This is a genomic window from Plantactinospora sp. CNZ321 (assembly GCF_004217235.1).
In genome coordinates this window covers 4,723,323-4,838,665 of the sequence record NZ_SHKQ01000001.1, presented here as the reverse complement: position 1 = coordinate 4,838,665, position 115,343 = coordinate 4,723,323, and the positions used below count along the sequence as shown (strand labels likewise).

The window sequence follows — 115,343 nt, the reverse complement described above, 5'->3', positions numbered from 1 at the left end:
AGCAGACGCGCCTGCCGCATGCGGCGCTGCGCGATCCACTGCTGGACGGTCCGGCCGGTCTTCCGGCGTACCACGGTGGTCAGGTGCCCGGCGGTGAGCGCGAGTTCGGCGGCGACGTCGGCGAGCGAGATGGTCTCGTGGTAGCGCTGCTCGATGACGTCGAAGACGGCCGCGAGCAGCGGCTCGTCCGCGGACCTGAGCTGGTCGGCGACGCCGGTCGGGAGCCGGGCCGCGGCCACGAGCAACAGGGTCAGGTGGGCGAGGGCGGCCTCCTGGTGACCGTCGCGCCGGGCCCGCAACTCGGCGTCCAGCGCGGCGAACCGCTCGACCCAGCCCGCCCGGTCGGCCGGCGGGATGCGCAGCCGCTGCGCCCGTTCCGTGCCCCGGGCGAACGGGAAGAGCAACGGGTGGGTCCGCCACGACGAGTAGGCCCCGGACATTCCCGGCCGTACCACGTCGGCCGGGAACCACACGGTCCAGCCGTCGGTGGCGACCTCCTCGAACGGGTGACCGACCGAGATGACCTGGCCCGGGGCGATGACGAACAGGTCGCCGTCGGTCACCGCCCAGGTCCGGCCGTCGATCAGCACCGTCCCGTCGGCCCGATGCGCGTAGAAGAGCACCAGGAAGTCGTGGGTGTGCGTGCCGTCGGTGGCCGGGTCGGCGGCCGGCATGCGGTGCGGGACCCGGGCCACCGCGACCGGGACGGTTCCGGGTACGTGGCCGAACCCGATGACCGGCACCCCCTGGCCGGTCACTCCGACGGTCCGGGACGGTGGAACCGAAGTTTGTCGCATCCGGCCCACAGTTTCGCCATTGTCCGTTGCGTCGCGGCTCATGACGCTGAGAGTACGACTGAACTTCATCGGATATCGGAGCGTGACATGATGGGACACTCCCACACCGACCACGAGCGTTCCTACCTGCCCGCCATGGGCAAGGACTGGCTGCTTCCCCTCTACGACCCGTTCATCCGGCTGGCGGGCGTCGGACGCGTGCACGGGCAGCTTCTGGACCGGGCGGATCTGCGGCCCGGCCAGCGGATCCTGGAAATCGGCTGCGGGACCGGCAATCTCCTGCGGGCGCTCGGGCGCCGCGTCCCGGACGTCGAGGCGGTGGGCATCGATCCGGACCCGGCCGCGCTGCGCCGCGCCCGTCGCAAGGCGACCCGGAGCAGGCTGCCGATCCGGTACGAGCGGGCGTTCGCCGACGAACTGCCGCTGCCCGACGGCGGCTTCGACCGGGTCCTATCCGCGTTCATGCTGCACCACCTGGCCGAGGAGGACCGGATACCCGCGCTGCGTGAGGTCGGCCGGGTGCTGCGACCCGGTGGTGAACTGCACGTGGTCGACATCGACGGCACGCCGTCCGGGCACGGCCCGGGCCGCCTGCACCGCAATCCCCGGGTGATGGGCAGCCTCCCCGAGCGGGTACTGGCCGCGCTGGCCGACGCCGGCCTGACCGGCGTCGCGGAGAACGGTCGGGGCAGGGCCTGGTTCGGCCGGTACGTCTTCTACCGGGCCGAGGCACGCCAGCGCGGGTGACTTCTACCGGGCCGAGGTAGGTCCCGCACGACAGGTATCGGGTCGGAAATCGTCAGCCGGTGATCGTCGCGGCTGTTCTGCCGTCGTGGTCCGGTCCGGCCCGCTCCATGCCGATCGCAAGGGTTGCCAGCTTTTCCAGTGCGCTGTTGAGATGGACGATCTCGTCCTCGGTGAGGGCCGCGAGGAAGGCGGTGTTCCGGGCCCGCGCCGCGGCGATCAGACCCTTGTAGGTGCGCATTCCGGCCGGCGTCAGGGAGATTGGCGAACTGTTGCCGGGGCCGCTGGAACGGACCACGAAGCCACGGTCGGCGAGCTTCGTGACGATCCGACTCATCTGTGCGGGATCGATGCCGGCGAGTCGGGCTATCCGATTGGTGGTGCTGGCCACTCCGCCGCCGAGTAGTGCCAGCGCGCGCCATTCTCCCAGGCTGACGTCGAATTCCCGACGGAATAGCAGGGCGGCGCTGCGCTCGAATGCGTTGACCGCCCGGTGTAGCCGATACGAGAGCAGATCGGTAATCACCAGATCCGCCGGTAGTGTCTCCCCGCCTGCGGTCGTCTCCACCATGCGCGCAAGTTTGCCATGCCCGGCCCCGGCCGCCCCGGGTCGCCCGGGCGGGGCGGACGCCCCGTCCGGGCGTACCGGTCGAGCCGCGCCGCCGGCGGTACCCGTCGATCTCCGTCGTGCCGGCGGAGCTACCCGCGTCGATGCCGGGGATCCGGGCCTGGTCGGCGCCGTCGCGGAGCGCGGTCCCCGCCGACGACGGACCGTTCCGATGACTGTTGACAATCACAATACCCGGTGCACATACTCTGCGATCATCAACACCGGCGTTGGCCCCGTTCGTCCTGGCTGCGGGCGGTCGGCCCCTGGAACGGAGAACCTATGCAGACCCCGCGGTACGAGTCGATCCGCTACCTGCTGCGGCCGTCGAGCATCGCCGTCGTCGGCGCGTCCGACCGCCCTGACCGGATCGGGGGCCGCCCCCTGCGGATCCTCGCCGAGCGCGGCTACCGCGGGACGATCTACCCGGTCAACCCGAAGTACGAGTCCGTGCAGGGGCTCCGCTGCTATCCGGACATCGCCTCGCTGCCGGCGGACGTCGAACTCTTCGTCATCTGCATTCCGGCGGAGGCGGCGGTCGCCGCGCTGGAACAGGCGGCCGAACGCGGCGCGCGGGCGGCCGTGGTGTTCGGCGGCGGATTCGCCGAGACCGGCGCCGACGGCAGGGCACTACAGGACCGGCTGTCCCGGGTCGCCGGATCGGCCGGAATCGCGCTCGCCGGGCCGAACAGCCTCGGGCTTGCGTCGTTCGCGCACCGTTCGTTCGCGACGTTCGCGACCACCCTGGAGACCATGCCGGAGATCCAGGCCGGCACGGTGGCGCTCGTCTCGCAGAGCGGCGGCACCGCCTTCAACCTGCTCACCGAGGCGTACTGGGCGGGTGGACGCTTCTCGCACGTCATCGCCACCGGCAACGAGGCGGGGGTGACGTTCCCCGACTACCTCCGGTACCTCGCCACCGACCCGGCCACCTCGGCGGTGCTCGGCTACGTCGAGGGCGTCGCGAGCGGCGCCGAACTGGCGGTCGCGCTCGGCGAGTTGCAGTCCGTCGGCAAGCCGGTCTTCCTGCTGAAGTCCGGCGCGTCCGAACGGGGCAGCCGGTCGGTGGCCTCGCACACCGCCCAGTTCTCCGGGGTGGACAGCGCCTTCGACGCCCTCTTCGACCGCTTCGGCGCGGTCCGGCTGCGCAGCATGGACGACGCGGTGGACGTCGCCCGCGCGCTCACCGTCGAGACACCGGTCGAGGGGCTGGCGGTGGCGACCAACTCCGGCGGCGCCGCGGCGTACCTCTCCGACGCGTGCGACAGGTTCGGCGTACCGCTGACCGACCTTGCCGAGGTGACCATGCGCGACCTGCGGAGCGCGCTGCCGGCGTTCGCCGGACTGACGAACCCGATCGACTTCACCGCCCAGGTGATCAACGACGTCGACCTTATGGCGAACACCCTGCGGATCCTCGACCGCGACCCCTCGGTGGACACCCTGCTGGTCTTCCTTGGCAGCATGGAGTACCTCGGCGAGAAGCTGATCGACATCCTCGTCCGGACCCGTGCCGAACTGCACCACCCGCTGGTGCTCTCCTGGCTCGGCGTGAGCGACCGGATCCGGCTCGCCGCCGCCGAGGCTGGCCTGGTGGTCGGCGCGGACCCGGCCCGGGTGCTGCGCGGGATGGGACTCGTCCGAACCGGCCGGCGCGGCCAGCGGGAGGCGCCGGGCCGGTCCGGTCCGGCGGTACAGGTCGACCTCGGCGCAACGCTTCGCGACGCGCTGCCGCCGCTCGGGGACGGTCAGCGGCGCGGTCTCGACGAGGCGCGGACCATGACGCTGCTGGACCGGTTGGGCGTACCCACACCGCGCCGGGTCGGCGTCGCCACCTCGGCGCAGGCGCTGGCGGCGGCCGGCGACCTGGGCTACCCCTGCGTGCTCAAGCTCGTCGAGCCCTTCCTGGCACACCGGGCGCGGCAGGGGGCGGTCGAGGTCGGGCTCGACGGCCCGGACCGGCTCGCGGCGACCTACGAGCGGATGACCAGGCAGTTCGGGATGACGAAGGCGCTGGTCGTCGAGGAGGTGCCGGCCGGACCGGAGCTGATCGTCGGCGTACTCGCCGACGCGACGTTCGGCAGCCGCGCCGTGCTCGGTACCGGCGGGATCTGGGCGAACGAGATCGACGACGTACGGACCCTGGTACCGCCGTACGATTCGGGGTACGTCGCGCACGAGCTGCGCCGGCTCAAGCTCTCGGCACAGTTCGCGCCACAGCAGTCGGTCGACCTGCCGAGGCTGGCCGAGGAACTGGCCGCCGTGCTGGCCCGGCTCGACGCCGTCGTCCGGGACGGCACCACCGGGATCGGCGAGATCGAGTGCAACCCGATCAGGGTGGTCGACGGCGGGACCGTGGTGCTCGACGCGCTGGCCTTCACCACCGGCGGGACCGGCCGATGAGCGAGACAGCAGCCGAGCCGGCGACCCGTCGCCCGGGTCTGGGCGTCTCCACCAACGTCGGGCACGCGAACGAAGAGCGGATCGAACTGCGCCGGCACGACCTGGTCGACGAGCTGATCGGGCACACCTCGTACACCGAGGTACTGCTGCTCACCGTGACCGGTCGGCGGCCCTCGGCCGCGCAGGTCCGCGCGGTCGACGCCGTACTGGTCAGCCTGGTCGACCACGGGATGCAGCCGAGCGCCCTGGCCGCCCGCCTGACCTACTCGGCGGCGCCGGACGCGCTCCAGGGGGCGCTGGCCGCCGGCGTGCTGGGCGCGGGCAGCTCACTGCTCGGCTCGATGGAGCAGGCCGGCAAGCTGCTGGCCGGGATCGGCACGCGGGTGGGCGCCGGCGCCGATCCCCGGACGGCGGCAGACGAGGCGGTCGGCCGGATCCTCGACGACGGCCGGCGGGTACCCGGCTTCGGGCACGGGTTGCACCGCGGCGGTGATCCCCGGGCGATCCGGCTGCTCCAGGTCGCGGCGGAGCTGGGGGTCGCCACCGAGGAGACCGGTTGGCTCGCCGCGGTCGGCACCGCGATCGCGGAACGGGCCGGCCGCCGGCTCGCGGTGAACGCCACCGGCGCGGCGGCGGCCATCCTGCTCGGCGTCGGCATCCCCTGGCACCTGCACCGGGGGCTGGCGATCGTCAGCCGCACCGCCGGGCTGCTCGCGCACATCAACGAGGAACTCGACCAGCCGATCGCCCCGCAGATCCGCAGCGCGCTGCGCGAAGCGAGCTGGCTGGACGAGGAGCGCGCCCCGGCGGGAGGCCCCGATGCGTGACCCGTCGGCGATCGTCGGCAACAGCACCGGCTGGGCGCCCTTCACCTGCGAACGCTGGCGGGCCGAGCGGGTCCGCGAGGTGTCCGGCCTCGCCCAGCACCCCTACCTGCCGGCCGGCGACCGGCCCGAACTGGTGCCACCGTCCTTCCTCAGCGCCCAGTACGTCGACGCCTTCGCCCTCGGCGTCCCCGACGCGCCCGCCCGGCTCAACGGCGGGAACGCCTGCCGCTGGCTGGCCGAGGTACGCGTCGGCGACGCGCTCGAACGCACCTCCACGGTGGTCGACGCCGAGGTCAAGAGCGGCCGGACCGGCCGGCTGGAGCTGTACACCATCGAGACGGTGTACCGCCGGGCCGGCTCCGGAGCCGAGGTGGCGACGCTGCGCTACACCGCGATCCGGCGGTATCCGGCGGCGACCGAGGGTCCACCGGCGGCCGCGACGGCGGACGGGTCGCGGCCGGCAACCGGTGCCCGGCCGAGCGGCGGCGAGTTGCCCGCGGGCGCGGTCCGGGTCTTCTCCACCACCGTCGCCAGCCGGGACGTCGTCCGCTACGCGGTTGCCACCGAGGACCTCTACGAGGCGCACTATGACGAGCCCTACGCCCGGGCCAGTGGCCTGCCCGGAACCATCGTGCACGGCCTGTTGAAGATGGCCTGGCTCGCCCGCGGCGCGCTCGAGTACGCCGGCACCGGCAGCGTGCTGCGGGAGCTGTCGGCGTCGTACCGCGGGATGGACCTGGTCAGGGAGAGCTTCACGGTGTGGGTGGAGCCCGAACCGGCCGGCGGCGCCGCCGACGGCACGAGGCTCCGGCTGTACGGACAGTCCCAGGGCGGCGCGGTCTCCACGGTCGGCGCGGCCGTGCTGGACCGGGCGTCGTCCCCGCCGCCACCCGTCGCCGTCCGGGCCGATCCGGGCGGCGCGGGTACGCAGACCCGATTTCAGAGACAGGTAGAGGAGTGAGTGTCATGGGTCAACCCGGCACTGCGGAATTCGACGCCGATCTGCTGCCCGGCGAGCCGGGTCGGACCCTGCTCGTCGCCGGGGAGTGGCGCACGGCCGAGACCACCTTCGAGGTATTCGACCCGGCGACCCTGGAGGTCGTCGGGCGGGCTGCCGACGCCGGGGAGCCGGAGGCGCGGGCCGCGGTCGACGCGGCGGTGGGCGCGTACGACGCCTGGCGGGGCGAGGCGGCCGAGGCCCGGTCGGCCCGGCTCCGGGCCGCCGTACAGGCCATCCGGGACCACGCCGAGGGCCTGGCCCGGCTGCTGTCGGTGGAGAACGGCAAGCCGTACGCCGAGGCACACGGCGAGATCCTCCGGGGCGCCGCCATGCTGGAGTGGGGGGTCGAGGAGGGCCGCCGGGCGTACGGCCGGATCACCCCGTCCTCGGCCAACGGCCGGGGTGTGGTGCTCACCGCTCCGGTCGGGCCGGCGCTGCTGATCACGCCGTGGAACTTCCCGGCGAGCATGCTGATGCGCAAGATCGGGCTGTCCCTCTCGGCCGGCTCGCCGGTGGTCGCCAAGCCGGCGGAACAGACCCCGCTGATCGCGGTCGCCGTGACCAGGCTGATCAACGAGCAGCTTCCGCCCGGGGTGCTGAACGTGCTCACCACCTCACGCCCCGCCGAGGTCGTCGACGCGGTGATGGACGATTCCCGGATCCGCAAGGTGAGCTTCACCGGCTCCACCGAGGTGGGGTTGAGCCTGGCCCGCCGGCCGGGTGCGGTGCTGCGCCGCGTCTCGCTGGAGATGGGCGGTCACTCGCCGGCCATCGTCTTTCCCGACGCGGACCTGGACAGCACGGTCGACAACATCATGTTCGGGAAGTTCCCCAACGCGGGCCAGAGCTGCATCTCGATCAACCGGCTCTTCGTGCACCGGGCCATGGCGGCCGAGCTGACCGGCCGGCTCGCCGAGCGGATCGCCGCGCTGCGCCTCGGTCACGGGCTGGCCGCCGGGGTGACCACCGGTCCGCTGATCGACTTCGCCGGCCTGGCCAAGGTGGAGCGGCACGTCGGGGACGCGGTGGCGAAGGGCGCGACCGTACTGGTCGGCGGCGGGAGGTGGACTCCGGACGACCCCCGGCTCAAGGGGGCCTTCCACCAGCCGACCCTGCTGACGGAGGTGCACGAGGGGATGCAGATCGCCCACGAGGAGACCTTCGGGCCGGTACTCCCGGTCTATTCGTTCGACGACGGCGACGACGTCGTCGCCCGGGCGAACGACAGCACGTACGGCCTCGCCGCCTACGTGTTCGGTGCGGACTTCAACCGGCTCTGGGACGCGATGGAGCGACTGGAGTTCGGCGTCATCGGGGTCAACGACGCCATGCCCAACCGGCCGGAGCTGCCCTTCGGCGGCTTCAAGAACAGCGGCCAGGGCCGGGAGGGCGGCACCGAGGGGATCGAGGACTACGTCGAGACGAAGGCCATCGCGATCAAACGATGACGGCGTCCGGCTCCTGGGGATGAGCGTCGGCACCGCGCAGCGGTGCCACCCGGAACACCGACATTCCACCAATCGCCCGGTCCGGGCGTACAGACCCGCCAGCACCGCTGGCCGGAACAGGAGACCTGATGTCCCACCGCAGGCGACCCCGACGATGGATATCCGCGACCACCCGTACCACCCTGGCCCTCGCGCTCGCCGCCACCGCGCTGACGGCCTGCTCCCTCGACTCCGGCAGCGTCACCGCCACCGGTGAGGAGTCAGGTTCCGGCGAGGTACTGGTCGGCGTCGCGCTGCCGTTCTCCGGCGCGGTGTCCCGGACCGGCAACCTGTACCGCAAAGGCATCGAACTGCGCCTGAAGCAGGCCGAGGAGTCGGGCGAACTCGGCGACATCTCCGTCAAGGTCGACTTCCAGGACGACGCGAACAACCCGAGCGAGGCGGTACCGCTGGTGACCCGCTTCGCCCAGGCCGGGGCGGTCGCGATGTTCGGTGCCCACTCGTCGCCGGTCGCACTCGCCCAGGCGGACGCCGTGCAGGCGGCCGGGCTGCCCGAGTTCGTCTTCGGCGCCAGCAACGCGATCAAGAACCCGTTCCAGTACCAGGTGAACGCCCGGGACTCGGAGCAGATCAAGAACGTGATCAACTTCGCCGCCCGCAACAACTTCCGGCGGGTCGGCCTCTTCACCGACACCGGGGCGTACGGCACCTCAGCCAAGCAACAGCTCGACACCATCCTCGGCGCCTCCGACCTGGAGATCGTCGGCTCCGAGACGTTCGAGCCGACCGCCTCGAACCTCACACCGCAACTCGTCTCGCTGCGCCGCAAGAATCCGGACTTCGTCGCGATGTTCAGCTTCGGCACCCCGTACGCGGCGGTGGTCAAGGGCAAGGCGGAGATCGGGTGGAACGTGCCGATCGTCGGCAACGTGGCCGCCGGTGACATCGCGATCGGCGAGATCGCCGGCAAGGATGCCGACGGCCTCTACTTCATGACCCCGCTGGGCAACGAGTCCCAGGCCAGCCGCGCCCTCGCGGAGTCCTGGGCGAAGGAGTACCCGCAGGATCCGCTGACCTTCGAGGGCGCGACGGCGTACGACGCCATGACCGTGCTGATCCGGGCGCTGAAGGAGGGCGGCACCAGCCGGGCGGCGGTGCAGGAGTGGCTGTCGAAGGCCACCGCGATCGAGGGTCTGGCCTGCGGCAAGTCGCCGTGGAACCTGACCGAGCGCGCTCCGATCAAGGCCGACGACCTGGCCTTCCGGCTCTGGAAGGCAGGAGAGACGGTCGCGCTCTGACCGCACCCGGAGATGACTGAGCTACTTTATTTCACGATCATCGGGCTCTGCATCGGCTGCGGCTACGCGCTGGTGGCACTCGGCATCTCGACGCTGTTCAACGGCACCGGCGTGCTGAACTTCGCCCAGGGCGACATCGTCATGGTCGCGGCGCTCTTCGTGGCCGTCCGCACCACCGCCGGCGGCGGCTACCTCAGCGGGTTCCTGGAGGCGGTCGCGGTCGTCCTGGTCGCCAGCGTGCTGCTCGGACTCCTCTTCGTCCGGCCGGCGATCGCCCGACGGCGGGACATCGACCTGATCATCGTCGGCACGATCGGCGTTTCGATCGTACTGGCGAATCTCGCCAACAACGTGCTGGGCTCCGAGACGTACCGGCTGACGAGTCCGGTCACCGCGCAGGCGATCAAGCTGGAGTCGTTCAGCATCTCGTTCGACTACTTCGCGATCCTGCTCGCTGCCGGGCTGCTGATGGCCGCCTTCTTCGTCTTCTACCGGAAGACCGACATCGGGTTGCAGATGCGCGCGATGTCGGCCGACGTGGACGCCGCACGGCTCTCCGGAGTGCAGGTCGCCCGGCTGACGGTGGTCGGCTGGGTGTTCGCGGGCATCGTCGGGGTGTTCGCGGGCGCACTGCTCGGCACCGTGCTGCTGGTCAGCGCCAGCATGGGCGTGGCGCTGACCATCAGCGGATTCGCCGCCGCGATGATCGGTGGGTTGCGGCACCCGTACGGCGCCGTCGTCGGTGGCGTGATCATCGGCCTCGCCGAGAACTACGCGGCGGGGTACCTCAACACCGCCACCCGGCAGGCGATCGCGCCACTCATCATCATGGCCGTGCTGCTGGTGCTCCCGCAGGGCATCCTGGCCGGTCGCGGCGCGAAGGCGAGGGTGGTCTGATGGCGGCGGCCCGCGGTGCTCCCGGGGCGACCCGGCAGGGCCTGCATCTCGTCGAGGCGGCGGCGATCGCCGGCGGTGCGGTCGCGCTCGCGGCGGTACTGGGTCCGCACGAGGCCCAGATCGCGGCGATGACCGCGATATTCGCGCTGGCCGGCGTCGGGCTGAACATCCTCGTCGGGTACACCGGACTGGTCTCCCTTGGGCACGTCGCCTTCTTCGCCATCGGCGCGTACGGCTGGGCGAGGCTGGCCGAGTCGAGTTCGGTGGTGCTGGCGGTACTGCTGCCGATCCTCGTCTCCCTGCTGGTGGCGGCGGTCATCGTACTGGTCACGCTCCGGGTCGTCGGCTACTACTTCGCCATCACGACCCTGGCCATCGGGCTGCTGTCGGTGGTCGTGGTGCAGAACGCGACCCCACTCACCGGCGGGTACGCCGGGATCAGCGGGATCCCGCAGATCGCGGTACCCGGATTCGCCGGTCCGGGGCAGGTGCTGGTGACGGCTGGCCTGGTCCTCGCGGTGGCGTACTACCTGCAGAGCAGCCTGCGGGAGTCGCCGCTGGGTGCCGCGATGCTGGCCACCCGGTTCGACGTCCCCGCGTCCCAGTCGCTCGGTGTGTCGGTGACCCGGGTGCGGCTGCTAGCCTTCATGATCAGCTCGGTGCCGGTCACCGTCGCGGGAGCACTCCTGGCCCAACTCGTGCACTACATCGGGCCGGACCAGATGTCGCTGGAGACCTCCATCCGGCTGATCGCCATCGCCATCATCGGGGGCCGGGGTTGGCGTTGGGCGCCGGTACTCGGCGCGGTGGTCGTGGTGACCCTGCCCGAGCTGCTCCGGCCACTCGCCGAGTACCGGCTGGTGTTCTACGGGGTCGCGCTCGCCTTCGTGGCGCTGTTCATGCCGCGGGGGCTCAACCAGATCGTGAGCTGGGCCGGCGGGCGGATCCACGCGCTGAGAGGAAGCAGCGGATGAGTACGGTTCACCTCAGCGTACGCGGGATGACCGTGCAGTTCGGCGGCGTCGTCGCGGTCGCGCAGCTCGACCTCGACGTGAGCGGCGGCGAGATCGTGGCCCTGATCGGGCCGAACGGCGCCGGCAAGAGCACCGCGATCAACGGGCTCTCCGGGTTCGTGCCGGTCACGGTGGCGGCGATGTCCGTGCGCTTCGCCGACGAGGTCGTCGACCTCACACCGCTCTCGCCACAGCAGCGCAGCCGGCTCGGCATCGTGCGTACCTTCCAGACACCGCGGCTGATCCCGGAACTGACGGTATGGCAGAACGTCGCGATGGGCACGGTCGCCGGCGACGTACGCCGGCGATGGTTCGAGGTCCTCGGCGGGCCAGGGCTGGCCCGGGGCGCGCGGGACCGGCGCGACCGGGCCGTCACCGCACTCGCGGCGCTCGGGCTCGACCGGCTCGCCCAGCACAGCCCGGGCGAACTCAGCCTGGGGGAGCAGCGGCTGGTCGAGATCGCCCGGTCGATGGTCACCGGCGCCCGGGTGCTGCTGCTCGACGAGCCCTTCGCCGGGCTGTCCCCGGTCGAGCAGCAGCGCCTGGCGGCCGAGATCGACAAACTGAGGTCGGCCTCGATCGCCGCGCTGCTGGTGGAACACAACCTCGAACTGGTCCGGTCGCTGGCCGACACCGTGGTGGCGATGGACCTGGGGGCGGAGTTCGCCCGCGGGGACGCGGCCACGGTCCTGGACTCGCACGAGGTCCGCGAACGGTACCTGGGTGAGGTGACGTGATGAGGAACGATCCTGGCCGGCCGCTGTCGGCGGCGCTGGAGTTGACCAACTTCTCCGCGTACCACGGTGCCGTGGCCGCGGCGTCGGACGTCTCGCTGCGGGTCGAGCGGGGCAGCGCGGTGGGTGTGCTCGGCCCGAACGGTGCCGGGAAGTCCACCCTGTTGCTGGCCGCGGCCGGCTTCCTCCGGACCACGGGTCAGGTGTCGATCTGCGGGCAGGTCGCCAGCCGGCTCTCCCCGGCCAGGCGGCGCCGGCTCGGCCTGGCGATGGTGCCGCAGGAGCGGGCCGCCGTACTGGAACTGTCGGTCGCCGAGAACCTGCGGCTGTCCTGGCTCACCGGCCGGCGGGCCTCTCCGTACGAGCAGGCGCAGCAGTCGGTGCTGGAGATCTTCCCGGTACTGGCCGGCCGGCTCGGCGACCCGGCCGGCAACCTCTCCGGCGGCCAGCGTCAGATGCTCGCGGTCTCCCGAGGGCTGATGGCCACCTGTGACCTGCTGCTGCTCGACGAGCCCACGGCCGGCCTGTCACCGAAGCTGATCTCCGAACTGGCGGCGGCGATCCGCACCCTGAACGAGCGCGGCATCACCGTGCTGCTGGTCGAGCAGAACTTCTCGGTGGTTGAACGCACCTGTTCGGAGATCCACGTGCTCAACGGCGGGCGGATCGTCTGGCACGGGCCGACCGCCGGCATCGACCGGGACAGCATCGGCGACCTGTACTCGGGAGTCCGCCGTACCCCGCCGGGTCCCGGGGTGCCGTCGGGGCCCGGGACGCCGTCGGGGCCCGGGGCGGCGGAGTCCGGCGGCGCGGAACCACTGCGCAGGGCCTGATGCGGATCGGCCCGGACCGGCCGGTTCCGGTGAACGAGGGAGACCTGATGGAGACGGTGTTCTTACCGGCGAGCGGCGCGACCGCCGAGTTCATCTCGCCGGCCACGGTGGTCAGCGGCCGGGGCAGCTCCGGGCTGGTTGCCCGGGTGCTGTCGTCCCGACTGCGGCTGCCGGACGGCGCCTCGGTGTTCGTGGCGGTCGACGACGCCGTCGCGGACGCCGGACTGCTCGGACCGATGCGCGACGCGCTGGGTGCGACATACCGGGTGACCGTGGTCGGCGGTTTCGGCGCCGAACCGGACGACGTCCGCGTCGACCGGGCGGCGGCGCGGGCCCGGCAGGTCCGGGCGGACGTCGTCGTCGCCGTTGGTGGCGGGTCCGTGCTGGACGCCGCCAAGCTGATCGCGCTGCTGGTCGGGAATGCGGGCGGTGCCGCCGACTGGCTCGGCCCGGTCGAACCGCCCGGTGGGGTCACCCCACTCGTCATGGTCCCCACCACCTGCGGTACGGGCTCCGAGGCGACCCGGGCGGCGATGGTGACGGTGGCCGGGGCGAAACGCATCTCGGCCACCGCCGGGTACGTCGGCACGGCCGTCGTGCTCGATCCGGCGCTGCTGGACGGGCTGCCGGACCGGATCGTCGCGATCACCGGGATGGACGCGCTGTCCCACGCGGCCGAGTCGCTGATGTCGACCGACCGTTCGCCGATGACCGTGCACCACGCCACGCAGGCGATCGCCCTGCTGGTCGGCAACCTGGAGGCGGCCCGGCACGGCGAAACCGAGGCCCGGGCGGCCTGCCTCTGGGCGTCGCACCTCGCGGGCCAGGCGCTCAACGCCGGTGTACTGCTGGGGCACTCGCTCGCCTACTGCGTGGCGCACGAGCGCTCCGTACCGCACGGGGTGGCGTCGGGGCTGGCGCTGCCGTACTGCATCGCGTTCAACTCCGGCGGGCTGGCGCCGGACTGCGCCGGTACCCTCGCCCGGGCCCTCACCTCGGGACGCAGTGGTGACCTGATCGAGGCGGCGAACGGGGTGCGGGCGTTGCTGGGCCGGCTGGAACTGCCGACGACGCTCGCGGAGCTGGGCATCGGCGAGGACGCCGACGACCGGATCGCCCGGCGCTGCGCCGCCGAGTATCCGCGGGCGAACAACCCGACGCCGATGACCGTCGACGCGCTGCGCCGGCTCGTCCCGGCGATGCGTACCGGCGAGGTGGGCGCGGCGTTCGAGGCGGCCTAGGCGATCTCGATGTGGTCGAGTTCCGCCCACCGGCTGCGATGGTTCAGCCGCAGGGTGTTGAGGCCGGCGGCGAGGGTGACGCTGACCGCCACCTGCCGCCAGTTCTCCCACCCGGAGTTCGGATAGTCGACGACCTGGCTGGCGCCGCCGTTCACCGTCAGCGTGTGCTGGGCGTCGCCGTACCCGGCGGCATAGCTGAGGTACGCGGTGTAGCCGCCGGCCCGTGGGGCGAAGACGCTCACCTCGACCCAGCTGTCCGGATGGTCGAGGTACGCCACCACCTGGCCCTGGGAGGCGCTCGCGGTGCTGCGTACGGCACAGTTGTGCAGTACGCCGCGCTCGGCTTCGTAGCGGACCCTGCTGCCCCGGACCACGGGATATCCGCCGCTCCAGCCGAGCGCCGCCACGTACATGCCCCGGGCGGTGTTCCCGGGCAGCCAGCCGTGGAAGACGATGGAGTCGCCACCGGGCTCGCGCAGCACGTCGGCGCCGCCGGGGCCGGTGACGTGCCCGTCGGTGGTCGCGGTGGTGATCAGTGACCGGTACGCCTTGGTGTACGGGCCGGTCAGCGAGGTCGAGGTGGCGTAGCTGGTCTGGTATCCGGCGCCGCCGTAGCCGCCGAGCGAGTAGAACAGCACGTAGCGGGAGCCGACCCTGGTCAGCACCGGCGCCTCGATCACGCCGGCCTCCTCCGGGCGGTCGTTGCGCAGCAGTTCGACCCGGGAGCCCTGCATGGTCAGCCCGTCGGCGGCGACCCGTTGCAGCCAGAGGCTGGTCGGCTGCCCGATCGCGTTGCCGTCGTCCTTGTAGAGCAGGTAGCGCACGCCGGTGTCGTCGACGAAACTCGACGCGTCGATGTCTCCGCCCTCGCCGCCGTTGCAGACCAGCGGTGCGGTGCCGACCGGGCTGAACGGGCCCAGCGGGGAGGTGGCGACCGCAGCCCCGATGCACTGCCGCCCGACGGCCCGGCTCCGGGCGGTGTAGTAGAGCAGGAACGTGCCGTCGGCCCGGGCCGAGACGTCCGGTGCCCAGGTCAGGCCGCCGCTGGCCCAGGCGCCGAGATTCGGCAGCGCGTCCGGCCGCCGGGTCCACGGTCCGGCCAGGGAACTGGCCGTGGCGACCGGGACGTTCCCGTGGGCGCTGTTGGTCGAGTACGCGTAGTAGGTGGTGCCGTGCCTGATCACGTCCGGATCGGGGAAGCCGCTGCCGATGACGAGCGCGGCCGGTGTCGTCGCGGCGGTGGCGACCCCGGGGGTGACGAGCACTGGGCTGGCCGCGAGCGCGGCGACCGCGAGAGCGAGACCTCGGAGCATAGAAAATTCTAACTTCCCCGATCCCGTACGTGAAGGATTTCTCCACGGCGGAGTCGGCGGTGGTGACCTTGCCCTGGGTTCGACGATGCTGGGGAGATGCCGGACGCTGCGCTCGGGGCCGAGTTGGTCGCGCGGATGGACAGTGACCAGCGGGCCCGCGCCGAGGCAACTGGCCGCGAGGTCGACCCGGAGGTCCGGGCCCGGATCGAGGCGGTGGACGTCGACAACACGGCGTGGTTGGCCGCGCTGCTCGACCGGCACGGCTGGCCCCGCCGCAGCGAGGTGGGTGAGGAGGCGTCGGTCGCCGCCTGGCTGCTCGCGCAGCACGCGGACCTCGATCCCGGGTTCCAGCGCCGCTGTCTGTCCCTGCTTGCCGAAGCGGTCCGGGCGGGGGAGGCGGAGCCGGCGCACCTGGCGTACCTGACCGACCGCACCCGGCTGGCCGAGGGGCGGCCGCAGCTCTACGGCACCCAGTTCTGGTACGGCCCGGACGGCGAGGGCGACCTCCAGCCACGGCCGATCGAGGATCCCGCCGGAGTGGACGCCCGTCGCCGCGATGTCGGGCTCGAACCCCTGGCCGAGTACGCCCGGCAGCTGCGGTCCCGGGACCTCTCCGCCGCGCCGTCCTCCACACCGTCGTCCTCGCCGGAGGTGGAGCGGTAGGCGGTACGGCGAGGGCGAGCAGGACCAGCGCTGACCGTGGCACCGTCTGCCAGGAGAGCCAGCCGAACGAGCCGTCGACGAACCAGATCCCCCAGGTTCCGGCCATGACCATGCCGACGGCCGGACGGGAAGCCGGCCAGGTGCGCGGCTCCGAAGAGCACGGCTGAGGCTGATAGCCCGCTATCGGTGGCAGGCGGCCAGTGCGGTGAGGATGACGTCGACAAGTCGTTGTTGCTGGTACGGGTCGGCGAGTTCGCCGGAGGCGGTGAGGGATTGCGGGCGCGCGTACGTGAGGCCGATGAGGCAGTCCAACGCGAGGTCGGCGTCGAGGTCCACCGGGAGTTCTCCTCGATCGATGGCCCGGTGGAGCATCGTTGCTCCGGCGACACGGCGGGGTTCACGCAGCGCAGCGGAGAAGGCTTGCGCCAACTGGGGGTTACGGATCGCTTCGACGCTCAGGTCGGCGATGACGCGGGTGGTACGCAGATCCTCCCTGAGTGCGGTGGCGTGCGCGACGTAGCTGCTGACGTCGTCGCGCAGGCTTCCCGTGTCGGGGATCGGGACGGCGGTGCGGGCGAGGTCGCTGACGATCTGTTCGACCATGACCTGTTTCGAGGGCCAGCGTCGGTAGATGGCGGCTTTGCCGACGCGGGCGCGCCGAGCGACCGCTTCCATGGACATGCGGGCGTAGCCTGACTCGGCGAGCTCGTCCAGAGCCGCCGCGGTGATCGCGTCGGTGACGCGTTCCCGCAGCACAGCCGCGCCGGTCGCGGGTCGCGTTCGGATTGGTTCGGTCATCGCGCAGAGTGTAGTACGGAACGGAACAGTTGCGTTCCATCGCGGTCGCTGACTAGCCTGTGAATGGAACGGAACCGTTCCGGCGTGTAGGAGACAGTCGTGGAGGTCGTGGTGGACGTGGACACCGATGTACTGGTGGTCGGTGCTGGGCCGTCCGGCCTGGCGCTGGCGTGCGCGTTGCGCCTGCACGGGGTGTCCGTTCGGGTGGTGGACGCCGCCTCGGGACCGGCCTCGACGTCACGGGCGAACATCCTGCACGCCCGGGGCGTGGAGGTGCTTGATCGGCTCGGCGGTCTCGGTGACCTGCCGGAGCGTTCGCTCACGGCTCTGACGATCACGCAATACCTCGATGGACAGCCGGCGGTGACGGTCCGGTTCGGTGACGTCGGCCTGGGAACGGACCGCCCCGCGCTGTACGTCTCGCAGGCGGATGTCGAGGCCGAACTGCGGCGCCGGCTCAAGGAACTCGGCGTCGACATTGACTGGGGCACCCCGCTGGTCGACGTCAACCAGGACGAGCACACGGTCACCGGCGTGCTCGGCAACGGTACGGCGGTGCGGTGTCGGTGGCTCGCCGGTTGCGACGGGGCACACAGTACCGTGCGCAAACTGGCCGGAATAGGCTTTCCGGGCGCCCGCCTGACCGAACACTTCCTCCTGGCCGACGTGCACGCCGACTGGCCGGTCGACCGGGCCGGGGGGCACGGCTGGCCACACCGGGACGGCCCGGTGTTCGCGGTGCCGATGCGCGAGGTTGGCCGCGCGGACGACCTGTGGCGGCTGATGGCCTACGACCCGGCGGGCGACGACAGGCAGGGCGAGCAGGAGATCCTGGAACGGATTCGCGAACTGCTGCCGCAGCGCACCGGACACACCGACATCCAGATCAAGGACGTGGTCTGGACGTCGGTCTTCCGGGTGCACCGCCGGTTGGCCGACACCTATCGCCAGGGTCGGATCTTCCTCGTCGGAGACGCGGCCCATATCCACAGCCCGCTCGGTGGCCAGGGCATGGTCACCGGGATGGGCGATGCGGAGAACCTCGCCTGGAAGATCGCCCTGGTCGCGCACGGCAGGGCTTCGGACGCGTTGCTGGACACCTACGAGGCCGAACGGCGGCCGTTGGCGACCGAGGTATTGAAACAGACCACCACGGCAACCCGACTGCAGGTGGGTGACAGTCCGTTCATGCGGTTCCTGCGCCAGCGAGTGCTGGTCCCGGTCGCCGCGATGCCGTCGGTGCAGCGTCGCGCCAGCCAGCTCGCGTCCCAACTGTGGGTGACGTACCGGCGCGGCCCGCTGGCCCGAGGTGCCGGGTCCAGGCTGGGTCGCCGGCCACGGCCCGGCGACCGCGTCCCGGACCTGGCGTGTACCCGCCCCGACGGCACACCCACCCGCCTGCACGCCGAACTCGGTAAGCGCTGGGCGCTCCTGGCCCCCGCCGGCGAGGCCGGTCAGCACCTCGCCGAGGCACGCAAACGCCTCGGCGACCCGATCGTGAGACTCGTTCCCGACGATCCGCGCCAGCGGCAGGACTGCTGGCTGGTGCGGCCGGACGCTCACCTGGCCTGGCGCGGCAGCGGTACCGCGGCGCCGCGTCTCGGGCGGTGGCTCGACGACGCGCTACAGTCCGGAACCGGCTGACCAGGACGCGGCCGATTCCATTGGCCGGCGGCCCGTGACGCCAACCGGGTGTAAGCCACGCCGGCGTGCGGCCGGCAGGGCCACAGCGGCGATGGTAGCCGTGGGTAAGCAATAACATCTTCCGGAACTTCTCCGATAGTAGGGTGCGTGGGCCCGCCGGTGATCCCGGCAACCCGAGTGGTTGCCGGGCCATTGGCAACCCGATGCTCGTCGGCGGGGCGGCTGAGGCGTCGCCTAACACGTCATCGCCTGACGGCACCGGCGTGGCCGCCTCGCACCGCGACGAGGGCGTTACCCTCGGCGCTCTCCGAGGCCCGGAAGTTTCAGAAACGTGTCTTGTATTTTTCGGTGCCGTCTGCGAGTCTTTGCCCGTCGATGGACAGTTGAGGTGACGCCCGACGGAGCTGGCGACGGATGTACGCGGCTGCGAGCCCGGCCCGTCGGACCGGCGCCTGTCGACAACAGGGAAACGCACGTCCACGCCGGACACCGGGATCGGCGTTCCCGTTCACCCAGATGGAATCCCACCTGGGTGCGCTCGGCAGAGAGGACAGGTTGATGAGGGCAGGAAAGCTACTGACTCTGTCGGTAGTCCTGGCGACGGGCGTCCTGGGAACAGTCGCCTGTGGGGACTCGGAGGGCGACGGTAGCAGCGGCGGCAAGGTCACCATGCGCTTCTGGCACAACGCCACGACGGGTCCGGGCAAGGCGTTCTGGGACAAGACCGTCGCCGACTTCGAGGCCGCCAACCCGAACGTGAAGATCGAGATCCAGTCCATCCAGAACGAGGACATGGACGGCAAGCTCCAGACCGCGCTCAACTCCGGTGACGCTCCGGACGTGTTCATGCAGCGCGGCGGAGGCAAGATGGCCGCGATGGTCAAGGCCGGCCAGCTGATGGACATCACGGACGGGATCACCGACGCCACCAAGAAGGTGGTTTCGGAGGGGTCGTTCAAGGCGCAGACGATCGACGGCAAGGTCTACGCGATGCCGATGGCGGTGCTGCCCGGCGGCTTCTTCTACAGCAAGGACCTGTTCGCCAAGGCCGGTATCACCCAGCCGCCGGCCACGCTCGCCGAGCTCCAGACCGCGGTCGAGAAGCTGAAGGCCGCCGGCACCCAGCCGATCGCCCTCGGCGGCAAGGACGCCTGGCCGGCCGCCTTCTACTACTACTTCTTCGCGCTGCGCGAGTGCAGCACCAGTACGGTCACCGAGACCGCCAAGACCATGAAGTTCGACGACCCCTGTTGGCTGAAGGCAGGTCAGGACGTCCAGAGCTTCGCCGCGACCAAGCCGTTCAACTCCGGCTTCCTGACGACGTCGGCCCAGCAGGGCGCGGGAAGCTCGGCCGGCCTTCTCGCCAACCACAAGGCGGCGATGGAACTCATGGGCGCCTGGAACCCGGGCGTCATCGCCTCGTTGACGCCGGACGAGAAGCCGCTGCCCGACCTGGGCTGGTTCCCGTTCCCCAGCATCGAGGGCGGCGCGGGTGAGCCCGGCGCCATCCTCGGCGGCGTCGACGGCTACTCGTGCTCCGTGCAGGCTCCCAAGGCGGAGTGCACCGCCTTCCTCAACTACATGGTGCAGACGAGCGTGCAGGAGGCCCACTACAAGGCGTTCCACGCGCCGCCGGTGAACAGTGAGGCGCAGGGCGTGGTGACCGAGACGCACCTGAAGTCCGTGCTCGAGGCCTACAACAAGGCCCCGTTCGTCTCCCAGTGGCTGGACACGGTCTACGGGCAGAACGTCGGCAACGCCCTCAACACCGCGGTGGTGAACCTGCTGGCCGGTAAGGGCAGCCCCGAGGACATCGTGAACGCGGTCAAGACCGCTGCCAAGCGGGCCTAGAGATCCGTACATGGTCGACACAGACCGCGAGAGCGTGCCGCTCGCGCAGGGCCGGTCGGCGGACGTGACGCCGGTCGGGGGTGGCGCCCAGGTGGTGCCGCCCCCGACCCGGCGCCGCGCCCGGAAGGGCATCGGCTGGCCCGCCCGGCTGGAGATCGCGCTGATGACGGGGCCGACGCTGCTCGTCTTCCTCTCCTTCGTCATCTTCCCCGTCGTCATGGCCGCCTACTACGGCTTCTTCAGCTGGCAGGGGTACGGCCCGCCCACCGAGTTCGTGGGACTCGAGAACTACCTGTTCATCTTCAAGGACGGCACCTTCATCGACGCGCTACAGCACAACGCCGCGATCGTCGTGCTGTCGCTGGTGCTCCAGGGACCGGCCGCGGTCCTGCTCGCGCTGCTGCTGAACCGGAAGATGCGGGGACAGACGCTCATCCGGGTACTCGTCTTCGTCCCGTACGTGATCTCCGAGGTGGTGGTCGGCACCGGCTGGAGCCTGATGCTCCAGGGCGACGGGGCCGTCAACTCCGTGCTCCAGGATCTCGGCCTGGGTTGGCTGCGCAGCGAGTGGCTCTCCGACCCGGAGAAGGCGATCTGGACCCTGATGGGCATCCTCACCTGGAAGTACATCGGGTTCGCCGTGATCCTCTTCCTCGCCGGGTTGCAGGGCATCCCGGACGAGCTGATCGAGGCGGCGGCGATCGACGGGGCGTCCTACTGGCAGATCCAGCGCCGTGTCACGCTGCCGCTGCTCGGGCCGACGATCCGGATCTGGGCCTTCCTGTCGATGATCGGTGCCCTGCAACTGTTCGACCTGGTCTACATCATCTGGGGCCAGTACGTCGCCGCCACGGCCGGGACGTCGACGATGGCCACGTACATGGTGGCCAACGGCCGCAACGCCGGGCAGTACGGGTACGGCAACGCCGTGGCCGTGGTCCTGTTCTTCGTCTCGCTCGTCGTGGCACTGGTCTACCAGCGGTTCGTCCTGCGCCGTGACACCGAGGGCGCGATCACCGGAGGGAAGCGCTGATGTCCGCGACTGCCGTAGCCGCAGGCAGGCCGACCCGAGCCAGCCGGAGAGCGGCCTGGGGAAGCCCGGCCGTGTACTTCGTCGCGCTGCTGCTCGTCGGGGCGATGCTGGCCCCGGTCGCCTACATCGTCATCGGCGGATTCCGCACGAACTCGCAGATCACCACCGACCCGGCGGGATGGCCGAGCCCGTGGGAGACCGGAAACTACCTCGACGTGCTGACCGGCGGGGTGTTCTGGCAACAGGTGCTCAACTCCACGATCGTCGCCGGATTCACCACCGGCGGTGTGGTCACCCTCGGCCTGATGACGAGCTTCATCCTGGCCCGCTACCGGTTCCGGGGCCAGGGCGCCATGTACTCGCTCTTCGCCGCCGGCCTGATGTTTCCGCTCACCGTGGCGATCACCCCGCTCTACATCCTGGTCCGAACCCTCGGCCTGATGAACACGCTGCCCGGGGTGATCCTCCCGCAGATCGGGTTCGCCATCCCGATGACGATCATCATCCTGGTCCCGTTCGTCCGGGCGATTCCGGACGAGATCCAGGAGGCGGCGTCGATCGACGGATGCAGCCGGCTCGGCTTCTTCTGGCGGATGGTGCTGCCGCTCTCCAAGCCGGGGGTCATCACCGTCGGCATCCTGACCTTCATCTCCAGTTGGAACAGCTACCTGCTGCCGCTCTTCATCCTCAACCGGGAGGAGACCTTCACACTGCCCCTCGGCGTGCAGGCCTTCGCGTCGCAGTACTCGGTCGACACGGCCAAGGTCCTCGCCTTCACCTCCCTGTCGATGCTCCCGGCGCTGCTCTTCTTCAGCATCTTCCAGCGTCGGATCGTCGGGGGACTGACCGGAGCGGTGAAAGGCTGACCCCAGGCGCGACCGCCGGGTCGACGGCACCCAGGCGGAAGCCGCCGGGTGTACGCCGTACATCGCGGCCGCCGGTGTGTTCAGCTTCGGCAACGGCTACTACGGCTACAGCCTCGGCGCGGTGTTGATCGACGGTCGGGTCGACGACGGTGGCAGCCAGATGGAGCCCCCGCTGGCCAGGAACGGCTGACCGGTCGCTTCGCCCCGACGGGGCAGGTGGTACCCCGAGACCTCGCTCCCTGACCCCGGCACCGCTCACGGCGAGCCCGCGCGAGGGCTCGCCGTGAACCACGCCCGGCTAACCCATCGACTTGGCCCCGTCGATGGCCTCTCGAACGATGTCGGCGTGCCCGGCGTGCTGGGCCGTCTCGGCGACGATGTGCTGGAGTACCCGCCGCGCGCTCCACCTGGCACCGGGCTGGAACCACGGCGCGGGCGGCAGTTCGTGGCCGGCGTCGAGGTCGGGCAGCGTGCGTACCAGCTCGTCGGTGCGCCGCGCGACGGCCTCGTACTCCTGCAGCAGCCCGGCCAGGGTCTCCCCGGGTTCCATCCGGAATCCGGCCGCGTGCTCCTCGTATCCGGCCGGATCGTCACCGGCGGGCATCGCCGAGGTGCCCTCGACGATGAACCGGGTCCACTGGTGTTCCACCGCCGTCACGTGCTTGATCAACCCGCCCACGCAGAGCTCGCTGACCGTGCTGCGGGTGGCCGCCTGCTCGTCGCTGAGCCCTCGCGCGGTGAGGCGCAGGAAGTGCCGCGCCCCGCCCAGGGACTCCAGCAGATCGGCCCGCTCACCGGTCACGGTGCTCTCGGAGGTCGTCGTCGACATGGTCATCACCCTTTTCAAGTCGCCTCGCCGTACTGGTCACCGTGACGCTACGGTTCATAGCGGTCAGTTTCTGACCGCTATTCCGACGATTCGCCGTCGTCCCGGGCGGACGACCGCTCTTGTGCCCTCCCGAGGCCACCTGGTAGGCATCGGGGGTATTCCTGGCGGGTCGGGCACGGAGTTCTGGGGGGCGACGGGTGAGGTTGTTGCGGGTGGGCGCGCCTGGGCAGGAAACTCCGGCGCTGCTGGACGGGGCCGGACGGTTGCGCGACCTCGGCGCAGTGGTCGGCGACCTGGACGGCCCGTTCCTGGCCGGCGGCGGCATGGAGCGGCTCGCCGGGCTCGACGTCGAAGGTCTGCCGGTGCTTCCCGACGGGCTGCGGGTCGGGCCACCGCTGCGCCCGGGAAAAATCATCTGCATCGGCCTGAACTACCGGGACCACGCCGCGGAGACCGGCGCCCCGCTCCCCGCCGAACCGGTGATCTTCATGAAGGCCCCGGACACCGTGGTCGGCCCGCACGACCAGGTGCTGGTGCCGCGCGGCAGCACCAAGACCGACTGGGAGGTCGAGCTGGCGGTGGTGATCGGGCGGACCGCCCGCTACCTGGCCAGCCCGGAGGAGGCGCTCGGCTGCGTCGCCGGTTACGCCGTCTCGCACGACATCTCCGAGCGGGAGTTCCAGCTCGAACGCGGCGGCCAGTGGGACAAGGGCAAGAACTGCGAGACCTTCAACCCGCTCGGCCCCTGGCTGGTCACCGCCGACGAGGTGCCCGATCCGCAGAACCTCGGGCTGCGGCTCTGGGTCAACGGCACGCTCAGGCAGGACGGCAACACCGCCGACATGGTCTTCCCGGTGGCGGAGATCGTGCACTACCTGAGCCACTTCCTGGTGCTGCGTCCCGGCGACATCGTCAACACCGGCACTCCCGCCGGGGTGGCGCTCGGCCAGCCCGAGCCGAAGCCGTATCTGCGCCCGGGTGACGTCGTCGAACTGGAGATCGACGGACTGGGCCGGCAGCGCCAGACACTGGGACAGGCATGAGCGTCGGCGAACCGGAGCTCGCCGACGTACGCTTCCCGACCGACCGGGGCGACTTCACCGGCCTGACGGCGGTGGTGACCGGCGGCGCCTCCGGCATCGGCCTGGCCACCGCCACCCTGTTGGCCGCCCGGGGCGCCCGGGTCGGCTGCCTGGACCTGAATCCCGACGGTCTCCGCGCACCCCTGCTCGGCATCGCCACCGACATCTCCGACGACGCCTCGGTACGCGCCGGGGTCGCCACCGCCGTCGAGACGCTCGGCGGCATCGACGTACTCGTCAACAACGCCGGAATCGGTGCGCAGGGCACCGTGGAGAGCAACCCGGACGAGGAGTGGCACCGGGTGCTCGACGTGAACGTGGTCGGGATGGTCCGGGTGACCCGGGCCGCGTTGCCGCACCTGCGCCGCTCGGCGCACGCCGCGATCGTCAACACCTGCTCGATCGCGGCCTGGGCGGGATTACCCAACCGGGCCCTCTACAGCGCGAGCAAGGGGGCGGTGCAGGCGCTGACCCTGGCGATGGCCGCTGACCACGTCCGGGAGGGGATCCGGGTCAACTGCGTCAACCCCGGCACCGTGGACACGCCCTGGGTACGCCGGCTGCTGGACTCCGCCGACGACCCGGCGGCGGAACTCGCCGCGCTCCGGGTCCGCCAGCCCACCGGCCGGCTGGTCGGCGCGGACGAGGTGGCGGCGGCGATCGCCCACCTCGCCAGCCCGCAGTCCGGGGCGATCACCGGCACGGTGCTCGGGGTCGACGGCGGCATGTACGGGCTGCGGCTCCCGCCCCGGCCGGCAGACTGAGGGACGAGACGATCCCACATCGGCCGGCAGGCTGACGGACGAGACGATCCCACATCGGCAGGCAGGCAGGCGGACGGGACGACGCACACCGGTGCACGCATCGCGGAAGGAGCGGCCATGCAGACCGGATCGGACCGACGACGAGCGCGACGGGCGGGCGAATGACCGGGAGCAGGGTGGGACGCTCCACGGTGGCCGTGAGCCCGCTGGGCCTCGGCTGCGCCCCGATCGGCAACCTCTACCGGGCGGTCGATGAGGCCGAGGCGCTGGCGACCGTGCGGGTGGCCTGGGAATGCGGCATCCGCTATTTCGACACCGCCCCGCACTACGGGCTCGGGCTCTCCGAGCGGCGGCTCGGCGACGCGCTGCGTACGCTGCCGCGCGACGGGTACACCGTGAGCAGCAAGGTGGGGCGGCTGCTCGTACCGGACCGATCCGGGGCGGGGCGGCGCGACGACGAGGGTTTCGACGTACCCGCCGACCACCGGCGGCGCTGGGACTTCAGCGCCGACGGCGTCCGGCGGTCGCTGGAGGCGAGCCTGCTGCGGCTCGGCCTGGACCGGATCGACCTGGTGCTGATCCACGATCCGGAGGACCACCAGACACCGGCGCTGGAGCAGTGCTATCCGGCCCTGCACGAGCTGCGGGCCCAGGGCGTGGTCGGCGCCATCGGAATCGGCTCGAAGCAGTGGCAGGTGCTGCACCGGTTCGTCGCCGAGACCGACATCGACGCGGTGATGATCGCCGGCCGGTACACCCTGCTGGAGCAGCCGGCACTGGACACGCTGCTGCCGGAGTGCGAGCGGCGCGGTGTCTCGGCGCTCAATGCGGGCGTCTTCAACAGCGGGCTGCTCGCGGTCGAGCGGCCGCACGCCGGACTTCCGTACGACTACACCGACGCCTCGGCCGAGATCCTGGACCGGGCTCGGACGATCGCCACGCTCTGCGCCGAACACGGCACGACGCTGCCGGCGGCGGCGCTCGCCTTCGCCGCCGCCCATCCGGCGGTCGCCTCCGTGGTGGTCGGTGCGCACAACCCCGAGCAGGTACGCCGGAACGCCGCACTGCACGGTGCCGAGCCGCCGTCCGACGAGTTCTGGTCGGAGCTGGTCGGGTTGGGACTGCTCCGCCCGGACGCGCCGGTACCCACCCGACGGGCGGGTACGCCCTGATCGTCGGGGCGCACCACCTGTGGCGGATCGAGGACTGCGCCGCTGTCGACGGTCGAGCGGTGTTCGGCGAAACGGCGATGCGGACCTATCTGCGTGCGCGGCGGGCGGCCACGTAGCGTCGCATCTTCTCGGCGGTCCCGCAGTCGTCCATGCTGCACCAACGGCGGCTGCGGTTCTTGCTCTCGTCCTGGAAGACGAAGCGGCAGCCGCCGCAGCCCTTGATCCGGTCCAGCCCGCCCGTGGTGATCAGTTGGACCGCCGCGTGCACCACCGGCCGTAGCGGTCGGTCGAGACTGCGGTCGTCCCGCCAGCTCCAGACGTACGGGCTTCCCCGGTCGAGCCGCGCGTGGCCGAGCGCGTCCGCCGCGTCGTCGCGCAGCCTGGTCAGCACGTCCGGGCCGGGGTTCCGACCGGCGGCGAGCGCCCGGAACAGCGCGTCGAGATAGTCCCGGGTGTGCAGGGCTCGCGTGCAGGTGACCCGGGCGGAGTCCGGATCCTCGCGGGACAGCCGGCGCAGCGCCGCCGCCTCCGTGTCGGTGAGGACACCCGCGTATCCGGCCCAGGCGACCAGTTCGGGATAGCCGGTGAGCACGTCGTCGTCCGGCGGCCCGGTGGGTGGACCGGAGCGGGTGTTGACGAAGTCCAGGGCGAGGTTGCCGCCGACCAGACGCATCCGCGTCACGTCAGCGCCCGCCCGGGTTCCGGCAATGCCTGTCCGGGTCGGGTCGTCGCGTGTCCGCGCCCCGTCCTCGCCTGTTTCCATCGAAACCGACTTTACCAGTTGACCGGGTTCGGCGGCAGCACTACGGTTTCCGGCATAACTGGTTTAGGGGGTAACCATGGGAGGTTGGATGGGGCACTGGCGGGCAGTGGGCGCGCTGGCGGGCATGTCCGGTGGGACGTTCCTCTACACCACCGCCGAGGCGCTGCCGGTCGGGCTGCTGCTCCCGATGGCCGAAGACCTCGCCGTTGCGCCAGCGCGGGTGGGCATGCTGGTCACCGTGTACGGGGCGGTGGTGATGGTCGCCTCGGTCCCGTTGACGGCGCTGGTCCGCAGAGTTCCGCGTCGACGGCTGCTCTCGACGCTGCTGGCCGGCTTCGTCGTCAGCAACGCGGTCACCGTGTTGGCGAACACGTTCGCGCTGTTGCTGGCCGCCAGGATGGCGACCGCGGCGACCCATGCGCTGTTCTGGGCGGTGGTGGTGCCGGCCGCGGCCGAACTGTTCCGGCCGGCACTGCGCGGGCGGGTGGTCGCGGTGGTCTTTGCCGGTGGCACCGTCGCGCTGGTCCTCGGCGTGCCGGCCGGCACCTGGCTGGGTGAGCGGGCCGGCTGGCAGGCGTCCTTCCTGGCGGTGTCCGGGCTCGGCGCGCTCGTGCTCGCCGTGGTGTCCGCGTTGCTGCCCTCGACCCGGCCCGGGGACGGACATGCGGCCCGGGGCGCGACGCCCGACGTCCGCCGATTCTGGCTGCTGGTGGCGGTGGCCGTGCTGGCGACCGCCGGTGCCATCGCCGCTTACACCTATCTCGCCCTGTTCATCACCGAGGTCAGCGGGCTCGCCGGCTCGTCGGTCGGGGCCGTCCTGCTGGTCCGGGGCGTGGTCAGCGTGCTCGGCATCCTCGCCGTCGGAGCGGTGGTGGACCGCAGCCCCTGGCTCACCCTGGTCACGACCGTCGTCCTGCAGTCGGCGGCACTGCTCGGGCTCTACGCGTTCGGCCACCGGCCCGGCCTGGCCGTCGCCCTGATCGCCCTGGCCGGACTGGCGTTCGCCGCGTTCACCGCCACGCTCGGCGGCCTCGTGCTCCAGGTGGCACCCGGGCGCTCCGACCTTGCCGCCGCCACGGTCTCCGCCGCCGTCAACGTTGGCATCACCGCGGGCGCCTTCGTCGGCGGCCTCGCGCTGCCGACCCACGGCGTGCACAGCACGGCCCTGCTCGGCGCCCTGCTCGGCGCGATCGCCCTGCTGCTGGTGTTCGGCGAACGCCTGCTCCGGCCCGCCGGGTCTTCGGCCAGGGCGACGAGCATCCCGCGGATGCGATCCGGCCGCGTGGCCGGGCCGAGCGACACTCAGCGGCGCGGATCGACGTGGATCTTCGGGGCGGCGCCCCATCCGGGGTCGCGTTCGCCCCGCAGCACGGCCACCACCTCGTCCAGCCCGACCGTCGCCGCCACCAGCGGGCGCGGGTCGACCGCTCCCGAGGCGTACAGCTCGATCGTGCCGGCGAGCCCGCCGGAGGCGCTGAGCACACCGACCGCCGTCACGTCCTTGAGTACCAGGTCACGGGTGTCGAGCAGGCTCGGCCGTTCTGCTAGTCCGATGTAGACGACCCGCCCACCCGGCTCCACCCGCTGCACCGCGTACGCCGGCAGCCGCTCGTCGTTGGCGGCGTCGACCACCGCGTCGAAGGCGAGTGCCGCCGGCTCCGGCACCGTCCGCGCGGTCCAGGCATACTCGAAGCCGAGCCGGCGGGCGAGGTCGAGCGAGGGCTCGTCCCGGCCGAGCAGGTGCACCTCGGCACCCCGGGCCGCCGCGATCTGCGCCACCAGCAGGCCGATGGTGCCCGGCCCGAGCACCAGCAGCCGCCGGTCGGGGCCGACCTGTGCCGCCTCGACCGCCCGCAGCGCGTTGCCGCCCGGCTCGACCAGTGCGCCGAGCGTCGCGTCGACCTGGTCGGGGAGCCGGTGTAATGCCCGGACCGGCACCGGCAGTCGCTCGGCGAGCGCACCCGGCCAGCCGCCCCGGATGCCGATCTCGTGCCGGTCCGCGCAGAGGTGCTGCCGTCCGCCGAGACACCGGGCGCACCGGCCGCAGCCGAGCATGGTGTCGCCGGTGACCCGCCGCCCCAGCCAGCCGTCGTGCACGCCGGGGCCGACCGAGGAGACCACTCCGCACCACTCGTGGCCGATCCGCAGCGGATAACGGGCGTCGCCGCTGTGCAGGTACGCCATCAGCCCGGAGAAGAACTCGGCGTCGGTGCCGCAGACCCCGGCCCGGAGCACGTCGACGACGACCTCGCCCACCCCGGCGACCGGCGACTCGACCTCACGTACCTCGGCCGCACCCGGACCGGTCACCACGAAGGCACGCACGCCTCAGCTCACCGTCCCGGACCCGGCGGTGTGCCGTGGCGAGGCCGGGATTCGGGGAGGACGGCGTGGGCGTACCCGAAGTTGTTCTTGATAATGGAGAGTATGCCTGTACTCCGGAGCGATCAGTGGTACGCCGGTTCGGACCGTAACGCCTACCTGCACCGCGCGTGGATGCGGCGTGGCGCGCCGGACTCGGCGTTCGAGGGACGCCCGCAGATCGCGATCGCCAACACCGCCTCCGACCTCACCCCCTGCAACCGGCACCTCGACGAGGTGGCGTCGAGCGTCGCCAACGGGATCTGGGAGGCCGGCGGCGTGCCGCTGAACCTGCCGGTCGTCTCGCTGGGGGAGACGCAGGTCAGGCCGACGGCGATGCTGTGGCGGAACATGGCCGCGATGGCGATCGAGGAGATGATCCGGGCCAACCCGGTCGACGGGGTGGTGCTGCTCGGCGGCTGCGACAAGACCATCCCGGCGCTGCTGATGGGTGCCGCCTCGGTCGACCTGCCGGCGGTGGTGGTGCCCGGCGGCCCGATGCTGACCGGTACGTTCCGGGGCGTGCCGCTCGGCTGTGGCACCGACGTGTGGCGACTCTCCGAGGAGGTACGCGCCGGAACGCTCTCCCCGGACGGGTTCCTCGCCTCCGAGTCGTCGATGATCCGCAGCCGTGGGCACTGCAACACCATGGGCACGGCCTCGACGATGGGGCTGCTCGCCGAGGTACTCGGGATGACCCTGCCGGGCACGGCCGGTCTGCCCGCCGCCGACAGCCGGCTGCTGGCCCGCTCCCATGGCACCGGCAGGCTGATCGTGGAGATGGTCGCCGAGCAGCGCCGGCCGAGCCAGGTGCTGACCGAGGGGTCCTTCCGGAACGCGATCGTGGCGCTGGCCGCGCTGGGCGGTTCGACGAACGCGGTGGTGCACCTGCTGGCCGTCGCCGGCCGGGTCGGTGTGCCGCTCACCCTGGACGACGTCGACCGGCTCGGCAGCGGCGTACCGCTGCTGGTGGACCTGCAACCGGCCGGCCGCTTCCTGATGGAGGACTTCCACCGGGCCGGTGGCCTGCCGGCCGTGCTGAACCAGGTCGCCGACCTGCTCGATCCGGCGGCGCCGACGGTGACCGGCCGGCCGATCGGCGACTACCTGGCCGGGCACGAGATCAGTGACCCGGAGGTGATCCGGACCCGCAGCGCGCCGCTGCTGCCGGAGGCGGGGATCGCGGTGCTGCGCGGCAGCCTCGCACCGGCCGGCGCGATCATCAAGCCCGCCGCCGCCTCGCCGCACCTGCTGCGGCACCGGGGCCGGGCGGTCGTCTTCGACTCGGTCGAGGAGCTGCACGCCCGGCTCGACGACCCGGATCTCGACGTCGACGCCGACTCGGTACTGGTGTTGCGCGGCTGCGGACCGAAGGGCTACCCGGGGATGCCGGAGGTGGCCAACCTGCCGCTGCCGGAGAAGCTGCTGCGCCGGGGCGTCCGCGACATGGTGCGGGTCTGCGACGGCCGGATGAGCGGCACCGCGTACGGGACCGTGGTGCTGCACGTCGCGCCGGAGGCCGCCGCCGGTGGGCCGCTCGGCCGGGTACGCACCGGCGATCCGATCGTGCTCGACGTGCAGGCGCGGCGGCTCGACGTGGATATCCCGGCCGGCGACCTGGCGGCCCGACCGTTGGCCGAGGCGATGACCACCGCCTTCGCCCAGCCGGCGCGGGGCTGGGAGCGACTGTACGTCGACACCGTGCTCGGCGCCGACACCGGCGCCGACCTGGAGTTCCTGGTAGGTGCCAGCGGCGACCGGGTGGCCCGCGAGTCGCACTGACCGGCGGCGGGACGCCGTTGCCGGGGTGTCGCCCGACGGTGCCCGAGGCGCCGGGGTGGGCGGGCCCGCGCACGTGTCGCGCGGACCCGCCCGGTGCGGGCCGGCTGTTACCGGTAGGCCGGGCCGGCTACCGGTAGGTGAGGTCGGACGAGGAGTAGATGCAGTTGGTGCCGTCGGCGCCGGTGCCGACCTGGGTGGGTTCGTCACCGTCGTCGTTGCCGTTGTACTTCCGGCAGATCACCATGGACCGGCCGGAGTCGTTGACGATGGTGATCCCGGTGAACCGGGCGGTGTCGCCGTAGTTCACGTTGATTCCGGCGACGGTGTTGCCGGGCCGGGTCAGCGTGACGTTGCGGATGACGACGTTGCGCCGGTGCTGGGTCGAGCAGTTGCCGCAGGACCGGTAGAAGGTGCCGAAGTTGCTGGCCTGGAAGTTCTGGATGGTCAGCGTGCCGGGCCCGTTGTGCTGGAAGACCTTGTCGCTGGCACTGCGCGCACCACCGCCGTCGACCAGGAAGCTCGGCGATCCGCTGCCCCGGAAGGTGGCGGCATCCTCGCCGACGTCCTCCCACCAGACGTTGCGCAGCGTGCACGGCCCGGAGCAGTGCACGCCGTCCCCGGCGGGGGCGCCGATGATGACGTTCTGCAGGGTGGCGCCGGAGGCGAGCCTGAACATCGGGTCCTGGTCCTCTTCCTGACCGCCGTCGCCGATGCAGCAGTACCGGCGCATCCCGCCGTCCAGGGTGCCGGAGACCGAGATGGTGCCGTTGACGCTGACCTGTCCGGTCGGGGTGGGCCAGCTTCCCGACGGCGGTGGGGTGGTCGGGGGCGTGCCCCCGCCGCCGACGGTGACCAGCCGCCACTGCTGGTTGGCGCCGTTCAGGTCGGTGAACTGGGCGATCGGGGCGCCGTCGGCGGTCGACCACTCCCAGACGTCCAGGGCCTTGCCGCTGTGCCGGTTGATGAACCGGACGTGCCCGCCGTCGGAGTCGGCGAGCCGGAAGTGCTGTCGGGTGTTGTTGTTGTCGGTCATCTGGACCAGGCGGGTGCCGTCGTTGGCGTTGGGCAGTTCCAGCACCTTGCCGCTGTGCACCGAGCGGACCTTGTAGTAGCCGCTGCCGACGTCGACGAACCGCCACTGCTGGACGGCGAGGTCGTTGCGGGCGAACTGGACGATCGGCGCACCGTCGTTGGTGGCCCACTCGAAGACGTCCAGGGCCTTGCCGCTGTGTCGGGAGATGACTACGTAGGTCGCGTTGGTGTCGACGGTCGCCGCCGAGGCGGTGCCGACGTCGACGACGCCGATCGTCGCCACCGTGGCGAGCGTGGTCACGCCGGCGAGGGCTGCCGCCCGCCAGCGTCTGACGGGGCGGACGACGCCGGTCGTCGCCATGTGCTGCGTCATGTCGGAGGACCTCCGGAGCGTGGGTGGTGGTTCAGGGACCCTAGGAACGCGCTTTCCTGTCGCCGATGGAGCGGCACTGTAGTAGAGATATCGACGTTCGTCTAGGTGATTGAGCCGTGGAGCGATTTCCGCCCCCGCGCCGAACCGGCCGGACGCCCTCCGCCGGGAACGTGCCCGATGGTCCGACCTGCCCGGACTGCCTGGTTGGACGGTTGTGTGATGCCGAAAAGGCAACGGTGGTTGTCCATGACCGTGTCGTCGCATAGCGTCCCTGTCGTTGCCCGCGTGTCCGCACGGCTGCGCCGGGTGACAGCTTCGCTCCACGCATGCGCGGAAGGGGAGGGACGTGCGACGAGTGACAGTCGGCGGGGGGATGAGAGGGGCCGGCGCGCGAAAGCGCCTGCTCGCGACGTCGGTACCGGTGCTGCTGGTCGCGTCGGTCGGGCTGGCGGTCAGCGGTGCCGGGCCGGCGACCGCGGACCGGGCGGCCCGGTTCACGCCGACCGAGCGGGACTACTACATCAACTATGTCGACCCGAAGGTCGAGCGGCCCAGCGACGGCCCCGAAGTGGTGGTCCAGGGCGGCAAGCGCAAGATCAAGCAGGCGAAGCCGGACCCGGTGGCCGCGTTCGGCCGGAAGTTCGCCGAGGGCAACCCGGTGGCGGCCCGAGGGCTGGCCAAGACCGAGGCCGAGGCGATCCGGACCGGGAGGAACCCCCGGCACATCCGCTACAAGCGGGCCGACGAGACGCAGGTCGCGAAGCTGCTGACCATCCTGGTCGAGTTCGACCCCGAGGCCAATGACGACTTCACCGGCGTGATGGTGCCACGGGCGACCTTCGACGACGCGACCACGCCGGAGAACGAGCGCGACTGCGTGCCCGGCAGCGTCCAGAACGGACCGTTGCACAACAACATCCCGAACCCGGCGAACGCGTCGCACCCGGACAACAACTCGATGTGGGTGCCGGACTTCTCCACCGAGTTCTACAACCGGATGCTCTACAGCCGGCAGGGCATCACCGAGCGGGTCCGCACCGACCTGCGCGGTCCGGACGGTCGGCGCGGCATCGACCTGCGCGGCTACACCATGCGCAACATGTACCTGGAGATGTCCAAGGGCGCGTACACCGTGGACGGCGAGGCGACCCCCTGGGTGACCGTGCCGCACTCCGAGGCGTGGTACGGCGCCGACACCTGCACGCTGGTCGACGGCGAGTGGGTGGCCGGGGCCAGCCAGGACATGAACGGACACCCGGACAACCCGGCCGGGCCCAGCGCGCTCGGCATCGACGCGGTCAACGTGCTGGCCGCGCAGAACCCGGACTTCCCGTGGGCCGACTACGACATCGAGGACACCGCGGACGCCGACGGCGACGGCAACTTCAACGAGCCGGACGGGGTCGTCGACCACCTCGTGTTGGTGCACGCGGGTGAGGACAAGTCCGGCGGCGGTGGCGCGGAGGGTCCGTACGCGATCTGGGCGCACTCGTCCGCCATCGTGCCCGGCCACACCATCCCGGGTACCGACAAGATGATCAGCAACTACATCGTCCAGCCGGAGGACTCCGGCGTCGGGGTCTTCGCCCACGAGTACGGCCACGACCTCGGCCTGCCGGACCTGTACGACATCGGCTCCGGCGGCGACTCGGACGTCGACTTCTGGGACCTGATGTCCGCCGGCTCGCACACCGGACCGATCTTCCAGGGCATCCCGACCCACATGGGCATCTGGGACAAGTTCGTGCTCGGTTGGGCCGACCCGGTGATCCTGAATCCCGGCGACGACCCGGCCCGGATCAAGGTCGGGCAGACCTCGCGGACCCCGGTCGGCACCGAGGACGGGGTGCGGGTGAACCTGCCACCCAAGCAGATCAGCCTCTCCACCCCGCACAGCGGCCAGGGCCAGTGGTGGACCAACAACGACCAGTCCTGGGCCGACGTGCGGCTGACCCGCACCCTGGAGCTGCCGGCCGGCGGTGACCTGCGATTCTGGCTCTGGAACAACTACTCCATCGAGGAGGACTGGGACTTCGGCTTCGTCGAGGTCTCCACCGACGGTGGCGCCAGCTGGGCCGAGCAGAAGGTCTTCGACTCCGCCGGCGACCTCGTCTCCACCGACGACGGCTACGCCGACCCGAACGGCCGGATGCACGACTACGGTGACAAGCGGTACGGGCTGACCGGCAGCACCGGTGGGCAGTGGCGGCACGACTACGTCGACCTGACCGGCTTCGCGGGGCAGACCGTGCAACTGCGGCTGCGGTACGCCACCGACGCCGCGTTCGAGGACACCGGCTGGTTCACCGACGACTTCTCGGTCACCGCCGACGGCGCAACCGTCTGGTCCGACGACGTGGAGAGCGGCGCCAACGGCTGGACCGCGACCGTCGGCAGCTTCACCACCACCACCGGCGCCGGCTGGACCATCTCGCCCGGTGAGTTCTCCTACGCGCACTACTACCTCGCCGAGTGGCGCAACCACGACGGCTTCGACGAGGGCCTGAAGTACGCGTACCAGACGAACTACAACCGGGACGGTGCCTGGAAGGTGAACCGGGTACCGTACAACGCCCCCGGCATGCTCGTCTGGTACCGGGACACCAGCTACGGCAACCTGAACCTGACCCTCAACAACCTGTTCGACCCGCCGAGCATCGGGTCCAAGGGCGGTCTGCTGATCGTGGACTCGCACTTCGACCCGTACCGCCGACAGGGCCGGGCGGCGGCGAAGGACCCGTCGGGGCTGGACAACCTGCCCTCGCGGCCGCAGTCGTCGAACGCGGCGTTCGGCTTCGGCCGGACCTACCCGTTCACCGAGTGTTTCGAGGCGCCGAACGAGCCGTTCAGCGCGTACTGCACCAAGTTCAAGGCGCAGCCCGGGGTCAGGTCGTTCACCGACAGCCGGGGCTGGTACCCGGGCGTCGAGTACCGGCCGGACCTCGACGCCACGAACCCGCTGTTCTTCCGCGACGCCGACGCGTCGGTCGTGCTGCCCTCCGAGGGCAACGCACCGTACTCGGTGCGGATCGTCGACGCGAACGGCAAGCCGGCGCGGAGCCAGTACGGCATCGACCTGGGTGGCGGGGTCGTGACCGGCACCGGCAACCCGGGCGAGGTCGGGTTGAACTTCGGTGTCCGGTTCGACCTGCTCCAGCCCGGTCACCGCAACCAGTGGGCGGTCGTCCGGGTGGTCCCACCCGGCGCGCCGTAAACCGGTACCGGACGGATCACCGGATTCCGGGGCCGCCGCCAGCGGGTCGTTGGCGGCGGCCCCGTCCACCTTCCATTCCCCGGACCCGCCGACCCGGCGGGCGCGCCGTCCGCGCTGCGTCCAGTGCGGCCCGCAGTAACCCGACCGCCGGCGGGATCTCGGCGTCGGTGATGTTGCCGTACCCGAGGACGAGCGCGGGCGGCCCGGATGGCTCCGCCCGGTACGCGTCGAGGTCCGCCAGCCGCAGTCCGGTGGTCGCCGCCCCGGCGACCACCGCCGCGGTGTCGGTCCCGGTCGGCAGGTGCAACAGGATGTGCAGCCCGGCGGCGGTGCCGGCCACCCGGCCGTCCGGTACCCGGGCGGTGAGCTCCCGCACGAGCAGGTCCCGGCGGGTCCGGAACCGGCGTCGGGCCGCGCGCAGGTGCTTGTCGTACCAACCCCGGTCGATGAAGGTGGCCAGGGCGAGCTGGTCCAGCACGGGCGGGGGCGCCGCGACGGCGTTCGCCGCCCGGAGCGCCGGGAGCAGGGCCGGCGGCGCGACCGTCCAGCCCAGGCCGAGGGCGGGGGAGAGGGTCTTGCTGACCGAACCGGCCAGGAAGACCCGGCGCGGATCCAGACCCTGAATCACCGCGATCGGCCGCCGGTCGTACCGGAACTCGGCGTCGTAGTCGTCCTCGACGACGTACCCGTCCACCGTCCGGGCCCAGCGGACCAGCTCGGCTCTGCGCTCCGGGCTGAGCATCGCCCCGGTCGGGAACTGGTGTGCCGCGCCGACCACCACCGCCCGAGCCCCGCCGGAGCGCGCCAGCTCGGCCACGCGCAACCCGTCCCGGTCCACCGGCACCGGGCAGACCCGCAGCCCGGCGCCTACCACCGCCTCCCGTAGCCGACCCCACCCCGGCTCCTCCACCGCCACCTCGGCGATCCCCTCGGCCCGCAGTGCCCGGCAGATCCGGAACAGCCCGTCGGTGATGCCGGCGCAGACGACCACCGAGCCGGGCTGCGCGTCGGCGCCGCGTGACCGCCGCAGGTACTCCGCGAGGGTGCCACGCAGTCCCGGATGGCCGGCGGGGTCGGGTGGACCGAGGTCGTACTGGGCGGCCGAGCCGGTGACCGAGTGCACCGCCTCGGTCCAGCGTCGACGGGGGAATGCCCGCAGGTCGGGCAACCCGGGTGCCAGGTCGTACCGGACCGGTGGCTGCGCCGGCGGGGGCACCGCGCGGCGGCGTGCCGGCGCGTTCTCCGGCGACCACGAGACCCGGGTGGCGGAGCCGACCCGGGCCGCCAGGTACCCCTCGGCGACCAGTTGCGCGTATGCCTCGGTCACCACCCAGCGGGAGCAGCCGAGTTCCTCGGCGAGCGCGCGGCTGGGCGGCACGGCGGCGCCGGTCGCGAGCCGACCGTCCCGGATAGCGGCCCGCAGCGCGCGGGTCAGCCGTTCGTGCAGGGAACGCCGGGCACGTTCCCGGGGCTCGATGTCCAGCAGCGTCGCCCACGCCGAATTGGTCTGGGAATCTGCCACGACATTGGAGCGTACCGCCTGTCCGATCGCGCCTATCGTTGCCGTCATGACCTACAACATCGCGCTCGGCGCCATGCACTTCGGCACTGTCCAAGACGAGCGGCGCTCCTTCGAACTCCTGGACCAGTTCGTCGAGGCCGGCGGCACCTGGATCGACACCGCGAACTGCTACGCCTTCTGGAAGGATCCGAGCGGGTACGGCGGACAGAGCGAGGAACTGCTCGGTCGCTGGCTGGCCCGGCGACCGGGGGTACGCGATCGGATCAAGATCAGCACCAAGGTCGGCTGCGAGCCGACGGTGGCCGGCCGGTATCCGGAGACCGCGGAGGGCCTCTCGGCGTCGACGATCAAGAACGGGATCGACGGCAGCCTCCGCCGGCTCGGCGTGGACCACGTCGACCTCTACTGGGCACACATGGAGGACCACCGCACACCGCTGGCGGAGACCGTAGCGGCCTTCGACGAACTCGTCTCCGCCGGTACGGTCGGGGCGCTCGGCTGCTCGAACCACGCGATCTGGCGGGTGGAGCGGGCCCGGGAGATCGCCCGGTCCAACGGGATGACCGGCTTCACGGTGTTGCAGCAGCAGCTCAGCTACCTGCGGCCCCGCCCCGGGACCCGGCCGAGCGTGGTGCACCGGTTCGGCGCGGTCAGCGATGAGGTGGTCGACTACCTGGAGTGCCACCCCGAGATGTCGCTGTGGGCGTACACGCCGCTGCTCGGCGGCCAGTACACCCGGGCGGACAAGCCGCTTCCGTCGGAGTACGCGCACCCGGGCACCGAGCGCCGGCTCGCGGTACTGGACGAGATCGTCGCGGAGACCGGCACCACCCGCAACCACGTGGTGCTCGCCTGGCTGGCCGGTGGCAACCCGGCCGCCACCCCGATCGTCGGGGTGAGCACGGCCGCGCAGCTGCGGGAGGCCCTGGCCGGGGTGTCGCTGGTGCTCAGCACCGAGCAGCGGGCCCGGCTCGACGCGGCGGCCTGACCCGGCGGCCCGACCCGGTGGCCCGACCCGGTGGGAACGGGGGCGGGCGCGGGCGTGGCACGGGGGCTGACCGGCCGGCAGTCGTGGCTGACCGGCCGGTCAGCGTCAGCTCAGCACGAGCACGTCGTAGTAGTCGAGCCGGTCCACGGTGACCGAGAGCCGGCCGTGCCGGCAGGACCAGGCCGGCGCCCGCGACCCCGCGAAGTCGGGTGAGACCAGCTCGATCCGCCGGGGGCAGGACGGCAGGTCGACCCGCACGGCGACGCCGGTCTGCGGGATGATCCCCCGGTCGTAGTTGTGGTTGACCAGGTGCAGCGTCCGGGTCCCGCTGCCGCGCTGCCCGAGCAGGCTCGCCGCGACGTTGGCCACCCCGACCCGGACCCGCTGCGGACCTGGCCCGTTGTCCCGGTAGAGCGCCCGGTGTTCCCGGTAGAACCGGGTGTACGTCTGGAAGAAGTCGAGCATCCCGGACTGCTCCGCCGTCGGGCCACCGATCGTGTCCTTGAGGTGGAAGGCCGGGAAGAGCCCGTTGGCGTACGCCTCGGCGCCGAAGATCTGCCAGTAGTCCCGCTTCTCGGCGAGCGGCAGGTTCTGGTAGTCGGTCATCATGTCGCTGGGCCAGTCGATGAAGACCGCCACCGGCACGTCACCGGCGATCTCGCGGTTCTTCTCCTTGAGGTACCGGTAGTTGGCCTGCAACGACTTCGCGCCGTCGAGGTGCCCGTCGACCACCGGCACGTAGTCGGCGCCCCGGAAGTCCGGGGTCTGTTCGTCGGGGCTCCACGGGTACATCCCGACGCTGTTGAAGTCGACGTACGGCAGCAGGCCGTTGGAGCTGACCAGGAGCCGGCGGCGCGCGGTGTCCCGGGCGTACGCCCGCAGCTCGTCGACCATCTCCTTCCAGTACCGCCGCAGGTAGCTGGCGGTGAACGAGTGGTCGTCGGCGTACATCCGGTTGGCGGTCACCCGCCCCCACTCGGCGGCCATCGGGTTGGCGGGGGTGAGCGGGTCGAGGTTCCAGCCGTTGGCCCGCAGGTAGTCGCGGTAGTTGAAGTTGCGGGTCAGATCGTCGGCGGGTACGTCGGCGCGGACGAGGTTGTCGTCGGTCATGCCGAACCGGGACGTCCAGTCGGCGGCGGTGAAGGTCGGGTACTTCGCCAGCAGGTACCGGTTGAAGTCGGCGATGGCGTAGTCGTCGAAGCCCTCGTTACCGTTGAAGCCGTACTTCTGCCCGCCGCTGAACCCGGCGTTCACCTCGTCGAGGTTGATCCCGTCCACCCCGCCGTCGATCTGGATCTTTGCCCAGCCGAGCAGGTGGTCGCGGTACCTCGGATTGAAGATGTTGCCCCGGCGGGCCGGGTCGGGGAAGCCGAACTCGTCGTGCGGCACCGGGTTGTTGTCGGCGTCGCGGGTCGACATGTCGTCGAAGATCTCGGTGCTGGCGAAGTCCCGCCGGAAGATGACGCTGGCCGTCCCGCTCCCCATGAAGGTGATGCCCCGGGCGTGGTAGCGCCGGATCTGCGCGAAGTTGTAGTCGGTCGCCTCGTCGCCGTTGGTGGACCACTTTCCGATGGCCCGGATGGTGACGTCGGGGACGAGTTCGTAGACCTGTGGGTCCTCCTCGTGCACGTCGGACTGGCTGAAGCCGTAGACGGCGAAGTCGACCGCCCGGGGCCGGCCGAGCGTCGCCGTCGGTGCTCGGGTGTCGCGGCCGTCCGGGTACCCGGACCCGGCCGGCGCGGCGGAGGCGGGCGGCACCGGCAGCAGCACCGTCAGTACGACGGCGTGGACCGCCCAGCGTGGTGTTCCGGATCGCCGTGGCATCGGGTTCCTCCGGGGGCATCCGACAGTCGCCCGCCGGCCCGGCGTCGCGCTCCTGCCGACAGGGCGTCGTGAGCATATGCCCGGAGCATCGTTATAGAAAGCTGTCTATTGTGCGGGGCAGTTGTTGCTGGTTGTAGATTCTCGTTTGAAATGTCGGCCCGCAGCTCGTTGACCTGGGCTTGGTCGAATGTTTCTTAGCATTTTGTCGGTGGCTCTTTCTCATCGATCTGTCGTTTTCTTGATGACCTTGTCGGTGGGCCTCGAGATGGTTGGTCACGGGTGGAAGGGAGGAGTGTCTGGGGCTGTCCGAGGGTGTGGCGCGGGGTAGGTGAGGATGCGTTCGAGCCGAGGGTCACGCCAGCCAGGCGTGCCTGGCGGTGACCTGAACGATGGACGTCCTCCGTTAGCGGCGGCGTATCCGGAAGCGCTGCGGGGTTGCGGGTAACGCCGCAGATCTCTGGGCCGGCAACCCGACTCCGGCAGATTTTGGGGCGGCCTGCGGGGTCCGGGCGGCCTGCGGGTCCTCGGCTGGTGGAATGCCGGCCTGGCTGCTGATGCTCTCCGGCAACTCGTCTGATGCTGTGTGTGATGTTTGGGGCTGTGCCGGACATAAGCACGGTAGGAGGTGTCATGGACGCCGCGCAGCGACGGTTCACCGAGCTCTACGAGCGTTACCACGGTGATATTCACCGGTATGTGGCCCGCCGTGTCGTCGGGTCGGACGTCGGTGACGCCGTGGCGGAGGTGTTCCTGGTCGCCTGGCGTCGTCTGGCCGAGGTGCCGTCCGACGCCGCGTTGGCGTGGCTGTACGGCGTTGCTCGACATGTGTTGGCCAACGAGGTCCGGGGACGTCGGCGGTGGCGGGAGTTGGCGTTGCGGGTCGCGGCGGAGCCGGACCAGTCGGTGGTGGCTGATCACGCGGACGGGGTGATCAGTCGGCGTGATGTCGCGGTGGCCTTCGACCGGTTAGCGGCGGTGGACCGGGAGGTTCTGCGGCTCGTGGCGTGGGAGCGGTTGACCGCTGGGGACGCGGCGAGGGTCCTTGGGTGTTCGCGAGCGACGTTCGCGATGCGTCTGCTGCGGGCCCGTCGACGGCTGCGGAGCCTCCTGCGCGTCAGCGGCGACCGGATGGACAGCGGTCCCGTGGTGGAGCCATCAGTGTCGAAAAGGGGTGGATGAGATGGGTGCTGTCGATGAGATGCGGCAGTTGCTGGGTGGTCTGGATCCCGCGCGGGGCGGACAGCCGCCGGATGAGGAGCGTCGGGGGCGTGATCTTCGACGGATTCTCGCGTCCACCCCTGCCGTGGTCGGGGCGGCGCGGGTGGCGCCACGGCGTCGGCTCCTACTGGTCGCCGCAGCGGCTGCCGTGACGGCGGTGGCGGCAGGTGCCGTGATCGAGGCGACCCGTGCGCCGCAGCCGGTATACGCGGCCACGCCGCCGATCTTGCACTACCAGCCGTCGGTGAGTGCCGAATCAGCCGGTTCGAGGCTGCGGCAACTCGCCGAGGTCGCTTCGGCCGCCCCGGCGCCGGTCCGGCCGCCCGGGACGGTGGAGCACCTTCATTCGACGAACTGGTTTCTGAACTCCGCCGTCTCCGGCGGAAACACCACGTCCGTGGTGGTTCCGCAGGAGTGGCGGTCCTGGCGGACCGACGACGACGCCGGTCGGAGGATCAAGCGTGCGCTGCCACCGACCTTCCGGTCGGACGCGGAGCGGAGGAAGTGGCTGGCGGACGGTGGGAGCGTCGGGCCGTCGGAAGAGGTGACAGACTACCGATCGGGCGAGTTCCGTAGGGGCTGGCGGGGTGCCGTGCCAGCCGATGAGTCCGTGCGTGGGTGGCTCACCGCCGCCGGGAGCGAGCATGACGCGCCGGTTCAGTACCTGGAAGACGTCGCCGAACTCGCCGGTGTGCGTCTGCTGGGTCCGGCGCAACGAGCGGCCGCGCTGCGGCTGCTCGCCGACCTTCCCGGGATGACCGTCGCGGGCACAGTCGTCGACCGGGCCGGCCGTACCGGCGAAGCGTTCGCGATGACCTCCGATGTCCACGGCCTACCCACCGAGTACACGATCATCATCGACCCGCGTACCGGGGTGTTCCTCGGCTACGAGGAAGTCCTCACCACCAGCGCGGGCAAGTTGAACGTCCCAATTCCCGCGGTCATCTCCTACCGGTCCTATCTCGGCGCGGAGTACACGACGATGCCCCGGTAACCGGTGGGTGGGGTGGTGCCGATCGGCGCCACCCCACCCACGCTGGCATTGCTAATTGGACGAGGAACCGTTTGGGAAAGGGTCAGCCGTGGACGTGTTCGGTCTGGTTGTCGTAGCTGCCCAGACTCGATGACGCCGCACAGTCTTCGAGGTTCCGGTTGTCGCCTGCGCCGTTACCGAGTGCGCCCCAGTCGGATCCAGAACAGCCGAGCAGACCGCCGCCCTGGTTGTTCGTCCACGACGAGGTCTGGTCCACGAAGCCGTAGTCGCCGAGCCAGTGCCACTGCTCGTCGTTGAACTGAAGCCGCCGGCCTCCCCAGTTCGTGTGCTCGTAGACGCACAGCCAGTCATCGGGGCACCCATGCCAGGTCGACATAGGCGAGACGGGCTCATCGGAGCCACGGGCGCTGCTGGCCTTGGCCGCCTCGCCAGCGAGCGCGGCGGCGGCCTCATCAGTTGAGGCGTAGCAGCGCACGTCGTTGCGCGACAGTACGGCACAGACCTGGGCGTCTTCCCAGCTCTTGGACAGGTCGATCATGCGGCCCTGGTACGAGGCGACCGACGATCCCCTCAGCACCTGCTGGCCAGCGCCAGCATTCGCGGGACCGGCAAGTCCGGTCACGCAGAGAACAGCGACTACCCCAGCTGCGAGTAGTCTGGAACGCGTCCTCATACAACCTCCTTCATCGGGATAGGAATGAGGGCGACAGCGGCCGAGGTGTGGCTGCACCACGGCTGCGACTTGTCCGTCTGTCCAGCGGTTTCGTCCGCTGGACAGACGGACAACCTGCAGCCGACGCTAGCCCTGGCTCCGCCCAGGACGCGACCCCGTAACGCGGATACGTGAGGTTTGCTTAGAAGGTCGCAACTTCCACGTTCAGTAGCGTTGACACTACTCACGAGTGATGTTGCCATGATCTTGGCTTGGCCGTGTTTCGGCGAGAGGGTTGTGGAGTGCGGGGTTGACTGTCCGCGCGGTGGTTAGCGGCGACGCATCCGTTACGGTTGTCGGGTGCGTTACTGCTGGGTAGAACGCCTGTATGGTCCGCATTTGGGGCGGGCGTTGGCGTCGGCGTAGCGGTCCAGCAGTTCGCGGATGTCTGGCCGGGCGAGGTGGTCGAGCAGGCGTTGCCCGCAGCTGGTGGGAGCCATCGGCGCGTAGCGGTGTGGTGCTCGTTGCAGGATGGGCGCGCCGATGTCGGCTTCGAGGCGCTGGATCTGCAGGTTGAGGTTCTGGGTGTGTAGCCCGAGCGCCGCTGCTGCGGTGTTCATGCTGGGGTGGGCCATGATCTGCTGGAAGCGTCGCAGGCGTTGCCAGCCGTTGCGTTGTCCTTCGGCGGCGCGGCGGATGTCACGCGGCAGGTTGGGGTGGTGCAGGTTGGTGACGACGTGGCCCTCTGATCCGCTGGCGCGGCCCGGGATTCCATAGTCGCGCCGGTAGCGGCGGATCGTTTCGCCGCGCAGGCCGAGCTCGGCGCCGATGTCGTCGTTGGCGCGGAACAGTGTTCCGGCTTGCTCTTGTAGCCAGGCGCGGTCGATGCGGTCGCCGCTGCGTGCGTGCGGGATCTTGATTCGTTGCTTTGCCTGTGTGCGGACGAAGGTGAAGCCGGCCAGTCTGGCGTACTCGTCGAGGATCTTGCGGGAGAACCCGGTTTCGGCGATGAGCGTGCTGATGTCTTTGCCGGCGCCGACGTTCTCGCGTTGAAAGAAGTCGCGGGTCAGCAGCGCGGCGGCGCGGGCGCGGACCTTGCGGGCTGTTACCGGGCTGTTGCTGGCGTAGTCGGGCGCGGGACGGTGCAGGTTCTCCACGGCGTGGCGGACGTGCTCGATGCTGACGCCGAGCTGTCGCGCGGCGGCTTTGGGTTTGAGCCCGTTGACGACGAGCAGCAGGTGAAGGCGGTCGGTGTCGATGTCGTCGGGTTCGCGGCCGGGCAGGTCAAGCCCGGCGACGCATTCGGGGGGTGGGTTCCAGGTGAGCGGTTCGTCGATTCCCGCCGCCGTGAGCAGGCCGGCGGCGTGGTGGCGGATCTCGCGGCGCAGCGGGCTGGGCATGTCGCGTTGCCAGGACAGGTAGTGCTCGCGCTGCAGGGAAGTACGAAACGCCAGCGGGTGTACCGGGTTGCCGAGGTCAGCACCAGTGAGCAGCTGAAACAGGTAGCGGCGGGCGTGCAGGTGCCGGGTGGCGGTGCCCGGGTGTGCTTCGGCGCGTCGGCAGATGTCGTCCCACTGCTGCTGGCTGAGCGCGACGTCGGTGAAACCGGGTTGCCGGGGATGAGCAGGGCGGCGGGAATGTCCACGGCGGTGTCGTCGGTGCGAGACCCGTGCCGGGGACCGAGCCTGATCACCCACTCGGGCCAGAGGGATTGCGGGATGTGCCTTGCCCGGTCGGCCGCTGCCGTCGACTGAGGCTCGGGCGGGCGGGGTGTCGGGGTGCAGGTGCGGTAACGCAGCCTCTCACTGACCGGCAGGTGCGGATCGGCGCTGATCAGGAGCTTGCGTTGCAACGGCTCCGACACGGAGCCGAGTCGTTTGTGGGACAGGATCATCGGCCCGCGTGATGAGGGAGACTGCCCACGTCGGTATTGGGTGTGAACGTCGCGCAGCAGCGGCCGGAACCATCGGTAACGCTGCTGGTCGTCAGCGCGCAGCAGACCGATCGCGTGGACGCTCATCGCCGCAGCGATGAGCGGCGCGGTGGCTTGGTCGCGTTTGATGCCGTGGTTGTCGGCGCGGTACTCGATCATCGCGGTGACCGTGGCCTCACCGAGATGGCGCAGTTCGGCGGGCTCGACGCGGTGGCGGAACCACAACGCCAACACGTCGAGGTCGCGAAGCTCGACGACGTCGTGGACGTCCATCCGGTTCAGGCGTTCGTCGATCCAGGCTTGCGCGGCGAGCCGAGCGTCGCCGGAGCGTAGGGGTTGTGGCGGGTGGGTGAGCAGGTCCGCATCGCAGAGGCGTGCCTCACGGCGGGCGCCCAGCGTGCACCGGGTCGAGGGCAGCAGCCCGGCGCGTAGCGACAGTCCGGCGCCCTGGGGTGGGCGCTGGCAGCCGGGGCAGACCGCGGCCAGCAGTGTGTGGTAACGCAGGCAGGCGAACGTGTACGGCAGCTGCCAGCGGACGCCCCAGACGCCGCCCGACTCGGCCAGGCAGCGGGTGCAGTATCGGGAACCGGGGATCGGTTTCCAGCCCAGCGCCTCGAACCGGTCGAGGACAGTCGCATCGAGGGCACCAGGCGCGAGCCCGGTCTGAGATTCGACGCGCCGCAACAACTGTGGTGGCAGCCGCCAGCTCAGCGCGTAGTTGTGCGGGACGCGCAGCCGGTCACCGAACCCGAGTACCGGGGCCAGCCGCAGCAGCGGCATGCCGTTGCGGTGCGCCAGGCGAAGCAACCAGGAGTGCAGGCTCTCCCCACCTGCCAACCGGACGCGCAGCGGCAGCGCGCGAGACGCTTCCATCGGCTCAGGCGGGGGTAGCCCTGCGGGGGCGGCTGGTCAGCTTCCCGGCCGCGAAGCCAGCTTGCAACTGGTGCCGGGCGGCCTCGGACGCCTCGTCGATCCGGATCGTGTCCAGCATCTGCTCGGACAGATGTTCCGTGCCGGTGCGGATCGCCTTGTAGCAGCCTCGGATGATCAGGGTGATGAAGGAGCCGATGTGCCCGGTGGTCCGAGCGAACAGGTAGTCGGCCAACTCGACCAGCATCCCAGGGTGCGCCTTGGCGAGCACGAGCTGCCGTTCGGTGGCCTTGAGCAGGCTCTGCCAATGCCGCCGGCCGGCCTGATCGCCGACGTGGAACGGTGGCAGCTCCAGGCGGGTCCAGCGCCGGGCGGTCTGGGCCATGACCGCGCGGTCGCCGGTAAGCCCTTCGGCGAACAACCGCCGCTCCGCCAGCCCTACTCCGGCATAGATGAACGTGACCGGCAGTTCGTTGGCCAGCCACTTCAGATGGTTGGACACCTCGACCCCGTCGCGGCGGTTCGGGTCGATGAAATGCAGGTCGTCAATGATCCCGATACGGGTCTGGCAGGAGATCACGCAGTCGACGGCGAAGCTGGCCAGCTGGGCGGCGTTGGCCCGGTCGGTGCCGGGATGGCCGTAGAACTCGCAGATCATCCGGTTGAGGGTGCGCAGCGTCGTCCGGGATGTCAGTCCGACCCGGAACACCGGCAGCCGTTCATGGCCCTCGTCGGTCAGGGCACCGAATCGGCGGCGCTGGGCGCGGTCGAAGTCACGGGCAAACACGTTGGCGATGGTGGTCTTGCCCAACCCGGGCAGCGCGTCGATCACGGCCGCACCGCGGATGCGGTCGGGGTCCTGCCGGTTGGTGGCCACGATCTGATCGAGCTCGTCATGGATCGCGGCCAGCTGCGGCGTCTTGAGGATACCGAAGTTGGCGTGCCAGTCATGGCGGGCGTCGTTGTAGTCGGCCCTGACATCCTCGCCCAAACGGGCGACCTGCTTGGGCGCCAACGCTTCTGGGCGGACGCGGGCTGGTGCGTCAGCCCACCGCTGCCAGCCTTCCTTACGCGACAGTGTGTAGACGTTGGCGCTCATGACAAGACCTCGAACGCGTCGTCGTAGAACCCGTCGTCGAGGTCGGTGTCGTCGTCATCGTCGCTGTCGATGACCACTGCTGCCAGGTCTGCCGCCGTGCGTTGCGTAGGCGGTAACGGTGCCGATGCGTCTGTTGGCGGCGCGGCGGGCAGGGCGGCGTACTCGGCCGCGAGTCGGGCGGCCATGCGCCGTTCCCGCCGGTCGGCGATCAGGCCGGCGTCCCAGCGTTGTAGCAGCTCTGCCAGGGCTTTCGCCGGTTCCAGCGCCTCGCCGGCGGCGACCGTGAGGCGCCGGGCATACGCTGCGGCCTCGGCCGAGAATGGGGTGTTCAGCAAGGCGTTGTGCTCCCAGTCCAGGCGGTGCCAGCTGCCGTCGGCTGGATCCTGGAACCAGGCGTGCCGGACGTCGTCGGGATTGATCCGGATCGGCCACTTCCCGGCCAGCACGCCACCATAGGGGCTGGTGGCGTTGCGGTAGCCGTCCAACGCCGCGCCGTTGTAGCGCAACCCGTTCACCTCGACGCCGTAGTGCTGGATGGTGCGCGCGACCACCGGCAGGAAGTCCAGCGTCAGCTGCGCGGTGGCGGGGATGCGTAGCAGCCCGGCCCTACCGACCCCGATGGTGAACATCTCCGCCGGGGACAGCCGCAGGTGCGGCCACTGCGGAATCGTCAACCCGTCGTGCTTGCTGCGGTGGTAGACGATGGCGATCCACTCGCGGATCACGTCTTCCAGCTCGTGCAGGAACAAGAACGCCTCGGCCTCGACCCGATCGCCACGCGAGTAGACGTCCGGGCCCTTGTAAGCGGGCAGATGCTGGATGAGCCCTTCCCGCAGGGTGCGGAAGAACCGCTCGAGGGTGGGTTTGTCGGTGGGCTTGTGCTGCTGGGCGGGCTGGATCGAGATGCCCAATCGGGTGCAGACCGCGATCACGTGCGCCGACAGGAACACTTTCCCGTGATCGACCACGAGGGTCTCCGGCGCGCAGACCGGGCCCGCCATCGGCGGGCCGTCCTCGTCGAAGACGACGTTCGCGGGGACCCCGTGATAGGGCCAGACAGCGTCCTGCGGCCAGGACGCTGGTGCCTGGCGTCCGGCGACCGTCTCGTAGAGCGTCCCGGCGACGTCGACCGCCTTGGTCGACACCGGTGTCACGCGCAGGCCCACGATGCAGCGGGTGAACAGATCCTGCGCAACCGTCAGCTGCGCGCCGACCCACCGGCAGGTCACCGGCTCCATCGCGAATACATCGAGGTCCTGAGTGTCGAGGATGACGTACTCACCCGGCCGGGTCGCGCGCAGCCGCCCGTAGACGCCCTGCGGCCGGTCGGCGATCGATTGGCGTCCCTTCGCGCTGCCCGAGACCGCGTTGGTGCCCTTGGCCAGTTCCGCCAGCCGCCGATAGGCGGTGGCCTGTGACGGAACCCGAACAACACCCCGCCCATACTCGCGCTCCAGCAACGCCTCGACCCGGGCCAGCAACGCCGACCGGCTCGGTGTGGACGCGGCCACCATCTGCGCCATCACCGACCGCACCGCGTCGTCCCAGCGAGGATCGACGGTGCTGCCCCGGCCCCGGATGACCCTGGTGTCGACCAGGCCGGCTTCGCCGTCACGGCGGTATCCGGCCAGCCACCGCTCCAGCGTGCGGATGGTCAGCCCCAGCTCAGACGCCTTGGACTGCAACCGCTCTTGCAACGTCGAACCGTCCGCGGCCAGCAACTCACGGACGTGGGCGGCCCGTTGCGCGACCTGCCGCCGCTGATCCTTCGACAGCGCCGCCAGCGTCGTGCCAACGCTATCCGTGGGCAGGGCCCGCGCGGCTGGCTCGGCCGACGTGCATCCGGCGACCAGTCGGCCCAGCGTCACCGCCGTGTACTGGCCGGTGCGCTCGTTGCGGACACTCACCCCAGTTCCGTCGAGCTCCACGATCTGAACCAGTTCGCCGTCGAACAGCAGCCGCGTGCCAGCGCGGAGGCTGATCACATTGTCGCTCAACGCTTCTCCGTCCGCCAGATCGGCGATGCCGATCCAAGCGGCCTCGACAAGTCCGTCCGCAACACGCCCGACCACAGCAGGTGCAGCAGGACCGGCCGCGCCCGCTCCGCCGGCGCGACACCGGCCATCACCTGCTCGATCTCGCCGATAACGCCTTGTGCGCCAACCGATTCCAGGATCGGCTCGACCAGACTCGCGTCGATCAGCCACGGCCTCCGATACCCGGCCAGGAACCGCACGTTATCCAGCAGCACCGCGTCCGCGCCGGACCACGTCTCGAAGTCCCATCCGCGCAGCCCGGCCAGCTCCGCCGTCCAGCCGAAAACCTGTCGCACCAGCGGATCCGCCAGCCGGCGCCCAGGCTTGACATCCACCACCGTCACCCGGCCGTCGTGATGACGCAGCAGCAGATCCGGAACGTGACGCCGCAGCCCCGACCCGGTCTGCTCCTGAATCCGGAACGGCTGAGCGACCATGCCGCAGACGCTGGAGTCAAAGTCCGCCAACAGAATCCGCGCCAACTCCAGGCGGCTCTCGTACGCCACCATCCCGCCCGTCGTCGCCGACCAGTACCAGCCCGAATAGAACGTACGGCCCTTGTACCAGCGAAACTCCCGCACCGGCCCGGCCGCCATCAACTCCTCCACCGAAACCCGCTCCAACGTCGTCTCGACCAGCTCACCGCCGACCGGGCGATAGATCACCCCAACGGATGCAAGACGACTACGGAGCGCGGCGGGCACGGTAGAATCCTCCCGGAACGATCACCGTTTACCACCGCGCCGCGCCGACGGATTCTCAGCGACATGTCGGAACCGATAACTACACCGACATAATCTTGAGAAACCGAAAGATCTAATGAGAACCACACTGGTCCGGGTGACCGTGTACTCGGTGTCGTCGTGGGTGATCCCGGAGGGCTCGGCGTCGAAGTAGGTCTCGATCTTCTGCCAGCCCCGGCGCTGCTCGTAGTGCAGGTGCGGGGCTCCGGAGTTGCCGGTACTGCCGACCCGCCCGATCTGCTGGCCCTGCTCCACCCGCTGACCGACGCTGACCATCGGCGGTTCGAGCAGGTGCAGGTACTGGGTCTCCCATTTGCCGCCATGGTCGATCTTCACCCAGTAGCCGCCGCCCCGGCCGCGCGGGCCGTCCGGGTTCTCCGGGGTACGACCGCCGAGCGAACCGTTGATCCCGGCCACCGTGACCCGGCCGGCGTACGAGGCCAGCACCGGCCGCCCCCACGCCTCGCCCTCGGTCGGGAAGAGGTCGACGTCGTAGTCGTCGTGCCCGGGATAGGTGCCGAGCTGCCAGGTCTCGCCACAGGCGACCGGCAGTTGGAACAGCGGGCGTGGACCGGGCGGCCGCAGCAGCAGCCAGACGACCACGGCCGCCGCGAGCACGACCCCCGCCGAGGCGACCGCGGTGAGGATCAGCAGGACCCGGGTGGTACGGCTCCGGGGGCGGCGGCTGCGGCGTCTGGTCGGCGGGCCCGTCGTCACCGCCCCGAGGATGGCAGACGGCGGCAACCTGCCGGCCGGCGGGTACCCCAACGAGGGCCCAATTCGTCGATTGATTGGTCCTACGCTCTGGCATAGCCTCGCAGGTGGGTCGAGATCGATCGGTGGCCGGGCAACCACCAGTCGATCGGTCCGTCGCCCGTCCGGGCCGGCGACGGCTACCCGGCTCTCACGATGACGGCCGACGAGGTCGCGAGGTACCACCCTCGGCGTCGGCGGTCCCGCAGCCGGTCCTGACCCCGTCGGATCGGACCAACCTGGCCACTGTCGGCGACGCTCCAGACCTGCGAACCCGTCGCACCCCCACCCGGCCGGCCATCCTGCAACAGAGAGGATAGTCGATGTCTAGACGAGTTTCCCCGGCGCTTCGGCGTGTGCTGGCGGCGGGGGCGGCGGCCCTGATGGTGCCCGCCGCCGTGGTGGTGTCGGCGCTGCCGTCCCGGGCGGCCGGGACGCCCGCACCCGGCGGTGTCTACACCCTCGCGGTCGGAGCGTCCGGCAAGTGCCTGGAGGTCGCGGACGGCTCGGTGGAGAACGGTGCCCTGGTGCAGCAGGCGTCGTGTTCGGCGTTGGCGCGCCAGCAGTGGCGGGTGGTGGCGTCCGCAGGGCGGTTCAACCTGGTGAACGTGGGTAGCACCCGCTGCCTGGACGTGCCGTCGGGGTCCGCGGTGTCGGGTCTGCGGTTGCAGCAGTGGGGTTGTGGCGACGGCACGAAGGTGAACCAGTTGTGGTCCTTCCCGGCGTCGTCGGCGGCGCCGGGGAAGTACCGGATCACCAGTGCGGCGAGTGGGCTGTGCGTCAGTGACCGGGACGGCTCGACGGCGGGTGGCAACCCGATCGTCCAGGAGAGCTGTGCGGACGTGGCCCGGATGCAGTGGGCCTTCAACCAGGTCGGCGGCAGTCCCCAACCGACGCCGACCGGCGGACGGACCTGGTCGAACACGGCGGACGGCTTCGCGCAGGGCACCACCGGCGGGGCCGGCGGGCAGACCGTCACGGTCAACAGCCAGGCACAGCTCAACCAGTACGTCACCGCGAGCGCCCCGTACGTGATCCGGGTGGCCGGCACCATCACGATCAGTCCCCGGGGCACCGAGCTGCGGGTCGCCTCGAACAAGACGATCATCGGGGTGGGCACCAGCGGACACATCGTCGGCGGGGGCTTCTTCCTCGGCGCGGGGGTCAGCAATGTGATCATCCGCAACCTGACCATCCGCGACACCCTGATGCCGGACGACGACCCGGGCGATGACGCGTACGACTACGACGCCATCCAGATGGACACCGCGAACCGGATCTGGATCGACCACAACCGGCTGTCCCGGATGAACGACGGCCTGATCGACAGTCGCAAGGACACCACCAACCTGACCGTCTCCTGGAACCACCTGGTCGACAACAACAAGACGTTCGGGATCGGCTGGACCGACAACGTCACGGCCCGGATCACGATCCACCACAACTGGTTCCAGAACACCCGGACCCGTAACCCGAGCGCGGACAACATCGCCTACTGCCACCTGTACAACAACTACGTCCAGAACACCTCGTCGTACGGCCACTACATCCGCGGCCTGACCAAGGGCGTGGTCGAGAACAGCTACTTCGAGAACAGCCGCAACCCGTACTACGTCGAGGCCGGCGAGTTGGTGAACCGGGGCAACATCCTGGTGAACAGCCCCTGGGACTCCGGCAAGGTCACCGCCAAGGGCTCGGCGTTCAACCCGGGTAGCTTCTACTCGTACAGCCTCGACCCGGCCGCCGCCGTGCCCGCGCTGCTGCGCACGTACGCCGGGCCGCAGGCGAACATCGGCACCTGATCCGGCCGATCCGCGGCGGCCAGCCCGGTCCGGAACCCCGGGGCCGGGTTGGCCGCTCCGCGCCGGCTGCGCGGCCGGCGGTGGTGCCTTTGCTCTCCGGACCGGCGTGACCTATAGTTCCAACTCGATGTAGCCGACTCCTTCCCCCGTGGGAGCCGGCTACGTCTCTCTTCGAGAGCCATCGTCCGCGGTCGGGAGATGTCGCAGCGGTCGGGTCGAGGCACTCTCGCCGGTCTGATCTGCGAGCGATCCGGCAGTTCGATCTTCGGGCGATCCGGCGGTATCGTTGCACGCCGCAGCCCTGCTCATGTTCCGGGACGCCGTCGACGACATCGTTCCGGGACGAGCGGTCCCTCGCCAGCCTGGGAGTGTCGCCCCGTGATCCTGCCACCGCCCGAGACGGACGCCGACTGGTTCGGGACCGCCGCCGAGGCGTTGCCGGACGACGCCGAGCGGAGCGTCCTGGTCGGCCGGATCTGGGATCCGGCCGTCGGCGGACCGTCGCCGGTGGTGGTCCGCGACGGTGCCGTCCTCGACATCAGCGCCGACTTCGCCACCGTCCGGGACATCTGCGAGCTGCCGGATCCCGCCACGGTCGTGGCCGGGCTCGCCGGCCGGCGGGTCGGTGACTTCGCGGAGTTGCTCGCCAACACCGGTCTGGCCGCCCGGGACCGGGACCGGCCGTGGCTGCTCGCGCCCGTCGACCTCCAGGCGCTCAAGGCCGCCGGGGTGACCTTCGCGGTCTCGCTGATCGAGCGGGTCATCGAGGAGCGGACCCGGGGCGACCTGGCGCTCGCGGCGCAGATCCGGCAACGGTTGCTCGCCGAGGTCGGCGCCGACCTGCAGGAACTGACCCCCGGCTCGGCGGAGGCGGCGCGGTTGAAGGAGATGCTCGTCGCCGAGGGAGTCTGGAGCCAGTACCTCGAGGTGGGGATCGGGCCGGACGCCGAGATCTTCACCAAGGGACAGGTCCTCTCCGCCGTGGGTACCGCCGTTCCGGTCGGCGTCCTCGCCGCCTCGACCTGGAACAACCCCGAGCCGGAGGTGGCGCTCGTCGTCGCGTCCAGCGGCCGGATCGTCGGGGCGACCCTCGGCAACGACGTGAACCTGCGGGACGTCGAGGGCCGGTCCGCACTGCTGTTGCCGATGGCCAAGGACAACAACGCCTCCTGCGCCCTCGGCCCGCTCGTCCGGCTCTTCGACGACCGGTTCGATCTGGACCGGGTACGCGGGCTGGAGGTGATGTTGGAGATCGAGGGTGCGGACGGGTTCCGGCTCGACGGGATCTCGCAGATGTCGCGCATCTCGCGCGACCCGGAGGCGCTGGTACGGCAGCTGCTCGGCGCACACCACCACTATCCGGACGGCGCGGTCCTGATGCTCGGCACCATGTTCGCGCCGATCCAGGACCGGGACCGCCCGGGGGAGGGGTTCACGCACAAGGTCGACGACGTGGTGCGGATCAGCTCCCCTCCGCTCGGCACGCTGGTCAACCGCGTCCGGCACAGCGAGGAGTGTGACCCCTGGGACTTCGGGGTCCGCGACCTGATGGGCAGTCTCGCCCGGCGGGGCCTGCTGTGAACGTTTGCGGGCCGGGCGGCGGATGACGCCCGACCCGACGGGGGAGGGCTACGAGGTCAGCCGGAAGGTGGCGTCCTGCCGGTCCGCGGCGGGCGAACTCGCGCTGATCGCGTCGATCCGCAGCAGGTAGTTGGCGTGCCGCAGGTGGTGGGTGGGGAAGTTGTACGACCGGAACGAGGTCCAGGCCGCGTCCGCGAGCCCCGCTGTGCGGTAGAACGTGGCGTCGGCCCGGAAGGTCGCGGTGTCGTCGAGAGAGTCGAGCCGGACCGCGTAGTCGAAGTGCCGCAGGTAGTTGCCGGGACGGTTCACCGACTCGAACGACACCCCGGCCGGGTCCGCGAGTCCGGGGACCATCCGCCACATCTGATCCTGGTACGGGTCGAACGGGTACGGGTCGATCCGGCCGACGTAGTTCGCGTGCCGGACGAAGTAGTCGGGGAAGTTGGCGGACTTCAACCGGACCCAGATCGGCGTGCCCCAGCGGTTGACCATGGCGTTGTACTCGGCGTCGGTGATGCCGAGGATCGAGCCGTGCTTGGCGTTCAGTGGCGGGGTGTAGTCCCGCTGGTTCAGCTCGGTCCACGCGTTCGCGCCGATGTTGCTGGAGGACCAGGCGTAGTAGTCGGCGTTGACCGGGCTGAACGAGTCGCCCCAGAGCCACCAACCACCGCCGTCGTTCCGCTTGACCAGCAGCGGTGCCTCCATCGCGTTGCCCTGCCGGAGCCCGCTGGTGTAGGTGGTGTAGCTGTTCGGAGCGCCGGTGGCCGACCGTGCGCCGTAGAGGTTGCCGTTCGAGAGGTTCTTGTAGTAGAGGTACGTGGTGCCGCCGTCGACGACGATGTCGCCGTCGAGCACGTCGAAGCCCGGGCTGAAGTAGACCTGGGCCGCGCTGACGGTCCGGAAGTCGGTGTAGTTCACCATGAACACGTCCCGGCCGCCGTTGTTGGCGGAGTAGACGATGCCGTACTGCCCCCGGGACGCGTCCCAGAACGCCGTCGGTGCCCAGGTGTGGGTGTTCAGCGTGTGCATCCGGATCCGGCGGTACCCGGTGAACCCGGTCAGGTTCGTCGAGTCCCAGACGTGCAGGTACTGGCTGTTCCGGCTGAAGTCGGTGCCGCGCAGGTCGGTGGCGAGCACGACGAAGGTGCCATCTTGCTTGCGGAACACGAACGGGTCACGCAGGCCGAGTTCGCCGGCGGTCGGGGTGACCACCGGGTTGTTCTGGTTCAGCGGTGTCCAGTTCAGACCGTCCCGGCTGACCGCGACGTGCAGGCCGTAGTCGGCGCCCTGGAACTGGGGCGACTCCGTGAAGTAGGTCATGACGTAGCCGGTGTAGGTCGCCGCGAAGGCGGCTCGCGGATTGATGGTCACCCCGGTCGCGGTGGCCGCAGCGGACGCGAGCAGGCCCAGGGTGAAGGCGCGACGGCTCAGCGGCAGCGGGTGCGGCGTGGGTGCGGTGTTCACGGCGTGGACCGTTGGCGGAGGGTCATGGCAGTTCTCCAGCAATGGGTGAATGTCGATGTTAGCGCTAACATAATCCATGCCTTGCCTGACTACAAGCCGCCTGCAGACCGACCGGCGGCGGACACTGTCGACCCGCCCTCGCCCCTTCGGTAGGGCCAATCGGTCAGCAGGAGTTGCTCCACGCGCCCCGGACACCGCTCCACGATCTGCTCCATGGAGCATGGGTGGGTACGGCCGGTGGGTGGACGACGCGCAGGGGCCCGGTGCGGAGGCTCGTCGCCCCCACACCGGGCCCGGGTGAAGCTCCGGAGCGTCGGAACTACCCGGCGGAGCAGGTCGGACTCATGCCCGACCCGGAACCGGACCCCTGGAAACCGAACTCGGCCGACTGGCCGGCGGCGATCGAGCCGTTGTAGCTGACGTTGGTGAACTGCACCGCACCGCTGCTTCCGCTGCGGTTGGCGTTCCAGACATTGGTGATGGTGGCACCCGACGGCAGCGTCATCGCCACGGTCCAGCCGTTGACCGGCGCGGAGCCGGCGGTGACCCGGACCGTGGCGACGAACCCGCCCGTCCACTGGTTGACCGACACCGTCGCCGAGCAGGCACCGGTGACCGGCGGAGTGGTCGGCGGTCGCGTGGTGGGTGGCGTGGTCGGCGGCGTGTTGGGCGGCGTGGTCGGCCCGCCGGTCGGTGGCGTGGTGGGTGGCGTGGTCGGTGGCGTGGTGGGCGGCGTGGTGGGACCGTCGGTCAGGATCGGGGTCTGCCAGTCCCGCCACTCGGCGAGGTTGCCGGCCTTCCGGCTGGAGATCCGCATCGTGCCCGCGGCGTTGCCCGTCTTCAGCAGGAACTTCTGGAGATTCTGCTGCAACGGCGTACGCCACTCGGATCGGACGGCGCAGTGGGTGCCGTCCTGGACGTCCGACCAGTAGGTGATGTTGTCACCGGCGCCGAGCGCCTTGTAGACCTCCGCACCGCCCAGGGCCGCCACGCTGCCCGACCGGGCGCCCAGCCAGTCGACGTGCGGGTTGTCCATGATGAAGAGCCCGCGCGGCGCCACCATGCCCACCATCTGGTGGGTGTCGATCGGCAGGCTGTTCGGGTTGCCGGTGAAGGAGCCGAACGCGTCTCCCAGCCACGGCTGCTCCGAGTAGGCGCTGCTCAGCGGCTGGGCTCCGCTCTCGGTGGCGATCGAACGGAAGGCGCCGACGCCGGCGCTGCCGGACTCGATCGGCATGGTCAGCGCGATGCGCTGGTCGAAGACGCCGATCGTGAAGGCGCCCTTGCCGTACCGGGAGCAGCCGGTGACGCCCATGGCGTCGGCCCGCAGGACGTTGCCGCCGGACTGTTCGATCACGTCGATGATCCGGCTCACGCCCCAGGCCCAGGCCATCAGGATTCCGGTGCTGCTGGATGCGCCGTAGATGCTGTAGAAGGCGCCCTGCTTGTTGTTCCGGGGGGTGCCCTCCCGGCCCACGGCCAGGGGGTCGAAGCTGATGGTGGCGACACCGGCGGACCGGATGGTCGAGGTGTCCGCACCGAAGCCACCCACGACGACGACGGCCGGGAAGGGGCCGGTGCCACTCGGCAGCTGGACGCCGGCCGAGAAGCTCGCGCTCCTGCCCTGGTCCGACACGTTCACCGTGATGCTGCTGCTCGACACCGTCCCGGTGACGCTGGCCGGCTTGGCGGGCTTCTGCCCGTAGACGTGGCGCTCCGCCAGCTCCCTGGTCTCGGCCCGCAGGCAGCGCCACTGCGACTTACTGGTGATGCGGGTACCGTCCATCTTCCGGAACGGGTCGGGCAGTCTGGAGTTGGATGTCGAAGATCCGGAGCCGGGCACGGGGCAGTCGGCGCCCTCGTCCTCGACGGCCGAGGCGGCCGCGACGACGTCGGCGGCCGCCTCGGCGGTGGTTGTTTTCGCCACTACAGTTACCGTTCCGACGGCCGCGAGCGCCGCTGCCGCGAGCGCGACGACCGTTGGACGGAGCTTAGAGCAGCCCGAGCTGATGGCCACCTGGGCTCTCCTTCCGGGTGGGGTGATGGTCCCGACGGACGGCGATCGACGATCGCCGATGTCAACATTGATAAGTTTCGAACAAAGCAGTGAAACATGTCAATGCTGCACCGGAGATACCCGATCTTGGCGTCCATCGTCACCCGGTGATCACAACCCCGCCCGCCTCGCTGGAAGCCGGCTCAGTGCACGGAATCGGGATGCCCCGTCGTCGCCGAGGTACCACCACTACCGCCCGACGCGCCACCGGCCATCCCGGAGCTGTCGTCCTCGGTGACGACGTCCGGCCGCTCGTCCGTACCCGACGGTGCCGGAACCTCCGTCTCGGCGACCACCTGCGTCAACCTGGCCTGGGCGTCCTCGTCCTCCGCGCGGTCCGGATCGACCGGCTGCTCACCCTGACGCGCTCGGTATCCCATGACCGCCTCCCTCGACGCACTTCCGGACGCGACGGCCAACCGCCGTTGCCCACGAGGGCCCGTCCGCGAGGTGCACTTACCCACGGCACCCCGGAACAGTCAGGCGAGCAGGGCCGGTCTCATCTCCGCGCCCAGATTGATCGCGCTCACCACCCGGTGACCGGTGGGGTCGTAGACGTCGATGTTGTTGTTGCGCCGCATCAGTTCCCGGGCCGGAGGCGGCAGCCGGGGCGGATCGTCCATGGCCGCGCGGATCTGCTGCGCGGTCGAGATCAACCGGTTGGCCAGGGCGGCGGCGTCGACATCGGCCCGGATCCGGCCGTACTCCCAGCCGGCGGCGGTGAGGTCGAGCACCTCGAACACGTGTCGCAGCAGCAGACTCGGGTCGGTCATCCGCACCAGCCGAGGCGCCCGGGTCCCGAGGATGGTGACCGCCCCGGCCACCTGCACGTACGGGTGGAAGCCGCCCGGCAGCGCCAGCAGCGGCCACCGCAGCTGCGGTCCGGCCTCCCGCCACAGCGGCCGGTAGTTCCGGCGGTCGACCACGAGCCGGCGACCGGTACGCCGGTACAGCTCGGTGGCCTGGGCGAGCAGGTCCGCGTGGGCCGCGTCGGCGAACTCCCGGATGACCCGGGCCGCCACCAGCAGCCCGTCGTCCCCGTCCAACAGCTGGGTGACCGCGTTGGCCTGGTCGGCGTACCGGACCTGCGCGCCAGCGCCGAACCGGTGCCGAAGGTCCGTCAGGAGCGCCTCCTGCCGGACCGGATCGTGCTGGATCTGCCCCCTGCCCAGCAGACGCCGGAACCACCGCATGTCGTCTCGTTTCAGCAGCCGACTGAAGAACCGCGGCAATGTTACAAGGTCCGGCCGGTGGAAGCGGGCAGCGGTGGCGTCCCGGCGGTTCGAGCCCGGATGGGCGTCCTGCCCGCGTCAGCCCCGCTGTCCCTTGTGGGAACGGCGGGGCCTCCTTGGCGCTGGATTCCAGGCGCACCACGGCACCGCCAAGCCTACCGACAGTCCAACCTTGACGATCTTCGCGGTAGGTCACCGTCCGGGCCAGCTGCCACAGGACCGACGGCCGCCCGGCCTAACGGCCGCAGGCGTACCCCTGCATGGCACGCGGGTTCGCTCCCGCCGAGAGCAGGCCGGTGCCCGGGTCGCGGGCCACGGCGCAGAGCCGGCCCAGGCTCCATGGGCCGGAGAGCCGTACCTCGTGCCCGTACCCGCGCAGCGCGGCCAGGACGTCCCGGTCCAGCCGCTCCTCCACCACCAGCACGCCGGGCTCCATGTCACGGGGATAGAAGGACTTGGGCAGGCTGACGGTGTGCCACGCGGGTGCGTCGATGGCCTCCTGGAGCGACTGACCGCCGACGAGATGGCGCAGCAGGAACGGCAACTGCCACTGGTCCTGCTGGTCACCGCCGGGTGTGCCACAGGCCAGTACGGGTTCGCCGTCGCGGTGCACCATGGTCGGGCTCAGCGTGGTACGCGGCCGGCGACCGGGGGCCAGCGAGGAGGCGAGCCCCTCCTCCAGCCAGAACATCTGGAGCCGGCTGCCCAGCGGGAAGCCGAGTTCCGGAATGGTGGGGGAGCTCTGCAGCCAGCCGCCGCTCGGGGTCGCGGAGATCATGTTGCCCCAGCGGTCGACCACGTCGAGGTGGCAGGTGTCGCCCCGGGTCACCCCGTCCGCCCGTACCGTCGGTTCCCCCGTCGTGGCGTCCAGACCGGCCCGCCGCGCGGCACCGGCGACGACCCGGGCGGGCAGCCGTGGTTCGGCGCCGCCGGGCCGCCCCGGCCGCAGTTCGGTCGACGCCCGTGCGCTGATCAGGGCCGCCCGATCCCGCGCGTACCCGGCGGAGAGGAGGAGCTTGCCCGGTACGTCGCCGTCGCCGTACCACGCCTCGCGGTCGGCGAACGCGAGCTTGAGCGCCTCGACCTGTGCGTGGATGCCGGCCGCGGTGGCCGGCTCGTACCCCCGGGGGTCGTCCAGCGCGTCGAGGATCGACAGCGTCTCCAGCAGCACCGGTCCCTGCCCCCAGAAGCCGGTCTTCGCCACCGAGTAGCCGTGCCAGTCGAGGGTGACCGGCTCCTCCCAACTCGCCGCGTAGGCCGCCATGTCCGCACCGGTGACGAGGCCGGCGTGCGGGCGCCCGCTGGAGTCCTGGAACGGTATCCGGCTGAACCGGTCGACCGCATCCGCGACGAAACCCTCGCGCCAGGCCCGGCGCGCGGCCTCGATCTCAGTCTCCCGGTCGGCACCGACCGTCCGGCCGGCGTCGACCAGCCGCCGCAGCGTCCGGGCGTAGGCCGGGTTGGCGAACATCTCACCCGCCATCGGGGGGCTGCCGTTGCGGAGCCAGAGCGCGGCGGAGGTGTGCCAGTCCTCCTCGAACAGGGACTGTACGGCTGCCACGGTCTCGCCGACCCGACCGACCAGCGGGTGGCCGGCGCCCGCGTACCCGATCGCCGGCTCCAGCACGTCGGCGAGGCGGAGCGTGCCGTGGTCGCGCAGCAGCAGGAGCCAGGCGTCGACGGCGCCGGGTACCACCGCCGCGAGCGGGCCGGAGCCGGGGACGAGTGCCATCCCGAGGGACCGGAAGTGCGCGATGGTGGCGCCGGCCGGCGCCGGACCCTGCCCGCAGAGCACCCTCGGGGCCGGGTCCCGGACCGTCGCCACGATGGCCGGCACCTCACCGCCCGGACCGTTCAGATGCGGTTCCACGACGTGCAGGACGAATCCGGCGGCGACCGCCGCGTCGAAGGCGTTGCCGCCGCGTTCGAGGACTCCCATCGCCGTCTGGCTGGCGAGCCAGTGTGTCGAGGACACCATGCCGAAGGTCCCCTGCAGGGTTGGCCTGGTCGTGAAGGTCATCGCACCATCTCACTCGAACCGGTGGCCCGGACGTCGGGCCGGGGTACCGTCCGACCCGCGAGGACCTGCTCGCGGGCCCGTCTCAACCGTTGGCCGGGATGCCCGACCTACCCTGTCAGCCCGACGCGACCGCCGCTCCCGTCGACCTCGACCGCCGCGCCGTCCGGCAGGGCCGTCATCGCGCCCGGAACCGCCAGCACGGCCGGCAGGCCCTGCTCGCGCGCCACGATCGCGGCGTGCGAGAGCAGGCCGCCGGTCTCGGTGACCACCGCGGCGACCACGCCGAACAGCGGTGTCCAGGCCGGGTCGGTGGTCCGACACACCAGAACGTCGCCGGGGCGTACCCGGCCGAAGTCGCCGGGGCCGTGGACCACGCGCGCCGGTCCGACGGCGACGCCGGGGCTACCGGGGGTACCGGTCAGGGCGGTGCCCTCCGCCGTACGGCCCGACGGCGCGCTCGATGGTGCAGCGGTCCATGGTGCAGCGGTCGGCCGCGCGGCGCTCGGCGGTGCGGCGCTCGGCGGTGCGGCGGTGACCGGGCGGGCCTGGAGGAGCCAGATCCGGCCGTCGGCGATCGCCCATTCGATGTCCTGCGCCCCGCCCAGCAGGTCCGCCGTGTCGCGACCCAGTTTCGCGAGCCGGACGACCTCCTCGTCGGTGAGACAGCAGCGCTGCCGGTCGGCGGACGGCACCTCGCGGGTGACGACCCGGCTGCCCACCCGGTCGATCCGCCGGTCCTTGCCGCCGAGCGACCGGTGCGCGAGCGTGTCGCCGGACACCGTCCACGAGTCCGGGGTGACCAGGCCACCGACGACGCTGGCGCCCAGCCCCCACGACGCCTCGATCCGGATGTCCGTCCCGGTGAACATCACCCCCGCGACGTCGGCGTCCACCAGGCGCTGCACCAGCACGGCGACCGTCGGCGCGCCGGTGGAGACCGCCGCCGCCCGCCGGCTTCGGTAGGCGACGGCACGCTCGGACCACAGGGAGGCCCAGCAGCGGCGTACGGCTTCGGCCACCGGGCCGGACCCGCGGACTCCGAGGACGGTGTCGTGCTGTCCCGCCGCCGTGGCCTCGGCGGTGTCCTCGCCGCTCGCCGAGGAACGGACGGCGACGTAGCCCTCGCCCGGGGCTCCGACGAGCCGGTCGAGCGCGCCGGAGATCGAGTCGACCAGCGCGGGGGCGAGGGGCAGCCGCTCGATCAGCCGCCGCGCGGTGCCGGCGTCGGCGAGATCGAGTCCGGCGACCGCCTTCTCGTAGGCGGCCGTCGGCACCACGAACCCGGGCGGTACCGGCAGTCTCGCCCCGAGGAGCCGGGCAAGCACGGCGGCCTTACCGCCGGATGTCGCGGATTCGGCGTCAGCCAGGTCGATGAGCACCGCTTCTCCCTGCCGGACCGCTCCCGGACCGGATATCTCCGCCGACTCTACCCCGGGCGGGTGCCAGCGTTGACGTCCGGCGTACGGACCTAAATGCTCACTGCCATGACGCACGCCTCAACGCCGGACCTGCTCGTCCTGCACGCCGTCCGGGTGACCGGGATGGCCGACGACGCCACCGTCTCCCGGCGTACCGGCCTCGACCAGGAGACGGTCTCCGAACTGCTGAAGGACTACGAGGCCTACGGCTGGGTGACGCACGCGGAGTTCGCGGGTACCGGTGGGTGGACGCTCACCGAGCGGGGCCGGGCCGAGGATTCCAGGAGGCTCGCCGAGGAGCTGGACCGGGCCGGTGCCCGGACCGTCGTGCAGCGGGCGCACCAGGAGTTCGAGTCCCGCAACGGACGCCTGGTGCAGGCCTGCACCGACTGGCAGCTGCGACCCAGCCGGGACGACCGGCTGGCGGCCAACGACCACAGCGACCCGGAGTGGGACGGCCGGGTCCTCGACGAACTCGCCACGCTCTCCGGGGACCTGACCCGGCTGGTCGCCGGGCTGGCCGCGGTACTGGCCCGATTCGGCGGGTACGACGAGCGGTACTCCGCCGCCCTGGCACACGCCCGGGCGGGGCGGCGGCAGTGGGTGGCCGGCGTCGGTGTCGCCTCGTGTCACGCCGTCTGGATGGAGTTGCACGAGGACCTGCTCTCGACGCTGGGTATCCCGCGCGGCGCGGAGCGGGGCGCCGGGTAGGTTCCTGCCGTGGCGACTCGACACCTGTACGTGGCGCGACACGGCGCGGCGGACGCGTTCGGCGAACTCAAGGACGCCGGACGCCGGCAGTCGGCCCTGCTGGGCGAGCGACTCGCCGGCCTGCCGATCGACCACATCTGGCACTCGCCGCTGCCCCGGGCCACGGCCAGCGCCCACGAACTGGCCCGACATCTGCCCGGGGTGCCGGTGGCCGAAGCCCCCGAACTCGTCGACCACGTGCCGTACGTGCCCGGCCCGGCGGAGATGCCCCGGGGCTGGGCCGGCTTCTTCGACGGCTACGACGAGGCGGAGGCCACCTCGGGCAGCGGCCTGGCCGACGCGCTGCTGGCCCGGTTCGCGACGGTGCCGGAGCCGGGCCGCCCGGACAGCTACGAGGTGCTGATCACGCACGCGTACCCGATCGCCTGGCTGGTCCGCGCTGCGCTGCAGGCCCCGCCGGTCCGGTGGCTCAGCCTGGACAGCGCCAACACGGGACTCACGGTCATCGAGTACCGCACCGGCCTGGCACCCACCCTGGTGATGTTCAACGACCTCAGCCACCTCCGGGGCGATCTGCGCTGGACCGGAGTCCGGGCCGACGGACGGCCGTGATCTCGCCCGGCGGGCGGGCCCTCACGCCGACGCGGTCTCCGTCTCCAGGGGCAGCGCCGCCGGGGCAGCCGGGCCGGCGTCGTAACCGGCGGCCTGCAGGGCGAACAGTTCGGCGTACCGGCCGCCGGTGGCCATCAGTTCGTCGTGGGTGCCGGCCTCGACCAGCCGGCCGTGGTGCAGCACGTAGATGCGGTCGGCGTGGCGCACGTTGGCCAGCCGATGGGTGATCAGGATCGTGCTGGCCCGGCCCTGCCGGTCGCGGATGGCCTGGAACAGTGCGTTCTCGGCCCGCGGGTCGAGGGCGGACGAGGGCTCGTCCATGATCAGCAGGTCAGCGTCGCGCAGGAAGCCGCGGGCGGCGGTGATGCGCTGCCACTGCCCGCCGGAGAGGTCCTGTCCGTTGGCGAAGGTGCGGTCCAGCAGGGTGTCGTACCCGTGTGGCAGCTCACGGATCATGTCGTGCGCGACGGCGCGGGCGGCCGCGGCCTCGATGCGGTCCTGGTCGGGATCGGTGGCGATGCCACCGATCGCGATGTTGGTCGCGGCGGTGAACGGCCACTTGTGGTAGTCCTGGGTGACGACCGCGATCCGGGCGCGTAGCTCGTCGATGTCCCAGTCCCGCAGCGGCCGGCCGTTGTAGCGGACCGTTCCGCCGGTCGGGGTGCGCAGGGTGGCGATCACGGCGGCGAGGGTCGACTTGCCGGAGCCGTTCTCGCCGACGAAGGCCACCGTCTGCCCGGCACCGATGGTGAGGCTCACGCCGTCGACGGCCGGGTTGCCCCGGTCGGGGTAGCGCAGGCTGACCGCCTCCACGGTGATCTCACGCAGCCGGCCGCCGGCTGTCGTGATCTCACGCAGCCGGCCGCCGGCTGCGGCGTGCGTCGCCGTCACCCCGGTGGGCGGGAGGTACTCGGCGGCCCGGTTCATGAAGCCGGTGTAGTCGCGGAAGTGCTGGCCCTCGGTGTACACCCGGTCCACCTGGAAGGTGACCACGGACAGGGAGCGTTGCGCGGACTGCACGGCGATCACACAGGTCGCCGCGGCGGCGAGCGGGATCTGGCCGTCGACGAGCAGCAGCCCGAGCAGGACGTAGACCGCGGCCGTCGCGATGCCGCCGACCATCGCCCCGACGGTGGTGGTCGTGGTGACCCGCCGGGCCAGGGCGAGCTGGATGGCGGTCTCCACCCCCATCACCCGGTCGTACTGGTCGAGCAGGAACCGGCGCAGCCCGTACGCCCGCAGCTCCGGTGCCGACGCCCGCTCGGCCATCAGGCGGTGCAGCAGCCAGAGCCGGCGCCGACGGACCGAGCCGGCCGCGTAGGTCTGGTACCGCAGGTGACCGGCCCGCAGTGCCGCCCATGCGTTGGGCACCGTCGCGACCAGCAGCGCCACCAGCAGCAGCGGGTGGACCACGACGACGGCGACCGCCACGGCGAGCAGTCCGGCCAGCCCGGCGAGCAGGTTCATCGACGACTGCACCAGGTCGGTGGTGGAGTCCGCGCCACGGGATGCGCGCTCCATGTCGTCGGCGAACGCGTCGGCGTCGAACGCCTCCAGCCGGACCGCGGTGGTCACCTCGAACAACCCTCGTTCCACCTCCCGGTCCACCTTCGGAGCGAGCCCGTTCTGCGCGTACCCCATCGCGGTCGCCATTCCCGCCCGCAGTGTGGTCACCGCGGCGAGCGCGACCAGCGCGGGCAGGGCCGCCATCACCTTGTCCCCGGTGGGTCCGCCAGCGAACAGCTCCACCAGCACCCGCTGGGCGGCGAGCAGTCCGAACGCGGACATCACCCCCGCGCTCACCGTCGTGGCCGCCACCACCGACGTGCGGACCCGGTCGGCCCGCCAGCTCACCACGAGTGCGGCCCAGACCAGGCGGGGGAGTTCGGCGAAGACGGCGAACAGGCCCGCCTGGGCCCGTGCCCGCACTCCGGTCTCCCACCACATCTCCCGCAGTTCCGGCAGGACCGAGTCCGGCGGCGCCGGGTCGGGCGGGGTCGCTGTGCGGCGGTCCGTCGTGCGCATCGGGTACCTCCGGATCAGAAGCGGCGGTTCCGGTGCTTCCGAGGCGCAGCGGCGATCCGGCCGGCCGGCCGGTGGTGACGTCGGGGCGACCGGAGGGCATGGATGGACCGTAGGGCGAGCTCAGCCCGACACGCCCGCAGCGCCCGGCGCTGAAATTGGCGCGAACGCCAACACCAGCTCCGACGGATTTTTGACACTGACATCGTGTCGACACGACCCGAACTTTTGTCGAACGTTATGAAAGTTGGGGGATCGGCGATGAAACATCTGGACATCTAAACATAACGATCGTAGGGTTTGCCCACCAGGCAGCGGCGTGCCCGGTCAGCCATCGGACCCATCGTCCCGGTCGGCCATCACGGCGCGCGCCGCCGAGCGGTCTGCCGTGCCGTGACGGTGCGCCATCGTCCCGCTCACCCCTGGGAGGAAACGTGTTCCCACCACCCCGACGCGCGCGTCTACCCATCCTGGGCTCGGTCATGGCCCTGCTCGCCGTCGCCGCGGTGTGCCTGCCTGCCGGCGCCGCCACGGCCGCCCCGCCGCCGCAGGAGCCCGGTGTCACCCTGCGAGTGTTCGACCTGCAGGTGCCGCTGAACAACCTCTGCACCCTCAAGGCCGCGCAGACCCCCAACGTGGACAGGTTGATGCCGGTGGTCGACTGGACGAGCGCGGCCGACTTCGGCTTCGAGGACCATTTCCTGGCCCAGGCGCTCGGCAACCTCAACATCGCCCAGGCCGGCAGCTACACCTTCCGGCTGATCAGCGACGACGGGTCGCGGCTGCTGGTCGACGACGCCGTGGTCGTCGACCACGACGGGCTGCACGGACCGGACCCGAAGGACGGCACCGTCGTCCTCACCACCGGCTACCACTCGCTGCGGATCGACCACTTCGAGCGCGACGGCGGCCAACAGTTGACGCTGCAGTGGCGCACGCCCGGCTCGACGTCGTTCGTGACCGTGCCCAACTCGGTGCTGAGCACCGACGCCGGTGTCGTCCGGGTGACCGCGCCCGGCCGCAAGGAGTGTGAGGCCAGCGGTGACTCGCCCGGTGACGGGCTGCCGCTGAACGCCGTACATCCCGGCTACACCCTGACGAACCTGCGGCCCAGCGGCTTCGAGCCGCAGGTGACCGGCTTCGACTGGCTTCCGGATGGACGCCTCGCGGTGCTGACCTGGGGCGGTTCGCTGACCACCGCCGGCGAGGTCTGGCTGCTGGACAACGTCACCGGCAACACCGGCCCGGCCCAGGTGACCCGGACCCGGGTGGCCAGCGGGCTCCGGGAGCCGATGGGCATCAAGGTCGTCGACGGCAGGATGTACGTGTCGGAGAAGCACCGGTTGACCGAACTGAACGACACCGACGGCGACGGGGTGACCGACACCTACCGGACCGTCGCCACCTGGCCGTTCGGCGGGAACTTCCACGAGTTCGGGTTCGGGCTGCTCTACGCCGACGGGTTCTTCTACCTGAACCTCTCGGTGTCGATCAACTACGGCGGCGCCACCACGAACCCGCAGCCGGCGGGAAACCGGGGCACCACCATCAAGGTGAACCGGAGCACCGGCGCGGTGTCGTACCTCGCGGGCGGGCTGCGCACCCCGCACGGCATCGGCTGGGGGCCGGAGAAGGGGCTCTTCGTCACCGACAACCAGGGTGGCTACCAGCCGGCGTCCAAGCTGTTGCACATCAAGCAGGACCGGTTCTTCAACCACTACCTCAACCCGGCCGGGCCGTTCGACGACAACCCGGTGACCCCACCGGTCATCTGGTTCCCGCAGAACGAGATCGGCAACTCGCCGAGCACGCCGGTGATGATGACCGAGGGCGTCTTCGCCGGACAGATGGCGATCGGCGACGTGACGTACGGCGGCCTCCAGCGGGCGTACCTGGAGAAGGTCAACGGTGAGTACCAGGGCGCGCTGTTCCGGATGACCCAGGGGCTGGAGGCCGGCGTCTCCGAGGTCAGCGTCGGCCCGGACGGCGCCCTTTACACCGGCGGCCTGCACGGTGGCGGAAACTGGGGCCAGGAGGGCAAGCTGAGCCACGGCCTACAGAAGATCACCCCGAACGGCAGTACCGGTTTCGACATGCTGGCGATGCGGGCCCGGTCGAACGGGTTCGAGATCGAGTACACCAAGCCGATCTCGGCGGCGACCGCGACCGGGCTGGCCTCGAAGTACCGGGTAAAGCAGTGGCGGTACGTCCCGACCGCCGCCTACGGCGGGCCGAAAGTGGACGAGGAGACGCTGCCGGTCTCCTCGGCGACGCTGTCGGCGGACGGCCGGAAGGTCACCCTGGTCGTCGACGGACTCAAGGCCGGCCGGGTGGTACACGTCCGCTCGCCCCGGCCGTTCAGCGCGAGCGACGGCCAGGCGCTGTGGAGCACCGAGGTCTGGTACACCCTCAACGCCATCCCGGCCAGACGCCACCGGTGAACCTCGCACTCGGCAAGCCGGCCACGGCGGACAGTTCCTGCTCGGCGACGGAGCGCCCGGCGAAGGCCGTCAACGGCACCACCACCTCGGGCAACCTCGACAAGTGGTGCTCGTCGGGGTCGAACCGGTGGTTGCGGGTCGACCTCGGCGTCGTCCGGAGCGTGCACCGGGTCGTGCTCCGGCACGCGGGTGCCGGCGGTGAGAACGTCGCCTGGAACACCCGGGACTTCGCCGTCCAGGTCAGCACCGACGGTACGGCCTGGAGCACGTCGCGAGCGTCACCGGCAACACGGCGAACGTCACCACGCACGACATCCCGGCCGCCCAGGCGGGGTACGTCCGGCTCGCCGTGAGCGCGCCGACCAGCAGCACCGACAACGCGGCCCGGATCTACGAGTTCGAGGTGTACGGCTCCGGCGGTGCCGACCGGATCACGCTCTTCGACGGGACCACCATGAACAACTTCCAGCAGGCGAACGGGGCCGCCCCGACCTGGCCTCTGGGCAACGGCGGAGTGGAGGTGTCCGGCGGCGACGTCTGGAGCCGGCAGAGCTTCGGCGACTTCAGGCTGCACGTCGAGTTCTGGCTGCCGAACCTGCCTTCCGACGTCACCGGGCAGGCCCGGGCGAACAGCGGCATCTATCTCCAGGACCGGTACGAGTTGCAGGTGCTCGACTCGTACGGCGACACCACCCGGCCACCAACGAGTGCGGCGCCATCTACGAGAAGCTGGCGCCGAGGGTGAACGCCGCGACCGCACCACAGACCTGGCAGACCTACGACGTGACATTCCGCGCCGCCCGGTTCGGCCCGTCCGGGGCCAAGACGGAGAACGCCAGGGTGACCGTCGTGTGGAACGGCGTCACCGTGCACGACAACGCCGAGATCGACGGGCCGACCGGCGGCGGAGCCCCGGAGGGGCCCTCGGTGGGCCCGATCCGTCTCCAGGACCACGGCGACCCCGGCCCCAACCTCTTCTACCGGAACATCTGGGTCGAACCACTCAACTGACCGGTCCCGCTGCACCGCCGGTCCACCGGCGACCGGCGGTGCAGCCGGCGGCCCCCCGGCACGGCCGTGTGCCGGCTGGCGGCCCTCAGCCAACCGCCCGCCGCACGAGCGCGCCGATCCTCGCCTCCTCGTCGGCGGTCAGCTCGGTCAGGGCGAAGTAGGTCGGCCACATGTCGCCCTCGTCGAGCTTCGCCTCGGCGCTGAAGCCGAGCATCGCGTACCGGGTCCTGAACTTCGCCGCGCTCTGGAAGAAGCAGACCACCTTGCCGTCGAGGGCGTACGCGGGCATTCCGTACCAGAGCTTCGGCCGCAGGCCCGGCGCGTCGGCCTTGATCACGTCGTGCAGTCGCTCGGCGATCACCCGGTCGGACCCCGACATGTCGGCGATCTTCGCGAGTACGTCGCCCTCCGGGTCGGCCTTGGCGCCCCGCCGAGCGCCCGCCTTCAACTCCCGGGCGCGCTCCTTCAACGCCGCCCGCTCCTGCTCGGTGAAACCGTCGCGCTGTCCACCGTTCGTGGCGGTGGTCCTGGTCCTGGTCGACATGACAAACCTTCCTGTCTGTGATCGTTCGGCGTCGGGTGGTACTGGTCGCGGGGTACTGTCCGGTGGAACCCGGTCACCACCTGCCGGCAGGCTGCCGGGTCGGTGCGTTGAGCCGGTTGAACGCGTTGGCGATCGCGATGTTGAGCAGCAGCGCGGCCAGTTCCTTCTGGTCGAAGTGCGTGGCGGCCTCGTCCCATACCGGGTCCGGCACCGGATCCGGCCGGTCGGCGAGCCGGGTCACGGCCTCGGTCAGCGCCAGCGCGGCACGCTCCTCGGCGCTGAACCAGGGGGTCTGCCGCCAGGCGGCGACGGCGTACACCTGTTCGTCGGTCGCGCCGTGCCGCCGGGCCTGGTGGGCGCCCCCGGCCACGCACGGGCCGCAGCCGTTGATCTGGCTGGCTCGCAGGTGGCTCAGGGCCAACAGCCGGCCGTCCAGCCCGGCATCCACGACGGCCCGGTTGACCGCCATCAGGGCCTCCATCGCCTCCGGGAGCAGGACCGCCGGGTTCGGCATGCGCTCGGTCGACATCTCTTCTCCTTCGTCCCGCAGCGCCCGTCCCTCGGCGTTCAGCCGGGCGTGTCGCTGACCGGAGTCATCCGACCATCGGCGCACCGGCATCCGCCCGGCCCGTGGGACACCGTGGGACAGCCCGCACCCCCGCTACCAGCGCAAACACCCCACCGATCCGTCGTCGGCGCGGCGGGACAGGGTACGGTGTCGCAGGTGTCCGGCCCCCAGGATCGACTGGTGGCTCAGCTCGCCCGAATCAAGGAGCTGAGCGGACTCAGCCTGCGCGCCCTCGCCCGCCAGACCGGTCTGAGCAGCTCGTCGCTGTCCCGCTACCTGACCGGCCGGCTCGTGCCGCCCTGGCAGGCCGTCGTGGCGCTGTGCCGGGCCGTGGGCCGCGACCCCCGGCCGCTGCGACCGGTCTGGGTCGAGGCGACCAAAGCCGGCCCGGCACCCGCCCCGCGTCGCAACGACCTGCCGGCCGACCTCTTCGACTTCACCGGCCGGCAGGCCGAGTCCGCGCTGGTCGAGGAGATCCTGGGCAGCGCCGGCGCGGTCACGATCGACGGCATGGCGGGCGTGGGCAAGACCAGCCTGGCCGTGCATGTGGTCCATCGGCTCGCCCCGGCATATCCAGACGGCGGGCTCTACCTCGACCTTCAGGGCTTCACCCCGGGCCAGGAGCCGCTGGAGCCGCACACCGCGCTGGGCCGGCTGCTGGGCGCGTTGGACGTCCCGCACGCCCCGGCCGGCACCCCGGAACGCACCGCGCTCTGGCGGTCGGAGCTGTCCCGGCGACGAGTGCTCGTGGTCCTCGACAACGCGGTCGACGCGGAGCAGGTACGTCCGCTGCTTCCCGGCGCGGGCAAATCGGCGGTCCTCATCACCAGCCGGCAACGGCTGGTCAGCCTGGACGGGGTGCCGCCGGTGTCCCTGGCGCCACTGACCGACGTCGACGCGGCGCAGCTGTTCGGCCGGGCGGCCGGGCTCGCACTCGGCGCGGAGGAGGCGGTCGGCCAGGTGCTGCGGCAGTGCGACGGGCTACCGCTGGCGCTGCGGATGGCGGGTGCCCGGCTCCGGCACCGCCCCGGCTGGACCGTGGCGGTGCTCGCCGAGCGGCTGCGCGTCACCCCCGGCCGCTTCGACGCCGTCTTCGGCATGTCCCTGCAGCAGCTCGACGCCGTGCAGCGCCGTACCTTCCGACTGCTCGGTGTGCTGCCGGGCGCCGACTTCGACGCGGCGGTGGTGGGCGCGCTGACCGAGATGCCGCCGGACCGGGTCGGCGCGGCGCTGGAGGAGCTGGTCGACGCCCACCTGGTCCAGGAGCCCTCGCCGGGGCGGTACCGGATGCACGACCTGATCCGGCAGTACGCGGCGGACGTCGCCGCCGACGAGGAGCCGCGGGCCGAAGCCGCCCTGCGCCGGGCCCTGACGCACTACCTGGCGCAGGCCGTCGCGCACGATCGGACACTGCCCTCGCCGCACCGCCCGCAACCCTCGCCGGGAGATCCGGCGCAGGCCATGGCCTGGTTCGACCTCGAGTACGTCAACCTGGTCGCCTGCTTCGACGCCGCGGTGCGGCTTGGCCAGGACGAGGTGGTGGCCGAGCTGCCGCAGGCCATGCGCGTCTGGTTTTTCCGGCACCGCGGAACCGACGACCAGGCACGCCTGCTCGAAGCCGCGGCGGCTGCGGCGGCACGTCTCGGCCGCGACCGGGAGCGCGCCGCGCTCCTCGCGGACCTCGGTCACACCCACGCCGCCGCCGGCCGCCTCACCGAGGCGCTCGCCGCCTACGAACTGGCCGAGCGGTCGGGACCGGATGACGACCTCGCCGGGGCGCTGGCCCTGCGCACCGGCTTCGTGCGCCGGGATCTCGGCGACCTCGAGGCGGCACAGGCGCACTTTCGGCGGGCCCGCCAGCTGTTCGAGAAGACCGGGCGTCGACCGGGGCAGTCCCAGGCGCTGGCCTTCGACGGATGGGTGACACTCCACCTCGGGCGGCCCGGCGAAGCCGTCGAGCTGGCCCGGGCCTCGGTCGCGCTGGCCGAGGGGCCGGCCCAGATCACCGGGCTGGTCACCCTCGGCGTCGCGCTGGCGGCGGACGACCCGACGGAGTCGCTGCGCACGCTGCACGAGGCGTTACACCTGTCCGAACAGCACGATCTCCGACACAACCAGGCGTGGTGTCACAACTACCTCGGTGTCGCGCTGCGGATCATGGGTTCACCCGAGCGGGCGCTCGAACACCACCGGCGCGCCTTCGAGCTCCTGGAACCGTTGGCCGAGGTGCAGATGGAAATCGACTTTCTGCACACCTACGCCGAGACGTGCCGCGCGGCGGGGCGCGGTGCCGAGGCGCTGGCGCTGCTCGACCGAACCATCGAGCTCGCGCGTGAGCTGCACCGGCCCTACGACGAGGAGCGCGCCCGTGCGGCACGAGAGATCGTCCGGGCCGCCTGCTGAGCCGCCGGGTGGCCGCCCCGGTGCCCCGTGCAGGCCGCCGGCCCCCAGCTTCCCGGGGATTGGGGTGCATTACCGCCTCGATCGTGCCACGCCGAAACTCGATCTGGCGGCGGTCTCACCTCGCGGTATCCGTTCTGCGGCCGATCGGGTTGGATACCGCGGCTGAAGGATCGACGAGGAGACCGGCGACGGGACCGGGTGGCTAACCGAACCGGTCGGCGAGCTTCGTCAGCTTGGTGACGTACGCCGGCCAGTCGTAGTCGTCGGGGACGTTGGTGTTTTCCCGCCGCAAGCCGACCGCGCTGTCGTGCTGCTCGCGCATGATGTCGGCCTGACCGGCGTGCCGGGTGATGTCGCAGATCACGTGCACGATGACCCGGTGCAGCGTGACGTCCTGCCGACCTGGCCGCCACCACGGCACCCGCCCGGGCGCGTCGAGCGGTAGCTGTTCGATCGTCCGATCCGCGAAGACCCCGACCCGCCGATACAGGTCGATCAGCCCATCCTTCGTCTCGTCCTCCGATGCGTACCAGTCCGCCTGCGGGTCCTCCTCGTACGCCTGCACGGGTACCAGTTCCTCAGGTGTCGGGAACTCTCGCCCGAAGGTGGGCCCGAAGTAGCCGGCTTCGACATGGAGGCAGTGCTTGAGGACCCCCAGCAGGTTGTTGCCGGTCGCGGTGCGGGGCATCCTGGCCTCGCGCTCGCTCAGCCCGTCCAGTTTCCAGATCAGGTCCTCGCGAGTCGCCTGCAGGTAGTGTCGCAGCGCGGCCTTCGGGGCGCCGAGGTCAGTCATGCCTCCCAGTCTTCCCCATCCGGCCGAGCCGTTCGTGCGGGGTGTCGCCGCACCGCGACGCCCCGGTGGCTGAGATGGTCAGCGGGCAGCGACGCGGGGCACCAGCGGTTCACTAGGCATGCGCGTGCTGTTCCTCGGCGCTCGCCGAGGTGCGGGTGGTGGTGCCGCTCAGTTGGCGCGCCGAGTTGACCAGGCCGACGAGACTGAAGGCCTGCGGGGTGTTGCCGAGGTGGCGCCCAGTCACCGGGTCGTACTCCTCGGCCAGCAGCCCCACGTCGTTGCGGAGGTCGAGCAGCCGCCCGAAGAGCGCCGTGGCCTCCTCCTGGCGGCCGATCCCGTGTAGGGCGTCGACCAGCCAGAAGGTGCAGGCCAGGAAGGCGCCCTCGGTGCCCGGCAGGCCGTCGACATTCTCGTCCTGCTGAGGGTGGTAGCGCAGCACGAAACCGTCGGTGCAGAGTTCCCGTTGAATGGCGTCGACCGTGCCGATCATGCGTTGGTCGTCCCAGGGCAGGAAGCCCACCCGGGGTAGGAGCAGCAGCGCGGCGTCGAGCCCTCGGGAGCCGTAGAACTGGGTGAACGTGTTGCGGTCCGCGTCGAAGCCGCGCTGGCAGACCTCGGTGTGGATCTCGTCCCGCACCGCGCGCCACCGATCGATCGGCCCGTCCAGGCCGTGGTGTCGCACGGCGGCGATCGCCCGGTCGAACCCCGTCCAGGCGAGGACCTTGGAGTGGACGAACTGCTGGCGAGGGCCGCGTACCTCCCAGAGGCTGTTGTCGGGCCGACGCCAGTTTCCTTCGAGAAAGTCGAGCAGCTCCCGCTGCACCTCCCAGGCGGTTTCCATCGGGTCGATCCCGGCCTCGCGGCCCAGGTGCATGCCCTCCAGTACCTCTCCCCAGACGTCGAGCTGGAACTGGTCGGCGGCGGCGTTACCGATCCGGACCGGTTTGGCGCCCTCGTAGCCGGAGAGCTCGTCGATCGTGTACTCGGGCAGCCGGCGGGCGCCGTCGAGACCGTACATGATCTGTAGCTTGGCGGGGTCCCCGGCGACCGCCCGCAGCAACCACTCCCGCCATGCCTTTGCCTCCTCGGCGAAGCCGGTGCCGAGCAGCGCCTGGAGGGTGAAGGTGGCGTCCCGCAGCCAGCAGTAGCGGTAGTCCCAGTTGCGGGGACCGCCGAGTTGCTCCGGCAGCGAGGTGGTGGCTGCGGCGACGATGCCGCCGGTCGGAGCGTAGGTGAGCGCCTTCAGGGTGATCAGGGCACGGCGTACCGCCTCCGGCCACCGTCCCCGGTAGCTGCAGTGGCCGATCCACTGGGTCCAGAACTGTTCGGTCTCCGCCACCGCCCGGTAGGCGTCCACCGGTTCCGGACGGGGCAGATGCGACGGCCGGTAGGTGAGCACGAACGGCACCCGCTGTCCGGCGCGTACGGTGAAGTCCGCGATGGTGGATCGGGAGGTCCCGCCCAGTTCGGTGTCGGTGGACAGCCACACGGCGTCCGGTCCGGCGATCGCGCCGAGATCGCCGCCGTGGCGGCGGACCCAGGGTGCGACCTGGCCGTAGTCGAACCGCAGCCGCATCTGCATCCGCATCGGCACGGCACCGGAGAGCCCTTCGACGATACGTACGACGTCGGCGGCCCGGCCTCGCGGCGGCATGCAGTCGATGACCCGGACCGAGCCCTCCGGGGTCTCCCATTCGGTTTCCAGGATGAGGGTCTCGCCCCGGTAGCGACGCCGGGTGGCGTGCCCGCCGGCCGCCGGGGCGATACGCCAGTGCCCGGCGCTGTCGTCGTGCAGCAGGGCGGCGAAGCACGCGGGTGAGTCGAAGCGGGGCAGGCACAGCCAGTCGATCGAGCCGTCGCGGCCGACCAGTGCGGCCGTCTGCAGGTCACCGATCACGGCGTAGTCCTCGATGAGGCCGGGCATCCGGCGTCTCCTTCCGGTCGGGTCCCAGGTGTTGGCGGGTCGGGCTCGGCACGGCCAGTATCGCCCCGACCGGCCGGGCCCGGCTCAGCGGACGCCGCCCATGAGCCGGCGCAGCAGCGGGCTGAGCATGGCGAGGACGATGCCGAGCGCGATCGCGACACCACCCAGAACGCCGAAGTAGGCGGTCTCGTGCGACTCGTCGTAGTAACCGGCGAGGGTGCCGGACAGGGCGGTGCCGAGGGCGACCGAGAGGAAGAACAGCGCGACCATCTGGGTGTGGAACGCTCGGGGGGCAAGCTTGGTCGACAGCGACAGGCCGACCGGCGACAGCAGCAGCTCGGCGACGGTGAACCCGAACAGGATGCCGACCAGCGCCAGCAGCGGCGCACTGTTCGGACCACCGCCGGCCAGCGGCAGGAAGAGCAGGAACGCCAGGCCCATCAGGATCGTACCGGCGGCGAACTTGACCGGGGCCGACGGCTGGCGCGGCCCGAGTCTGGTCCACAGCGCGGTGAACAGGCCGGCGAGCAGGATGATGAAGACCGGGTTGATCGACTGGACCCAGGAGACCGGCATCTGCCAACCGAGGATGTGCCGGTCCAGCCGGGTGTCCGAATAGATGGTGACGACGGTGAACTGCTGCTGGTACAGCGACCAGAAGGCCGTGCTGGCGACGAACATCGGGATGAACGCGAACACCCGCCGCCGTTCGGTCCCGGTGATCGCCCTGCTGGTCAGGATCACCACGAAGTACGCCACCGCGGCGAGCGCGCTCAGGACGACGACGATCGCGGACAACCGCCGCGCCGGGAGCATTCCCGCGACGACGAGTACGGCGACGAGCCCGAGCGCTATCGCGGCACCGACCGCGACCAGTGGCCGGCGTGCGGCGGGCAGCGGATTGGGCACCTCCCGGGCGGCGCCGGTCAGCCGGCCACGGCCGAGCGCGTACTGCGTCAGCCCGGCCACCATGCCGACGGCGGCCAGGCCGAACCCGTAGTGGAAGCCGACGCTCTTCTGCAGCAGACCGGTGGCCAGCGGCCCGGCCAGGGCACCGAGGTTGATGCCGAGGTAGAACAGCGAGAAGCCGGCGTCCCTGCGGTGATCATCCTCGGCATAGAGGGATCCGACGAGTGAGGTCGCGGTGGCCTTCACGCCTCCGCTGCCGAGCGCGATCTGGATCAGGCCGACGCCCACCCCGATCAGCCCGGGCAGCACCGCCAGGGAGAGATGGCCGAGCATGACCAGAATCGCGCTGTAGAACAGCACCCGCTCGGCACCGAACAGCCGGTCGGCCAGCCAGGCGCCGAGCACGGTGGAGAGGTGTCAAGCCCCGGGTTTGATGGAGAGTTGGTTAGCTGGTTTCCAGGGGTGCGGTGACCGGCTGGGTCATCGCGTGTAGTGCCTCGTGCTCGGCGGGCGGGACGTGCCCGAGCTCGCCGTGTAGGCGCCGGTTGTTGTACCAGTCGATGTACTCGACGGTGGCCATCTCCAGGTCGTCGAGTCCACGCCACGGGCCTTTGTTGCGGACGAGTTCGGCCTTGTACAGGGAGTTGAACGCCTCGGCCATGGCGTTGTCGTAGGAGTCGCCCTTGGAGCCGACCGAGGCGACGGCGCCGGCCTCGGCCAGCCGCTGGGTGTAGCGGATCGCTCGATACTGGACTCCCCGGTCGGAGTGGTGGACCAGTCCGCCCAGGTCAGCGCCTTGATTCTCGCGGCGCCAGATCGCCATCTTCAACGCGTCGAGGGCCAGACCGGTGTAGAGACTCGTGGACACCTGCCAGCCGACGATCATGCGGGAGTGCACGTCGAGGACGAACGCGGCGTACACCCAGCCCACGCTGGTGCGCACGTAGGTCAGGTCCGCGACCCACAGCTGGTTCGGCCCGGCTGCGGTGAAGTCCCGTCTGACCAGGTCAGCAGGGCGGCTGGTCTCGGCTGCCGGGCGGGTCGTGCGTGGCGACTTGTCGCGCAGCAGCCCACGCAGCCCGGACTCACGCATCAGCCGCTCGACCGTGCACCGGGCCACCCGCACCCCTTGGCGGTGCAGCTCGTGCCAGATCTTGCGGGCGCCGTAGACGCCGTAGTTGGCCGTGTGGACCTGCTCGATCATCGCGGTCAGCTCCTCGTCGCGCCGACAGCGGGCGCTGGCGGGGCGGGTCTTGGCGGCGTAGTAGGTCGACGGTGCGATCTGCGCCGGCGTGTCTTCGAGCGCCCGCAGGACCGGCTGGACACCGTGTTCGGCCTTCTGGGAGTCGACGAAGTCGACCTTCATCGCGACGGACGGTCCAGCTCCGCCGCGAAGAAACTCGCCGCGGACTTCAGGATCTGGTTCGCCCGCCGCAGCTCACGCACTTCCCGTTCCAGGGCGGCGATGCGTTCGGCGTCGCCGCTGGTGGTCCCCGGCCGCTGCCCGGCGTCGGTCTCGGCCTGCTTCACCCACGTGCGCAACGCCTCCGGATGAACCCCGAGCTGACCGGCGATCCGCCGGATCGCCCCGACCGCGGACGCCGGATCCCGGCGGGCCTCGACCGCCAACCGGGTAGCACGCTCACGCAGCTCATCGCTGTACTTCTTCGGTGCCGGCATCGCTAGTGTTCCTCCCAGGTTTCGATGTCTCCATCAAACCCGGTGCGGAACAAGGTACACCAGCCCGCCGTACGCCCCGACGATGCTGGTCGCGGTGTCCCGGTTGATTCCGAGCCCGCCCTCCGCACTTGTGTAGTACAGGTAGATGAGCAGGATGCCCTGCATGCCGTAGAAGGAGAACCGTTCCCAGAGTTCGACACCGAACAGGTTCGCCAGCATCCGTGGCTGTCCGAAGAACGTCTTCTCCGCCCTGGGCGGCGGCGTGCGATCGACCCCGGTCATGCCGTGCCCCTACCCGCCTCGCCCGGACACTATGCGACGTTCCACCGCCGTTGTCGGGTGGCCAGGGATCGGGACGCACCGGGCGGGCCGGCTGCGGTCAGTCCTGTCGCACGCAGAACTCGTTGCCGTCCGGATCGGCCAGCACCACGGCGCCATCGTCGGCGACCTCCAGCCGGGTGGCGCCGAGGGACACCAGCCGGTCGACCTCGATCCGCTGGTCACCGCCGGCCGGAACGAGCTCGAAGCGCTGCCGGTTCCGGCCGGTCTTCGGGGCCACCGGCGGGCCTCCCCACGCGACCTTCGTGCCGCCCAGTGGTGACTGGATCGCGGTCTCCTGGTTCTGGTCCCACACCAGCGGCCAGCCCAGCGCCTCGCTCCAGAAGAGGCCGACCTCCCGGGTGCCGTCGCAGGCGAGCTCTCCGAGCAGGCCGCAGTCGGCAAGGAAGGCGTTGCCGGGCTCGATCACGCAGAACTCGTTGCCCTCGGGGTCGGCCAGGACGATGTGCCCCTCCTCGGGGCGCTGCCCGACATCGAGATGGCCGGCACCGAGTTCCAGGGCCGTCGCCACCCGCTGCTGCTGCCCGATGTCGTCGCTGGTCAGATGGAGGTGCAGCCAGTTGAGCCCCACCCTTCCCGCGCGGCTCGGCACGAACCTGAGACCGAGCTGTCCGTCCTCGCCGGGCAGGACCGGGCCACCGGCCCCGTCGACGATCTCCCGGGACAGCATGCCGGCCCAGAACCGCGCCAGGCGGGCCGGGTGCTGCGCATCGAAGGTCACCGTCAGCGGTCGTGGAAGCACCCTCGCACGATAGGCACCCGTCCCCGGGACGACAAGGCACTTTGCCGAAGCTGCCCCCCTACGGGGTTCACCGGCGGACAAGGGCGTGATCCGCGGGTTCATGCCGGCTACGGCAGCTCCGCAGGCAGCGTCATCCGCCGTACGGCCGGTCCGGTGTCTCGTCCCACTCGAACGCCGGGTCGTCGGTCCAGCCGAAGCCGGTGAAGATCCGGTCCGGCCGCCCCAGCTGCAGCGCGGCGACGAACTCGCCGAGGTCGAAGGACCAGTCGAGCAGGGCGCAGGCGGCGGCCTCGGCGATCGCGGCCGGCGATTGGTCGGTCGGGCCGAGCCGCTCGCGGGTGTCCCGGACGAGGAGCACGGCGGCGACCAGCGGCACCAGCAGGGCGGTACGCCCCCGGGAGCGCCGGAGTCCGGGCAGCGCCGCCGCAGCGGCCATCATCAGCGCTCCGACCCGGTTCAGCTTGGGCCGGCCCCGCTTCGGGTGGACGTCGAGCAGCCACTGCCCGGACCGTCCGTAGGTGACCAGTCGCCGGCTCACCGTGCCGAGCGAGTCGGTACTGCCCTTGTCGTGCACGACCACCGCCGCCGGGTCGCAGGCGATCGTCCAGCCCGCCTCGGTGAGTCGGATTCCCAGGTCCACGTCCTCGCCGCCGACGACGGTCAACGGGCGTTCGGCGAAGCCGCCGACGGACTGGAACGCGTTCTTGCGGACGGCCAGGTTGCAGGTCGTGGCCCAGCCGACCCGACGGCACCGGGCGGGCCACTCGAACGCGGCGTTGAGTAGCCGGGAGCGGCGCATCACCCGGAAGACGGCGGTTTCCGCCCCCGCCACGTAGGTCGGTCCGGCCACCGCGCCGACCTCGGGCTGGGCGGCCCGCAGGGTCTTCAGGTGCCGCTGCAACAGGTCCGGGGTGGCCAGGCAGTCCGAATCGATGAAGAGCACCAGATCGTAGTTTGCCAGCCGCACCCCCAGGTTGCGCTTGGCGCCGACGTGCCGGGGCCCGAGGACGTACCTCGCGTCGTGCTCCGCGCACTGGGCCCGGTGCAGCCGGGCGTCGGCCGGGGGCGAGTCGTCCACCACCAGCACCTGCACCGGTTCCGGGCAGAACGCGATGGCCTCGCGCAGGCTGGACAGCAGTGCCCGGGTCTCGTGGACCCGGCCCTTGACCGGTACGACGACCGAAAGACCCCGTTCCGTCACCTCGGCACCCCACTTCGCTCTCCGGAGGCCGCCCGGGCCCCCGTGCCCCGGATCACCGTGTCCAGGGCGCCCATCACCTCTGCCACGGGTACCGGCACCAGCGGGCGCCCGTCCTCGCCCCGCACCGGTCGGCCCGGGCCGTCGAGCAGCACCATCAGCACCTCGTCCGGCGCGCAGCCGGCGTAGCCGCGTTTGTTGTCGGCGGTCAGCGCCCGCAGCACGGCCGCCCGGTCGAGCCGGCGGAACCGGTCGCCGGCCTCCGGCAGCCCGAGCAGCGCGGTCAGCCCGTGGTGTGCCTCGACGGTGTCCTGGTCCAGCCCGTACCTGCGGCGGCCCAGTTCGGCCGCGACGAGCATGCCCCAGGCGACCGCCTCGCCGTGCCCGACCGCGCCGGCCGAGGCGAACTCGACGGCGTGCCCGACGGTGTGGCCGTACTCGAAGACCACGGCCGGGCCCCGCTCGTGCGGATCGCCGACCAGGTACGGCTGCTTGGCCTCGATCCCGATCTCCAGCAGCTCGCGCAGCGCGGCCATCGGGCGGTGCCGCAGCTCGGTCATCGCCCGGACGAACCGCTCGCGTTCTCCGGGGACCGCGACCAGGATGTTCTTTGCCATCTCGGCGAGACCGGTGTGCAGGTTGCCCTGCGGCACGGTACTCAGCCAGCGCAGGTCGCAGGCGATCAGCGAGGGCGGGAAGTAGGCGCCGCAGAGGTTCTTTCCGGCCGGCAGGTTGACCCCCTGCTTGAGCGAGATCACCGCGTCGAACGCCGCGACCGGGGTGGTCGGGGCGTGCACCAGCCGGGTGCCCCGGTAGAGCAGCGCGGCGGCGAGTCCGGCGACGTTGCCGACCGTCCCGCCGCCCATCGCCAGGATCGCCGAGCGGCGGGTGAGCTTCCGTTCGGTGGCGTACTCCAGGATGGCCTGTACGGAGTAGAGCGTCTTGTGCGCCTCGACCGCGTCCAGGGTGAACGTCTCGACCCGCAGGTGCCGGGCGAGCGGGACGGTCAGCCGGCCCGCGTGGTCCTTCACCTGCCGGTCGGCGACCACCAGCACCGCGTCGGCGTCGGCGAGCCGGGCCGCGACCGTGTCGACCAGTTCCGGTAGGCAGTCGGCGCCGTACCGGTAGGGAACCCGGATGTCGCCGAAGACCAGATCTCGCTCGGTCAGCGTCATCGGGCACCGGTCATCTTGACGTTGAGTGACCGAGAATTTTCGGAAATAAGGCCGGTCGCCGAGTGTTCCGATATCGGCCGGAGGGTGTCTGTCGCGCGCTGGTTGGGCAAGGTCAAGGCCGGGCCCTCCCCCTGGTGAAATGCCACCACAACCAGCCGGAAGGGGTGGCCTCAGGACCATCGGCGTCAGATTAGATCAGCTAAGATCGATCAGCAAGCCTTCCGGAAAATGTCCGCAACGACCAGCGGCTTTTTCGGGACCGACGGTCACTCGACCAGCGACCGGTAGTCGATTTTTCCGTTCGGACGGCGCGGCAGCCGGTCGACCGCCGTGGCCAGCACCCCGAGCCGGTGCAGCCCGAGCCGCCCGGTCACCGTGCCGACCACCGCCGCCAACCGCTCCCGGTCGGCCTTCTCGCAGAAGACCTGGATCCGGTCCCCGGCCGGTACGGCGGCGGCGGGGACGATCCCCGCGACCAGGTGTTCCACGGCGTCGAGGTTCACCCGGACCCCGAAGGCCTTGCCGATCCGGCCCAGCCGGCCGGAGAGCCACAGGTAGCCGTCGTCGTCGAGCCGGCCGGTGTCCCCGGTGCGCAGCGTGCCGCACAGGTCGTCGCCCCGGCCGAGATCCGCTGCGGTCTCGGCGTAGCCCAGCATCACGCCCGGCCCGTGCACCAGCACCTCACCGCTGCCCGGGTCGCCCGGCCCGGCCGGATCGGGCTCGATCGACAGCCGGGTACCCGGCAGCGGCGGGCCGACCGAACCGAGCTTGGCCGGCAACCGCTCCGGTGGCAGTACGCAGATCCGGGGCCCGGCCTCGGTCTGGCCGTACATCATGTACAGCCGGCCACCGTGTGCGGCCATCGCGGTGGAGAAGCTGGTGGCCAGCTCGTTGGAAAGCCGGCCACCGGCGGTGGTGAGCACCCGGACGCTCGGGCTGCGCTCCGGGCTCCACGGCTTGCGGGCCAGCAGTTCGTAGGTGTGCGGCACGCCGGCCAGCGAGGTGACGCCGTACCGGTCGACGTCCCGCCAGAAGCCCTGGTCGAGTACGCCCCGCCGGTCCAGCACCACCGTCGCGCCGGCGAGCAGGTGGCTGTGCAGCACGCTGAGCCCGTAGGAGTAGCACAGCGGCAGGGTGGTGACGGCGACGTCGTCCGGGCCGATCCCGAGGGCGGTGCGGATCGCCCGGGTGTTGGCCAGCACGCCGGCGGTCGACAGCCGGACCAGCCGGGGCTGACCGGTCGATCCCGACGTGCCGAGCAGCAGGCCGAGCCGGTCGTGCGCCGGGACCTCCGGTCCGGCCCGCCGGACCCAGGTCGGCCCGAGCCCGGCCGGCTCCACCGACCGGTAGCCCGGTGGCGGGTCGGCGCCGGCCGGCCCGGGAACGCCGGGTGCCGCCAGCGCCTCCAGATTGAGTACGGCGGCCGGGCCGAACCGGTCGACCAGGTCCCGTACCGGACCGGTTCCGATGCCCGCCCCCCAGACGACGACCGGCCGATGGGCCCGCAACGCGCCCAGATAGCGCAGCACCGGGCGGAGTTCGGGCGGCAGCGGACAGACCACGACGCCCGGCGGAACCGGTTCGAGGGCCCGGACGACGGCGTCGAGCGCGGTATCGAGCCGGGCTCCGGAGCACGTCTCACCGGTGACCGCGTCGATCAGCCGCGCTCCCGGTGCCGGCAGCGGGATCATCGACCGAAAAGTACCCGGTACTTCCGGATGCGGCCAGACCCCGCCGGCCCGTCGATCGGGAACTCTCCGGCACCGGGACCGGTCGCTTCGCCACCGGTGGGGCGGCCGGCGGCTGCGGCGTACCCGGCCGGCCGCCGCGGCGTACCCGACCCGGCCGACCTCGGCCGGAGCTGCGGTCGAGGGCATCCAGCGCCGATTGCCCATGTTCGACATTGAAGCCGGCTGCTATGTTGTGGTCGACGCTGATCATCCTCACCGGCTTCCGGAACATCTTCGGAACTTGGGTTCCGACGTGCCCGCCGGGCTGGCCGGTCAGCAGCCGAACGGGGAGTCGCCTTGTCCACACTGGACCGCGACCGCACCACGCCGGAGAGTCGGGCCGAGCGCATCGCCCGGCTCTCCGAGGCCAAGCGGGCGATGCTGGCCCGCCGGCTCGGCACCGTCGACACCGGCCCGGCATGCACCGTGCCGCGCCGGCCCGACACGGCCGACCCGGAGCTCTCCTGGGCCCAGGAACGGCTGTGGTTCATGGAGCAGTTCGCCCCCGGCACCGCCGCCTACGTGGTCCCGGTCGTGCTGCGGCTGCGCGGCCCGGTGGATCCGTCGGCGGTACGCCGCGCCCTCGACCACTGCGTCATCCGACACGACAGCCTGCGTACCGGCTTCACCGCCGGCCCGGACGGCACCGCCGGCACCTACGTCGTGGACCCCGTGCCGGTGCCACTGGCCGAGGTGGCCGTCGACGGGAACGAACCCGTCGAGCCGGAGCCGGCCGGCGGCTCCGCCGAGGTCGACGCCGACCGGCCCGGGCCGCGCGTCGGCGGCTCCGGACCGTCCCGGGTGGAGGAGGCCACCCGGCGGCTGATCACCGCCGAGCTGGCTCGGCCGTTCGACCTGGCGGCGCCGCCACTGCTGCGGGCCACGCTGTTCCGGCTCGGTGCCGACGACCACGTCCTGCTGCTCGCCATCCACCACATCGTCTGCGACGGCTGGTCCGCCGACGTACTGGTCGGGGAGGTCGGCGAGCAGTTGGCGGCCGAGGCGGGCGGGCTCCCGCCGGTCCTGCCCGAACTCCCGATCCGGTACGCGGACTACGCGGCGTGGCAGCGCGGCCGGGCCGACTCGGGCGGCTACTCCGCCGACCTGGACTACTGGCAGCCCCGGCTGGCCGGACTGCCGCCGCTGGAGCTGCCGACCGACCGGCCCCGCCCGGACCGCCAGACGTACGTCGGCGCGACCCAGACCTGCACGGTCGAGCCCGAGCTGGCCGAGCGGCTGGTGGCGCTGGGGCGCCGGCACAACGCCACGCCCTACATGACGCTGCTCGCCGCGTTCCAGGTGCTGCTCGCCCGGCATTCCGGGCAGCGGGACTTCGCGGTGGGCTCGCCGGTGGCCGGCCGCACACTGCCCGAACTCGACCCGATGGTCGGGATGTTCCTGAACATGTTGACCATGCGCACCGAACTGGCCGGCGACCCCACCTTCGCCGAGCTGCTCGACCGGACCAGGGACGCCACGCTTGACGCGTACGCCCATCAGGAGCTGCCGTTCGAGCGGTTGGTCAGCCGGCTCAAGCTGGTCCGCGACGTACGCCGGCCGCCGCTGTTCCAGGTGCTCTTCGCCCTGCAGAGTTACGGTGGCCGGGGCGCCCGCACCGAGCCGGCGCGACCGGCTCCGGACCGGCTCGCCGGGCCCCGGATCGAGGCCTTCGACTTCGCCCACCCGGCCACCCGCTTCGACCTGGAGCTGTACGTCGCCCCGGACGCCGCCCGGGGTGGGCTGCACTGCACCTTCGTCTACCATCGCGACCTGTTCGACCCGCAGACCTGCGCCCGGCTGATCGAAGGCTGGCAGCGGCTGCTCCGGGACGTGGTCGAGGCGCCGGACCGGCGGCTGTCCGAACTGGACCCGTTGACCCCGGGCGAGCGGGACGCGCTGCGGCGCTGGAACGACACCGCCGTGCCGGTCACCGGCCCGGCCACCCTGGTGGAACTGGTCGAGGCCCGGGTCCGGGCCACCCCGCACGCCGTCGCGGTGCGCTTCGAGGACCGGTGGTGCGACTACGCGGAGCTGAACGCCCGGGCCAACCAGGTGGCGCATCGGCTCCGGGCCGCCGGGGTGGGCCGCGACGACGTGGTGGCGGTCTGCGCCGAGCGTTCCGTCGAACTGGTGGTGGCGCTGCTCGGCGTCCTCAAGGCCGGCGCCGGCTATCTGCCGCTGGACCCGGACTATCCCGCCAGGCGACTGTCGTACATGCTCGCCGACAGCGGCGCCCGGGTGCTGCTGCGGCAGCGGGGAGCGGACCCACTCCGACCCGGGACGGTGGCAGCCGGGCCGACCGGGGCGGCGCCGCCCGACGGACCCGCCCCGGCGGCCGGCCGGCCCGGACCGCCGGACGGGGTTCCGCCGGTGCCGGCCGCCGACCCGGCGGTCCACACGCTGCTGCTGGACGACCCCGGGACCTGGGCCGACCAGCCCCGCCAGGATCCGCCGCCGCTCGCCGGAGCGGGCGACCTGGCGTACGTCATCTACACCTCCGGGTCGACCGGCCGGCCCAAGGGCGTGCTCGTCACGCACCGGGCGGTGGTGAACCGGCTGGACTGGATGCAGCGGGCGTACCGGCTCGGCGCCGACGACGTGGTGCTGCAGAAGACGCCGGCCGGCTTCGACGTCTCGGTCTGGGAGTTCTTCTGGCCGCTGGCCACCGGGGCCCGGCTGGTGCTGGCCCGACCGGGCGGGCAGCGGGACGCCGGGTACCTGCGCGACCTGATCGTCGCCGAGTCGGTGACCACCGTCCACTTCGTGCCGTCGATGCTCTCGGTGTTCCTCACCGAGGACGTCAGCGGCTGCCGGTCGCTGCGCCGGGTGATCTGTAGCGGGGAGGCGCTGGGCCCGGGACTGGCCGCCGAGGCGGTCCGGGCGCTGCCCGGGGCAGGGCTGCACAACCTGTACGGACCCACCGAGGCGGCGATCGACGTCAGCTCCTGGCACTGCCGCCCGGAGACGCTCGACGGCCGGTCCCCGGTGCCGATCGGCCACCCGATCCAGAACATCCAGCTACACGTCCTGGACCGGCACCTCAACCTGGTGCCGGTCGGCGTGCCCGGTGAGCTGTACATCGCCGGGGTCGGACTGGCCCGGGGCTACCTCGGCCGGCCGGGCCTGACCGCCGACCGGTTCCGGCCGAACCCGTACGGGCCGCCGGGGGACCGGATGTACGCCACCGGTGACCTGGTGCGGCGGCGCGCCGACGGTGCGATCGAGTTCCTCGGCCGGATCGACAACCAGGTGAAACTGCGCGGGTTGCGGATCGAGCTGGGCGAGATCGAGGTGGCGCTGCGCGACCAGCCCGGGGTGGCGGAGGCGGTGGTCGTCGCCCGGGAGGACGTGCCGGGGGACCAGCGGTTGGTCGCCTACCTGGTGCCCGCCGCCACCGACGGTGCGGGGCCGGGCGACGGTGCGGGGCCGGGCGACGGTGCGCGGCCGCAACCGGCGCGGCTGCGCACGGCGCTGCGGGAGTCCCTGCCCGACTACATGGTCCCGTCGGCGTTCGTCGTCCTCGACGCGCTGCCGGTGAGCCCGAACGGCAAACTGGACCGGGCCGCGCTGCCGGCCCCGCAACAGGACCGCGCCGTGGACACCGACTTCGTCGCGCCCCGGACGGCCACCGAGGAGGCGGTCGCCGCGGTCTGGCGCACCGTGCTCGGGCTGCCCAGGGTCGGCGTACTTGACGACTTCTTCGAGCTGGGCGGGCACTCGCTACTCGGAATCCAGGTGGTCACCCGACTGCGCGCGGTGGTGCCGGCCGGTGGCGCACCGGTCAGCGTGCTGGACCTGTTCACCCACCCCACCGTCGCCGGGCTGGCGGAACTGCTGGACACCCCGGCGGACCGGCGCGGTCCCCGTCGACTGTTGCACGAACTGACCCCCACCGTCCCGGCCGGACAGCGGGTCCGCACTCTCGTCTGCGTCCCGTACGGCGGCGGCAGCGCGGTGGTGTACCAGCCGCTGGCCGACGCGCTGCCGGCAGGTCACTCGCTCTACTCGGTCTCGGTGCCCGGCCACGACCTCGGGCTGACCGAGGACTCGCTGCCGCTCGCCGAGGTCGCCCGGCGGTGCGTCGCCGAGATCCGGGAGCGGATACCGGGCCCGCTGGTGCTCTACGGTCACTGCGGACTCGGCAGCGCGCTGGTCGTGGAGATCGCCCGCCAGCTGGACGCGGCCGGGCGGGACCTGGAGGCCGTCTACATCGGCGCGGTGTTCCCGTTCGCGAAGCCGACCGGCAGGGTGCTCGGCCGGCTCGGCCCGCTACTCCGGCAGGACCGCCTGGCCAGCTACCGGCACCAGGTGAACTGGTTGAAGTCGATGGGGGTGGACGTCGACGAGTTGGGTCCGGAGCAGGCCAGGCGGATCGTGCGGAACATGCGGCACGACTTCCGGGCGGCAGAGGAGTACTTCACCGGTCTGCTCGACCGGGGCGTACCCCGGCTCCGCGCGCCGGTCATCTCGGTGGTCGGCGACCGCGACCCGAGCACCGACTACGCCCAGGAGCGCTACCGGGAGTGGGATTTCCTCGGCGCCGACACCGCGCTGGTGGTGATCGACGAGGCCGGGCACTACTTCCTGAAGTACCGGGCGGACGAGCTGGCGGAGATCGTCACCGGCACACACACCGCGCTCGCCGCCGGCCCGGCCGGGGCCCGGTCGCTGACCGCCTCGGCCCGAGGTTCGGCCCCGGGCTGGTGGCTGGACCGCTACCGGGAACACGACGGCGGGGCGGAACCGACGACACCCTCCGGCACCGACGTCGGGACCGGCGACCGAGGTACCGACCCCCGGACCGGCGGCGGGCCTGCCGGGGTCGGACGTGCCGGGGTCGGGCGCGGCGCAGCGGTACGCGCCGCACCCCCGCCCAGCATGGGTCGGTTCCTCGCGGTCGTCGTCGGGCAGCTGGCCTCGATGACCGGCTCGGCGCTGACCGAGTTCGCGGTGCCGATCTGGATCTACATGGAGACCGGATCGCTGGCCAGGTTCGCGATCTTTTTTGTGGTGGGCCTGGTACCCGGCATGCTGGTCGCGCCACTGGCCGGCGCCATCGTCGACCGGTACGACCGGCGCCGGGTGATGCTCGGCGGCGACATCGCGGCCGGGAGCGTCCAACTGCTGTTCGGGCTCCTGCTCTGGACCGACAGCCTGCACGTCTGGCAGATCTATCCGCTGCTCGCCGCGCTCTCCTGCGCGTTGACCTTCCAACGGCTCGCCTTCACCTCGGCGGTGCCGCAGCTGGTGCCCAAGCGCTACCTCGGGCACGCCAACGGGTTCGCCCAGACGGCGGCCGGGATCGCCCAGTTCGTCGTGCCGCTGGTCGCGGTGGGGCTGATGGCGAGCATCGGGCTCGGCGGGATCCTCGCGATCGACGTGCTCAGCTACACGGTGGTGATCGGTATGCTGCTGGTGCTCCGGTTCCCGGCCACCATGGCGTACCAGCGGCGCGAGTCGTTGCTGGCCGAGATCAAGGGCGGACTGGCGTACACCCTCAACCACCGTGGGATCCGCGCGATGCTGCTCTTCTTCGCCGGGCTCAACATCTTCCTCGGTCCGCTGATCCTGCTCGTCTCACCGCTCGTCCTCTCCTTCGCCGGGCTGTCGCAGGTCGGTCAGGTGGCGTTCGGCGGCGCTCTCGGGGTGGTACTCGGCGGGCTGGCCATGACGATCTGGGGCGGGCCGGCCCGGCGCCGGATGCGCGGCATGCTGGTCGGTACCGCCGTGCTGGCGCTCTGTGCCCTGGTCGTCGGCGTGCGGCCGGCCATCGCGCCGGTCGCGGCCGGTGTGTTCGGGATGATGTTCATGCTGACCCTGGTCAACGCGATCTACGCGACCATCGTGCAGGTGACCGTGCCGCAGCGGTTCCACGGCCGGGTTTTCGCGCTGAACACGATCGTGGCCTGGTCGACCCTGCCGTTCGGCTTCGCGGTGATCGTCCCGTTCGGCCCGCGCCTCTTCGACCCGATGCTGGCCCCCGGCGGCGCGCTCGCCGGCACGGTGGGCCAGCTGATCGGGGTCGGACCCGGCCGGGGCATCGGCCTGATGTACCTGCTCTGCGGGCTCGCCATGGCGGCGCTCGCCCTGACCTGCCTGCGGGTGGGCATCCTGGCCCGATTCGACACGGCGGTACCGCAGGCGCCCCCGGACGACCTGTTCGGGGTGCGGGCCCGCGAGGAGCGGCAGCGGGCGCTGACCGTCGGACAGAGCATGAACGGGGGTAGGGGTACCGGTGACTGACGGCGTGACTCAAGAAGAGGTGCTCAAAATCGTCCGGGAGGTGCTCGACGTCGACCCGGTGCGTCCCGAGGACGACCTGTTCGACCTCGGGTTCACCTCGTTGGCGATCGTGAAGACCGCGGCCCGGGTCAGCGAGCGTCTCGACGCCGACCTGCCGCTGTCGGCGTACTTCGACGCGGCCACCGTCGCCGACCTGGTGGCCGCCGTGGCCGCCGCGCGTCCACGATGACCGGCGCGGCGGCGGGGGAGTGGGCCGGCGACGACCCGGCCGCGGGGACGGCCACCCGGGGACCGCTCACCCTGGGGCAGCGACGCCTGTGGTTCCTGACCCGGCTTCATCCGGGATCCAGCGAGTACCACATGCCGCAGGTGACCCGGCTGCGCGGGCCGCTGGACGTGGCCGCGCTGGCCGACGCCCTGCACGACGTCGTGCGCCGGCACGGCATCCTGCGTACCCGGTTCCCGGTCGCCGCCGACGGGGAGCCGGTACAGGAGGTGCTCGACGGCTGGCGGCCTCCGGTCGAGCTGCTCGACCTGGAGGGTGCCACCGGTGCCGCGCCGGCTCGCGCCGAAGGTCCCGACCTGGACGGACCCGCTGCCGTCGACGGTGCGGTGCCGGCCGGGGCCGACGGGACCGACGGGGCCGACCTCGGCGAGCCGGCGCGGCTGGCGGACGTCTCGGCGCTGGTGGCCGGCCGGGTCAACGCGCCGTTCGAGATCACCGAGGCTCCGCCGATCCGGGCCAGCGTGCTGCGACTCGGGCCGGACGACCATGTTCTCTGCATCGTGCTGCACCACCTGCTCGCCGACGACTGGTCGCTGGGCGTGCTGTTCCGGGAGCTGTCGGCCGGCTACGCCGCCCGGCTGGCCGGCGTCCCCGCCGACCTGCCCCCACTGCCGATGCAGTACCTCGACCATGCGCGCGCCGATCGGCGGCGGCTCGCGGCGGGCCGGGAGGAGAGCTGGCGGTACTGGATCGGCGAGTTGGCCGGTGCCGAACCGCTGGACCTGGTCACCGACGTGCCCCGACCGCCGGCCATGACGACGGCCGGAGCCTTCGCCGGCCACCGGCTGCCGCCGGGGCTGGCCGAGGACGTGCGCGGACTCTGCCGGGTCGGCCGGACGACGCCGTTCATGACCCTGCTCGCCGCGTACCTCGCGCTGCTCGGGCTCTACACCGGTCAGTCGCAGATCCGGGTCGGCTCGCCGGTCAGCAGCCGGGACCGGGCGGAACTCGAACCGCTGATCGGGTTCTTCCTGACCACCGTGGTACTGCGCGGCGACCTCACCGCCGACCCGACCTTCCGGGAGCTGCTCTCCCGGGTCAAGGCGACGGCAGTCGGCGCCTACGGCCACCTCGACGCGCCGTTCGAGGAGCTGATCTCGCACCTGGCGCTCCGTCGGGAGCCGGACCGCAATCCGCTCTTCGACACCATGTTCATGGTGCACGGCACCCAGGCCGACGAACTGCGGCTCGCCGGCCTGGTCGCCGGACCGTTCGACCCGGGGCATCAGCAGGCCAAGTTCGACCTCGTGGTTGAGGTACACACCGGCGACGACGGCTGGCGGCTCCAGGCCAACTACCGCCCGGAGCTGTTCGAGCCGGCCACCATCACACTGCTGCTACGCCGCTTCGAGGGGCTGCTGCGATGCGCGGCACAGACCCCCGACGCGCCACTGTCCACGCTCTACGACCGGCTGGCCGCTGCCGAGCCGGACCCGTCGGCGAACCCTGCCGGACCGGCATCCGACGCCCCCGCGCCCGACGACCCCGCACACATCGACTCCGGACCCGGCGCCCCCGCACACATCGACTCCGGACCCGGCGCCCCCGCACACATCGACTCCGGACCTGGCGAGCCCGCACCTGGCGAACCCGCCCGCGTCGAGCCGCCCTCGGCCGGCCTGGTGGAGTTACTCACCGCCGCCGCGACGGCGTACCCGGAGACGGCCGCGGTCAGCGGCGTCGACGGTGCGCTGAGCTACGCCGAGCTGCACCGCCGCGCCGATCGGCTGGCCCGGTTGCTGCGTCGGCGCGGCGCCCGGCGGGACCATCTCGTCGCGGTCTGCCTGGACCCGGGCCCGGATCTCGTCGTCGCCCTGCTCGCCGTGCTCACCGCCGGGGCGGCGTACCTCCCGCTGGATCCGGGACATCCACGCCGTCGGCTGGCGTATCTGCTCGCCGATGGCGGGGCCGAACTGCTGGTCACCACGAGCCGGCTCCGGGACCGCCTCGATCCCGCCGGGTGCGAGGTAGTCGATCTGGACCTCGTCGATCTGGACCTCGTCGATCTGGACCTCGTCGGCCCGGACCGGCTGGGTCGGGCCGAGGAGCCGTCGACACGGCCGTCCGGAGCGGAGCCGTCCACTGTCGGACGGCCCGGTGGTGAACCCGGCACGCGGCGGCCCGATACCGCGTCGGACCCGTTGGCGTACGCGATCCACACATCCGGGTCGACCGGACAGCCGAAGGCGGTGGGGGTGCCGCTGACGGCGCTCGCCGCCCGGGTGCGGTGGATGGTCGAGGCGTACCGGATCGGCCCGGGCGACCGGGTGCTGCAGTTCTCCTCGGCCAGCTTCGACACCTTCGGCGAGGAGACGTACCCGGCCCTGGTCGGCGGTGCCACGCTGGTCGTGCCGCCGTCCCGGGCCGAACTGCCCGACTTCCTGGCCACCCCGGCCGGGCAGGAGCTGACCGTACTCGACCTGCCGACGTCGTACTGGCACGAACTCGTCGCGGACCTGGCCGGGATCGCCTGGCCGGCTCGGTTGCGGCTGTTGATCCTCGGCGGCGAGCAGGTCCGGCCCGACGCGCTCGGCCGCTGGTTCGAGGCGTTCGGTGACCGGGTCGAGGTGTTCAACACGTACGGGCCGACCGAGGCGACGATCATCGCGACGGCACACCGGTTGACTCCGGCCGACGCCACCGGCCGGCCGCCGATCGGGCGCCCGCTTCCCGGCACCACCGCACACGTACACCGGCCCGGCGGCGGCCCGGTGCCGGTCGGCGTGCCCGGGGAGTTGCTGCTCGGCGGTGCCGGGCTGGCCAGGGGATACCTCGGGCGCCCGGAGCTGACCGCGCAACGTTTCGTCGAGTACGACGGCGGGCGCCGGTACCGGACCGGTGACCGGGTGCGGTGGCGGCCAGACGGTGTACTGGAGTTTCTCGGCCGCCTCGACGACCAGCTCAAGGTGCGGGGTCACCGGGTGGAGCCGGGCGAGGTGGAGGCCGCGATCGTCGCCCACCCGGACGTCCGGCACGCGGTCGTCACGGCCGACGGCGACGCGCGACTCGTCGCCCACCTGGTCCCCGAGCCGGGCGCCACGGCACCGTCGCCGGCCCAGCTGCGGGCACACCTGTCCGAACTGCTTCCACCACACCTGCACCCGGACGCGTACGGGGTGCTGGCCGCCCTGCCGCTGACCCCGAACGGAAAGGTCGACCGGAGAGCCCTGCCCGCGCCGACCTCGGTGGCCCCGGCCCCCGGCGGTACACCGGTCGCGCCCCGGACCGATGCCGAGCGTCTCGTCGGGCAGGTCTGGACCGAGGTGCTCGGCGTCGAACGGGTCGGCGTCCACGACGACTTCTTCGAACTGGGCGGCCACTCCCTGCTGGCCACCCGGATGGCGGCGCGGCTGCGGGGCGTCGCCGGAGTCACCGTACCGTTGCACACGATCTTCCGACGCAGCACCGTCGCCGAGTTGGCGGAGGCGGTCGAGGATCTGCTGATCGCCGAGATCGAGCAGCTCGACGAGGAGGAGGTGGCGAACCTGTTGGCCATCGACGGCGTGACGACGCGGTCGCCGGACGGCTGACCGCCGCCAGGGAGACGCCCGGCCGGGGGAGCGAGGCCGGTCGGGGCGTCGGCCTACCGGCGCTGGTCGATCGCCTCGGCGACCGCCCGTAGCGACGGCATCGACAGCAGTTCGTCGAAGGAGAGTGCGACGTCGAACCGCTCGTTGGTCGAGTCCAGCAGCAGCGTGGCGGTCATCGAGTCGCCGCCGAGATCGAGGAAGTTGTCGTCCGCAGCGACCCGGCGGCGGCCGAGGATCTCCCGCCAGATGTCCGCGAGTGCCACCTCGGTCGGGGTCTGCGGCGGGCTGAAGGTACCCGCCCCGGGGTCGTCGGCCGCCCGGTGCGCGATCCGGTCGGGCAGTACCCGGTTCTCGGCGTCCCGGGGAAGCTCCGGCAGTACCAGGACGAGGTCCGGGAGCTGCTCGACCGGCACCGATTCCCAGATGTCGTCACGGATGTCCACCGCCGCGCAGTACAGACGTGCGGTGACCGCGACGATCCGCCGCGCTCCGGCCCGGACGACGGCGAACTCGGCGACGTCCGGGTGCCCGTCGAGCAGCGACTCGATGGCCTCGGACTCGGCGGCGTTGGCCTCGGACTCGGCGGCGTTGGCCTCGGGCTCGGCGGCGTTGGCCTCGGACTCAGTGGGCAGGGTGCTCATCGGATTCCTCTCCTGGGGTGCCTGCCTGGTCCTCGGCCGCCCGCTCCTCGGTCACGTACCGGGCCAGCTCCGCGACGGTGGCCAGTTCGAAGATCGTGACGGCGTCCAGCTCGACGCCGAGCCGTACCCGCAGCTGCGCGGCGACATCGACCGCGAGCAGCGAGTCGCCGCCGATCTCGAAGAAGTTGTCGTGTACGCCAACCGAACCGACGTCGAGCAGCTCCGCCCAGGTCTGTGCCACCCGCTCCTCGACCTCGGTCCGGGGCGCCGTGAACGCGGCCGGACCGGTGCCGTCGAGCAGCTCCGGCAGGTGCCGTTTCGACACCTTCCCAGCCGCGTTCCGGGGGATTTCCTCGACGAGTCGGATGATCGCCGGCAACTCCCGGCGGCTCAACTGCCGGGCCGCGTACTGACGGATCTCCCGGGCGGTGGCCTCGGCCCGAAGTACGACGAAGGCCGCGATCACCTCGCCGAGCACCGCATGGTCGACGGGGAAGACGGCGGCCTCGATCACCGCCTCGTGCCGGCCGAGCACCTCCTCGACCCGGTAGGTCGACACGTTGAACCCGCCCACGTTCACCACGTCGTCGGTCCGGCCGGCGAGGAAGAGGTATCCCTCGGCGTCCAGGTACCCGAGATCTCCGGTCCGGGTCCAGCCGTCCTGGAAGCCGGCCGCACCGGCCGTGGGGTCGCCGGCGCTGGCCGTACCGGGCTGGGGGTCGCCGGCTGCGGTCGTACCGCCGTCGGGCGGGGTGGAGCTGTGGTCGGCGTCGAGGAACCGGCGGGACGGGGCGACCGTGGACCGCAGCCAGACCACGCCCACAGCGTCGGCGCCCAGCGGGCTGCCGTCCTCGGCGGTGATCCGTACCTGGTTCGCACCGACGGGCCGGCCGACGGAGTCCGGTCGGTCGGGATCGAACTGGGTCGCCACCCGGGCCGGAAACGCCTCGGTCGAGCTGTAGAAGTTGTAGAAGGTGGCATTCGGGAAGATCGCCGGAAGGTCCGGCATGATGCCGACCGGCAGGGCCGCGCCGGAGAAGTGCACGCCGCGCACCGACGGCAGCGCCGGTGCCTGGTCCGTCCCGGCCCGGACCAGCCAGTGCCCCATCGCCGGCACCAGGAAGACCGAGGCGATCTGCCACCGTTCGGTCAGCCGCCGGAAGTCCGGGACGGTGAATTCGGGCATGATCACCAGTGTCTGCTGGCCACCGATGCTGTTGACCAGGTGGATCTGCCCGGCGACCGACCCGAGTGGCAGGGCGTGCAGGCCGGGCTGGTTGGCCCGGACACCGCTGGGCCAGGTGGGTTGGGCCCGGACCACGTTCGCGTGGGTCGCGACGACGCCCCGGGGCAGCGCGGTGGTGCCGGAGGTGAAGACCACATCGGCGGTGTCCAGCGGGGTGGCCTCGATCGGTACCGCCGAGTCGTCCCGCCCGGCGGTCAGCTCGGCGGTGTCGGCGGTCCAGCAGCCGGCACTTCCGACCGGGCCGGCGGTGCCGGGTGCGGCGACGATCCCGGCGACCCGGTGCCGGGCCACCAGCCGCCGGATGTCCGCGTCGGTGAAGCGCTCGCCGAGCAGCAGCGCGGCAGCCCCGACCTTCAGCGTGCCGAAGTACGCCACCACGAACTCCGGCCAGGCTCGACCGGCGAAGACCAGGGCCAGCCGGTCGCCCCGAAGGACACCACGGTCCCGCAGCCCGCGGGCGAACGCGTTCGACCGCGCCTCGAGTTCGGCGAAGGTCAGCACCGGTCGGCCGTCGACCACGATCGCCGGCCGATCGGGTACCAGCCGCGCGCTGCGACGAAGCAGATCGGGTACCACCCGGGGCGCGCCCGAGTTGCCGTACCGGGCGGCCCCGGTACGCGGCTGCGCCGACATCGCGGCTCCCTCCAGTCTGGTCATCCGGCCAGCTCACCCGGCCTGCTGTGGGCGTCGTCCGGGCAACCCCGACGGCCGCCGCGGACGACCTCGGCCAGCTGGTACGGCGTCGGCGCGTCGAAGACGTCCTGGAGTGTCACCTCGTGGCCGGTCCGGTCGGCGATCCGGCTGGCCAGGACCGCCGCGAGCAGGGACTGGCCGCCGCTGGCGAAGAAGTTGCTCCGCTCGTCGACGTCCCGGTGGCCGAGCAGTTCCGCCCACAGGTCGACCAGCGATCGCAGCAGGGAATCTCCACCAGCCACCCGGTGCGGTCCGTCCTGACCGCCAGCGGGGTCGGGGGTCGGGGCGTGCCCGGCGCTCCTCGCCGTCGCGGCGGCGGGCGCCGGGCCGGGCGCGCCGGGTCGGGCGACCGACGGCACGGCCTCCGACAGGGCGTGGTGGTCGACCTTGCCACTCGGGTTCCGGGGCAGCACGTCGAGCCGGACCAGGTCGGCCGGGACCAGATAGTGCGGCAGTACCGCCGCTGCGTGCCGGGCCAGCCCGGTCAGGAACCCGTCGTCGGTGGACGGATCGACCGGCTGTACGTAGCCGACCAGCCGACCGTCGCCCTGCGGGTCGCCGCGCACCACCACGGCCGCCGCCGCGACCGACGGGTGCCGCTCCAGCGTCGACTCGATCTCACCCAGCTCGATCCGTCGGCCGCGCAGCTTGATCTGCCGGTCGGCCCGGCCGAGCAACTCGATCGTGCCGTCCGGTCGCCAGGTGCCGAGGTCGCCGGTCCGGTAGCGGCGGGCCGCCCCGGGTCCGTGGCCGAAGCGTTCGGCGGTCAGCGCCGGCTGGCCCAGGTAACCCCGGGCCACCCCGGCGCCGCCGATCCAGAGTTCACCGACCACCCCGGGTGGGAGTTCCCGTCCCGCGTCGTCGAGCACGTGCAGGGTGGTGTTCCAGATCGGACCGCCGATCCCGACCGGGTCCGGCACGCCGGGATGGATCTCCGCCACCGTCGACCAGATCGTCGTCTCGGTCGGGCCGTAGACGTTGAACAGCCGGCAGCCCGAGCGCAGCAGCCGGTGGGCCAGCGCGGCGGTCAGCGGCTCGCCGCCGCACAGCACCCGGCGCCCGGCCAACTCGTCGGTCAGCGCCGCGGCCACCAGCCGCCAGATGGTCGGCGTGCTCTGGAGCACACCGACGTCGTACCGGGTGACCAGGTCGAGCAGCAGGTCCGGGCGTACCTGCGCCGAGTCCGGGGCCACCACCGCGGCACCGCCGTAGCCGAGCGCGAGAAGGATCTCCAGGGCGGAGATGTCGAAGCCGAACGAGGTCAACCAGAGCACCCGGTCCCGGTCGGAGACGGCGAGGCGGTCGGCGAAGAATCCGACGAGGTTGGCCAGGCTGCCGTGGGTGATCTCCACGCCCTTGGGCGTCCCGGTCGAGCCGGAGGTGAAGATGACGTAGGCCAGGTCGTCGTCCCGGACGGTGTCGAGCCCGGCCGGCAGCGCCGGGTCGGCCGACCCGGTCCCCGGGGCGAGCTGGTCGAGCCGGAGCACGTGTCGGTCCGCCGCCCACGCCGGTGGGGGACCGGCGGTGGTGAGTACCGCCCGGACGTCCGCCGCATCGAGCCGTGCCCGCAGCCGGGCGGCCGGCTGGGCCGGGTCCACCGGCAGGTGGCCGGCGCGTAGCGACCAGGTGGCGAGGACGGCTGCGGCCAGGTCGCCGCCGCGGGGCAGGGCGAGCCCGACGACCGCGCCGGGCCTGACCCCGGCGGCCGCGAGGTGTGCCCGGATGACGGCGGCCCGGTCGGCCAGCCAGGCCCGGTCCCGGGCCCGCCCCTCCGACTCCACCAGGACAACCTCCCGGGCACCGCTCCGGATTCGCTCGGCGACCAGGTGCGGCACCAGCCGGCTCACCGGGGCCGGTGAGCTGAGCACCCGGTCCAGGGCCGTCCGCTCGTCGGGATGCCACATCTCCAGGTCGGCGAGAGGGCGGTCCGGGTCGGACGCCGCAGCCCGGAGCAGCAGCTCGAACCGGCTCAGCAGTGCCCGTACGTAGTCCTCGTCGTGGATTTCGGTGCTGTAGACCGCCTCCAGGGCGATCCGCTCGGGCCAGCGGAGTACCACGAACTGCAGGTCGTACCGGCTCAGCCGGGAGTCGACGCTGACCCACGCGGAGTCCGGCAACGGGCCGGCGGGCACCACGGTCGAGGCGGGCAGAAAGTTGAACATGTGCCGGAACAGCGGCGCGCGCCAGTTCATCTCCAGGCCCAGCCCGCCGAGCAGGCTCTCGAAGGAGACGTCGGCGTGCGCCAGCCCCGCCACCAGCTCCGCGCGGACACTCGCGACGAGGTTCCGGAAGCTCTCCCGCCCTCGCACCGTGACCCGTAGCGGCAGCGTGTTGACGTGGTACCCGACCCGGCCGGCCGCCCCGCTGCCCCGGGTGTCGACCGGCACCGCCACCACCAGGTCCGGGCCGCCGCCGTGCCGGGCCAACAGCAACAGGTACGTGCCGAGCAGCACCATGTTGTCGGTGGCCCGGAGCCGACGGCGGAGCGAGTCCAACGCCGCCCGACCCTCGACGGAGAGCACCCGGTGGAGCCGGGCACCGGTGAAGCGGGGCTCCGGCGGTTCGATCCGGGCCCGACCCAGCGGAAAGGTCCTCGGGTCGATCCCGGCCAGCCGCTCGGTCCAGTACCGCAGGCTGGTCGCCCGGGGCGCGGGCTCCCGGTGGCCGGTGAGAGCCGGTGCGACGACCCCGTCGGCCGGGCGGCGAACGTTCCCCGCCGGTCGCCGGGGGTTCCCCGCCGGTCGCCCCTGCGCCGGGCCGGTGCCGGTCAGCTCCAGGTAGATCGTCGCGAGTTCCGGCAGCACGATGCCGGCGGACCGGCCGTCGAAGGCGATGTGGTGGACGACCAGGCACAGCACGGTGCCCGGGCCGTCCGAGAACTCCACCCGGGCCACCCGCAGCGGCGGCTCGGTGGTCAGCTCGAAGGGCTCTCCGGCCAGTTCGGCCAGGGTGTCGGCGAGACCGGCCCGAGTGGTCTGCCGACTCCGTACCGGTGGGGGCGGCAGGTCGGGGTCGAGCACCCGCCGGCCGGGGACGCCGTCGCGGGCCGGGAAGATGGTACGCAGCACAGGGTGGCGTCGGGTCAGCTCGTGCACCGCGGCGGTCAGCCCGGCCGGATCGATCGGGCTGGACGTGCTGATCGCGAACGGCAGGTTGTCCACCGCGACGGTGGGCGCCAGCCGTTGGAAGATCCAGAGCGCCTCCTCCTTGCGACTCAGCGCTGCCTCGTCGGCCTGGTCGGGGCCGGCCGGCCGCTGTCGGGTCGACCGGGTCATGACCGCCCGCCCAGCGGCTCGCCGACCAGCGCCCGTCCGGCCAGCTCGGCGGCGCGTACGTCGGCGAGCAGTCCCGGCTGCGAAACCTCCAGCCGGACCTCCCGGTCGGCGCCGGGGATCGGCGGTGGTTCGTGGCCGGCGGAGAGGACGACCAGCACCGGCCCCGGGGCCCCGGCGGGTGCCGCCGCCGACAGCAGCAGGTACCGCAGGTAGGTGTCGATCCGGGCGCAGAGCTGGTCGGCGATGGACGGTGGAACGCCCTGCCCGGCACAGGCCGGCCGGGCCAGTGCCGCGTACCGGTCGGAGAGCCGCGCGGCCAACCGGCTCAGGTCGGACTCGGTTCGTACGTCCCGTCGGGCGGCCTCCCGGGCGGACCGTACCTCGGCGGCGGGCAGCGCGGCGGCGAGACCGTCCAGTGCGGTTCCGAACTGGTCGTACAGCGTCTCCGGCGTCACCTCGGCCGGATCGAAGAGGACGACCGGCGGCGCGATCCCGTGGCGGTCGGCCAGCCGTCGGGCCAGGGCGCAGGCGAGCGCAGCGCCGGCGCAGTACCCGAGGATGCCGGCTGTCCCGCCGGATGCCGGCAGGTCCCGGTCCAGCCAGGCGTCGAGCCCACCGCCGGGAGAGTCGACCGACGCGGCGGCGACGGTTTTCCAGCCGGCCTCCTCGGTGCCCCAGACCGGGTACGGCTCGGGCAGCAGCCGTGCCAGATCGGTGAACCCGGCTCCGGTGCGGGCCTGCGCCGGGGTGAAGTCGACGGCGAGCAGACCGGGCCCGGCTCCGGGGCGCAGCAGTCGCCAGCCTTCGGATGACATACCTCCCCCTCCCGGAACCGGCGGCGTCACCCACCGCCCGGTCCCTTCCCCGCCGAGGCACCCGCTGGCCGATCACCCTAGTGCGATCATCCACGCCCGTCGAGGTCCCGGATATTTTTCGGTCCGTTCGGCCCTGGATGGTGGTCGATGAACCGCAGCTCAGCGCGAGAGTCGGGGTGCCGAACCGCCGGCCGATCCCGCCTGAGCACCGGTCGTCCGCCCAAGGGATTTCCGGATCAGTTCCGGATCGACCTTCGGCCCGATCGATCCTCCCTCGGATCGACTGACCGCGGGGGTTCCCGGCCTTGACAGAACCGAACGCCGGAGAGAAGGCTCTGCACCCATGCCGCCGACGGTCACCGCGCTGGCTCGCAGTCAGGAAACGCTCTGGGAGTTCGTCCGCTGTTTCGCGCCGGACGACCCGGGATGCCTCGGCTACAACGTCTTCCGCACCATGCCGCTGCCCGGTCCGGTGGAACTGGCGGTGTTCCGGGCCGCCGTGTCGGACGTGGCGCGACGGCACGACGCGCTGCGGATCGTCTTCGAGACGATCGCCGACGACCCGCTGATCCGGATCGAGGACGAGGTCGAGCCGATCGTGACCTTCGTCGACCTCTCCGCCGGGCCGCCGGGTCGGACCGCCGCCCGGCGGGGCAGCGTGCTCGGCTACGAGAGCGGCCGCGCCTTCGACCTCCGGCGCGGTCCGCTGTGGAGCGTGACGCTGGTCCGTTCGTCCCCGACCGACCACCTGGTCGCGGTTACCATGTTTCACTTGATCGCGGACGGTTGGTCGACCGGGGTCTTCCTGCGCGACCTGGCCGCCGCGCTGGCGGCCCGCACCGGTCGGGGTGGCCCGCTGCCCGAGCTGCCCCTCCGGTACGCCGACGCGACCGCCGCGCCGAGGTGGAGCGCCGCGCAGCAGCGGCGCCGGGCGGAGTTCTGGCAGCGGCAGCTCACGCCGCTGCCGGAGGCGTTGCCGTTTCCCGGGGTCGGTGCGGGGAAGGGCGGATGGTCGGCCGGCGCGGACGGTCAGGGCGCCGACGTCGACCGGTACGCCGGGTTGGACGTGGCCGCCGCGGCGAAGGTGACGATCGGACTCCCCGCCGAGCTGGCCCGTCGGCTGCACGGGTACGCCCGGCAGCACCGGATGACGCCGTTCGTGCTCTCCCTGGCGGCGTACCGGGTGCTGCTCGGCGCGATGACCGGCTGGCCCCGGCTGGTGCTCGGGACGGCCACCTCCGGCCGGGACGAGCCGGGGGCGACCGAACTGGTCGGCCAGTTCACCCACAACATCTACGTGGCGACCACCATCCCGCTGCGAACCACCCTGGCCGACGCCGTCGCCGAGGTCCGGGCCGGCACCTTCGCGGCGATGCGGCAGGTGGCGTCCTTCAAGGAGATCGCCCAGGCGGTCAATCCGGGCTTCCCGGGGTCGCGGCCGTGGCCGTTCCTGCTGCTGTACCACTCGTGGTTCCAGTCCGCTCCACCGGCCGGCGGTGCCCCCGGCGGCCGGGCCGAGGCCGGGGACGAGATCCGGGAACACCGGTCGCGGGGGAGACTTCCGGTCGGTGCGGCGATCGGGCCGGACCGGCGGGCGCTGTGGGCCAAGCGGGGCGAGCCGGGCATGACGGTCAGCGACGATCGGCGGAGCGCGGAGCTGAACTACAACCCGACGTGCTACGACCGGGACGCGGTGGTCCACGCGGTCCGCGGGTACCGCGTCGTGCTGGCGGAACTGCTGCGTGACCCGAACCAGCGGATCTCCGATCTGAAGATCTCCTGACCTGCGCGGCGGGGACGGTGGGCGGGTCTCAGTACAGGCCGAGGCGGAAGACCTCGAAGCCGGCCGCGTGCTTGACACCCAGACGGCTGCCGGTCTGTCGGGAGATGCCCTCCAGGAACTCCTCGGGGTCGAAGTCTCCGGTGCCGAGGCCCCGTAGGTAGGCGGCGTGCGCCTCCAGCGACCGGACGCCCAGGTCGAACGTCTCGGTGGTGTCGACCGCGTGCTTCGACAGCGGCGAGCCGGCGGCCCACACCTCCCGGACGCCGCTCCACTTCTCCAGCCCTTCGTCGAGCTGTTCCCGGAAGACCCAGCGGTTGGCCGCGTCACGTGCGGCGTCGAGCACGGCGCGGCCGGTGACGATGTGGTCGGACATGTTCAGCGCGTTGCCGTCCGCGTCCCAACTGTCCCGGAAGTTGTTGGTGATCACGATCTCCGGCCGGTACGCCCGGATCACCCGGCTGAGGTCACGGCGCAGCGCGACGCCGTACTCCAGGATGCCGTCGGGCAGCCCGAGGAAGTCGACCTGGGACACGCCGACGATCGCTGCGGAGGCGCGCTGCTCCTCCTCCCGGGCCGGTCCGGCCAGGGCCGGCTCCATCCCGTCGATGCCGGCCTCGCCACTGGTGAGCAGTACGTAGGTGATGTCCTTGCCCTGCCGCGTCCAGCGGGCAACGGCGGCGGCGGCGCCGAACTCCAGGTCGTCGGGGTGGGCGACGATGGCGAGTCCGCGCTGCCAGTCCTCGTCGACCGGCTGGAGGGGGTTGGAAACGGCGGGTGCGTCAGCAGTCATGGATCCATCTTCCCCGACCGTGGCAGCGGCGAGGGGCGGACCTCACGGCACCGGCACCGATAACAGAATTCTGCTGGTGGATTTTTCGGCGGCCGAGCCAATCCTTTTCCGGCGGAAAGTGTTATCGGCCACCGCCGTACGGGGTCGGGTTATCCGAAGTGGTCCTCGGTCGTCCGGATGCGCCTGACACGATTCACGCATCGACGTGCACCTCTTGAACGACTCGAAACAGTCTGGCAATATGCCGTACATCCGCCTGAGCGGCTCCTCCGTGTCTCACTTAATGTCCGTGGGGTGCGACAGCCGGTCATGTTAGCGGTAACACGGTTTGGCTCGGTAACACTGTTCGGTTTCCGCACCCCCGGACGGGGTCGCTGCCCCCGCGCTTTTGCCGCCGTCCGGGAATGCGAGGAACGCCACCACTCCCACACGTAGCGCACGCGCCTCGGGTGGTTCGGGAAAAGGGGAAAAGAGCATGGATGTCATGGCGCAGGCGCCACCACTGACACCGGCCCGGCAGGGTGCGGTCCGCGCCCTGCGGCGTCGCGGGCGGTTCGCGCTCGTCGTCACCGCGGTGGCCGCCCTCGTCGCTACCGCGGTCGTCGCCTTCGGTCCGGCACCGGCGTCGGCGGCCACGGTCGACACGAACGCGTGGTACGTGCTGATCAACCGCAACAGCGGCAAGGCGCTGGACGTGTACAACCTGGACACCAACGACGGTGCGCGGATCGTGCAGTGGGCGCGGAACAACGGCAACCAGCAGCAGTGGCAGTTCGTGGACTCGGGCGGCGGCTACTACCGGTTGCGGTCCCGGCTGTCCGGCAAGGTGCTGGACGTGTACAACTGGTCGACCGCCAACGGTGCCAACATCGTGCAGTGGACCGATCACAACGGGGCCAACCAGCAGTTCCGGTTGGCCGACTCCGACGGCGGCTACGTCCGGCTGGTCAACCGGAACAGCAACAAGGTGATGGAGGTGCAGGGCGCCTCGACCGCCGACGGCGGAAGCATCGTGCAGTACGACGACTGGAACGGCAGCAACCAGCAGTGGCAGCTCGTCCGGGTCGACGGCGGAAGCAACCCGACCACGCCGCCGCCGAACGGCGGCTGCTCCCTTCCGTCGTCGTACCGGTGGTCGTCGACGGGTGCGTTGGCGCAGCCGAGGTCGGGTTGGGTGTCGTTGAAGGACTTCACCTACGCGCCGTACAACGGGCAGCATCTGGTGTACGCGACGACGCACGATACCGGTACGACGTGGGGCTCGATGAACTTCGGTCTCTTCTCGGACTGGTCCCAGATGGGGTCGGCCAGCCAGAACGCGATGTCGTCGGCGACGGTTGCGCCGTCGTTGTTCTACTTCGCGCCGCGTAACATCTGGGTGCTGGCCTACCAGTGGGGTGGGACCGCCTTCTCCTACCGGACGTCGAGTAACCCGACGAACGCGAACGGGTGGTCTGCGCAGCAGACGCTGTTCACCGGGAGTATCTCCAACTCCAACACGGGTCCGATCGATCAGGCGCTGATCGGTGACAGCTCGAACATGTATCTCTTCTTTGCCGGGGACAACGGTCGGATCTACCGGGCGAGTATGCCGATCGGGAACTTCCCGGGCAGTTTCGGTTCGAACTACACGACGATCATGACTGACTCGACGAACAACCTGTTCGAGGGTGTGCAGGTGTACAAGTTGCAGGGTGAGAACCGGTACCTGATGCTCGTGGAGGCGATCGGTTCGCAGGGTCGGTACTTCCGGTCGTTCACCGCGACGAGTCTGGGTGGGTCGTGGACGCCGCAGGCGACGAGTGAGAGCAATCCGTTCGCTGGTAAGGCCAACAGTGGGGCGACCTGGACCAACGACATCAGTCACGGTGAGCTGATCCGGACCAACGCGGATCAGACGATGACGGTCGACGCCTGCAATCTGCAGTTGCTCTACCAGGGGCGTTCGCCCAGTTCGGGTGGCGACTACGGTCTGCTGCCGTACCGGCCGGGCCTGCTGACACTGCAGCGCTGATCGCGGGACCCAGGACCCGGCTCGGGTGTTCCGCAGGCTCGCTGGCAACGGCGTACGCGTCGGGTCGGGTCGGGTGCGCGTGAGGACGGGGCCCGTCATGGACGGGCCCCGTCTGCTGTCCACCGACCGGACCGGGGGATCCGTTCGACAGGTCCCCCGGTCGGGCAGTTTCGACGATCAGCCGAGAGCGCAGGCCGCACCGTTGAGGGTGAAGGCGGCCGGGCTGGCGGTGTTGCCGGTGTGGGTGGCCTGGAAGCCGATGCTGACCGATGCGTTGGGCGCGATGGCGGCGTTGTAGGAGACGTTCCTGGCCGTCACCTGCCCGGAGGCCGGCGAGTAACTCGCGTTCCAGCCCGAGGTGATGCTCTGGCCGCTCGGCAGGGTGAAGACCAGAGACCAGCCGTTGACCGCGGTCGTACCGGTGTTGGTGACGGTGATGCTCTCGGTCAGGCCCGTGTTCCAGGCGTTCACGGTGCTGCTGACCCGGCAGGCGCCGGGGGAGGGCGTCGGAGTGGTCGGTCCCGGCGTCGGTGTCGTCGGTCCGGGGGTCGGGGTTCCGGGCCCCGGCGTCGGCGTGCTCTGGAACTGCGTGAAGAAGGTCCACGTCTCCTGGGGCAGCCAGGCGGCGTTGGAGCCGGAGTCGCGCGGCGTGGGGGTGTGGCCGCCGTCGAAGGCGTACCAGGCGACCGGGTGCCCGGCCGAGCACCCCGAGTAGTGGAACTCGGTGTGCTGCCCGCTGCCCTGTGCCGGCTCGGGCGGGCTCGCCGGGGTGCAGCCGTTGTTCCTGACGAACCTGTCGCGCATCGATCGCCCGCCGGAGATGCTCAGCACGTTGTCGGTGAGCCCGTGCGCCTGAAGGTAGGCGATCGGCTGGTTCCCGCCGCTGCACCCGCTGATCACGCCACCCGAGTAGATCGCGACCGCGCGGAACACCTCGGCCCGGGCGCACGCCAGTGCGTAGCTCATCCCGCCGCCGTAGCTGAAGCCGAGGGAGAACAACTGCGCCGTGTCGACGCAGAGGGCGTTGCTGATCGTCTGGATCATGTTGTCGGTGAAGGTCACGTCCTCGCCGCCGGAGTTGGCCCAGCCGTTGTTGAGGCCCTCGGGGGCGACGAAGATCGTGCTGTTGTTCGCCAGCGGCAGAAGCCCGTAGTAGTCCTGGCTGACGACCGAGTTGGCGTTGCCGCCCAACCAGTGGAATCCGAACACCAGTCGGTAGGGGTGGTTGTTGTCGTAGTTGGCGGGGATCCGCAGGACGAAGCTACGGGTCTTCCCGCCGCTCTGGATGGCATGGGTGCCGTTCGACAGCGTCGGTGCCCGGCCGCACCCGGCGCTGGCCGCGAGGATGCCGACGCCGGTGTCCGACGCGGTTGTCCCCGCACCTCCCAGCGTGGCCGCACCCGACGGCAGCGCGGTCGCCACCAGCATCGTGACCGCTACGGCGGCTGCGGCGCCAGACAGCGACAGGAGCGTCGCGCGGCCCCGGCGAGCTGCTCTCTCAATCACCTTTCCTCCTCCAGGTTGCACTCGCGCCGGCCGCACCGGAACACCTCGACTGAACGTTCGGCAACCTGAACCGCGCGGCGCTCACACACCGCGTCCGACCTTGCGCTCCGACGGACCGTAAGGGGAGGTTGAAGAAGGTTCACTGATCGGGGTCGGCGCGGCCGACCCGGCGCGTGTCGATTGCTGTGGCCGTCCGGTCACGGACTCACCGGACGGCTTCCAGTCATGAGCCGGCGTGACCTGCCCGGCCCGTTGCTGCGAGACGGGGTCGGCATGCGCCGACCCCGTTACCCACCGTCGGTCCATCGACCGTTGTAAGTCAATATAAGGTGGGAAGTGACGGCCGTCAATGTAAATGTTGAGCATCGGACGCGGGGTCCTCCGGATCATGGCCTCGGCTGCTGGCTCGCGCGTGAACGCGGCAGGGCCGCCCGGGTGTCGCGGGCCGTGGCGTTGTGGGTTCCGGTGTCCCCGCGCGACAGTTTATTGACGACCGTCAGTCAAGTTGCTAGCTTGCGGCAATGACGACTATCAATGAAAGGAGCGGGCGCCGGCTCCGGACGGCGCTCGTCGCGTTGGCTTCGGCCGCCCTCGCGGCGACCGCCGGGGCCGTGCTCGCCACACCGGCCACGGCGGCCTCCCTGGTCGAGGTGACCAGCTTCGGTGACAACCCGGGCGGCATGCGGATGCACGTCTACGTGCCGGACTCCCGCCCCGGCAACCCGGCGATCGTGGTGGCGATGCACGGCTGTGGCGGCTCGGGTCCCGGGTTCTACTCCGGCAGCGAGTTCGCCTCGCAGGCCGATCGGTACGGCTTCATCGTGATCTACCCGACCGCGACCCAGCAGGCGGGCTTCGGCAACTGTTTCGACGTCTGGTCGGCGGCGGCCAAGCGCCGGGGCGGCGGAAGCGACCCGGTCTCGATCATGTCGATGGTGACGTACGTACAGCGGCAGTACGGCGGCGACCCGAACCGGGTCTACGCGACGGGCAGCTCGTCCGGCGGCATGATGACCAACGCCATGCTCGCGCTCTACCCGGACGTCTTCCGGGCGGGCGCGGCGTTCATGGGGGTGCCGTTCAACTGCTTCGCCAACGCGGCCGACTTCCCACCGCAGAACAGCCAGTGTGTCAACGGGCGGATGGACCGCACCCCCCAGCAGTGGGGCGACGCCGTCCGCCAGGCCTATCCCGGCTACACCGGTGCCCGCCCGCGTATCCAGCTGTGGCACGGCACCAACGACACCCTCGTGCCGTTCCAGCTGCTCCAGGAGGCGGTCGACCAGTGGACCAACGTGCACGGCCTGAGCCTGACGCCGACCTCCACGGACACGCCCCAGGCGAACTGGAACCGGCGGCGCTGGACCAGTGGCGGCGTCTCGGTGATCGAGGCGATCAGTGTCAACGGCGCCGGTCACAGCCTGCCGATGGGCGGCATGGCCCAGGCGGCGGTGCAGTTCTTCGGCCTCGACGGCAGCACACCGACCCCGCCGCCGACCACCGGTACGCCCACCACCTCGCCGAGCGTGCCGCCCACGACCGCCCCACCGACGACCGCCCCACCGACCTCGACCGGCGCCTGCCGGGTCGGCTACACGGCGAACAGCTGGACCGGCGGCTTCACCGCCAACGTGACGGTCGCCAACACCTCGACCACGGCCGTCAACGGCTGGACCGTGCAGTGGAGCTGGCCGGGCAACCAGCAGGTGACGAACGCCTGGAACGCCACGATCAGCCAGTCCGGCGCGCAGGTGACGGCCCGCAACGTCTCGTACAACGCGGCGATCGGGGTCGGCGCGAGTGTCACGTTCGGCTTCCAGGGCACCTACGGCGGAGCGAACCAGGCGCCGACCCAGTTCACGCTCAACGGCGTGGCGTGCGCCCAATGACGGCTCCGACGTCAGTGTCCGCACCGACGACACCGACGTCGGTGTTGGCCTCACCGACCGTGCCGGCCGTGGGGCCGCCGGTCGTCTGACGGAGGTTCAGGCGATCTCGACCAGGCCGGCGCCGAGCACCACGTCGCCGGCCTGGTCCACGCTCTCGAACCGGTATCCGCGCCCCTCCGCCCAGACCCGGGTGCGCAGGGTGTCACCGGGAGCGATCGGCCGGGTGAAGCGGCAGCTCAGCCGCGCCGGCTCGGTCCCGTCGGCCAGCACGGTGCGGCCGGCGACGGCGAGACTGGCCAGACCGTGCACGATGACGCCGGGCAGCCCGGCGCCGCGGGCGAACTCGTCGTCGAGGTGGATCGGGTTGCGGTCGCCGGAGGCGTCGGCGTAACGGCGCGGCAGGTCGACCGGCAGGGGTACGGTCGCGGTGCGCAGCGGCGGGCCGCCGGGCGCATCGGTCGGCAGGGTGGGGGAGGGGGTGCCCAGCCGCAGGTCGGTCGGTACGCCCCGGTAGAACTCGGTGACGTACTGCTCGTTCAGGAGCGCGCCGCCGGCGTCGTACGTGCGCACCCCGATGGTGGCGACCGTGCCGCTGCGCTTGCCGTGCAGTCCGAGCACGGCGGCGCGGACGGTGACCGTCTCGCCGACCGGCAGCCGGCGATGGAAGAAGATGTCCTGCTGGCCGTGCACGACCCGGGCGCGCAGCCCGGCGGGGGCGGCGGTGCCGGCGACCGTGAAGACCAGCTCCATGGCGGGGACGACGACGTAGACCGGGCTGGGTCCGCCGACGGCTTCGGCGTACGCGGCCACGCCGGCCGGGGTGACGTCGAACGACCGCGGTTCACTCCAGCGGCCGACGGTCGACTCGTCGAACGGCATCAGTCGGTCACCTCCACCACCAGGGCGCCGGCGGTGTCACCGGCCGCGCACCCGGTGAACAGGCCGCGCCCGCCGCCCCTGGCGCGCAGCGCGGCGACGAGTTCGGCCACCGCCCGCAGCCCGGTCGGCCCCTGCGGGTGTCCGTAGACCAGGCTGCAGCCGTACGGGTTCATCCGGTCCAGCGGAAAGTCGGTCTGCCGGGCGAAGTACAGGTCGTTGACGGCGAACGGGTTGTGCGTGGTCACCACGTCGATGTCGGCCAGGTCGAGGCCGGCGTCGGCGAGCGCGGCCCGGGCGGCCGGCAGTGGCGCCCTCGGCATCCGGGCTCGGTCGGTGCGGGCGAAGCCGACCGCGAGCAACCGGGCGACCCCGGTACCGCCGCCGAATTCGCGGGCCCGGTCGACCGTGCTGAGAATCGCCCCGGCGGTGCCGTCGCCGGGATGGGTCTGCGACCCGTAGGTCACGACGCCGTCCGGCCGGACCGGGGAGAGCGCGGCGAGTCCGTCGGCCGTGGTGTCGTGCACGCCGTGGTCGTCGTCGATGACGACGCTGCCGCGCCGGCCCGGCACCTGCACCGGCACCAGGTGGTCGGCGCGTCGGGCGGCGGATGCCCGGTACTGCTCGTGGCGCAGCAGGGTGACCGCGTCGAGCTCCTCCCGGGAGTAGCCCTCCTCGGCGGCGACGTGCTCGGCGGTGTCGAGCATGGACTCGCCGGTGTTCGGGTCGTGCCGCATCGGGTCCAGCACCCAGTGCTCAGTCCGCGGCGCCGCACCCGGGCTGCCCTGGGCCGACCAGACCAGCAGCGGGCCGTTGCTGGTGCGGTCGGCGGCCAGCGCCAGCACGGTACGGTGGGCGCCGAGTTCGACCTGGACGGCGGCGGCCTGCACCACCGCCACCGAGGTGGCACAGGCCTGGGCGATGGTCGGACCGGTGACGCTGTCGAGCCCGAGTCGCGGGGTGATGGTGGTGACCCCGTAGAAGGACGTCGGCTGCGGCACGGTGCTGCCGAAGGCGACCTGACCGATCTCGGAGGGCGGCATTCCGCCCCTGGCCAGCGCCCGGGCGGTCACGTCGACCGCGAGGTCCGGGCTGGACATCTCCGCGAGCGGCCCCTGCCAGCGGCAGAACGGCGAGGACCAGACCAGGTTGACCGGCATCGCCACATCGGAGAGCCGCATCACCGCCTCCGAGTGGTATCGGCGGACTGTCCTTCCCGCCCGGCCGGGGCGAGTTCCGCAGCCAGCACGTCCCGCCAGGTCCGGCGGGCCGTCACCTTGTCGAACTTGCCGGTCGCCGTCATCGGCAGCGCGTCGACGAACCGGACGACGTCGGGCAGCCACCAGCTCGCCACCCGGGGACGCAGATGCGCGACCAGGGCGTCGGCGGAGACCTCGGCGCAGGTGACGACCAGCGCGGCCGGCCGTTCGCCCCAGGTCGGATGCGGTACGGCGATGACCATGGCCTGGGCCACCGCCGGGTGGTCCATCAGGTGGTTCTCCAGCTCGATCGAGCTGATCCACTCGCCGCCCGACTTGACCAGGTCCTTCGCGCGGTCGAGCAGGCGCAGGTAGCCGTCGCCGTCCACGGTCCCGAGGTCGCCGGTACGCAGCCAGCCGTCCCGGAACCGGGCGGTGTTGGCGTCGTCCTCCGGCTCGTGGTACGACTCGGTCACCCACGGCCCGCGTACCTCGATCTCACCGGCGGACCTCCCGTCGTGCGGCAGCACCGCGCCGTCCGGGCCGACCACCCGCAGCTCCACCCCGGCCGTCGGTACCCCCTGGGTGGCGTGCAGGGCCTGCCGGCACTGTTCCGGCTGGTCCTCCAGGTGCCGGCGGACCATGGTCAGATTGCCGGACGGCGACATCTCGGTCATGCCCCAGCCCTGCCGCATGGCGACGCCGCGCCGCTGGTAGCGCTGGATCAGCTCCAGCGGGATCGCCGAGCCGCCGCAGAGGATCCGTTCCAGACTGGCCAGATCCTCCGGGCCCGGGCCGAGCTGGTCGACGGAGAGCCAGAAGGTGGGTACCCCGGCCGCGACGGTCACCCGCTCGTCCCGGAGGAGGCGTACGACGGTGGCCGGGCTGGTGTCCGAACCGGCGAGGACCAGACCGGCCCCGGCCAGCGCCGCCGAGTACGGCATGCCCCAGGACAGGGCGTGGAAGAACGGGGTGAGCGGGAGCACGACGTCGCGTTCCCGGATGGCGAACGAGTCGACGAAGAGGCCGCTCATCGCGTGCAGGGTCAGGGACCGGTGCGAGTACACCACGCCCTTCGGACGGCCGGTGGTGCCGCCGGTGTAGCAGAGGCACGCCGGGCTCCACTCGTCCACCTCCGCCGGCTCGTCCTCCGGGACGCTCGCCAGGAGCTGCTCGTAGTCGATCGCGTCGGCGAAGTCCGGGTGCGGCTCGCTGCCGTCCGGCAGTACGACACAGTGCCGGACACCGGGGAGCCGGCGCCGGATCGGCGCGAACCGTCCGGTCAGGGATGCCGTCACGAAGATCACCCGATCCTCGGCGTGTGCGGCGATCGCCGCCACCTGGTCCGGGTGCAGGCGGGTGTTCAGCGGTTGCAGCACCGCGCCGGCCAGCGGCACGCCGTAGCACAACTCCAGATGGGGCAGCCCGTTGCAGGCGTACGTCCCGACCCGGTCGCCGGGGCGGACGCCGAGGGTGCCCAGCGCGTTGGCCAGCCGGCGTGCCCGGCCGGCCAGCTCGGGCCAGCCGCACTCCGCCCGGCCGGCCGGGGTGTGGCCGACCAGCCGGGCGTGCGGACCCATCGCGGCGGCCCGGCGCAGCACCATCCCGACCGACAGCGGCATCGAGCCCATGGTGCTGCGCACGCGTCAGCCCTCCACCTCGGTACCGGTCAGCAGCGCGCGGAGCCGGTCCGGCCAGGGACTGCTCCGGCCGGTGTCGGCGTCGATCCAGACCACGGTCAGCGTCCCCCGGGCGATCGCGGTCCCGTCCCGGGCCACGGTGAAGGCGTAGCGCAGCGAGGCACGCCCGATGTGCTCCACCGCCAGGGTCGTCTCGGCGGTCTCGCCGAAGTGCAGGGCCGCCAGGTAGTCGACGGTGAGGTTCACCCGGGGCATCCAGCGGGCGTCCGCCGCCGTGATGCCGAGCTGGTCCTGTAGCTCCTTCTCGGCGCTCTCGACGAATCGCAGGACCACGCCGTAGTGCCACCGGTCCGCCGGGTCGGTGTCCGACCACTCCAGGCGACGGCGTACGGCGATCGACGCTGGCTCGGCCATCCCGGTCTCCCCGCTGGTTTCGGTAGCTGGTGTTTCCCGGCGCAAAACCCGGGACCCGACACCGTCGGGCCTGGACCGAGTCTGACTACTTGCATTCCTAGCGTCAAGGCTAGTGTCACATATCGCCCGTTCGACTGGTGTGGGTACGCACCAGCGCGGCGAGGGCCGGGTCGTGTCCCGCGACCACCTGGACCACGCGTTGTTCGGCCAGCCCGGTCAGGCCGTCGTAGAGCTCCACGAAGAGCGTCCGGGCCGCCGCCCGGGGCCACTGCGCCGGCAGCAACTCGGTCGGCAGTTCCGGGTCGAGGCTCGGCATGGTGCGCCACTCGTCCATCAGGGCGGTCCGCGCGACGAGGGCCTCGGCGGTGCCGATCCGGCCGGTGCGCCAGCGGCGCCGGACCGGCTCGTAGGCGGCGAGGATCCGCTCGTACTCCGCGCGGAGGGCGGCCAGGTCCCAGGCGTTGATCGGGTGGCCACCGGTCGGCCCGCCCTCGGCCAGCTCGGCGGTGAAGACGGTGGCCCGGTCGATGTCAAGCTCGGACAGGATCGTGGTCACCTTGGTCACCCGCTCGTGCGGTGAGACCCAGAGCCCGTCGTAGAGCGGAGCGAAACCGTGCCAGCCGAGCCGGGTACGCAGGAGGTGCCGCCGGGACCGGTCGTCCTCGGGCACCGAGAACGCGGCCACGGTCCACCGGCCACTCCACGGCGTCCGCTCGCTGCCGAACGACAGGATGTGGCCACGGCCCTCGGCCAGCACCTCGGCGGCCCGCTCGCTGAGCGCGTACGAGGTGCGCCGGCCGGACTTGGAATGCTCCAGCAGTCCCCGCCGGGCCAGCCTGCTCAGCGCGGCCCGGGCACTGACCTCGGTGATGCCGAACTCGCCGAGCAGTGCGACCAGGGCGGCCGAGGGCAGTGGGGTCCGCTGGCCGTACCAGTAGTCGCCGAGCAACGTCAGCAGCAGGTGTTGCGGACTGCCGCCGGCCTGTACGCGCGGGAGGTCGGCCGGGGGCGACGCGGACTGCATCGACATGCGGCAGACTCTACAGATTCCGCATCGCCCGACAGTCGGCCAGCCCGCTTCGACCGGCGCCGGATGCCGGGCCGGCCGGATCCCTCCGGCCGGCGGCACCGGGGAAGGGCGCCGCTCCGGTGCTGAACATTCGGCATGAATATTGACCGGCGTGCCAAAGATGTCTAGCGTCTCTGGGCAGAGCTGTCCCTCGCGGTGGGAGGCAACCCGTGCGACGTACCACCGTAACCGCCGTCGCGCTCGCCGTGGCGGTCGCCATGGCCGGCTGCGGCGGCGATTCGTCCAGCGGAGACGGCGCCGACCCGATCAGGGTCGGCCAGATCGTCTCCCTGACCGGCAACTACGCACCGCTCGGCACCGAGAACGAGAAGTCCGTGGCGCTCGCGGTCGAGCGGATCAACGCGGCCGGCGGCGTGCTCGGCCGCAGGGTGGAGCTGATCGTCCGCGACGACAAGAGCCAGCCCGACCAGTCGGTACTGGCCTTCAACGACCTCAAGGGCCGCGACGTCGCCGCCGTCATCGGCTCGCCCTTCTCCAACTCGGCCCTGGCGACCATCCCGCTGGTCGACCGGGAGCGGATCCCGTACATCTCGCTCACCCCGGCCGACGAGCAGGTCGACCCGGTGCACCCGTACGTCTTCGTCGTTCCGGCCACCTCCGCGACCTACGCGGACCGCATCCTGCAGTACCTCAGGGCGCAGAACATCACCAGGATCGCCGTCGCGTACGACGGCCGCAGCTCCTACGCCAAGGCCGGCTTCGACGGCACCCGGGAGCAGGCACCCGGCCACGGCGTCACCCTCACCGCCACCCCGGAGTTCCAGACCACCAGCACCGAGTTCTCGGCCGTCTTCAACCAGGTGCGCTCCTCCGGGGCGCAGGCGCTCGTCGTCTGGGCCACCGGCCCGCCCGGCGTGGCGCTGGCCAAGCAGTACGCCACCGCCGGGCTCGACGTGCCGGTGGTCTTCACCGGGGCGCAGGCCAGCCCGCTCTGGCTGGACCCGGTCGGCCCGGCCGCCGAGGGCGCGGTGGTGGCCAGCTCGATCGGCGTGGTCGGCGACACCCTCCCCGCCGGGAAGCAGAGGCAGGCGATCGACGAACTGGCCGACGCGTTCGAGGCCAAGTACGGCTACCCGCCACCCCAGTTCGCCCAGGACGGCTACAGCGGGGTACGGCTGCTCGTCGCCGCGATCGAGAAGGCCGGGGACACCGCCCCGGAGAAGATCCGGGACGCCCTGGAAGGGCTGACCGAGACCACCCCCAACGGCACCTACACCTACAGTGCCACCGACCACGCCGGGCTCACCGCCGACTACATATCCATCAACACGGTGCGGGACGGCGCGTTCGTCCCCACCGACTGGGCGCGGGAGCAACTCGCCGCGGTGGCGGGCAGGTGACCGAGCCGCTGCTGCGGGTCGCCGGTGTCTCGCACGCCTTCGGCGGGGTGTACGCCGTGCGCGAGGTCGACATCGACGTCGCGCACGGCGAACTGCGGGCCGTGATCGGGCCGAACGGTGCCGGGAAGTCCACCCTGTTCAACCTGGTCGGCGGCCAGTTGGCACTGCGTACCGGCGCGATAGTGCTCGACGGCACCCGGCTCGACCGGCTCGCGGCGCACCGCCGGGCCCGGCTCGGGATCGGCGTCGTCTTCCAGGGCGCCCGGGTCTTCCGCGGCATGACGGCACTGCAGAACGCGATGGTCGGCGCGCACGCCGTCACCCGAGGAGGATTCGCCGGCGCCGTGTTTCGACTGCCGGTGCACCACCGCGAGGAGCGGGAGATCCGCCGGAGCGCCCGGGAGGCGTTGGCCCGGGTCGGCCTCGCCGACTGGGCCGACCGGCCGGCGGAATCGCTGCCGCTGGGGCAGCAGCGCGCCCTCCAGGTGGCCCGCGCGCTCTGCGGCCGGCCCCGCCTGCTCCTGCTCGACGAGCCCGCGGCCGGCCTGCGCGCGGCCGAGCGTGACGCACTGGCCGGACTCTTCGAGGAGCTGAAGGCGGGCGGCCTGACGATGGTGGTCATCGAGCACGACGTCGCCTTCGTGACCCGGCTCGCCGACCGGGTCACCGTGCTCGACCTCGGCCGGGTGATCGCCGAGGGCACCCCGGCCGCGATCCGGGCCGACCCGGCGGTGGTCGCCGCGTACCTCGGGACGGGGGCACCCGCGTGATCGACGTCGTCGACCTCACCGTCCGGTACGGGGCCGCGGTGGCACTGCACGAGGTCAACCTCACCGTGGCGGACGGGGAGATGGTGGCGCTGATCGGCCCCAACGGTGCCGGAAAGTCCACACTGGTCGACACGCTCTCCGGGATCCGGCGCCCGTCCGGTGGCACGGTGACGATCTCCGGTCGGCTGGCCCACGTACCGGAGGGGCGCCAGGTCTTTCCCGACCTGACCGTCGACGACAACCTCCGGCTCGGCGGCTGGCGCATCCGCAACCGCAACACCGGCCCGATCTACGAGATCCTGCCCGGCCTTGTCCCGCTGCGCCGCCGCCGAGCCGGTCAGCTCTCCGGCGGAGAGCAGCAGATGGTGGCCGTCGGCCGGGCGCTGATGGCCCGACCGGACGTGCTGGCGGTCGACGAGCTCTCCCTCGGCCTTGCCCCGCTCGTCGTCGCCGACCTGGTGCGGCACCTGCGGGAGCTGAACGCCGGGCACGGGCTCGCCGTGCTCCTCATCGAGCAGAACGCCCGGCTCGCCCTCGAACTGTGCAGCCGGGGATATGTGCTGGAGGCGGGCCGGGTCGTCGCCGCCGGGACCGCGGCGGAATTGGCCGCCAGCCCGCGGGTGGTCGACGCCTACCTGGGGGCGGCCCGGTGAGGGAGTTCCTTCAGTACCTGGTCACCGGCGTCGGCGGCGGCTGCGCGTTCGCGCTCGTCGGCAGCGGTCTCGTCGTCGTCCACCGGGTCACCCGGGTGGTCAACTTCGCCCAGGGCTCGTTCGCGGTGATCGCCGCGATGACCGCGTCGACGCTGCTGGCCAGCGGGCTTCCGCACGGCCTGGCCGAGGCCTGTGCCGTGGGAGTCGGTGCCGGTGCAGGGCTGCTGGTCGGGCTGGTCGCGATCGGCAGGCCGGGCACGC

The 115,343-nt window shown here is 71.6% G+C and carries 87 protein-coding genes and 4 pseudogenes (2 of these 91 cut by a window edge); 45 read left to right on the top strand and 46 right to left on the bottom strand.

Going from position 1 to position 115,343, the window contains the following annotated elements; genetic code table 11:
• Positions 1-743: the 5' portion of a helix-turn-helix domain-containing protein gene (locus tag EV371_RS20995; protein ID WP_130466094.1), read on the bottom strand. It extends 169 nt beyond the left edge of the window; 743 of the gene's 912 nt are visible here — the first part of the coding sequence; its start codon is at positions 741-743; the stop codon falls past the left edge of the window.
• A gap of 141 nt (positions 744-884) precedes the next feature.
• Between EV371_RS20995 and EV371_RS20990 the strand changes: the two genes are divergently transcribed.
• Complete coding sequence (locus EV371_RS20990) at positions 885-1,544, top strand: methyltransferase domain-containing protein (protein ID WP_130463561.1); 660 nt, start codon at positions 885-887, stop codon at positions 1,542-1,544.
• Positions 1,545-1,596: 52 nt separating this feature from the next.
• Here EV371_RS20990 and EV371_RS20985 read toward each other — a convergent pair whose 3' ends face one another.
• Complete coding sequence (locus EV371_RS20985) at positions 1,597-2,112, bottom strand: MarR family transcriptional regulator (RefSeq protein ID WP_130463560.1); 516 nt, start codon at positions 2,110-2,112, stop codon at positions 1,597-1,599.
• Between the two features lie 318 nt (positions 2,113-2,430).
• Here EV371_RS20985 and EV371_RS20980 point away from each other — a divergent pair, with 318 nt between their 5' ends.
• From EV371_RS20980 to EV371_RS20935, 10 genes are all read left to right on the top strand, one after another.
• Positions 2,431-4,551 carry an acetate--CoA ligase family protein gene (locus EV371_RS20980; protein ID WP_130463559.1) on the top strand — a complete coding sequence of 707 codons (2,121 nt, stop codon included), beginning with the start codon at positions 2,431-2,433 and terminating at the stop codon, positions 4,549-4,551.
• Positions 4,548-5,378 (top strand): citryl-CoA lyase, encoded by an 831-nt coding sequence (locus EV371_RS20975; RefSeq protein ID WP_130463558.1) that lies wholly within the window; start codon positions 4,548-4,550, stop codon positions 5,376-5,378. The genes EV371_RS20980 and EV371_RS20975 overlap by 4 nt, the downstream gene beginning before the upstream one ends.
• The gene (locus tag EV371_RS20970) at positions 5,371-6,339 is read left to right on the top strand and encodes an FAS1-like dehydratase domain-containing protein (RefSeq protein ID WP_130463557.1); all 969 of its coding nucleotides are present in this window, start codon (positions 5,371-5,373) and stop codon (positions 6,337-6,339) included. Before EV371_RS20975 ends, EV371_RS20970 begins: the two co-directional genes overlap by 8 nt.
• A gap of 5 nt (positions 6,340-6,344) precedes the next feature.
• Entirely contained in the window at positions 6,345-7,826 is a 1,482-nt protein-coding gene (locus EV371_RS20965; RefSeq protein ID WP_130463556.1) for an NAD-dependent succinate-semialdehyde dehydrogenase, read from the top strand.
• 128 nt (positions 7,827-7,954) lie between these two features.
• Entirely contained in the window at positions 7,955-9,124 is a 1,170-nt protein-coding gene (locus EV371_RS20960) for an ABC transporter substrate-binding protein (RefSeq protein ID WP_130463555.1), read from the top strand.
• Positions 9,125-9,136: 12 nt separating this feature from the next.
• Entirely contained in the window at positions 9,137-10,021 is an 885-nt protein-coding gene (locus EV371_RS20955; RefSeq protein WP_130463554.1) for a branched-chain amino acid ABC transporter permease, read from the top strand.
• Positions 10,021-10,995 (top strand): branched-chain amino acid ABC transporter permease, encoded by a 975-nt coding sequence (locus EV371_RS20950; protein ID WP_130463553.1) that lies wholly within the window; start codon positions 10,021-10,023, stop codon positions 10,993-10,995. Before EV371_RS20955 ends, EV371_RS20950 begins: the two co-directional genes overlap by 1 nt.
• Positions 10,992-11,771, top strand: coding sequence for an ATP-binding cassette domain-containing protein (locus tag EV371_RS20945; protein ID WP_130463552.1), 780 nt, complete (start codon positions 10,992-10,994; stop codon positions 11,769-11,771). The genes EV371_RS20950 and EV371_RS20945 overlap by 4 nt, the downstream gene beginning before the upstream one ends.
• On the top strand, positions 11,771-12,601 hold the full coding sequence (locus EV371_RS20940) for an ATP-binding cassette domain-containing protein (protein ID WP_130463551.1): 831 nt from the start codon (positions 11,771-11,773) through the stop codon (positions 12,599-12,601). The genes EV371_RS20945 and EV371_RS20940 overlap by 1 nt, the downstream gene beginning before the upstream one ends.
• Before the next feature lie 47 nt (positions 12,602-12,648).
• Complete coding sequence (locus EV371_RS20935) at positions 12,649-13,842, top strand: iron-containing alcohol dehydrogenase (RefSeq protein ID WP_165436773.1); 1,194 nt, start codon at positions 12,649-12,651, stop codon at positions 13,840-13,842.
• On the opposite strand, the gene EV371_RS20930 is transcribed toward EV371_RS20935, so the two are convergent.
• On the bottom strand, positions 13,839-15,155 hold the full coding sequence (locus tag EV371_RS20930; protein WP_130463549.1) for a family 43 glycosylhydrolase: 1,317 nt from the start codon (positions 15,153-15,155) through the stop codon (positions 13,839-13,841). The two genes, EV371_RS20935 and EV371_RS20930, sit on opposite strands and share 4 nt — an antisense overlap.
• A 96-nt stretch (positions 15,156-15,251) precedes the next feature.
• Here EV371_RS20930 and EV371_RS20925 point away from each other — a divergent pair, with 96 nt between their 5' ends.
• Positions 15,252-15,818, top strand: coding sequence for a DUF6624 domain-containing protein (locus tag EV371_RS20925; RefSeq protein ID WP_207230561.1), 567 nt, complete (start codon positions 15,252-15,254; stop codon positions 15,816-15,818).
• 180 nt (positions 15,819-15,998) lie between these two features.
• Here EV371_RS20925 and EV371_RS20920 read toward each other — a convergent pair whose 3' ends face one another.
• Complete coding sequence (locus EV371_RS20920) at positions 15,999-16,616, bottom strand: TetR/AcrR family transcriptional regulator C-terminal ligand-binding domain-containing protein (protein WP_130463548.1); 618 nt, start codon at positions 16,614-16,616, stop codon at positions 15,999-16,001.
• Positions 16,617-16,715: 99 nt separating this feature from the next.
• Here EV371_RS20920 and EV371_RS20915 point away from each other — a divergent pair, with 99 nt between their 5' ends.
• The 4 genes from EV371_RS20915 to EV371_RS20900 all read left to right on the top strand — a co-directional run bounded on the left by EV371_RS20915 (position 16,716) and on the right by EV371_RS20900 (position 22,010).
• On the top strand, positions 16,716-18,260 hold the full coding sequence (locus tag EV371_RS20915) for an FAD-dependent monooxygenase (RefSeq protein ID WP_207230560.1): 1,545 nt from the start codon (positions 16,716-16,718) through the stop codon (positions 18,258-18,260).
• A gap of 669 nt (positions 18,261-18,929) precedes the next feature.
• On the top strand, positions 18,930-20,111 hold the full coding sequence (locus EV371_RS20910) for an extracellular solute-binding protein (protein ID WP_486484728.1): 1,182 nt from the start codon (positions 18,930-18,932) through the stop codon (positions 20,109-20,111).
• Positions 20,112-20,121: 10 nt separating this feature from the next.
• Complete coding sequence (locus EV371_RS20905) at positions 20,122-21,144, top strand: ABC transporter permease subunit (protein WP_130463546.1); 1,023 nt, start codon at positions 20,122-20,124, stop codon at positions 21,142-21,144.
• Complete coding sequence (locus EV371_RS20900; protein ID WP_130463545.1) at positions 21,144-22,010, top strand: carbohydrate ABC transporter permease; 867 nt, start codon at positions 21,144-21,146, stop codon at positions 22,008-22,010. Before EV371_RS20905 ends, EV371_RS20900 begins: the two co-directional genes overlap by 1 nt.
• Before the next feature lie 298 nt (positions 22,011-22,308).
• Here EV371_RS20900 and EV371_RS20895 read toward each other — a convergent pair whose 3' ends face one another.
• Complete coding sequence (locus tag EV371_RS20895; RefSeq protein ID WP_130463544.1) at positions 22,309-22,839, bottom strand: DinB family protein; 531 nt, start codon at positions 22,837-22,839, stop codon at positions 22,309-22,311.
• Between the two features lie 212 nt (positions 22,840-23,051).
• Between EV371_RS20895 and EV371_RS20890 the strand changes: the two genes are divergently transcribed.
• The 3 genes from EV371_RS20890 to EV371_RS20880 all read left to right on the top strand — a co-directional run bounded on the left by EV371_RS20890 (position 23,052) and on the right by EV371_RS20880 (position 25,857).
• Positions 23,052-23,882 (top strand): fumarylacetoacetate hydrolase family protein, encoded by an 831-nt coding sequence (locus tag EV371_RS20890; protein WP_486484727.1) that lies wholly within the window; start codon positions 23,052-23,054, stop codon positions 23,880-23,882.
• Positions 23,879-24,685 (top strand): SDR family oxidoreductase, encoded by an 807-nt coding sequence (locus EV371_RS20885; RefSeq protein WP_130463542.1) that lies wholly within the window; start codon positions 23,879-23,881, stop codon positions 24,683-24,685. The genes EV371_RS20890 and EV371_RS20885 overlap by 4 nt, the downstream gene beginning before the upstream one ends.
• A 161-nt stretch (positions 24,686-24,846) precedes the next feature.
• Positions 24,847-25,857, top strand: coding sequence for an aldo/keto reductase (locus EV371_RS20880; RefSeq protein ID WP_130463541.1), 1,011 nt, complete (start codon positions 24,847-24,849; stop codon positions 25,855-25,857).
• A gap of 85 nt (positions 25,858-25,942) precedes the next feature.
• On the opposite strand, the gene EV371_RS20875 is transcribed toward EV371_RS20880, so the two are convergent.
• Positions 25,943-26,530 (bottom strand): CGNR zinc finger domain-containing protein, encoded by a 588-nt coding sequence (locus EV371_RS20875; RefSeq protein ID WP_349340103.1) that lies wholly within the window; start codon positions 26,528-26,530, stop codon positions 25,943-25,945.
• A 166-nt stretch (positions 26,531-26,696) separates the two neighbouring features.
• On the opposite strand from EV371_RS20875, the pseudogene EV371_RS34485 reads away from it, so the two are divergent.
• Positions 26,697-27,845: pseudogene (locus EV371_RS34485) on the top strand (MFS transporter); the annotation flags it as partial.
• Between the two features lie 77 nt (positions 27,846-27,922).
• Here the strand turns inward: EV371_RS34485 and EV371_RS20865 are convergent.
• The gene (locus EV371_RS20865; protein WP_130463538.1) at positions 27,923-28,945 is read right to left on the bottom strand and encodes an alcohol dehydrogenase catalytic domain-containing protein; all 1,023 of its coding nucleotides are present in this window, start codon (positions 28,943-28,945) and stop codon (positions 27,923-27,925) included.
• Between the two features lie 102 nt (positions 28,946-29,047).
• Here EV371_RS20865 and EV371_RS20860 point away from each other — a divergent pair, with 102 nt between their 5' ends.
• Positions 29,048-30,763 carry a dihydroxy-acid dehydratase gene (locus EV371_RS20860; protein WP_130463537.1) on the top strand — a complete coding sequence of 572 codons (1,716 nt, stop codon included), beginning with the start codon at positions 29,048-29,050 and terminating at the stop codon, positions 30,761-30,763.
• 127 nt (positions 30,764-30,890) lie between these two features.
• Here the strand turns inward: EV371_RS20860 and EV371_RS20855 are convergent, their stop codons facing one another.
• The gene (locus tag EV371_RS20855) at positions 30,891-32,168 is read right to left on the bottom strand and encodes a pectate lyase (RefSeq protein WP_486484726.1); all 1,278 of its coding nucleotides are present in this window, start codon (positions 32,166-32,168) and stop codon (positions 30,891-30,893) included.
• Positions 32,169-32,541: 373 nt separating this feature from the next.
• Here EV371_RS20855 and EV371_RS20850 point away from each other — a divergent pair, with 373 nt between their 5' ends.
• The gene (locus EV371_RS20850; RefSeq protein WP_130463536.1) at positions 32,542-35,382 is read left to right on the top strand and encodes an immune inhibitor A domain-containing protein; all 2,841 of its coding nucleotides are present in this window, start codon (positions 32,542-32,544) and stop codon (positions 35,380-35,382) included.
• A gap of 16 nt (positions 35,383-35,398) precedes the next feature.
• Here EV371_RS20850 and pdxR read toward each other — a convergent pair whose 3' ends face one another.
• Complete coding sequence (gene pdxR / locus EV371_RS20845; RefSeq protein ID WP_486484725.1) at positions 35,399-36,904, bottom strand: aminotransferase-like domain-containing protein; 1,506 nt, start codon at positions 36,902-36,904, stop codon at positions 35,399-35,401.
• A 46-nt stretch (positions 36,905-36,950) separates the two neighbouring features.
• Between pdxR and EV371_RS20840 the strand changes: the two genes are divergently transcribed.
• Positions 36,951-37,892, top strand: a complete 942-nt coding sequence (locus tag EV371_RS20840; protein ID WP_130463534.1) for an aldo/keto reductase — start codon at positions 36,951-36,953, stop codon at positions 37,890-37,892.
• A 105-nt stretch (positions 37,893-37,997) separates the two neighbouring features.
• On the opposite strand, the gene EV371_RS20835 is transcribed toward EV371_RS20840, so the two are convergent.
• Entirely contained in the window at positions 37,998-39,716 is a 1,719-nt protein-coding gene (locus EV371_RS20835; protein ID WP_130463533.1) for a hypothetical protein, read from the bottom strand.
• Positions 39,717-40,346: 630 nt separating this feature from the next.
• Between EV371_RS20835 and EV371_RS20830 the strand changes: the two genes are divergently transcribed.
• Positions 40,347-40,895, top strand: a complete 549-nt coding sequence (locus tag EV371_RS20830; RefSeq protein WP_130463532.1) for a sigma-70 family RNA polymerase sigma factor — start codon at positions 40,347-40,349, stop codon at positions 40,893-40,895.
• Between the two features lies 1 nt (position 40,896).
• Positions 40,897-41,928: a CU044_5270 family protein gene (locus EV371_RS20825; RefSeq protein WP_130463531.1), complete on the top strand. Its 1,032-nt coding sequence runs from the start codon at positions 40,897-40,899 to the stop codon at positions 41,926-41,928.
• Positions 41,929-42,010: 82 nt separating this feature from the next.
• Here the strand turns inward: EV371_RS20825 and EV371_RS20820 are convergent, their stop codons facing one another.
• Positions 42,011-42,466 carry a peptidase inhibitor family I36 protein gene (locus EV371_RS20820; protein WP_349340062.1) on the bottom strand — a complete coding sequence of 152 codons (456 nt, stop codon included), beginning with the start codon at positions 42,464-42,466 and terminating at the stop codon, positions 42,011-42,013.
• 479 nt (positions 42,467-42,945) lie between these two features.
• Positions 42,946-43,980: a helix-turn-helix domain-containing protein gene (locus EV371_RS20815; protein ID WP_130463529.1), complete on the bottom strand. Its 1,035-nt coding sequence runs from the start codon at positions 43,978-43,980 to the stop codon at positions 42,946-42,948.
• Positions 43,981-44,001: 21 nt separating this feature from the next.
• On the opposite strand from EV371_RS20815, the gene EV371_RS34480 reads away from it, so the two are divergent.
• Positions 44,002-44,334, top strand: a complete 333-nt coding sequence (locus EV371_RS34480; RefSeq protein WP_349340595.1) for a hypothetical protein — start codon at positions 44,002-44,004, stop codon at positions 44,332-44,334.
• A gap of 182 nt (positions 44,335-44,516) precedes the next feature.
• Positions 44,517-44,846: a hypothetical protein gene (locus tag EV371_RS34475; RefSeq protein ID WP_349340596.1), complete on the top strand. Its 330-nt coding sequence runs from the start codon at positions 44,517-44,519 to the stop codon at positions 44,844-44,846.
• A gap of 162 nt (positions 44,847-45,008) precedes the next feature.
• On the opposite strand, the pseudogene EV371_RS34470 reads toward EV371_RS34475, so the two are convergent.
• The 5 genes and pseudogenes from EV371_RS34470 to EV371_RS20790 form a co-directional block, all read right to left on the bottom strand.
• Positions 45,009-45,386: pseudogene (locus EV371_RS34470) on the bottom strand (TniQ family protein); the annotation flags it as partial.
• A 4-nt stretch (positions 45,387-45,390) separates the two neighbouring features.
• Positions 45,391-46,482: a TniB family NTP-binding protein gene (locus EV371_RS20805; RefSeq protein WP_130463527.1), complete on the bottom strand. Its 1,092-nt coding sequence runs from the start codon at positions 46,480-46,482 to the stop codon at positions 45,391-45,393.
• Positions 46,479-48,479 (bottom strand): Mu transposase C-terminal domain-containing protein, encoded by a 2,001-nt coding sequence (locus tag EV371_RS20800; protein ID WP_130463526.1) that lies wholly within the window; start codon positions 48,477-48,479, stop codon positions 46,479-46,481. Before EV371_RS20800 ends, EV371_RS20805 begins: the two co-directional genes overlap by 4 nt.
• Complete coding sequence (locus tag EV371_RS20795; RefSeq protein ID WP_207230558.1) at positions 48,476-49,222, bottom strand: TnsA-like heteromeric transposase endonuclease subunit; 747 nt, start codon at positions 49,220-49,222, stop codon at positions 48,476-48,478. Before EV371_RS20795 ends, EV371_RS20800 begins: the two co-directional genes overlap by 4 nt.
• 21 nt (positions 49,223-49,243) lie before the next feature.
• Positions 49,244-49,978, bottom strand: coding sequence for a M23 family metallopeptidase (locus tag EV371_RS20790; RefSeq protein ID WP_486484724.1), 735 nt, complete (start codon positions 49,976-49,978; stop codon positions 49,244-49,246).
• A gap of 359 nt (positions 49,979-50,337) precedes the next feature.
• On the opposite strand from EV371_RS20790, the gene EV371_RS20785 reads away from it, so the two are divergent.
• Positions 50,338-51,816 carry an RICIN domain-containing protein gene (locus tag EV371_RS20785; RefSeq protein ID WP_130463525.1) on the top strand — a complete coding sequence of 493 codons (1,479 nt, stop codon included), beginning with the start codon at positions 50,338-50,340 and terminating at the stop codon, positions 51,814-51,816.
• A gap of 378 nt (positions 51,817-52,194) precedes the next feature.
• On the top strand, positions 52,195-53,397 hold the full coding sequence (locus EV371_RS20780) for a fumarylacetoacetate hydrolase family protein (RefSeq protein ID WP_349340600.1): 1,203 nt from the start codon (positions 52,195-52,197) through the stop codon (positions 53,395-53,397).
• Between the two features lie 48 nt (positions 53,398-53,445).
• On the opposite strand, the gene EV371_RS20775 is transcribed toward EV371_RS20780, so the two are convergent.
• The 6 genes from EV371_RS20775 to EV371_RS20750 form a co-directional block, all read right to left on the bottom strand.
• Positions 53,446-54,861 (bottom strand): glycoside hydrolase family 43 protein, encoded by a 1,416-nt coding sequence (locus tag EV371_RS20775; RefSeq protein ID WP_486484723.1) that lies wholly within the window; start codon positions 54,859-54,861, stop codon positions 53,446-53,448.
• Between the two features lie 319 nt (positions 54,862-55,180).
• A complete protein-coding gene (locus EV371_RS20770) occupies positions 55,181-56,788 on the bottom strand; it encodes a glucuronyl esterase domain-containing protein (protein WP_486484722.1) in 1,608 nt (535 codons plus the stop codon).
• A gap of 272 nt (positions 56,789-57,060) precedes the next feature.
• Positions 57,061-57,297: a preprotein translocase YidC gene (locus EV371_RS20765; RefSeq protein WP_130463524.1), complete on the bottom strand. Its 237-nt coding sequence runs from the start codon at positions 57,295-57,297 to the stop codon at positions 57,061-57,063.
• Between the two features lie 99 nt (positions 57,298-57,396).
• Positions 57,397-58,110, bottom strand: coding sequence for a hypothetical protein (locus tag EV371_RS20760; protein WP_130463523.1), 714 nt, complete (start codon positions 58,108-58,110; stop codon positions 57,397-57,399).
• A gap of 274 nt (positions 58,111-58,384) precedes the next feature.
• The gene (locus tag EV371_RS20755; RefSeq protein ID WP_130463522.1) at positions 58,385-60,169 is read right to left on the bottom strand and encodes a gamma-glutamyltransferase family protein; all 1,785 of its coding nucleotides are present in this window, start codon (positions 60,167-60,169) and stop codon (positions 58,385-58,387) included.
• A 107-nt stretch (positions 60,170-60,276) separates the two neighbouring features.
• On the bottom strand, positions 60,277-61,548 hold the full coding sequence (locus EV371_RS20750; RefSeq protein WP_130463521.1) for a PEP/pyruvate-binding domain-containing protein: 1,272 nt from the start codon (positions 61,546-61,548) through the stop codon (positions 60,277-60,279).
• A gap of 105 nt (positions 61,549-61,653) precedes the next feature.
• On the opposite strand from EV371_RS20750, the gene EV371_RS20745 reads away from it, so the two are divergent.
• Together EV371_RS20745 and EV371_RS20740 are read left to right on the top strand one after the other, a co-directional pair.
• Entirely contained in the window at positions 61,654-62,298 is a 645-nt protein-coding gene (locus EV371_RS20745) for a transcriptional regulator (protein WP_207230557.1), read from the top strand.
• A gap of 9 nt (positions 62,299-62,307) precedes the next feature.
• Positions 62,308-62,910 carry a histidine phosphatase family protein gene (locus EV371_RS20740; RefSeq protein WP_130463519.1) on the top strand — a complete coding sequence of 201 codons (603 nt, stop codon included), beginning with the start codon at positions 62,308-62,310 and terminating at the stop codon, positions 62,908-62,910.
• A 21-nt stretch (positions 62,911-62,931) separates the two neighbouring features.
• Here the strand turns inward: EV371_RS20740 and EV371_RS20735 are convergent, their stop codons facing one another.
• Positions 62,932-64,935: an ATP-binding cassette domain-containing protein gene (locus EV371_RS20735; RefSeq protein WP_130463518.1), complete on the bottom strand. Its 2,004-nt coding sequence runs from the start codon at positions 64,933-64,935 to the stop codon at positions 62,932-62,934.
• A gap of 479 nt (positions 64,936-65,414) precedes the next feature.
• On the opposite strand from EV371_RS20735, the gene EV371_RS20730 reads away from it, so the two are divergent.
• The 3 genes and pseudogenes from EV371_RS20730 (at position 65,415) to EV371_RS34460 (ending at position 68,384) form a co-directional block, all read left to right on the top strand.
• On the top strand, positions 65,415-67,373 hold the full coding sequence (locus EV371_RS20730) for a PA14 domain-containing protein (protein ID WP_130463517.1): 1,959 nt from the start codon (positions 65,415-65,417) through the stop codon (positions 67,371-67,373).
• Positions 67,370-67,726 carry a discoidin domain-containing protein gene (locus EV371_RS34465; RefSeq protein WP_486484721.1) on the top strand — a complete coding sequence of 119 codons (357 nt, stop codon included), beginning with the start codon at positions 67,370-67,372 and terminating at the stop codon, positions 67,724-67,726. The genes EV371_RS20730 and EV371_RS34465 overlap by 4 nt, the downstream gene beginning before the upstream one ends.
• A 101-nt stretch (positions 67,727-67,827) precedes the next feature.
• Positions 67,828-68,384: pseudogene (locus tag EV371_RS34460) on the top strand (3-keto-disaccharide hydrolase).
• A gap of 85 nt (positions 68,385-68,469) precedes the next feature.
• Here the strand turns inward: EV371_RS34460 and EV371_RS20715 are convergent.
• Both EV371_RS20715 and EV371_RS20710 read right to left on the bottom strand, forming a co-directional pair.
• Entirely contained in the window at positions 68,470-68,928 is a 459-nt protein-coding gene (locus EV371_RS20715; protein ID WP_130463516.1) for a DUF1801 domain-containing protein, read from the bottom strand.
• A 73-nt stretch (positions 68,929-69,001) separates the two neighbouring features.
• Complete coding sequence (locus EV371_RS20710) at positions 69,002-69,457, bottom strand: carboxymuconolactone decarboxylase family protein (protein ID WP_130463515.1); 456 nt, start codon at positions 69,455-69,457, stop codon at positions 69,002-69,004.
• Positions 69,458-69,652: 195 nt separating this feature from the next.
• Between EV371_RS20710 and EV371_RS20705 the strand changes: the two genes are divergently transcribed.
• Positions 69,653-71,899 carry an ATP-binding protein gene (locus EV371_RS20705; RefSeq protein WP_486484720.1) on the top strand — a complete coding sequence of 749 codons (2,247 nt, stop codon included), beginning with the start codon at positions 69,653-69,655 and terminating at the stop codon, positions 71,897-71,899.
• Between the two features lie 202 nt (positions 71,900-72,101).
• Here EV371_RS20705 and EV371_RS20700 read toward each other — a convergent pair whose 3' ends face one another.
• The 9 genes and pseudogenes from EV371_RS20700 to EV371_RS20660 form a co-directional block, all read right to left on the bottom strand.
• Positions 72,102-72,692, bottom strand: a complete 591-nt coding sequence (locus EV371_RS20700; RefSeq protein WP_130463513.1) for a DinB family protein — start codon at positions 72,690-72,692, stop codon at positions 72,102-72,104.
• A gap of 112 nt (positions 72,693-72,804) precedes the next feature.
• On the bottom strand, positions 72,805-74,616 hold the full coding sequence (locus tag EV371_RS20695) for a glycoside hydrolase family 15 protein (protein WP_130463512.1): 1,812 nt from the start codon (positions 74,614-74,616) through the stop codon (positions 72,805-72,807).
• Positions 74,617-74,700: 84 nt separating this feature from the next.
• Positions 74,701-75,930 (bottom strand): oligopeptide:H+ symporter, encoded by a 1,230-nt coding sequence (locus tag EV371_RS20690; RefSeq protein ID WP_130463511.1) that lies wholly within the window; start codon positions 75,928-75,930, stop codon positions 74,701-74,703.
• Positions 75,931-75,970: 40 nt separating this feature from the next.
• Positions 75,971-77,205, bottom strand: a pseudogene (locus EV371_RS20685) (IS3 family transposase).
• A 33-nt stretch (positions 77,206-77,238) separates the two neighbouring features.
• Positions 77,239-77,487: an MFS transporter gene (locus EV371_RS20680; protein ID WP_486484719.1), complete on the bottom strand. Its 249-nt coding sequence runs from the start codon at positions 77,485-77,487 to the stop codon at positions 77,239-77,241.
• A gap of 97 nt (positions 77,488-77,584) precedes the next feature.
• Entirely contained in the window at positions 77,585-78,286 is a 702-nt protein-coding gene (locus EV371_RS20675) for a VOC family protein (protein ID WP_130463510.1), read from the bottom strand.
• A 130-nt stretch (positions 78,287-78,416) separates the two neighbouring features.
• Positions 78,417-79,487: a glycosyltransferase gene (locus tag EV371_RS33495; protein WP_165436768.1), complete on the bottom strand. Its 1,071-nt coding sequence runs from the start codon at positions 79,485-79,487 to the stop codon at positions 78,417-78,419.
• Positions 79,484-80,659, bottom strand: coding sequence for a 3-dehydroquinate synthase family protein (locus EV371_RS20665; RefSeq protein ID WP_165436767.1), 1,176 nt, complete (start codon positions 80,657-80,659; stop codon positions 79,484-79,486). Before EV371_RS20665 ends, EV371_RS33495 begins: the two co-directional genes overlap by 4 nt.
• Before the next feature lie 266 nt (positions 80,660-80,925).
• Positions 80,926-82,350 (bottom strand): AMP-binding protein, encoded by a 1,425-nt coding sequence (locus EV371_RS20660; RefSeq protein ID WP_130463508.1) that lies wholly within the window; start codon positions 82,348-82,350, stop codon positions 80,926-80,928.
• A 417-nt stretch (positions 82,351-82,767) separates the two neighbouring features.
• Here EV371_RS20660 and EV371_RS20655 point away from each other — a divergent pair, with 417 nt between their 5' ends.
• The 3 genes from EV371_RS20655 to EV371_RS20645 are packed head-to-tail and all read left to right on the top strand — an operon-like array spanning position 82,768 to position 92,448.
• Positions 82,768-88,632: a non-ribosomal peptide synthetase/MFS transporter gene (locus tag EV371_RS20655; protein WP_130466086.1), complete on the top strand. Its 5,865-nt coding sequence runs from the start codon at positions 82,768-82,770 to the stop codon at positions 88,630-88,632.
• On the top strand, positions 88,625-88,861 hold the full coding sequence (locus EV371_RS20650; protein ID WP_130463507.1) for a phosphopantetheine-binding protein: 237 nt from the start codon (positions 88,625-88,627) through the stop codon (positions 88,859-88,861). Before EV371_RS20655 ends, EV371_RS20650 begins: the two co-directional genes overlap by 8 nt.
• The gene (locus tag EV371_RS20645) at positions 88,858-92,448 is read left to right on the top strand and encodes a non-ribosomal peptide synthetase (RefSeq protein WP_130463506.1); all 3,591 of its coding nucleotides are present in this window, start codon (positions 88,858-88,860) and stop codon (positions 92,446-92,448) included. Before EV371_RS20650 ends, EV371_RS20645 begins: the two co-directional genes overlap by 4 nt.
• A gap of 53 nt (positions 92,449-92,501) precedes the next feature.
• Here the strand turns inward: EV371_RS20645 and EV371_RS20640 are convergent, their stop codons facing one another.
• From EV371_RS20640 to EV371_RS20625, 4 genes are read right to left on the bottom strand one after another with little or no spacing between them, the layout of a single operon-like run.
• Positions 92,502-93,089: a phosphopantetheine-binding protein gene (locus EV371_RS20640; RefSeq protein ID WP_130463505.1), complete on the bottom strand. Its 588-nt coding sequence runs from the start codon at positions 93,087-93,089 to the stop codon at positions 92,502-92,504.
• Positions 93,070-94,992 (bottom strand): AMP-binding protein, encoded by a 1,923-nt coding sequence (locus EV371_RS20635; protein WP_130463504.1) that lies wholly within the window; start codon positions 94,990-94,992, stop codon positions 93,070-93,072. The genes EV371_RS20640 and EV371_RS20635 overlap by 20 nt, the downstream gene beginning before the upstream one ends.
• Positions 94,989-98,303, bottom strand: a complete 3,315-nt coding sequence (locus EV371_RS20630; protein ID WP_130463503.1) for a non-ribosomal peptide synthetase — start codon at positions 98,301-98,303, stop codon at positions 94,989-94,991. The genes EV371_RS20635 and EV371_RS20630 overlap by 4 nt, the downstream gene beginning before the upstream one ends.
• Positions 98,300-99,118, bottom strand: coding sequence for a hypothetical protein (locus EV371_RS20625; protein WP_130463502.1), 819 nt, complete (start codon positions 99,116-99,118; stop codon positions 98,300-98,302). Before EV371_RS20625 ends, EV371_RS20630 begins: the two co-directional genes overlap by 4 nt.
• 343 nt (positions 99,119-99,461) lie before the next feature.
• Between EV371_RS20625 and EV371_RS20620 the strand changes: the two genes are divergently transcribed.
• Complete coding sequence (locus EV371_RS20620; RefSeq protein WP_130463501.1) at positions 99,462-100,901, top strand: condensation domain-containing protein; 1,440 nt, start codon at positions 99,462-99,464, stop codon at positions 100,899-100,901.
• Between the two features lie 28 nt (positions 100,902-100,929).
• Here the strand turns inward: EV371_RS20620 and EV371_RS20615 are convergent, their stop codons facing one another.
• Complete coding sequence (locus EV371_RS20615) at positions 100,930-101,691, bottom strand: PIG-L deacetylase family protein (protein ID WP_130463500.1); 762 nt, start codon at positions 101,689-101,691, stop codon at positions 100,930-100,932.
• A gap of 484 nt (positions 101,692-102,175) precedes the next feature.
• On the opposite strand from EV371_RS20615, the gene EV371_RS20610 reads away from it, so the two are divergent.
• Entirely contained in the window at positions 102,176-103,705 is a 1,530-nt protein-coding gene (locus EV371_RS20610; protein ID WP_130466085.1) for a non-reducing end alpha-L-arabinofuranosidase family hydrolase, read from the top strand.
• A gap of 177 nt (positions 103,706-103,882) precedes the next feature.
• On the opposite strand, the gene EV371_RS20605 is transcribed toward EV371_RS20610, so the two are convergent.
• Complete coding sequence (locus EV371_RS20605) at positions 103,883-105,133, bottom strand: cellulose binding domain-containing protein (RefSeq protein WP_130466084.1); 1,251 nt, start codon at positions 105,131-105,133, stop codon at positions 103,883-103,885.
• A 599-nt stretch (positions 105,134-105,732) separates the two neighbouring features.
• On the opposite strand from EV371_RS20605, the gene EV371_RS20600 reads away from it, so the two are divergent.
• A complete protein-coding gene (locus EV371_RS20600; protein WP_130463499.1) occupies positions 105,733-107,100 on the top strand; it encodes an extracellular catalytic domain type 1 short-chain-length polyhydroxyalkanoate depolymerase in 1,368 nt (455 codons plus the stop codon).
• 96 nt (positions 107,101-107,196) lie between these two features.
• Here the strand turns inward: EV371_RS20600 and EV371_RS20595 are convergent, their stop codons facing one another.
• From EV371_RS20595 to EV371_RS20575, 5 genes are all read right to left on the bottom strand, one after another.
• Positions 107,197-107,979, bottom strand: a complete 783-nt coding sequence (locus EV371_RS20595; RefSeq protein WP_130463498.1) for a MaoC/PaaZ C-terminal domain-containing protein — start codon at positions 107,977-107,979, stop codon at positions 107,197-107,199.
• The gene (locus EV371_RS20590) at positions 107,979-109,157 is read right to left on the bottom strand and encodes a thiolase family protein (RefSeq protein ID WP_130463497.1); all 1,179 of its coding nucleotides are present in this window, start codon (positions 109,155-109,157) and stop codon (positions 107,979-107,981) included. Before EV371_RS20590 ends, EV371_RS20595 begins: the two co-directional genes overlap by 1 nt.
• Entirely contained in the window at positions 109,157-110,818 is a 1,662-nt protein-coding gene (locus EV371_RS20585; RefSeq protein ID WP_130463496.1) for a long-chain-fatty-acid--CoA ligase, read from the bottom strand. Before EV371_RS20585 ends, EV371_RS20590 begins: the two co-directional genes overlap by 1 nt.
• 3 nt (positions 110,819-110,821) lie before the next feature.
• On the bottom strand, positions 110,822-111,229 hold the full coding sequence (locus EV371_RS20580; protein ID WP_130463495.1) for a thioesterase family protein: 408 nt from the start codon (positions 111,227-111,229) through the stop codon (positions 110,822-110,824).
• A gap of 115 nt (positions 111,230-111,344) precedes the next feature.
• Complete coding sequence (locus EV371_RS20575) at positions 111,345-112,259, bottom strand: PaaX family transcriptional regulator C-terminal domain-containing protein (protein WP_207230555.1); 915 nt, start codon at positions 112,257-112,259, stop codon at positions 111,345-111,347.
• A 209-nt stretch (positions 112,260-112,468) separates the two neighbouring features.
• Here EV371_RS20575 and EV371_RS20570 point away from each other — a divergent pair, with 209 nt between their 5' ends.
• The 4 genes in view from EV371_RS20570 to EV371_RS20555 are tightly spaced (each overlapping or abutting the next) and all read left to right on the top strand, a layout consistent with a single transcriptional unit that may run on beyond the window.
• The gene (locus EV371_RS20570; protein ID WP_349340696.1) at positions 112,469-113,659 is read left to right on the top strand and encodes an ABC transporter substrate-binding protein; all 1,191 of its coding nucleotides are present in this window, start codon (positions 112,469-112,471) and stop codon (positions 113,657-113,659) included.
• On the top strand, positions 113,656-114,429 hold the full coding sequence (locus EV371_RS20565) for an ABC transporter ATP-binding protein (RefSeq protein WP_486484718.1): 774 nt from the start codon (positions 113,656-113,658) through the stop codon (positions 114,427-114,429). Before EV371_RS20570 ends, EV371_RS20565 begins: the two co-directional genes overlap by 4 nt.
• On the top strand, positions 114,426-115,082 hold the full coding sequence (locus EV371_RS20560) for an ABC transporter ATP-binding protein (RefSeq protein WP_130463494.1): 657 nt from the start codon (positions 114,426-114,428) through the stop codon (positions 115,080-115,082). Before EV371_RS20565 ends, EV371_RS20560 begins: the two co-directional genes overlap by 4 nt.
• Positions 115,079-115,343: the 5' end (the start) of an ABC transporter permease subunit gene (locus EV371_RS20555; protein ID WP_130463493.1), read on the top strand. The gene runs 596 nt beyond the window's last position; the window shows 265 of its 861 coding nt (coding positions 1-265); it begins with the start codon at positions 115,079-115,081; the stop codon falls past the right edge of the window. The genes EV371_RS20560 and EV371_RS20555 overlap by 4 nt, the downstream gene beginning before the upstream one ends.

Bases quoted from the DNA above. Each gene is read 5' to 3' on its own strand.
- EV371_RS20985 (WP_130463560.1), bottom strand. From the start codon at position 2,112: ATGGTGGAGACGACCGCAGGCGGGGAGACACTACCGGCGGATCTGGTG.
- EV371_RS20735 (WP_130463518.1), bottom strand. From the start codon at position 64,935: ATGCGCACGACGGACCGCCGCACAGCGACCCCGCCCGACCCGGCGCCG.
- EV371_RS20980 (WP_130463559.1), top strand. From the start codon at position 2,431: ATGCAGACCCCGCGGTACGAGTCGATCCGCTACCTGCTGCGGCCGTCG.
- EV371_RS20660 (WP_130463508.1), bottom strand. From the start codon at position 82,350: ATGATCCCGCTGCCGGCACCGGGAGCGCGGCTGATCGACGCGGTCACC.
- EV371_RS20715 (WP_130463516.1), bottom strand. From the start codon at position 68,928: ATGTCGACCAGGACCAGGACCACCGCCACGAACGGTGGACAGCGCGAC.
- EV371_RS20905 (WP_130463546.1), top strand. From the start codon at position 20,122: ATGGTCGACACAGACCGCGAGAGCGTGCCGCTCGCGCAGGGCCGGTCG.
- EV371_RS20955 (WP_130463554.1), top strand. From the start codon at position 9,137: ATGACTGAGCTACTTTATTTCACGATCATCGGGCTCTGCATCGGCTGC.
- EV371_RS20855 (WP_486484726.1), bottom strand. From the start codon at position 32,168: ATGACGCAGCACATGGCGACGACCGGCGTCGTCCGCCCCGTCAGACGC.
- EV371_RS20840 (WP_130463534.1), top strand. From the start codon at position 36,951: ATGACCTACAACATCGCGCTCGGCGCCATGCACTTCGGCACTGTCCAA.
- EV371_RS20860 (WP_130463537.1), top strand. From the start codon at position 29,048: ATGCCTGTACTCCGGAGCGATCAGTGGTACGCCGGTTCGGACCGTAAC.
- EV371_RS20805 (WP_130463527.1), bottom strand. From the start codon at position 46,482: ATGAGCGCCAACGTCTACACACTGTCGCGTAAGGAAGGCTGGCAGCGG.
- EV371_RS20755 (WP_130463522.1), bottom strand. From the start codon at position 60,169: ATGACCTTCACGACCAGGCCAACCCTGCAGGGGACCTTCGGCATGGTG.
- EV371_RS20620 (WP_130463501.1), top strand. From the start codon at position 99,462: ATGCCGCCGACGGTCACCGCGCTGGCTCGCAGTCAGGAAACGCTCTGG.
- EV371_RS20830 (WP_130463532.1), top strand. From the start codon at position 40,347: ATGGACGCCGCGCAGCGACGGTTCACCGAGCTCTACGAGCGTTACCAC.
- EV371_RS20935 (WP_165436773.1), top strand. From the start codon at position 12,649: ATGGAGACGGTGTTCTTACCGGCGAGCGGCGCGACCGCCGAGTTCATC.
- EV371_RS20960 (WP_130463555.1), top strand. From the start codon at position 7,955: ATGTCCCACCGCAGGCGACCCCGACGATGGATATCCGCGACCACCCGT.
- EV371_RS20730 (WP_130463517.1), top strand. From the start codon at position 65,415: ATGGCCCTGCTCGCCGTCGCCGCGGTGTGCCTGCCTGCCGGCGCCGCC.
- EV371_RS20600 (WP_130463499.1), top strand. From the start codon at position 105,733: ATGACGACTATCAATGAAAGGAGCGGGCGCCGGCTCCGGACGGCGCTC.
- EV371_RS20745 (WP_207230557.1), top strand. From the start codon at position 61,654: ATGACGCACGCCTCAACGCCGGACCTGCTCGTCCTGCACGCCGTCCGG.
- EV371_RS20760 (WP_130463523.1), bottom strand. From the start codon at position 58,110: ATGCGGTGGTTCCGGCGTCTGCTGGGCAGGGGGCAGATCCAGCACGAT.
- EV371_RS20635 (WP_130463504.1), bottom strand. From the start codon at position 94,992: ATGACCAGACTGGAGGGAGCCGCGATGTCGGCGCAGCCGCGTACCGGG.
- EV371_RS20665 (WP_165436767.1), bottom strand. From the start codon at position 80,659: ATGACGCTGACCGAGCGAGATCTGGTCTTCGGCGACATCCGGGTTCCC.
- EV371_RS20945 (WP_130463552.1), top strand. From the start codon at position 10,992: ATGAGTACGGTTCACCTCAGCGTACGCGGGATGACCGTGCAGTTCGGC.
- EV371_RS20930 (WP_130463549.1), bottom strand. From the start codon at position 15,155: ATGCTCCGAGGTCTCGCTCTCGCGGTCGCCGCGCTCGCGGCCAGCCCA.
- EV371_RS20630 (WP_130463503.1), bottom strand. From the start codon at position 98,303: ATGACCCGGTCGACCCGACAGCGGCCGGCCGGCCCCGACCAGGCCGAC.
- EV371_RS20580 (WP_130463495.1), bottom strand. From the start codon at position 111,229: ATGGCCGAGCCAGCGTCGATCGCCGTACGCCGTCGCCTGGAGTGGTCG.
- EV371_RS20950 (WP_130463553.1), top strand. From the start codon at position 10,021: ATGGCGGCGGCCCGCGGTGCTCCCGGGGCGACCCGGCAGGGCCTGCAT.
- EV371_RS20920 (WP_130463548.1), bottom strand. From the start codon at position 16,616: ATGACCGAACCAATCCGAACGCGACCCGCGACCGGCGCGGCTGTGCTG.
- EV371_RS20625 (WP_130463502.1), bottom strand. From the start codon at position 99,118: ATGTCATCCGAAGGCTGGCGACTGCTGCGCCCCGGAGCCGGGCCCGGT.
- EV371_RS20895 (WP_130463544.1), bottom strand. From the start codon at position 22,839: ATGTCGACGACGACCTCCGAGAGCACCGTGACCGGTGAGCGGGCCGAT.
- EV371_RS20815 (WP_130463529.1), bottom strand. From the start codon at position 43,980: ATGCCCAGCCCGCTGCGCCGCGAGATCCGCCACCACGCCGCCGGCCTG.
- EV371_RS20965 (WP_130463556.1), top strand. From the start codon at position 6,345: ATGGGTCAACCCGGCACTGCGGAATTCGACGCCGATCTGCTGCCCGGC.
- EV371_RS20940 (WP_130463551.1), top strand. From the start codon at position 11,771: ATGAGGAACGATCCTGGCCGGCCGCTGTCGGCGGCGCTGGAGTTGACC.
- EV371_RS20595 (WP_130463498.1), bottom strand. From the start codon at position 107,979: ATGCCGTTCGACGAGTCGACCGTCGGCCGCTGGAGTGAACCGCGGTCG.
- EV371_RS20610 (WP_130466085.1), top strand. From the start codon at position 102,176: ATGGCGCAGGCGCCACCACTGACACCGGCCCGGCAGGGTGCGGTCCGC.
- EV371_RS20885 (WP_130463542.1), top strand. From the start codon at position 23,879: ATGAGCGTCGGCGAACCGGAGCTCGCCGACGTACGCTTCCCGACCGAC.
- EV371_RS20820 (WP_349340062.1), bottom strand. From the start codon at position 42,466: ATGATCGACCTGTCCAAGAGCTGGGAAGACGCCCAGGTCTGTGCCGTA.
- EV371_RS20825 (WP_130463531.1), top strand. From the start codon at position 40,897: ATGGGTGCTGTCGATGAGATGCGGCAGTTGCTGGGTGGTCTGGATCCC.
- EV371_RS20850 (WP_130463536.1), top strand. From the start codon at position 32,542: ATGAGAGGGGCCGGCGCGCGAAAGCGCCTGCTCGCGACGTCGGTACCG.
- EV371_RS20880 (WP_130463541.1), top strand. From the start codon at position 24,847: ATGACCGGGAGCAGGGTGGGACGCTCCACGGTGGCCGTGAGCCCGCTG.
- EV371_RS20975 (WP_130463558.1), top strand. From the start codon at position 4,548: ATGAGCGAGACAGCAGCCGAGCCGGCGACCCGTCGCCCGGGTCTGGGC.
- EV371_RS20835 (WP_130463533.1), bottom strand. From the start codon at position 39,716: ATGCCACGGCGATCCGGAACACCACGCTGGGCGGTCCACGCCGTCGTA.
- EV371_RS20925 (WP_207230561.1), top strand. From the start codon at position 15,252: ATGCCGGACGCTGCGCTCGGGGCCGAGTTGGTCGCGCGGATGGACAGT.
- EV371_RS20910 (WP_486484728.1), top strand. From the start codon at position 18,930: ATGCGCTTCTGGCACAACGCCACGACGGGTCCGGGCAAGGCGTTCTGG.
- EV371_RS20785 (WP_130463525.1), top strand. From the start codon at position 50,338: ATGTCTAGACGAGTTTCCCCGGCGCTTCGGCGTGTGCTGGCGGCGGGG.
- EV371_RS20640 (WP_130463505.1), bottom strand. From the start codon at position 93,089: ATGAGCACCCTGCCCACTGAGTCCGAGGCCAACGCCGCCGAGCCCGAG.
- EV371_RS20710 (WP_130463515.1), bottom strand. From the start codon at position 69,457: ATGTCGACCGAGCGCATGCCGAACCCGGCGGTCCTGCTCCCGGAGGCG.
- EV371_RS20590 (WP_130463497.1), bottom strand. From the start codon at position 109,157: ATGCGGCTCTCCGATGTGGCGATGCCGGTCAACCTGGTCTGGTCCTCG.
- EV371_RS20645 (WP_130463506.1), top strand. From the start codon at position 88,858: ATGACCGGCGCGGCGGCGGGGGAGTGGGCCGGCGACGACCCGGCCGCG.
- EV371_RS20765 (WP_130463524.1), bottom strand. From the start codon at position 57,297: ATGGGATACCGAGCGCGTCAGGGTGAGCAGCCGGTCGATCCGGACCGC.
- EV371_RS20700 (WP_130463513.1), bottom strand. From the start codon at position 72,692: ATGACTGACCTCGGCGCCCCGAAGGCCGCGCTGCGACACTACCTGCAG.
- EV371_RS20605 (WP_130466084.1), bottom strand. From the start codon at position 105,133: ATGCTGGTGGCGACCGCGCTGCCGTCGGGTGCGGCCACGCTGGGAGGT.
- EV371_RS20615 (WP_130463500.1), bottom strand. From the start codon at position 101,691: ATGACTGCTGACGCACCCGCCGTTTCCAACCCCCTCCAGCCGGTCGAC.
- EV371_RS20875 (WP_349340103.1), bottom strand. From the start codon at position 26,530: ATGCGTCTGGTCGGCGGCAACCTCGCCCTGGACTTCGTCAACACCCGC.
- EV371_RS20655 (WP_130466086.1), top strand. From the start codon at position 82,768: ATGCTGGCCCGCCGGCTCGGCACCGTCGACACCGGCCCGGCATGCACC.
- EV371_RS20575 (WP_207230555.1), bottom strand. From the start codon at position 112,259: ATGTCGATGCAGTCCGCGTCGCCCCCGGCCGACCTCCCGCGCGTACAG.
- EV371_RS20900 (WP_130463545.1), top strand. From the start codon at position 21,144: ATGTCCGCGACTGCCGTAGCCGCAGGCAGGCCGACCCGAGCCAGCCGG.
- EV371_RS20970 (WP_130463557.1), top strand. From the start codon at position 5,371: ATGCGTGACCCGTCGGCGATCGTCGGCAACAGCACCGGCTGGGCGCCC.
- EV371_RS20695 (WP_130463512.1), bottom strand. From the start codon at position 74,616: ATGCCCGGCCTCATCGAGGACTACGCCGTGATCGGTGACCTGCAGACG.
- EV371_RS20680 (WP_486484719.1), bottom strand. From the start codon at position 77,487: ATGACCGGGGTCGATCGCACGCCGCCGCCCAGGGCGGAGAAGACGTTC.
- EV371_RS20990 (WP_130463561.1), top strand. From the start codon at position 885: ATGATGGGACACTCCCACACCGACCACGAGCGTTCCTACCTGCCCGCC.